Raw genomic sequence first — 111,468 nt, 5'->3', positions numbered from 1 at the left:
CGCCGATACGCTCACCATTGATCCAGGCCTGCGGCGTCGTCTTCACGTCATGCTTCAGCTTGAAGGCGTCCGTTTCCTCGCGGGTTGTGAGGTGATTGTCTTCAATCTCGAAACCTTCGCGCTTTAGGAGATCTCGCGATTTCAGGCCGAATGGACAAATGTGCTTGTCCATGACCATGCGATAGAGCACGGCCTTATTCGGTCCGGACCGGGCTGCGGGGCCCTCGGTTCGGCTTGCGGTATCTGGCGTCGTCTCTGACATCTCGGTTCACTCCATCTCTTTCACATTCGAGGCGACCATCCATATGGGGTCTGTACCACGGTACGGAGTCAAGACATGACTGCATCGACCATCGGGCAGCTCGCCGCCGCTTGCGGCGTCGGCGTTGAAACTGTTCGCTATTATCAGCGCCGCGGCCTCCTGGAGGTTCCAGTTAAACCCGCCGGGTCCGGTCATATCGGCCGGATAAGGCGCTATGATGAAAAAGCTCTCCAGACACTGAGCTTCATCCGTTCGGCTCAGAAAGCGGGCTTTACCCTTTCGCAGATCGAGGAACTTCTGGAGCTCGACGCCAGCCATGACCGAAGGCGAGCCGGAGAAATTGCCGAGAAGAGACTCGCTGATCTCGACCTCGAAATACGAACTCTCCAGTCAGCGCGCCGCAGCCTTGTAAAGCTTGCGAATGCCTGCGCCAACGGGCCTGAAGGGCCGTGTCCGATCCTCACAGCGTTCGATCATTGAGGGGTCAACTGGCCCTCATAGCCGGGAACAGGACGCGCCTCTGCGTCTGTTTGGGTTGTGGCAACTCCATTCTCGGCAATGTCCTCTATCAACCATTCCATCTCCTTGATCTCACGGCGCTGGGCCTGAATGATCTCGTCGGCAAGCTCGCGCACCCGTACATCTTCAATATTTGCCCTCTCACTCGTCATGATGGCGATTGAGTGGTGCGGGATCATGGCTTTCATATACGAACGATCGCCGACTGTGGCCTGGCTCCGGACAAGGTAGAGCGCGCCCAGAAGCATCAGCGCGCCACCCGCGAAAATTGCGATGTTCACTTTGGTGTTCTTGTACATGCCCAGCATGTAGCCGAGCATCACGATCGCCATTGCGCCGCCCATAACAAAAGTCATGTAGAAACGCGTTTCGCTCCAGCGAACATGCTCAAAGGCGTAAGTGTTGAAGTACATCAGCGCGAACATGACGACCATGGACGTCAATATCATTGCGCCGAAACGGATGTAGGAAGATGAAGTATTCATCGGACGTCCTCCAATTTGTTTCTCATTGGAGAAGGCATCGCGCTTGGCTAGGTTCCGAAAAGTGCAAGGGAGAGCGCCATGCTGCGTGAAACGATAAACCGGGAACTGGACCACGATCCGCGCTTCAACTGGCGCGGCGGATCAGTCACGCGCATTGAAAACCTGTCGGATATTGTCTTTGCACTTGCTCTCGGCATGATCGTCTCGTCGGCTGCGCGGCCGGAGACCTTCGACCAGCTTACCGCGAACCTGCTGACGATCATTCCAGTGACCGCCGCGTTCGGGATTCTCTTCATGATCTGGAACGCGCACTACATCTTCTTCCGCCGCTACGGCGTCGCGGATGGACGCATTATTTTCCTGAACTGCATCCTGCTCCTGCTCGTACTCTTCACCGCCTACCCGCTGCGGTTCATTTTCGACAGTCTTTACGGCTATATCGAAGGCGTGATGGGCGACTGGAGCAGGCTACAGGCGGCCGGGATCAATTTCCGCGAAGCTGGTATCATCATGGGATATTTCGCGCTCGGTTACGGCCTCATCTATTTCGTCATCAGCCAGATGTACGCTCATGCGCTTAGTAAGGCTGACATGCTTGGGCTGAACAGCAGTGAAGTCGCGATGACCCGTCAGTCTATCTGGATCTTTCGTGTACAGATCCTGATCGTGGCGCTAACTGGCGCTTGCGCGGTCTGGACGCCGATGTACGCTTTTTCCGGCTGGATCATGGGGCTGATCTGGCCGGCCGCCATACTTGTCGATCGGCTCATACCCGTACCTGAAGCCGACCCTGACGCACCATCCACTGTCTGAACCATGTGCTCACAAAGCTTGATATTTGACGCGCTGCACAATCACTTTAGAAGCACGTGATGTATTTTCTTCGCCATCTGGAGGGCGGAAATGAGTGAGATCAAACGCGTCGGCGTCGTGGGCGCGGGCCAGATGGGCAACGGCATTGCCCATGTCTGCGCATTGGCCGGCTATGATGTTTACCTGAACGACATTTCGGATGAGGCGCTGACGAAGGGCATGGAGACCATCGAGTCCAACATGACCCGTCAGGTCTCGCGCGACATGATTTCGCCCGGTGAGATGTCGACAGCCATGGGCCGCATAAATACCAGTACGACGCTGGACGGGTTTGCCGATGTCGATCTCGCGATCGAAGCGGCAACCGAGAAGCGCGAAGTGAAGGAAGAAATCTTCAAGTCAGTGTGCGCGGCCGTGCCCGCCAGAACTTATCTCGCGACGAACACCTCCTCCATCTCGATCACGCGTCTGGCGGCAACGACGGACCGGCCGGAGAAATTCATCGGCCTTCACTTCATGAACCCGGTGCCGCTGATGAAGCTGATGGAGGTCATTCGCGGCCTCGCAACCGATCAGCAGACCTATGAGATGGCGCTTGGCTTTGCCGACCGCCTCAACAAGACCACTACAAATGCCGAAGACTACCCGGCCTTCATCGTGAACCGCGTCCTGGTGCCGATGATCAATGAAGCGGTCTACGCGCTCTATGAAGGCGTTGGCACGGTCGACAGCATCGACACCGCCATGAAGCTTGGCGCGAACCATCCGATGGGCCCGCTGCAGCTCGCAGACTTCATTGGTCTCGATACCTGTCTCTCCATCATGCAGGTCCTTCATGATGGTCTCGCCGACACCAAATACCGGCCCTGCCCGCTTCTGGTGAAATATGTCGAGGCTGGATGGGTTGGCCGCAAGGCTGGCCGCGGCTTTTACGACTATCGCGGCGACGCGCCGGTTCCGACGCGCTAGGGCTTCAATTCAATCTAGATTTCCACCGTCCGGATCAGTTCGATCACGGCGAGGATGACTGTGTTCACAGCAACAGCAGCGAGGATCATGCCCATGATCCGGCTGACGAGCGCGGCACCCGCCATCTTTATGATACGAAGAATGGGCGTCGCCGCCAGCATCAGTACGAACGCGCAGGCCATGACGGCTAACATGAGACCGCCGGTCATCGCCTGCTCTTGAATTGAGAAGCGGTTATTATCGGTCAGCACGACGACTGCGAGTATTGCCCCTGGTGAGGCGAGCGACGGCATGGCGAGCGGGAAGATCGCGACAGACGAGTGCCCATCTTCTTCAGCTGACCATTGCTGCGCTTCGCTTTCAGGCTTTGAATCCCCGAAGATCATTGTCAGCGCAAAGAGAAGCAGCACGATTCCGCCTGCAATCTGGAACGCTGGCAGGCTGATCCCGAGTGCATTGATCAGAAACTGGCCGCCAACCAGAAACAGAAGCAAAACAGCCGTCGCTGCGATCGTCGCCTTCAACGCGATCTTCCATCGATCTGCCGCCGCCACGCCCGCAGCGACGGCGATGAAGACCGGAATCGTCCCGATCGGGTCAATCACGACCCATAGCAGGATGAATTGTTCAACGAGGGTGTGCGTCATGCTTGGCCGGCGCGCCTTTCCTGCAAGATCTACATTTTCAGCGGAGCTGCTTCAGAGATTGCGGACACCAGCACGATTACAAGTGCGCCGGTGCGCATGCCTGCAAAGAAATCTTTCAGGCCAGCTCGGATAGAGCTGTTCTGAGGTCCTGAGGACCGCAGGCGGTCACCATGGCATCGACCTTGGCATGCTCACTTTCCCAGATCGGGGCGGCTTCGGCCAAGAGGGAATGCCCAGCATCTGTCAGCTTCAAAAGCCTGCTCCGCCGGTCTTTGGGGTTGGGAATTATTTCCAGCAATCCGCGCCGCTCCAGCGGCTTGAGGTTCGCGGTCAGGGTTGTGCGGTCCATCGCCAGCAGGTCGGCCACAGGCCCCATTGGCGGTGGCTCGGGCCTGTTCAGCGACATAAGCAGCGAGAACTGCCCGCTCGTGATGCCAAGATGACGGAATGCTTCGTCGAAGCGGCGTGCCAGCGCTCTGGCCGCCTTTTGCGCCGCGAGGCACAGGCAATGATCCTTCACATGAAGGGTTTGCGAGAATGTCACTTGATTCGCCATCGGTTCTGTAATTTACGTTGATATCAACTTTAATTCAATTGCGAGATGCCGTTGCTATGCCTGTTTCCGATGACGCCGATATCGAGCTTTTTGTTTTCGACTGGGTGCCAGAAATGGCGCGCGGCCATGTCCGTGATCTTCGTCCCCGCTGGGCCATGGAAGAAGCGGGCATTCCCTATCGAACCACGCCGGTGCGTGTCGGCAACAAGGGCGACTATCTCGACCTCCAGCCATATGGTCAGGTCCCGGCAATGATCGATAATGGTGTGCGAGTCTTTGAAAGCGGTGCCATCCTGCTCCACCTCGCCGAAAAGAGCGAAACGCTGATGCCGCGAGATCCAGCAGGGCGTGCCGCCACGCAGAGTTGGCTCCTCTGCGCCCTGAACAGCATCGAGAGCTTTTACTTTGAGCTCTTCTTCATCGATGCGGTCTATTCCGATGCAGCGTGGGCCAAGGAAAAACGCCCCATCGCGGAAGATTTTCTCCGCAAGCGTTTGCAGCCTGTCTCGGATGCGCTCGGCGCGCGCGATTGGCTTGCGGGCCCTTTTACCGTTGCCGACATCGCCATGGCGACCGTGCTTCGCGACATATCCGGCCATTTGCCCATGGAAGATTTCCCGACACTCGACGCCTATCTCAAGCGCTGCCTCGCCCGCCCGGCTTTCCAGCGCGCGCTTGATGCGCAGATGGCAGATTTCACCGGTTCGGCGCCTGCCGGATTCAACAATTAAAGCACCCAGAAAAGGACCTCTTCTAATGCGCTATATTCAAGGCTTCGTCGCTGCCGTCCCGGAAGAAAGGAAGGAAGCCTACCGCAAGCACGCTTCCGGCGCTTTCCCCCTGTTCAAGGAGTTCGGCGTCCTGCGCATGGTCGAAAGCTGGGAAGATGATGTTCCCAACGGCACCGTGACCGACCTTCGTCGCGCCGTGAAGGCCGAACCCGGTGAGAAGATCGTTTTCTCCTGGTTTGAATTTGCCTCAAAGGCCGCCGCCGACGCCGCCAGTAAAAAGATGATGGAAGACCCCCGCATGGCACAGATGGGCGGCGAGATGCCGTTTGACGGCAAACGTATGATCTATGGTGGCTTCGAGACCCTGTCGGATGTCGGCAAGGCTGATGCGACTGGCTACATCAGCGGAATGGTCGCGCCAGCTTCGGCCAACGGCAAGGAGAGCTACACCGAATTCGCCAGAAGTATGGCCGCGATCTTTCAGGAGTATGGTGCCACCCGCCTGCTTGATGCCTGGGGCGTTGACGTTCCGGCCGGCGAGGTCACCGACTTCCAGCGCGCCGTGCAGGCAAAGGACGATGAGACCATCGCCTTCGGCTGGATCGAATGGCCCTCGAAGGAAGCGTGCGATTCAGGCTGGGAAAAGATGATGTCCGATGAGCGCATGCAGAACACTGAAATGCCGTTCGACGGCAAGCGCATGATCTTCGGTAACTTCAGACCCATCGTAGACCTCAGCTAGCGGGACCTAGCTGCGCCAGCGCAGCGTCACTGGCTTGATCGGGTTTTCGAACGGGCGGGTTTCGGTGCGCGACCCCGCCCATTCCTTCTTCAGCGTGCGGTACCATTTGGCCTGCACGTCAATGTCATCAATCCAGATCATCGCTTTCTGGTACTTCATGCCTTCATTCTGCAGGTCGACGATATCACCGTCCTGACGAAGGAATTTGCGCGCTGCCGGCTTGAAAATCGGGATAGCGAGGTTGAGCAGAGGCGCACCAAAGAACCACGTCACCTGCGTGACCCGCGTCTGCTTCTTGTAGACCGGCGTCAGGCAGGTCAGCGTCAGTAGCCGCGCGCTTTCATTCTCGACAATCTCCCAGCGATAGCCCGGCAACTGGAAGATGATCTCCGTCGTCACTTTGCCGCCGAGCAGGGCCTTGTAGGCCAGCGAATTCGAGGATGGCTGGTGGCGATCGATCGCCCAGCCCCGGTCGCGCGGCACAAAGGGCTTTTCTTTCAGCTTGAGGCCAACACTCGGCGGGCGCCACCACCACTGTGAATGGACAAAGGCGACATGTGCCGGGTCCATCAGGCCCACGACCGCGTCATCCATATGCGCGTTGAAGGTCTCTTCGATGACGAATTTCGGCTTGTCCGGCAAATCGCCGAAATCGGGGACCGGCACGTCCGGCTCCCCGTCGAATTTCGGGTCGTGCGAGATAAAGACGAAGATCAGCCCGTTCTTCTCGACGCTCGGATAGCGGCGCACCTTGAACCGGCTCGCCTCATAGGGCTGCTCGTCCAGAACGCTTGGCATGTGGCGGCAGACGCCATCGGTGCCGAACCGCCAGCCATGGTAGGGGCACTGCACCGTTGGTTCGCCGTCCGTATCGACCTGCTTGCCAGCGCTGAGCGGCACCAGCCTGTGCGGGCAGACATCGCGCAGCGCAAAGACCTCACCCTGCTCCGTGCGACCGATGACAATCGGCTGGTCCAGCATGATGACATGTTTCAGGCCGCCGGGTTTCAGCGCCTTCGATGTGCACCCCAGATACCAGCTATCGGTCAGCCAGCCCTCGGCAGAGATGCCCGGCTGGGTCTCGGTCGTCTTGTCGATGAGCGTCTGCGTGTCGGCCATATTATGCCTTCTATACCGGCCAACAGATTACAGAAAGCCTGCAACACCCCGCATTGACAGCATGTCCCCGCTAGTCGGGGCGGTTAAGCCTCGCTATATGCCGCAGGCATGACACCCCGCGACAAAATCCGCAATTTTTCCATCGTGGCGCATATCGACCACGGCAAATCCACGCTCGCTGATCGGCTGATCCAGTTTACGGGCGGCCTCACTGATCGTGAGATGCGCGAACAAGTGCTCGATTCCATGGATATCGAGCAGGAACGCGGCATTACGATCAAGGCCCAGACCGTCCGGCTGAACTACACCGCCAAGGATGGCGAGGACTATGTCCTCAACCTGATGGACACGCCGGGCCATGTCGACTTCTCCTATGAAGTCAGCCGCTGCCTTGCCGCCTGTGAAGGCTCGCTCCTCGTGGTTGACGCCTCGCAAGGTGTTGAGGCGCAGACGCTGGCGAACGTCTATCAGGCCATCGAACAGAACCATGAGATCGTCCCGGTCCTTAACAAGATTGATCTTCCCGCTGCCGAACCTGAGCGCGTGAAAGAGCAGATCGAGGACATTATCGGTCTCGACGCCTCCGACGCGATCATGACGTCGGCGAAAAATAATATCGGCATCGAGGATGTTCTAGAAGCCATCGTCACGCGCCTTCCTCCGCCGCGAACTGGCGATGCCGACAAGCCTCTCAAGGCCTCGCTGATTGATGCCTATTACGACCCCTATCTCGGCGTGGTCGTCATCGTGCGCATCGTCGATGGTTTCATGCGCAAGAAGCAGAAGATCCGCATGATCCGAGCGAAGTCGACCTATGAGGTCGACAAGGTCGGCATCTTCGGCCCCAAGCCGGTAGACGTCGATGAGCTCGGCCCCGGTGAGGTCGGCTTCTTTGTCGCCTCGATCAAGGAAGTGGCAGATACCGCGGTTGGCGATACGATCACCGATGAAAAGAACCAGACAGACACGCCGCTTCCTGGCTACAAAGAAGTCGTGCCGATGGTCTTCTGCGGCCTCTTCCCTGTTGATGCAGGCGACTTTGATGATCTGCGCGCCGCCATGTCGAAGCTGCGCCTGAATGACGCCAGCTTCACCTGGGAAATGGAAACCTCCGCCGCGCTTGGCATGGGCTTTCGCTGCGGCTTCCTCGGACTGCTGCACCTCGAAATCATCCAGGAACGTCTCAGCCGTGAGTTTGACCTAGACCTGATCGCGACGGCCCCGTCGGTGGTCTACGAGATGACCATGACGGATGGGACCGAAATCGAACTGCACAATCCGGCCGACATGCCGGATGTCGTGAAGATCAGCGAAATCCGCGAACCTTGGATCAGCTCGACGATCTATACGCCGGACGAATATCTCGGCTCGATCCTGCAGCTTTGTCAGGACCGGCGCGGCATCCAGAAAGAGCTCTCCTATGTTGGTGGGCGCGCCATGGTGAAGTACGAGCTGCCGCTCAACGAGATCGTTTTCGACTTCTATGACCGCCTGAAATCGATCTCCAAGGGCTATGCGAGCTTCGACTATGAGATCATCGGCCACCGCGCCGAGAATCTGGTAAAGATGTCGATCCTGGTAAATGACGAACCAGTCGATGCGCTTTCCATGCTGGTCCACCGCGACCGGGCCGAGGGCCGTGGCCGTCAGATGTGCGAACGCCTCAAAGACCTCATCCCCCGCCAGATGTTCAAGATCCCGATCCAGGCAGCCATCGGTGGCCGCGTGATCGCCCGCGAAACCATCTCGGCGCTGCGCAAGGATGTGACCTCGAAATGCTATGGCGGTGACGCAACGCGTAAACGCAAGCTCCTCGACAAGCAGAAAGCCGGCAAGCAGCGCATGCGCCAGTTCGGCAAGGTCGAAATCCCGCAGGAAGCGTTTGTCGCCGCCCTGCGCATGGACGACGATTGATCCTTTCGGTTGCTGGCAAGGAACATTCCGATTCCTGATTGCCTAACGCATCGAGCACGGTAGCATTCCCCTCATGGTCGATAGAGGGAATGCGCGGATGTCTGGTTTGAATATGAGCATGTTGGTTGCGGGCCTGTTGGCTTTCGCAGCTTCGGGCGCAGCCTCAGCGCAGGCCGATAACAGCACGCCCTCGGCTGGCGGCGTTCAGATGCAGCAATGCCTGGATCAGGCCGGTAATATCAGTGCCGACCGCGCTGCATGTATCGGCACGATCATTAACGCCTGCCCCGGCATTGAAGGCTCAACGAGCGACATGGTCGAATGCATCGACCGAGAGCTCACCTTCTGGGACGCGCGCCTCAATGGCGCCTATAAGGACCTGCGTGCGGTCTATGCTGAACAGGATCAGGACGAGCCAGACGGCATGCAACTCGCTGACGATCTGCGGGACACCCAGCGCGCCTGGATCGCGTGGCGCGATGCCAAGTGCAGCTTTGCCTACCGCGAATTTCGAGGCGGCACGATAGGCCGCATTACCGGCGCTGACTGCATGAACAGTATGACCGCAGCGCGCGCAATGGAGCTTGAAGAGCACATCGCAAACGCGAGGATGTAGGCGGCAGCTTTCCCGACGTGATGGATAGCTCTCCATTCCGCCACTGATAGACTTCCCTCAAAATATAATCTCCGGGAGGCCTGCCACATGTCCAAGACCGATCTTTTCGACCCCGTCACCTTTAACGGCCTGACGCTCAAGAACCGTATTGCCCTGTCGCCGCTGACGCGCGCTCGCGCGACGCAGGACGGCAAGGCGGGAAAGCTCCAGGCGGACTATTACTCACAGCGCGCGAGCGCAGGCCTGCTCATTACCGAGGCAACCGCCGTCACGCCCGGCGGACGCGGCGGCCCCATGCTCCCCGGCCTCTGGGAGGATGATCAGATCGCAGGCTGGAAAGAGGTCACCGAAGCGGTCCACGCCCGGGACGGCCTCATCTTCAGCCAGCTCTGGCACGCAGGCCGTCTCAGCCACTCCTCGCTGAGCGCAGATGGCAGGACGCCTCCCGTCTCCCCGTCAGAGTACAGCCAGCCCGGTGAAATCTTTACAGAACAGGGCCCGAAACCCTATGAGCCGGTCCACGTGATGACCAAGGCGGACATCAAGGGCATGGTCGACGCCTATGAAGCCGCCGCTACCCGCGCGAAGAAGGCAGGCTTTGATGGCATCGAGCTTCATGCCGCGCACTCCTACCTGATCTCCGCTTTCCTCAATGACATAACGAACCAGCGGGATGACGAATACGGCGGCTCCATCGAGAACCGCGCCCGCTTCCTGAAAGAGATACTCGAGGCCTGCCTGAAAGTCTGGGACGGTAAACGCATCATGGTGCGGCTGGCGCCCCTCGCGCATGCCTATGGCACGTGGGACACCGACCCGGAGCCGCTCTTCAATCACGTCATCGACATGATGAATGAGCTTGGGATTGGCTGGCTGGATCTCGTCGAGGGCGATACCGGCGTCACGCGCACGCCAGAGCCCTATTTCGACGTCCTGAAACTTCGGACACGCTTCAAAGGCCCGACCATTCTCAACAATCTCTACACACGCGACATGGCGGTCGACGCCCGAGCCAAGAACACCGGCGACCTCGTCGCCTTTGGTCGCCCATTCATCGGAAACCCAGACCTTGTCGCCCGCCTGAAAGCCGACGCAGAGCTGCACGAAGCAGACCTCAAAGCCTATTATGGCGGCGGCGCCCGCGGCTACACCGACTTTCCAACGATGGAAGAGGCGTAGGCGCCTGTCTTTGCCCTCGTCCTTCGACTTCGCTCACCATGAGGGCATACCCGACGCCTCAACAGCCCTCATCCTGAGCGGAACCTGCCCCGGCGAAGGCCGGGGTCAAAGGACGAGGGCGCTGGTCGCCGGCCCCTCCCCAGCGTCACCAATAGGCAGCCTGGGGGATCGCCGCTAATCTCTCTCGCAAAAGGGAGACAGAAACATGCCAGATACCGCCACGACTTTCGAAGAAATCCTCTATGAGGTGAGCGACCATATCGCGACGATCACGCTGAATGCGCCGGACCGTATGAACACCATCTCCGGACCGATGCTGGACGGTCTTTCCAGCGCGCTGCTGAAAGCAGATGCCGACACGGATGTGCGCTGCGTGATCCTCACCGGTGCAGGCCGCGCTTTCTGCGCCGGCCTCAACCTCGAAAGCGCAACCAAGGGCGAAGGGATGGGCTCCGGCGCGGTCTCATCGGCCAATCTGGACCTGCGCAATACGCCGCCGACGATCCTCTTCAACATGGACACGCCAACCATCTGCGCCATCAATGGCGGCGCGGCAGGTTATGGCATGGACACGGCGCTTGGCTGCGATATCCGCATCATGTCCGACAAGGCCAAGATGGCGGCCGCCTTTACCAAGCGCGGTATCCTGCCGGAAAGCGGCGGCACCTGGTTCCTGCCGCGCATGCTGGGCTGGGAAAAGGCATGCGAGCTCATCTTCACGGGCCGCACGCTCAAGGCAGATGAATGCCTCGCCGAAGGCCTCTGCTCAAAGGTCGTCGCGCATGACAGCCTGATGGACGAAGCACGCGCACTGGCAGCCGAAGTCGTCGGGAATGCGCCGCTCGCCGTTCAGGCCTCGAAGCGCCTCATGCGTATGGGCCTCTCGGAGCCGTTCACGGAACACGTCCACCACGTCTTCCTGCAGCTCCTGCCGCTGATGCGGACAGAAGATGCGCGCGAAGGCATGATGGCATTTCTCGAAAAGCGCGAGGCGAACTTCAAAGGCAAATAGGCCTTAACCCAGGCCTGCAATCCCTAGCGCCAGGGCGCGGGCGGTATCGTCCGCGCCAAGACGGCGCAGCGTCGATAACGCGGTCTGGAGCGCGATTGGCGACAGCTGACCCGGCGAACCTGCGGTCATATTCAGGATCAGCAGGATCGCCTCACCATGCGCACCATTGCGCGCGGCAGCATCGATTGCGACCAGACGGCCGGGTGTCGCGGCGGTGTCTTCGCCAGAAGACGCCTCGGCGAGCGCCCGGCGGGCCTCAACGGGAAGAGACACATCAAAGCTCGTCCAGACGGAGAAGAGCTTCAGAGCCGCTTCGTTTGCGCCCTCGTCAGCGTCTTCATCCAGGAGCGCCGCGACAACGCCTTCAATCGTGCCCCTGTCACGCTCCCGCGACAGGGTAAGTGTATAGCCTCGCATCAATTCGATTTCAGAGGAGGCGTCACCGCTATCCTCTGCCGCGTCGAGCCAGAACGTTGTTAGCAAGGCATTTTGTTGGGCAAGTGCGGCCCGCGCGAATGCCATTGCCTGAACCTCGGACACGGCGTCAGCAGAGAATGACTTGATGTCTTCCTCGAAAAGACCCGTCATAGTCCGATAGCGGTCAGCGTCGCCGCGCGCCTCGTCGAGCGCCGCAACCAGTGCCTCGACCCGGCGCTGCTCCAGCGACAATTCCGGCGGCTCGTCTTCGGTCACCTCGTCATCAGGGAACATGTCATCAAGCGCATCGGTGCCATCGGCGCGAAGATCGCGGATCATAGGCCCCCGTGGCTCCTCGATCTGAGTGAGAAGGTAAAGCGCTTCATCGGTCAGGGTCTGCGCCTCGAAACCGGGCGTGCCCACATAGTCGAGATAGAGCGCGCGGTATTGCGGAGCGTCCAGTAGACCCGCCGCTGTTGCATTCTGCGCCGCGACGACGCGAAGCTCCAGTGGATTGGACCGCTCACTGGCATAGTCTGCCGCGAGATCGGCACGTGCGGTGTCGAGCGCGTCAGCCGTCACTTCCAGATCAGCCAGCTGCGACAGGGCGACTTCAAGGCCTGAGCCAAAGCGCGCATCCGGGCGCTCATCAGCTTCGGCGATGATCGAGATTGCCGTCTCGGTGACCCACGGGTCCGCGCCTTCTTCAGTTCCGGCAAGCTCCAGCGCAAGCTCTGCTTCGGCGAGGTTGTCATTTTCGAGCGCGCAGATGATGCGCAGCTCCAGCCAGAATTTTTCGGCGTCCTCTGGGTTCATCTGGTCGCAGACGAGGCCAAGCTCTCCGGCTGCCAGCCGATTGTCGGCTGTGATCGCGTCAGGGTCGATGCCCTCCGGAACTTCATCAATCTGGCGCCCAAGCATGGCCACGGCCCGGCGCTCACCCAGCGCATCGAGAACCCGTAGCCGCTCTGTCTGTAGCTCATCGGCACCGTCCCCACGCGGCGCGGCAGATGGCGAGCGCAGCGCCAGGCTCAGAAGCTCACGCTCTGCCCTTGTCAGCGCGTCAATATCAAGCGACTGCATGAGATCGATCAGATAGCCGGTATCCGACGACGCCCAGATCCTGTCACTGACAGAGCTCTCGCCGCGTTCCAGGAGGCTGCTGTTCCAGGCGTTCACATCACCGAGCCCGCTGGAGCGGATCTGCGCGGAGGCGGTCAGGCCGAGAGCCGCTGAGATCAGCGCGGCCTGTATGAGCCTAGAAGACATTTTCGATCTCCATCCGCACTTCGCCGTCATCGGGGCGCGCATTGTCGACCTCGCTGCCAAGCCACCAAAGCGCAGCGACCACACCGATTATCAGGACAGCGAACAGGATGAACCATTTACGCATTCTTCAGAGACCTCTTTGGCGGTAGCTTCACCGCGATTGTTGCTCGTCGACGTCGAGCCTGTATAGGACACTCATGAGCGAGCTTAAAAGCCCATGACCGCAAAGAGTAGTTACACCGCTGACCCGGCACAAATAGGGCAAGCCATTTCGAATCGCACTGTCGCGCTTGTCGGGCTGATGGGCGCTGGCAAATCAACCGTCGGGCGGCGACTCGCGGAGGCGCTTGGCCGACAGTTCTATGATAGCGATAATGAGATAGAGAAAGCCGCAGGCCTCTCCATTTCCGACATCTTCTCGCTGCATGGCGAAGACGAATTCCGCCGTGGCGAGCGCCGTGTGCTCGAACGCCTGCTCAGCGAGGCACCTCATGTCCTTGCAACAGGCGGCGGGGCCTATCTTAATCCGGAAACGCGCGATCTCTTGCGGGACAAGGCAATTACCATCTGGCTGAATGCCGACCTCGAGACGCTCTGGCGGCGGGTTTCCCGGCGAAGCCATCGCCCGCTTCTCAGGGCAGACGATCCGAAAGGCGTACTGGGCCGCCTCCTTGACGAGAGATCGCCGATCTACGAGAAGGCCGACCTCGTCGTGACAAGCGTGGAAGGTCCGCATCGCGCAACGGTCAATAGTATTCTCCAGGCGCTAGATGAATGGAGCCAGACCCATAATGACTGAGACCCTTGCTGCCCTCCACACCGTCCGGGTGGAGCTTGGCACGCGCAGCTATGATATCGAGATCGGCGCCGGTCTCCTGGACGTAGCTGGTCGCTATATCGCGCCCTTAGTGCGCCAGCCGCGCGTTTTCGTTCTGACAGATGGTACGGTTGGCGGGTTCTATGCTGGCCAGCTTGAGAAAAGCCTCGCCGAGGCTGACCTGCAGATGCGCCTCAAGGCTGTCTCCCCCGGCGAAGGCTCAAAAAGCTGGGCTGTGCTTGGCGAGGTGCTCGACTGGCTTCTGTCCGAGGGTGCGGGACGTGATGATGTGCTTGTCGCCCTCGGCGGCGGCATTGTCGGCGACCTGACGGGTCTTGCTGCTTCGCTCATGAAGCGCGGCATGACCTTCGTGCAGATCCCGACAACACTTCTGGCGCAGGTGGATAGCTCCGTCGGTGGCAAGACAGCCGTCAACGCAGCGCAGGGCAAGAATCTCATCGGCAGCTTCTATCAGCCCGCCCTGGTCCTTGCCGATACGAAACTCCTCTCGACCCTGCCTGAACGCGAACGCCTCGCCGGCTATGCAGAGATCGTCAAGTACGCGCTTATCGACGACCCGAACTTTTTCGACTGGCTGGAACTGAACGGCAAACGCGTGGTCGACCTCGATCAGGATGCGCTTGCCGAGGCGGTTGCCATCTCCTGCCGCGCCAAGGCGCGCATCGTCTCTCAGGATGAGCGCGAATCCGGTGTCCGGGCGCTTCTCAACCTTGGCCACACTTTTGGCCACGCGCTGGAAGCGGCAAACGGTTTCCAGTCGTCCCTCCTGCACGGCGAAGCGGTCGCTGCTGGCATGACGCTCGCCCTTCATTATTCGGCCCGCCAGGGTCTGATGCAGGCAGAGGACGCTGCCCGCGCTGAGGCGCTGCTTGAAAAGGCGGGTCTGGTGACACAATTGAAGCGCTTACCAGGGGGGCCATATCCATCCGATGCGCTCGTCGAAGCGATGAAGCAGGACAAGAAGGGCCGCGCAGGCCGTGTCCCGCTCATCCTTGCGCGTGGCCTTGGCAAGGCATTCATCCAGCCTGATGCAGACCTCGCCGATGTTGGCGAATTTCTACAAGAGGAGCTCCAGCGGAGCTAAGCCATGATTATTGGAACATTTATCGCCATCCTGTGCCTGCTTGGGATGTCGGCTTTCTTTTCAGGCTCCGAAACTGCGCTGACGGCCGCCTCTCGCACACGGATGCACCAGCTCGAGCGCGACGGTGACAAGCGGGCGGCGAAAGTCACAGGGCTTCTCTCAGACCGTGAGAGGCTGATCGGCGCAATCCTGCTCGGCAATAACCTCGTCAATATCCTTGCGTCGGCGCTGGCCACAACGCTGTTTGCCTCGCTGATGCCAGGCGCTGCCGGTGTTGCGGTCGCAACCGCCGTGATGACCATCCTGGTGCTTATTTTCGCCGAAGTCCTGCCGAAGACCTATGCCATCACCCGCGCCGACCGTATGGCCATGTCCGTTGCAAAGCCGATTTCCTGGCTGGTTGCAGGGGCCGCCTGGATCGTCATCATTATCCAGACGATCGTGAATTTCACGCTTCGCATGATCGGCGCGGCGGCCCCGGATGCAGATTTCACGGCCGAAGAGGAAATCCGCGGCGCGATTGATTACCACCATTTCGAAGGCGGTGTGGACGAGGCGGACCGCCACCGGCTTGTCGGCGCGCTCGACCTCAAGGACATGACCGTCGAAGAGGTGATGATCCACCGCAAGAACATCACCATGCTGGACAGCACACAGACCTCCGGCGAGATCATCCGGCAAGCCCTCAACAGCCCGCATACACGCATCCCGCTCTACAATGCAGAGGATGACGAGATTACCGGCATCCTGCACGTCAAAGATCTTTTGCGCGCCGTCGTGCAGCAAAAGGGCACGATTGACGGCATCGATATGACGGAGCTGCTGCGGGAGCCCTGGTTCGTACCCGAAACGACCCCACTACAGGACCAGCTCGACCTCTTCCTTAAGCAGCGCAATCACTTCGCGCTCGTGATCGATGAATATGGCGAGCTGCAGGGCCTTCTGACGCTGGAAGACATTCTGGAAGAGATTGTCGGCGATATTCGCGACGAGCACGACGTGCCCGTTCAGGGCGTGCGCCCGCAATCGGACGGCTCGGTCATCACCGAGGGCTGGGTGACGATCCGCGACCTCAACCGGGCAACCGGCTGGCAGCTTCCCGATGAGGAAGCCGTCACGGTCGCAGGCCTCGTCATTCACGAAGCCCAGACGATCCCGGAACCGGGTCAGCGCTTTGCCTTCCACGGTCACCGCTTCGACATCATCCGCAAGACCCGCAACCAGATCACGGGCCTGCGCGTCGCGCCGATGCCGGAAGAGCCAGAAGAAGAATAGATCAGGGCGCGCCTATTGGACGCGCTTACTGCGCGACCCAACCGCCATCCATCTGCATGAGGGCACCATTGATCTGGTTCGCGGACGGGCTGGTCAGGAAGACCGCCATGTCGCCAACCTGTTCGGCGGTCACAAATTCCTTGGTCGGTTGCGCAGCCAGCAGAACGGTCTGTTTGACCTCTTCTTCGCTGATGCCACGCGCCCTGGCAGTATCGGCAATCTGCGCATCGACCAACGGCGTGTGCACATAGCCCGGGCAGATGGCGTTACAGCGAACACCTGATTGCGCACCCTCCAGCGCGACCACCTTGGTCAGGCCCGCAATGCCGTGCTTGGCGGCGACATAGGCGGATTTGAACGGCGAGGCGACAAGCGCGTGCGCACTGGCCGTGTTGATGATGCGGCCCCATCCCTTTTCCTTCATCGGCCCCATCACCATCCGCGTCGTGTGGAACGCCGCTGTCAGATTGAGCGCAATGATCAGATCCCACTTGTCGACCGGAAAATCCTCGATCGGCGAGACATGCTGGACACCTGCATTATTGGCGAGGATGTCGACGCCGCCAAACTCGCGAACCGTATAGCCGATCAGGCCCTCAATGGCTTCGGGGTCTGTCAAATTTGCCCCCGAGAACCCCACCTCGACATCGAACTCAGACTTGAATTCCTTGACCAGCGCTTCGTCTTCGCCAGGTTTGACCAGCCCGTTCAGAACAACATTCGCGCCTTCCCGTGCAAAGGCTTTCGCAATGGCTTTGCCAATACCGCTGGTTGAGCCGGTTACGAGCGCGGTTTTTCCCTTATGCAACATGTGGCATCCGTTCTGCTTGAGTGAGGTGTCTGCCTTGTCTAGGACAGACCGTCACAACAGAATAGTAGAGGTTGCCATGGGTTCAGTCTTTCAGTCCTTTCAGGAAGGTTTTCCGACTTTCCTGATGTGGACCGGTACCGCCGGTCTCATGCTGATCCTCGCGGTCGCGATCTACATATTGCTGACACCCTGGAAGGAACTGGCGCTGGTACGCGGCGGCAACGGCACTGCAGGTCTTGCCCTATCCGGCGCGATTGTCGGCCTTGCCATCCCGCTGGCCTCCTGTCTTGCCTCCAGCGTGTCCTTGGCGGACCTGGTTCTCTGGGGCCTCGTCTCCCTTATCCTCCAGCTTCTGGCCTACAGATTGACCGACCTCCTCCTCGGTGACCTCCCGAAGCGTATCCAGGCCGATGAGGCGGGCGCCGCGATCGTTCTCATCGGAACCAAGATCGCAAGTGCCATGCTCCTCGCCGCCGGCCTCTGGGATCCAGCGCTGCAGCGCTTCTAGCCCCAAGGAGGCGCATCGATTGTGAGATACATACCTGACTGGATCTTCTACCTGGCTGCGCTTGGGGCGCTCGTCATCGGCGTGTTTTCCATTTCGCCGAACCAGGATGCGCCGCCCGCGACACCGGACTCGATTGAGCGGGAAGGCGCGACCCTGCCGCCGCCATCCGCCTTCGATGAAGCCGTTCTCGTGCGCGTTGAAGCGCCCCGGGACGGGATCGGCACGGCCTTCTCGATCAACACCGATGGATACTGGCTGACCGCCCGACACGTGGTCGACGGGTGCAGCGATGTGTCCCTTCTTGTGGCACCCAACCGCTATCTGCCTGTCCGCGATGTCTCATTATCGGACACGAACGACCTGGCGCTCCTTTATGCGCCGCCCAGCATGGCACCCGTTGCGCTCGATATCTCGAATGATCTGGAGGTCGGCAGCTATGGCTATCATGTCGGCTATCCGCAGGGCCGGCCCGGAGAAGCGGCGAGCCGGCTTATCTCCCGCTCAAGACTTATTTCGAGGGGCCGACGCGTTGGCGAGGAATCAGTTCTCGCCTGGGCCGAAACAGGACGCACGTCAGACCTCGATGGCACGCTTGGTGGACTCAGCGGCGGACCGGTCTACGACGCAGAGGGCAAGGTACGCGGCGTGATTATCGCCGAGAGCCCGCGCCGTGGACGCCTTTATAGCGCCTCGCCTGAGACCATCCGGACGTTCCTCGCCGAACAGGATGTCGTCCCGCTTGGTGAACGCCCCGTGCCTTTCGAGCCAAGCAACTATGGCGGCTCGGCCGACCGCGTCCGACAGAGCCTGCAGGTCGTCAAAGTCGCCTGCCAGGTGGATGAACCCATGGAGGCGGGCGCCCTATGAGTTTTGCCGATCGCCTTGTTGCCGCAACCGATGAGTTCGGACCGCTGTGCGTCGGACTGGACCCTCATGCGGGCCGTGTGCCGGCCCTTTTCGGCGGCGACACGCCGGAGGGTCTCGAAGCCTGGGGTCTCGCCATGATCGAGGCCGTAAAAGGCCGCGCCGGGGCGATCAAACCACAGTCTGCCTTCTATGAGCGTCATGGCTGGCAGGGTATGCGGGCGCTGGCCGTCATTCTTGAGGCCGCGCGGGACGCTGGCCTGACCGTCCTCATGGATGCCAAACGCGGCGATATTGGATCCACCGCAGAGGGCTATGCTTCGGCTTTCCTCACCGCAGATGCGCCCTTCCCGTGTGACGCCCTGACGGTGAACCCCTATATGGGCATCGACACGCTGGAGCCGCACGTCCGCGCCGCCGAAGAGAACGCAAAAGGCGTGATCGTTCTAGCCCGTACATCCAATCCCGGCTCAGCCGATTTCCAGTCCAAGGCACTTGAAGGCGCGCCGCTTTTCGAGCGCGTGGTCGAAGCTCTTGCCCCGATGATCGAACGCCTCAAGGGCGACAGCGGCTGGTCGGGCCTGATGCTCGTGACAGGTGCAACCGGCCCGGATGAGGCCCGCCGCCTGCGAGACCTCGCACCGCATGCCCTCTTCCTGGTGCCCGGCTACGGCGCACAGGGCGCGAACGCTGCCGAGGCACTGTCAGGCTTTGTCCCACGGGGAAACCGGTTCGTCGGCGGTGTCGTCAGCGCGTCCCGGTCGGTGAGTTTTCCCCCGGAAGCCCAACGGGCGGCGTCCTTGAAGGACTGGCAAGCTGCCGTGGTGGGTGCCATCAATGCCGCCCAGGCCGATCTCATGGCGGCTTCGACCCGTTAACTTTTTGGGCGCGTCCCTTACCCTGCGTCCGCCTCGACAAGGTCTGCGAAACCCGTAGCATGCAGCGTGTGTCGGCCTCCAGAAGAACGGGCCGATCTGAGGAAACACCGGAGGGATCATGAAACCTGTGCGCCTTGCTGCAACAGCGACGCTGTCTGCACTCTGGCTGACGGCATGCGGAAACCCGTCTGAGGACGGTACCAATGTCCAAGCCCCCACCCCGCCTGAAGCAGGCACAGAAGCATCGCTTACGGGCGCTGCCAGTGTCGATGAAGCGCGTCTTGCAAATGCGGCCAATACGCCTGCTGAGTGGCTGACCTATAATGGCAGCTATGACGAGCAGCGCCACTCCGGGCTGACCGGCATCACCGAGGAAAACATCAGTGAGCTTGCCCCCGCCTGGACCTATGGTCTTCAGACAGGACGCGGCATCGAGTCCACACCGATCGTCGTCGACGGCGTCATGTACCTCACCTCTTCGTGGTCGGTGGTTTACGCCCTCGACCCGGTCACGGGTGACGAGCTCTGGGTATACGATCCAGAGGTCGACAAAGCGGTCGGCGTAAAGGCCTGCTGCGATGTCGTGAACCGCGGCGTCGCCGTCTATGACGGCAAGGTTTATGTCGGTGTCATTGATGGCCGCCTTGAGGCGCTCGACGCCGAAACAGGCGAGGTCGAATGGAGCAAGGTCACCGTCGACCAGTCGAAGCCCTACACGATCACCGGGGCCCCGCGCATCGTCAAAGGCAATGTACTGATCGGCAATGGCGGCGCAGAACTTGGCGTTCGCGGCTATCTGTCAGCCTATGACGCAGAAACGGGCGATCTGGACTGGCGTTTCTACACCGTCCCGAACCCCAACAAGGAGCCGGACGGCGCCGCCTCTGACGCAATCTTCGCAGAACTCGCGAACGAGACATGGGGCGATGATGGCGCCTGGGTCACCGATGGCGGCGGTGGTACTGTCTGGGACTCGATCGTCTATGACGAGGTCAACAACCAGATCATCTTCGGCGTCGGCAACGGGTCGCCTTGGAATGCCGACATTCGCGACCCCAGCAGTGATGGCGACAACCTTTTTGTTTCCTCCATCGTCGCAGTGAACGCCGATACCGGTGAATATAACTGGCACTATCAGACCACCCCGCGCGACAATTGGGACTATACGGCGACCCAGCACATCATGCTGGCTGAGCTTCCGCTCGGTGAGAATGGTGAGACCCGCCGCGTCGCGATGCAGGCGCCAAAGAACGGCTTTTTCTATGTCGTGGATGCGGCAACGGGGGAGCTCATCTCCGGTGAGCCTTACGCAACCATCAACTGGGCCGAAGGCCTCGATGAGGACGGCCGTCCGATCGAAAACCCTGAAGCGCGCAATAATGATCCGGCCACCTATAGCGGCTTCGTTCAGGTGCCTGCGCCCTATGGCGCCCATAACTGGCATCCGATGGCGATGAATCCGGACCTTGGCCTTGTCTACATTCCGGCAATGGAGCTGGGTCAGGCCTACATTACTGATCCGCGCTTCAATTCGAAACCATCCAAATGGAATACCGGCATGGACTTCTCCGCCGGCATGCCGCTGCGCTATCCCGAAGGTACTGTGCAGGCACTGCGCGCGGCCGCGAAAGGCACACTTGTGGCCTGGGACCCTGTGGCACAGGAAGCGCGCTGGACAGTTGAGCATGAAGCCGGCTGGAATGGCGGCCTCCTGTCAACCGCAAGCGGGATTGTGTTCCAGGGCAAGCTCGACGGTAGCTTCATTGCCTATGATGCAGCAACTGGCGAAGAGCTTTGGAGCGACCAGCTTAACTCCGGCGCACTGTCAGGCCCGATGACCTACGAGGTCGATGGCGAACAATATGTGACCATCACAACCGGCTGGGGTCATGCCTATGGTCTGGCCGCCGGGATGCTGTTCAAGGACACCGTCCCACCGGCCTTGGGCAAGGTCATCACCTTCAAGCTTGGCGGGGAGGCTGAAATACCGCCGCTCGATACCGACCTTATTGTCGAACCGACCCCAAAGAGTGAAGCTTTCGGCGACGAGGAAATGCTTGAAGCAGGCCTCATCCATTACTCACGTAATTGCGGCGTCTGCCACGGTCTTCTGGGCATCAGCTCCGGCGTGCTGCCGGACCTTCGCTGGTCGACCTATACCGCAAGCGCCGATGCCTGGAATAACGTCGTGATGAACGGCGCTCTTGCCAGCAATGGCATGGTTGCCTTCGATGACGTTCTCACCCCTGAGGACTCAGAGGCCATCCGCGCCTATGTCGTCACGCAGGCGCACATGAACCGCGGCGATGGTGATGGCGGCCCAGCTGCCCCAACCGGCGCAGGCCCAGAGCCGTCCGATGAAGCCATCGGCCCCGGCATGGAGTCCGACGTCGAGCCTGAAATGGAAACAGGTGAGCAGTAGGCCGCAGCGCTAATCGCTTTCACTGAGAGCGCGAAAACCATAAACTCCCCGGCACACCCGCCGGGGAGTTTTTTAATGCACATTCTGCTGGGACTGATTGGTCTCATTACCCTGCTCGCGCTCTGGTATCATCGCATCCGCATGATCTCGAGCGCCGCGCGAGGCACATACAGGGCGGCAAAGGGTGTTGCAGATCGCAGCCGCAAGCGGAGCGAGGCCACAGCCGGAAAATCGGCGCTCGGCGGGGTTTCAGACCCAAGACAGGCCGCGGTCATCATGATGATGCAGGTCGCCCGCACGCGCGGCGCGTCGTCAGACCGCCAGGACACCACCATTCGCGAAGAAATAAAGGCGCACTTTGGTGCGACAGATGCTGATGCCGAGGACCTGATCGCAAATGCCGGATGGGCAGCCCGCCGCAGCCCGCCGCCACGCAACGTCATGGAGCAAATGAGCGACGTCGTTCTTAAATCCCCCGGCATAGGGCCCAAGGAAGTCGACGATCTTTGCGCCATGCTGGAAAACGTTGCCGTCGCGGATGGCAAAGCCTCAACGGCAGAACGTGACCTCATCCAGGTATGGCGGCGCAAGGCGGGCCTGAACTGATACGCTTGGCAGAGGCCCGCGGCTCGCTGTACAACTCGGCGCCATGAGCGATGCCTATGAAAAACGTGTCCGCAAGGACAATTGGGGAAACTTCTCCATCCTGCGCCACCGCGCTTTTGACGGCGTTCTGGTCACGTCAAAGAATTCCGGCACTCACTGGGTAAAGTACATGTTCGCCGTCGCGCTCGCCGACACATATGGCGTGGCCCGACCAGAATACTTCTCCGAGAACGCGGTTCGGCCCTATATCGGCTGGCCTAAGGACAAGCCGACCTTTCCTGAGCTGCCACGCCTCGCTTTCAGCCATACCATCCCGCACAGGCTCGCCGACTGGACCTGGGCACGCGGGATTGCGGGCCTGCCGCCCTATGTCCTCTTTGTCCGCCACCCTATGGCCATCCTCGCCAGCCACCACGCCAAGTGGAACCATGAGCTCGGCGTCGACTGGCTCGACTATCTGCGCGGCGATCCGTCAGGCTCGGTCTACCGCTGCGACCTCTACTGGCTTGCACGCTTCTGGAACCGGTGGGGCGACATCCTCGACAAAGCCGGCGACCGTATCTACCGCGTCCACTATGAGGATACACGGGCCAATCCGCGCGCCATTCTTGGCGGCATGGCCGCGCACTGGCAGATCGCGCTTACCTCGAAAGCACTGGACGGCGCCCTGAAAGCGGGCACCAAGGACGCCATGGCTAAAAAGGTCGACCCGGAAGGCGAAGCCAACGTGCTGCAGTTCCGCAAGACCCCGCTCGCCGAGCAGTTTTCAGGTGAAGCGATGGATATTTACCGCGAGCGAGTCGATTCGCTGTTCCGTCACGACCTCGGCTACGACCTTATGACCCCGCCCAAGCCCTGATCTAGTCAGGCTTGCCGCCGCCAAGCAGCCAGTTGAAGGGGCGGATCTCTACCGTCTCAAAAAGACCTGCCTTGGCATAAGGGTCCTCTGCCGCCCATGCCTTCGCATCGGCGAGGCTGTCGAACTCGACCACGAATGTTGAGCCTGCAAACGTTTCTCCATCATCGCCGAACACAGGCCCGGCCATCAGGACCTTGTCTGCGTGGGCTTTTGCCCAATCGAGGTGGGCTGGGCGGTTCTCCATCCGAACCTCGAGTGCGCCAGCCTTGTCGCGGGCATTGATCAGGAATTGCGCCATTCTTCAGCTACCTTCGTCTGTGAACGGCCTGTTTAGTAGCGCCGTTATCGCTTCATCTACATTCTTCTGGCCGTCCAGGACCTCGTGCACCGCCTGACAGATCGGCATGGCGACGCCTTCGCGGGCGGCAATTTCGATCAGGGCTGGCGCCGTTGCGACGCCCTCGGTCACGGAATTGCGTTCGGCGAGAATATCTTCTGCCTTCCGGCCTTCACCGAGCGCCTTGCCGAAACTCATATTGCGCGACTGCGTCGATGAGCATGTGAGGACCAGATCGCCAAGACCGCAAAGGCCCGCCAATGTCTTGGGCTGCGCGCCCATGGCGACAGCAAGCCGCGTCATCTCTGCAAACCCTCGCGAAATGAGCGCGGCATGTGCCGATTTCCCCAGCTCAAGTCCCTCGACAATGCCGCACGCAATGGCCAGAACGTTTTTGACTGCCCCGCCAACTTCCGCGCCGATGAGATCATTCGACCAGTACGGCCGGAAAGTGCTGCGCCCGATCGCCTGCATGAGCGCAACGCCCATTTCCCTGTCTGCGCAGGCAAGCGTCACCGCCGTTGGAAGGCCCCGCGCCACATCGGCGGCAAAGCTCGGACCCGACAGGACCGCCGGGGTCGCTTGCGGCAATGTCTCATGCACCACATCCGTCATCAGGCTAAGCGACGTCTTCTCTATCCCCTTGGAACAGAGCAGGATCGGCACACCGGGCGAAAGATGCTGGGAGAGTGTCTGAAACGTGCTGCGCGCATGTTGCGCAGGCACGACCGCCAGGATCGCCTCACACCCGGCCAGCACGCTCATATCCGTTGAAGACTTCATGGCAGGAAGATCGATGCCGGGAAGGAAGACCGGATTGCCCTCGCCCGCGCTCAGCGCTTCAGCGACATCCGCCTCAAGCGCCCAGATACGCACATCCCGCCCGGCTTTGGCTGCGGTCGCTGCCAGCGCAGTGCCCCATGCACCGGCCCCCAATATTCCTATGGTCTGCATTTGGCGTCATCCTGACTGAAGAAGCTTCTGAAGAATTTATTGATCATTCAGAGGATTTCCGTATCCTCGGCCCATGAATGATAAATCCAAGACCCGCGAGCAAATCCTGGATGCGGCCATGAACCGTATCAAACACTACGGATATGGCAAAACAACCATGTCGGAAATCGCAGGCGATTGCGATATGTCGGCTGGCAATATCTACCGCTTCTTTGCCTCGAAGCTGGATATTGCCGAGGCGATGGCCCGCCAGTTCAATGCCGAGCTTTATCAGACCTATTCGGAGATCGCGCGCGGTAACGGCCCGCCGGCACAGCGGCTCCGGCAGGTCTTTCACCACAATCTCGGCCAGACATTCGACGCGATAGAGCGGGAAGCCAAAATCCTCGAAGTTGCAGAAGTGCTTGGCGAGGAACGGCCGCTCTTCATGAATGAGGGGCTCGCACAGGAACGCATATATCTCTGCACAATACTGGAGGACGGCGTCGAACGCGGTGACTTCGCGCCCATCACAGACTGCAATTATACCGCAGAGATGATCCAGTCGGCGCTGATGAAGTACCGCTTTCCGCAACTCTTCTCACGCCTCACCCTGCCCAAGCTGCGGCGGGAACTGAACGGCGTTCTCGACATTATCGAGGCGGCCCTTGCAAGGGGTATCAACAAGACGGCCGAAACTGAACACTGAATAATTTTCATTTCGTTCATTGATTATTTTATGGACTAGTGCCATATCCTTCTTACCGGTGCAGACAAGCTCGCCTGTCCGGAATGCAGAAGGACTAAAAATAATGAGCGTTTCCTCCTCCGAGACCCGTCAGGGCATCTTCGCAATGCTGGTCAGCCTGCCAATGGCTGCCGGCCTTTCCATATTCGCCCTATTCGGCGCTGGCCTGATCACCTGATCGATCTGGTAAGACCAAAACAGAAAGCCCCGCCAGCGTGATGCCAGCGGGGCTTTCTTTTTGTGCTTTCGGCAATTGTGCCGGCGGCTATTCGACGGTCACCGACTTGGCAAGATTACGGGGCTGGTCGACATCCGTGCCCTTCTCGACGGCCACATGATAGGCCAGCAGCTGGATCGGAATCGAATAGAGAATCGGCGCAATAAACGGGTCGCAGTCTGGCAGTTCGATCCGGCTGGCCGGCGTATCACCAGCGGCCCTGACACCTGCCGCGTCTGAGATCAGCATCACCTCGCCCCGACGGGCGGCCACTTCCTGGAGGTTGGACAGCGACTTGTCGAACAGTCCGTCAAATGGCGCCACGAAGATGACGGGCGTCTGCTCATCGATGAGCGCAATCGGGCCGTGCTTGAGCTCGCCCGACGCATAGCCTTCAGCGTGAATATAGCTCACTTCCTTCAGCTTGAGCGCGCCCTCGAGCGCGATCGGATAGTGCACACCGCGGCCGAGATAGATGACATCGCGCGCCTTCGCGATATCGCGCGCAAGCTCTGCGATCCGGTCATCGAGCTGCAGCGTCGTCGATATGAGGCGCGGCAATTCTGTCAGGGCGCGCACAAGACGGATTTCCGCGTCCCGCGACAGTTTCTCGCGGGCACGCCCCGCTGAAATGGCCACAGCCGCAAGGGCCGATAGCTGCGCGGTAAACGCCTTGGTCGACGCAACACCAATTTCGGGGCCAGCAAGCGTCGGCAGGACAAGGTCGGCTTCCCGGGCAATCGTCGAGGTCGGCACATTGACCACGGCGGCGGTCTTCATGCCCCGCTCTTTACAATAGCGCAGCGCTGCCAGCGTATCTGCTGTCTCACCGGACTGGCTGACGAACAGCGCAAGCCCGCCTTTTGCGGGCAAGGCTGGCTCGCGATAGCGGAACTCCGAGGCGATATCGGTCTTCACCGGCAGGCCCGCGCATTGCTCGAACCAGTATTCAGCCACGCGGGTGGCATAGTGCGCTGTGCCACACGCGATCATGTAGAGACTCGTCACCTCCGACCAGTCAATCTCGCTGCCACCCTCACCGGGGAGCTCGATCGTCTGGCGCAAAATGTTTGTATAAGCGCCGATCGTGCGGCCGGTGGAATCGGGCTGTTCGAAGATTTCCTTCTGCATGAAGTGGCGATAATTGCCCTTCTCGGCAGCGGCCCCTGCGCCCTGGACGATGCTGATCGACCGCTCGACCGGCTTGTCCTTTCGGTCAAAGATCTCGTAGCCATCATGGCGAAGGACGCAGACATCGCCCTCATCAAGATAGATGACGCGGTTCGTGAACGGTGCGACGGCAAGCGCGTCTGAACCGAGAAACATCTCGTCATCACCCACACCGATCGCCAGCGGAGAGCCCTTGCGGGCGCCGACAAGAAGGTCCGGACGTCCTTCGAACAGAAGCGCCAGCGCAAACGCGCCCTCAAGACGTGCGACCGCCGCCTTAACGGCCTCGACCTCACCTAGTCCCTTCTGAATGTTCGAAGCAATCAGATGGGCAATCGTTTCGGTATCGGTTTCGGTATCGAAGCGATGGCCCTTTGCTTCCAGCTCCTGGCGAAGCTCACGAAAATTTTCGATGATCCCGTTGTGAACCACGGCCACGGGCCCAGACACATGTGGGTGCGCATTGCCCACCGTGGGGGAGCCATGCGTCGCCCAGCGTGTGTGGCCAATGCCCTGATTTCCGGTGATCGGATTTGCCGACACAGCCTCGTCGAGATTGTTGAGCTTACCTGGCGCACGCCTGCGGTCCAGCTTGCCATCGGCATCCAGCGTCGCGATGCCAGCACTGTCATAACCGCGATATTCGAGCCGCCGCAGCGCATCGATCAGCCTTGGCGCTGCCGGTTCCTGCCCGAGAATACCGATAATCCCACACATGCTCGTTCGCCCCTTGTCGCTGGTCTGCTTCGTCTAGAAAACACGAAGGCCTTACGTCATTGCAAATACCGTGTCGTTTTGTGACAGCCCCTGCGCGCACGATTGCCCACATGGCCAGTGAATGGGCTGATCCTGCTAATGTTCCTGTCAGTTAAGGGATTTGTCGCTCGGTCGCTGTATAGAGATGCAGTCGCCCGTACACGCTTGGCACGGGCAGTGAATATGTGCCATGCGCTTGGCAAGCTTCGGAGGTGTCAGATGACGCGTAAGTATTTTGGGACAGACGGTATTCGCGGCACGGCGAACACCCCGCCAATGACACCCGAGATCGCCATGCGCCTCGGCATGGCCGCCGGCAAGTATTTCCGGCGCGGCGGCACGCGGCGTCATTCTGTTGTGATCGGCAAGGATACGCGCCTCTCGGGTTACATGATCGAACCGGCGCTGGTTGCTGGCTTCACTTCAGTGGGCATGGACGTGACCCTTTTCGGCCCGCTCCCGACGCCAGGCGTCGCGATGATGACCCGGTCCCTGCGCGCCGATCTCGGCGTGATGATTTCGGCAAGCCACAACGCATTTGAGGATAACGGCCTCAAACTCTTCGGACCTGATGGCTACAAGCTCTCAGACGATATCGAGCTTGAGATCGAAAGCCGGATGGACCGCGCACTTGATGACAAGCTGGCCGCCCCGTCCGCCCTTGGCCGCACCCGCCGGGTCGATGATGCGCAGGCCCGTTATATCGAGATCGTGAAGGCCACGTTCCCGCGGGGCATGCGGCTCTCCGGTCTTCGCGTCTGCATAGATTGCGCGAACGGCGCCGCTTACAAGGTCGCCCCCACCGCCCTTTATGAGCTTGGCGCAGAGGTTTTCCCAATCGGCGTTACGCCCGATGGCTTCAACATCAACCAGGATGTCGGCAGCACCAGCACGCAGTCTCTGCGGGACGCGGTGCGCAAATACCGCGCAGATATCGGCATTGCCCTCGACGGCGACGCCGACCGCTGCATTCTCATCGATGAGAAGGGCGAGGAAATCGACGGCGATCAGCTGATCGGTCTCATCGCGGGGGACTGGAAACGCCGCGGCCTGCTTTCGCGCGATGGCGTTGTCACCACCGTCATGTCCAATCTCGGACTTGAGAAATATCTCAAATCGCAAGGCCTGAAACTTGAGCGCACCAAGGTCGGCGACCGTTATGTCGTCGAGAAGATGCGCGAAGGCGGGTTCAATCTTGGCGGAGAGCAGTCAGGTCACATCGTTGTTTCGGACCATGTCACCACAGGCGACGGTATGATAGCTGCGCTGCAGGCGCTGGCCGTCATGATTGAAACCGGCAAGCCCCTCTCTGAACTCGCCTATGTCTTCGACCCGGTCCCGCAAAAGCTCGTCAACGTCCGTTACCGGTCGGATGCCCCGCTGGAAGACGAAGGCGTGAAGGCTGCCATCAGCGCGGCAGAAACTCGGCTCGGCAGTGCGGGCAGACTCGTTATCCGCAAGTCGGGCACTGAGCCCCTTATCCGCGTCATGGCGGAGGCAGAGGACGCCGCCGCCATGGAGGCTGCAGTCAACGAAGTCGCCGACGCCGTTCGCGCGGCAGGATAGTTTCCGAAAGGGCAACTAGCCTCAGACTTGCAGGATTTCCGTCAGATTGTCCCAACACGGGAAAGAGGCTGGCATGGAAAATCCTTCGAAACTCGTTGCGCTGACGTCTGGCGGGCCACACGCATGGATCATGATCAACGCCCTGCGCGAACGCTTTGGCGACATCCCGGTCATTCGCGAACAGGGCGAGCCGCAATCGGTTCTCTGGCGCCGCAGACGCAAGATGCTTGGCGCGCTCAAGGTCGCCAGCATGCAGGCCGCCCGCATACCGATCAAGCTCACCAGCAAGGGCAGCCAGGACACAATCGCCCGGCTGATCGCCCGCGAAAAACTGGAGCCGGAGCCCCGCTCGGATACCAGGATTATCGACGTGCCTTCGGTCAATTCGGACGAATGCCGCGCAGCCCTCCATGCTATTCAGCCAAAGGCGATCTTTGTCGTCTCCACACGCATGATCTCGAACACAACGCTGCGAAGCACGCACGCGCCCTTCATCAACTATCATTCCGGGATCAACCCGGCCTATCGCGGCATGTTCGGGGGGTACTTCGCCCTCGCTAATGGGGAACCAGAGCACTTCGGTGCCACGGTGCATCTCGTCGATGAGGGCGTGGACACCGGCGAGATTCTCTACCAGTCGCGTCTTCGCACAGAGCCAGACGACAATTTTCACACCTATCTCTGGCGCATGGCCGCCGGAAGCCGGGGGATTGTCATTCAGGCGATGGAAGATGCGCTGAAAGGACAGCTCCGTCCTCAGCGCGTCAATCTCCCATCGCGCCAATGGTTTGCGCCAACCTTTGGCGGCTATCTCTGGAACGGTTTTAGCCGCGGCGTCTGGTAAGGCTCGCCTTCATTCGATCCATGCGTCTACGGACTGGACCGCAAGGTCTGCGCCCAAGCCGAGTGCAGTCGCCCAGGCATCGAGACGTTCGCTCAGGATTTGCCTGAACGGCTGATCGGGCATCGCATGCCTTACAAGGAAGGGTATGTCCTCGCCAGCCGATGGCTGGCAGTCGCCCTGCCCGTAGCGCCCATCCCAAAGCCCGGAATGCCAACCTGCCCTCATTTCTCCAGGATCTCGGCCGATCGACAAGACGCAACCACGCCGTTGCAGCCAGGCCCCACCCAGCGTGACGCGGCTCTGCGGTCCGCCTGACTGAATTTCGAGACCAAGTGCATCCAGCGAGGCTGAGGCCGCCCCGTGACTTGTACCGGACGCTGTTTGCAACAGGATATCGAGAAACCGGTTGAACACAGTTCTTGAGACCGGCGTCTCATCCAGACTGACTTCGATCAGGCCGCTTTCATCGTCGTGGGCGCGGGTTTGAAGCAGTTTGGCGAGCATCCAGTCTTCCAGCGCTCGGAGGCGCATCGCATCCCCTGCAACCCTTTGAAGACGCGCTCCATCGAGCTGCGCTGCGAGCGCGCGCACGCGCACCCTTTCATAAGCTTCCGAGACATTGCTGGGGTCCCTGACCCAGTCTCGGCCCGCCGACTCAAGTCGGGTCATCAACACGTCTCGCGGCCACGCGATCAGGGGCCGCCCGATTTGTACACCGCGCCCCTCCGGCCAGATTGGCGACACCGACACAGGCTGCGGCCCAACCGCCCCCGCGAGACGCGTCGGCCGCGAGAGCCGCATGAACAGCGTTTCGATGACATCGCTTTGCGTATGACCCAGCAAAATGCGCTGCGACCCAGCGGCTCGCGCTGCATCGGCCAGCAGCGAGTGACGCGCCCGACGAGCTGCGTTCTGTCCGTGTTTATCGGGCTTCCATCGCAGTATTTCGGCGCGGTGCCCAAGCTCGCGCGCCTGAGCCGCAACCCACTCTGCTTCCGCCCCCGCCTCTGCGCGCAAACCATGATCGACGGTGAGAACCATGAGCTTCCGGCCGGAGGATCTCGCCCACGAACCCGCAAGATCGAGAAGGTTGAGGCTATCGCTACCGCCGGACACGGCGACGCAGACAGGGCCGGTCGACCCCGCTGTCATCGTATCGATGAACTGGTGGCTAAGGGCTTCTAGGCGCTGCAACCTGCACGCGTGCGCTCAAGCGCCGCCAGGTTCCGGGTCACACCCGACGCGTTGGGATATTGTTGCGGCAGCACGTCCAGCGCCTCGCAGGCCCGGTCAGTATCGCCGACAAGCCGCATGGAGCGCGCCAGTTTGACCAACGCGTCAGGCGCGCGGGCATCGTCTGGATACTCCCGGATCATCTCAAGATAAGCCTCGCCGGACTCGCCATAAGCTTCCTGCTGGAAGAGGGTTTCGGCGAGCCAGTATTGCGCTTCACCTGCCTGCGGATCGTCGGAGAAGCGCTGGAGGAATGCCCGGAAAGCCTCTTCAGCGCCGGCATAGTCGAACTTCAGGAGGCGTGATTTGGCTGCCGCGAAAAGCGGCCCAGCCTCACCTGGCAATTCACTGGCCCGAAGCGTCCCGAGCGAACCTTGATAGTTCGGGTTTGCGGTGCCGGACGCGGACTGGGCTTCATCACCCTCATCCTCTTGCTCATTCCGCTGAGCCGTCTGACGCGTTGGCGCAGGCTCGGCGCGGCGCGCGTCTGATGACTGCTCGTCGCGGTCGCTCGCGCTTGTCCCCACACCACCCATGTCGCCAGATGAAAGACGTGCGACATCTTCCTGCAGGCCTGTGATCTGCTGCTGCATGCGTTCATTCTGCTGTGTGAGCGACCGGAGCGTCTCGCCAATGCGCTGGTCATCCGCCTGCATGCGCGCAGACTCGTCGCGCGACTGGGACAGCAGGAATTCAAGCGTTTCGATCTCGCCGTTGAGACGTCCGATCTCGTCCTGCAGGCGGCTCATGTCGAGGCTCATTGTGGCCATACGCTGGCGAACATCATTCACCGTCGAGGCAAGGTCACCGCTCGTTGCACCGCGGGTTATCGGGGCACGCTGTGACTGGGCTTGCGCCCCCGCCGTGAAAAGGCAAAGCGCCGCGAGAATGGGTACCAGACGGATCATGAGAGGACGTCTCCAGAACAGGACTAATTATTGAGCATATAGATAAGAAAAAAGCCGGGGCCAAATTATGACACCCGGCTTCATTCGTTTGCAAAACCGCAGCTTGGCTTAGCTGCTGGCGCCGCCCATGATCTGGGTGAAGGCGTTACGGTTCATCGCCCAGGCTGCTTCATTGGACTCAGGTGCGATCGGACGCTCCTTGCCGTAGGACACAGTGTCGATGCGTGATGGGGACACGCCGAGGTTCACCAGATAGTCACGGACAACCGACGCGCGGCGCTCGCCGAGGGCAAGGTTGTACTCACGCGTGCCGCGCTCGTCGGCATTGCCTGCAACCATGATACGGACGTTCGGATAGTTCTGAAGCCAGGCGGCCTGACGCTGCAGGACGGACTGGTCGTCGCCATCAAGACGGTACTGGTCGAGGTCGAAGTAGACACGGTCGCCGACATTCACCTGGAAATCTTCCAGCGAACCGGCGCTTGGGCCGGAATCGATGACGCGGGTTGGCTGCTCGATATCGGACTCGCGAACTGGCTGGCTAGGCGCATTGTTCGTGTCGGAAACCTGAGGCGCCGTGTTGACCGGCTCTGGCTTGGAGGCGCATGCAGCGGCACCAAGGACCAGGGCGATAGTAGCTGTAGTAAGTACAAGACGACGCATGGGTTACTCCTTCGTAAGGTCGTTCGCGCGACCCTTATTGCTCGATTTTGTCAACTTCGTGGCCTGTCGATGGTTCCACGAAATATATTCGGAAAATGGAGGGCAGGCGTCTGCCTGCCCTTTAAGGTCTAGTTCAGAAGCGGCGACCATGCAGGGTCGGAGGCCTGCGTTGGTGTCGGGATCTGGCGAAGGTTGCGGCCGGTCAGATCGACAGACCAGAGCTGCGGACCGGCGCCCGGTGCACGTTCGCGGAAGAAGGTGATGACGCGCCCGTTTGGCGACCATTCCGGACCCTCGTCCAGATAGGCTTCGGTCAGCACCCGCTCACCCTCGCCATCGGTGCCGATCACACCGATGGAGAAGCGGCCGCGTGACTGCTTCGTGAACGCGATGAGATCGCCGCGCGGGCTCCAGACGGGTGTCGAATAGCGGCCCGATCCGAAGGTGATCCGGCAAGCCGTATCACGCCCGCCCGACGGACAGGTCAGCGGCGACCCGTCGGTGTTCATGATGTAAAGCTGAGGGCTGCCACCACGGTCTGAGTTAAAGACAATCTGCCTTCCGTCCGGCGACATGGACGGCGAGGTATCGATCGCCGGATGGTCGGTCAGGCGACGTGTGCTCTGCGTGACAAGATCGCGGATGTAGATGTCGGAGTTACCACCGGACGCCTGTGTCAGAAGCACTGCCTGCCCGTCGCGTGAGAAGCGCGGCGCGAACGTCATGCTCTGGAAATTGCCAAGCACTTCCTGGCGCCCGCTCTGAATGTCGAACAGATACACCCTTGGCCGGTTGTTCTCATAAGACATGTAGGTGATCTGCTGGTTCGACGGCGAGAAGCGCGGCGTCAGGACGGTGAACGTCCCGGAGGTCAGGTATTTCACGTTCGCGCCGTCTGAATCCATGATGGCGAGACGCTTGGTCCGGTCATCCTTGGGACCGGTTTCGGCGACATAGACGATCCGCGAGTCGAAATACGGGTCCTCACCGGTGAGGCGTGCATAGACAGTATCGGCGATCTTGTGCGCGATACGCCGCCAGTCTTCGGGCTTCGCAGTGAAACGCCGGCCAGCCTGGCCTTCAAGGCGCATGACTTCCTCGCCATAGACGTCCCAGAGACGAACGGACGCGCGGATGAATTCCACGCCTTCGATTGTCACGCGGTCAACTTCACCAACGACCAGGGCATCGGTCTGGATGATCTTCCAGTCGGCAAAACGCGGCTGCGAATTGATCGACAGGTCGCGCTGGATGAAGGCGCTTTCCGGGGTGATCGAGAAAAGCCCGGTCGACAGCAGGTCGTTCTGGATCACCGATGTGATGTCGGTCGCCAGTTGCCTGTCGGCCCCGTCCGCTTCGAAGACCGGAATGGCAATCGGTGTGGGTTTCAGCGTGCCTTCGGAAATGTTCACGGTCACCTGCGCCGTGGCGGCAGGTATGACCGCAATGAAAGCGGCAAATAGATAGGCGGCAATTGATCTGATCATCTGGCTGATTGCCCTTTCTTGTCGTTTAGTCGCCCGTAAAAGCCGGGCCGAGATTGATGGTGGCTTCCTTCCAGAGATCGTAATCATCCCTTGGAAGCCGGTAAGGCTGACATTTCTGCACGGCGCGCTGTGCACGTTCGATCGCAAGCTGCATGGCCCGGTCACCAATCGGCGCACGCGATGGCCGGATAAGATCCAGGTCCCGCACATTGCCCTCAGCATCCAGGCGCGCCCGCATACTGACATTCAACCGATCTGGCTCTGGCTGATCGCTCACCCCATCCCAGCAAGGGTAAATCTGATTGTAAAGCAGCTGCTCGATCCGCACAGTGTTGGCCGTGCGTTCGCCCGCGCCGGATCGGGTCTCACGAGGCGCGGCCTCTTCTTCGCGAGGCGGCGGTGTCTCGCGCGGTGCTTCACGGGTCTCGCGGCGCGTTTCACGCTCACTCTGGAAAGTTGATTCCGCTGAATTAAGCAGATTATCCAACGCGCTTGAATCGCGCTTCGGATTCGGCGTCGCCGGGCGCTCTTCTTTCGGTGTCTCGGGCGGCGCCTCCTCCTCTTCCTCAGCGTCGGCATCGAAATTGGGCAGGATGTCGTCTTCCTGTTCCGGTGGCGGCGCTTCTTGGGCCGTCTCTACATCGTCGACAGGAATGTCGCGCTCATCCGGCACGTCCTCGATGGGGACGTCTTCGTCCTCTTCAGGCTCGGGCTCTGGTTCTGGCTCCGGGTCATCTTCTTCGTCGGGCTCTTCCGGCGCAGTTACGGGCGCGACATTGGTCATCTCGCCAACATCAACCAGTTCGACAGGTACGATGACAAATTCATCCTCTGTGGCCGTCGTGGCAACATACGGCCAGACGATATAGCCCGCACCGATGACCGCCGCGTGCAAAAGGATGGATGCCGGAAGGCCGCGGATCATGGACTAGCGCTGCTCCTCGGCCTTCGGGTCCGTGACAAGCGCGATATTGCGATAACCGGCCCGCTGCATCCGCGTCATGACATTCATCACCTGGCCGTAATTCACGCCCTCATCAGCGCGCAGGAAGATGCGTTCTTCATAGCCCTCGCCGGCAATCGCATAGAGCGTCGAGACGAGCTCCTCAGGATTGACCCGGGTTTCCTGGATATAGATGGTGCCGCTTGAATCGAGCGACACTGAAAGCGGCTGCGTCTGCGGCGCACGCAGATTTTCCGCTGACGCCTTGGGCAGTGAAACTTCCACGCCTGTGGTCAGAAGCGGCGCCGTGATCATGAACACGATCAGTAGCACCAGCATCACATCGACCAGCGGCGTGACGTTGATCTCCGCCGCCAATGCACGGCGGCCGCGGCCCCGTCCAGGCGGTCCAGAAGCAAATCCACCAGCCATCGCCTAAGCCCCCAGGTCCGACGCGCGGCGCGACAGACGCACCAGGAGGTCCTGCGAGAAGGTATCGAGCTGATCGGCCAGTCTGTTCACGTCGCCGGTGAACTTGTTGTAAAAGATGACCGCAGGAATAGCTGCGACAAGGCCGAGCCCGGTCGCGAACAGCGCTTCTGCGATAGGGCCAGCCACATTGGTCAGGCTGGTGTCCTGCTTTTCGGCGATGTTGAGGAAGGCGTTCATGATGCCCCACACCGTGCCGAAGAGGCCGATAAAGGGCGACGCGGACCCGATCGTCGCCAGGACGCCAAGGCCCTGGCTCACCCGGCCGACTTCCCTGTCGACGCCAGCTCGAAGGGAGCGTTCGGCCCGGTTGATCATCATCATGTGATCCCCGGACTCTGGTGCGCGGCGCGCATCTGTCCACTCACGTGAGATAGACGCATAGATGCGGGACGCCGCATCGCTGCCCGATGGCGGTCCGCGGCGGTCGAGATCATCGGCCCGGCCGGCCCAGAAGGCGTCTTCGAAGGCTTTCGCACGCTTGCGGGCGCGAGAAACGGTAAATGACTTCTCGACGATCACGGCCCAGGACCAGAGACTGGCGATCAACAGGACGATCAGCACAAGCTTCACGACCAGGTCGGCTTCCATCAGAAGACCGAGAAGAGAGAATCCTGCATCGGACACAATCGGTGCGGGGACGTCGCTTTCCATGAAATTCCTCATTTTACTGGCTGAACCGTCAGCCTTTGCGGGCGGCCTTTTTTGAGGACGCACGAGTTACAGGTCCCCTATCCTACGGAAATCAGGCGGAAACTTGACGCGATGCACAATGATTTCAGCGCAAGGCCGTCTGCACAGGCCATAGGCGGTGCTAGATCAGGCCCGCAGAGGGTCAGGGCTTGAAGATATATGGGGTGAGCCGTGCGACGACATCCGGGATAGGGCGGCGCGGACGCCCATCGGCGTGGATCATCACCGCTGTCACGACCGCTTCGGCAATCACATCGCCGTCGCGAAGCGCCGTCTGCTCGAAGAGAACCTTAGCGCCTCTGACGCCCGTATATCGCGAGCGGATCAGCAAGGCATCGTCGATCCTCGCCGCGCGCTTATAGTCGACATTCACATTCGTCAGCGTGAAAACCGCAGGCTCGGGCAGGGCCAGAAGCGACTGATGCGAGACGCCCGCATCTCGCAGAAACTCAGACCGCCCGCGCTCGAAAAAGCGCAGATAGTTGGCGTGGTAGACCATGCCGGTAAAATCGGTGTCTTCATAATAGACGCGCACCGGCAGCCAGTGCTGCATGGCCGCATCGAATGGAGACTTCGGCCCGCTCATCAGATCAATGCCTGAAGTGGCGCATGCCGGTGAACACCATGGCAAGACCGGCCTCATCAGCGGCCTTGATAACGTCTTCGTCGCGGATCGATCCGCCTGGCTGGATGACCGCTGTCGCGCCGGCCTCAGCCGCTTTCAGCAAGCCATCGGCAAACGGGAAAAAGGCGTCCGACGCCGCGACGCAGCCCTTGGTCTTCAGCGTGTCCCATCCGGCGGTCTCAGCGGCGTCTTCTGCCTTGCGCGCGGCAATTCGCGCAGAATCAATACGGCTCATCTGGCCTGCGCCAATGCCGACTGTCGCGCCATCCTTCACATAAACGATGGTGTTCGACTTCACATGTTTGGCGACGCGCCAGGCAAACAGCATGTCGTCCAGCTCGGCCTCTGTCGGTTCGCGGTCTGTCACGACACGCAAATCATCCCGGCCAACGCGGCCGAAGTCGCGGTCCTGTACAAGCAGGCCGCCCGCGACCGTCTTGACGATACGACCACGCGATTGAGGGTCAGGCACACCATTGGTCAGCAGAAGGCGCAAATTCTTCTTCTTTTCGAACACGGCGAGGGCGCCTTCATCTGCCCCGGGCGCAATCACCACTTCTGTAAAGATCTTTGTGATCTCGCTTGCCGTTTCTTCATCGAGCAACCGGTTCAGCGCTACGATACCGCCAAACGCAGAGGTGCAGTCGCATTCAAGCGCCGCGCGATACGCCTTCAGCGGGCTCTCGCCCATCGCGACGCCGCACGGATTGGCATGCTTGATGATCGCGACGGCGGGTCGTTCCTCGCCAAGCTCGCCGATAAGCTCGAACGCCGCGTCAGTGTCGTTGATATTGTTGTAGGAAAGTTCCTTGCCCTGCACCTGCCGTGCATTGGCAACGCCGGGCCGTTTTGCGCCTGTTGTATAGAAGGCGGCTGACTGGTGCGGGTTCTCACCATAGCGCAGCGTCTGCGCCAGCTTGCCGCCAAACCCGGCCCAGTCCGGCGCGGTATCCTGAAGCTGTTCGGCATACCAGCCGGAAATCGCCGCATCATAGGCGGCCGTGCGCGCATAGGTCTTTGCCGCAAGGCGCCGGCTCAGCTCAGTGCTCACCTCACCCTCATTGGCATCCATCTCGGCCAGAACGCCTGCTACATCGCCTGCATCCGTACAGACCGCAACCGACTGACCATTCTTGGCCGCAGCCCGCAGCATGGCGGGGCCGCCAATATCGATGTTCTCGACACAGGTGTCGAAATCGGCGTTCGAGGCGACGGTCGCTTCGAACGGGTACAGGTTGATATAGACCAGATCGATCGCCTCGATCCCGTGTTGCTCTGCATCCTTGCGATGGCTCTCCAGGTCGCGGCGATAGAGAAGCCCGCCATGCACAGCCGGGTGAAGCGTTTTCACCCGCCCATCCATCATTTCAGGAAAACCGGTGAGGTCAGCCACATCGACAACATCGAGGCCTGCCTCTTTCAGGGCGCGCGCGGTCCCGCCAGTCGACACCAGCTCGACACCATGGGAGGCAAGTCTCTGACCATGTTCAACAAGGCCTTCCTTGTCCGAAACAGAGAGCAGGGCGCGGCGAACCTTGAAACGCTCAGACATGCGATCTTGCGACTTTCATTCATCTGGGAACAGGGCGCCAGTGGGTACCACTCTTCTGGATGAGGTCAACTGAAGCGGTGACGTTTACTCCGCCGCGCGGCGCGGGCGGTATTCAGGCACCAGTTCAGCCAGCATTTTTATTGCTTCATCGCGCCTGCGATGGCGGGCATGATCGAGCAGCTCATCGAGCTTTTCATCGAAGTCATTCGCAACAACCTGCTTCGAGGCGACCTTGTAGACCCCCTCGATGCCGATCGAGTTTACTTCTTCATGATTATAGGTGAGCTTCTCATGCATCTTCTCGCCGGGACGAAGGCCTGTCGTGCGGATCTCTATATCCTGTCCTGGCACGAGCCCCTTCAGGCGGATCATCGCTTCGGCCAGCGCCTTGATCAGGACCGGCTCGCCCATATCAAGCACATAAAGCGACGCCGATCCGGGGCTGCCATTATGTGTCGCTGACTGAAGCACGAGCGCGGAGGCTTCCTCGACTGTCATGAAGTAGCGCGTCACCTCCGGGTGGGTCAGCGTCACCGGCCCGCCGCGCGCAATCTGGCGCTCGAACAGAGGGACGACAGAGCCAGAGGACCCGAGCACATTGCCAAACCGCACCATGGAAACCGAAAAATTTGACGCGACGGCCTGACGTGTCACCGTCAGCTCTGCCAGTCGTTTGGTCGCGCCCATGACGTTGTCCGGATGAACGGCCTTGTCTGTGGAGACGAAAACGAATTTTTGCACGTTCGAGGACTGAGCAGCCTTGGCGGTAATCAACGCGCCGCCGACATTGGTGAGGATCGCTTCGCAGACATTCTGTTCCATCAGCGGCACGTGCTTCAGCGCGGCGGCGTGGATAATGATATCGGGCTCGAATTGCTCAATCGCGCGACTGACGCGGGCATTGTCGCGCACGTCGCCAAGCTCTGAATTGATCGGCAGGTTCGGAAACTGTTCACGAAGCGACAGATCTGCCTCATAGAGATTGTATTCAGAGGAATCGAACAGTGTCAGCGAGTGCGGGTTCATGCCGGCGCACTGGCGCGCGAGCTCGGACCCGATCGTTCCCCCGCCGCCAGTTACGAAGACACGCATCCCTTCGATGAGATCCGCGACCGGTTCGGTATCGAGCTGGCGCTCACGGCGCCGAAGAAGGTCGGCCGGCCGCACCGGCAACATGGCCGCGCTCTCGTCGATGCCGGCGCTCAGGGACATGACCTCGGTCTTGCGGCTGGCGGCGACCTCGAGAATCTGCGTCATATAAGGCCGCTCGCGCGCCAGGCCGGCAACAGCAACAAGCGGCGTCTTCTCATAGCGAAGGGACAGCAGGTCGAGCACCTTGCCCATTTCCTCAAGTCCGCCAAGAACCGGTATACCACGTATTTTTCGCCCAAATTCTGCGCCTTCAGGCTCCAGCAGGCCAAGTATACGAACTTTCGCGCCTTCCGCGTCCTTGCCCATGAGCGAGACGATGCGCGCAGCTTCTTCCGATTGGGCGATCAGCAGCACCATCGGTGCATCCGGACGTGCGCGTCCGAAGAATATCTGGAACGGCCTTTGGGTTGACCGTCCGAGCGCAATCATTCTGCCGGTAAAAATAATGGCGAGCCACAGCAGCACCGCCATGGCCAGTGCGGAACGTGGAATGCCCGCAAACCGGTTCCACAAAAAGATAATCGGCATGAAAATCAGCGTGGCAAGCGCGACCGCCTGCACGATCCTGACAGCGTCACTCCATCCCGAATGGCGCCAGACCTGCTTATGCACACCCAGCGTATAGAACGAGATAAAGCCGACGCCCGCAAAGACCGCCGTCGTCACAATTGCCGCGAAGTATCCCTCCGGAGGCGCACCCTCCGTCATCAGCCAACGACTGATCAGGGCCGCAGCCATCGCCAAGGCTGCCGCCGCGGTGTCGAAGCCAAGCGTAATCGCCATGGCGCGGCGGGCTTCATCACGTGGCGTCACTCAACATTGTCCTTCAAGAAAGCCCATCTCAGGCAATTCGGAGGTGCAGATCCATCGCTATTTGGGTCTGCCCGACCACTGAGAACGATTTGTTTGCTTTTTTCAACCACACCGCGCCCTAAATAAACTGTCTTTTCAAGTTTTGCGCCCGGATGGCTCGTTTTGAAATGCCAGATATCGCCTGATTCGGTTTTAAGATTGATAATCTGATCCTTCAGTGTGGCCGTCACCGTTGGATGAAGGTGAAACCGAACAGCAAACGGGATCGGCTTTTCAGCCTTGGTTTGCGCCTGGGACACAGGCCGCGCGAGCGAATCCTCTCCCGTCAGCCGGTTACCGTCCGATGACATGAAAAGCCGGCGTCGGTGCAGAAGACCGAACAGACGCTTGTACCCCCCATGCTGGGCATCGATCCAGATCTCATCATTTTCCTCAAGACGCTTGGCAAAGATGCCTTCGGGCCCCTCCGGATAGGTAAGGCCCGTCTCCTCATTGCGTCTGAAGGGGGCAGAGTCTTCGGTCGCAAGGACCAGTGTCGAATGAGCGCCCGTGCGCCGGACGGCCGCGCGCCAGTCAATGTCGGCTTCCGGACTGAACCCGCAGGCTGTGACAAGCCTTGCCTCGCCATCCTGGAATTCGAAACTGAGCGCTCCCGCATGTGAGCCATCGCCAAAGGGCTGTTCTGGCGCCTCGCCCGCATCGAGGATCAGGCAAGCTGTTCCCTTGACGATCTTGTGAAAGCCGGACTTGGGCGCAACCATAAACCCGCGCGGCCGTGTCTTCATGCGCTCCAGAACAGCATCGACAATCTGCGGCAGGCTCTCATCGCTGTCATTGAATGGCGGCAGGGCGCCGTCACCGCTTCGGAAGAAGGCGACCATGCCGCCAAGCCGGTCTATCCAGCTGGTTATGAAAGCAGGCACCTCGCGGTCTGCCTTTTTGACCGCATCAGCGATAATACAGAGATCCAGCATCGTGCGCAGGCCGCGGGCGGGGGCGCGGGTGACATGTCCTCCATCGGGCATGATCTGGGCCGTGCATTCGCTTTCCAGGTGCTCCAGGGCCTCGTTATAGCCCTCTCCCTCTTTCAGGCAGAGCGTATCGAGCAGCATGACGCACGCTACGCGCCAGCGAGCGATGAAATCCACGCAGTCATTCTGCAGTGCTTCAATATGTCGAAGTTGCCGCGCGAGCGACTCAAGCCGCTGATCAATGTCGGCGGTCTCACCAGACGTGAAGAGCTTGTCGCCGCTGATCATCCAGTTCCAGACGCGGTCTGCGGTACATCCAACGCGCCAGGCAAACCCGTTGAAGCGGCCGAAATTGGCGATCCAGTCATCGACAAGGTAACAGGCCCGTTCGACGCCATCAGGCTCCTGCGCGAAGACATCGGGAAGCCAGTCGAACCGGTGCACCCGGTCGGCAAAGTGTCGCGATGGCAGCGGCGCCGTCCATGGCGGCAGGCCTTCATTCATCTCGATCTTGTCGGCCCCGATACGCCAGATGTCTTTCATCAGACTTTCGCCGCGCATCATGTCAGGCGGTGCAATCGGATCGGGATAAAAAGCGAAACCGGACGGGGTCGCACCAGCGATCTTCAGGCGATGAACAGGACTTGCAGCCGCATCTTCGCCGCTGATGCCGGCAAGGCGGGACCAAAGTTCGGCATCCTCTTCAGGCGTACGCCTGTGCGGAGGGGTCGATTTTGCGTACTCCACTGGTGTCACTCGCCCGGTGTCTTTTACTTTACTTGCCGGCCTCTCCACGAAGCGCAGCGATATTGCCGGCGTAAGCATCAACGCCCCCCTTGAACACAGCAGACCCTGCAACGATCGCTGTCACCCCCGCCTCAATCACCCGAGGCGCCACTTCAGAATTCACTCCGCCATCGACTTCAAGAATGATGTCGCGTCCACAGGCATCGATCTTTCTACGAAATGCCTCAATCTTTCTGAGCTGGCTGTCAATAAAACTCTGCCCCCCGAAACCGGGATTGACCGACATGACAAGGATCATGTCAACGTCATCGATGATCGGATCGACGATTTCATGCGGCGTGCCCGGGTTGATCGCGACACCCGGTTTCATGCCCGCCTTGCGGATCGCCTGAAGGGTCCGGTGAATGTGCGGCCCAGCTTCTGGATGCACGGTCAGGATATCCGCGCCGGCATCAGCGAAGTCATCGATAAAGGCATCGACCGGCGACATCATCAGGTGAACATCAAACGGCTTGTCGGTATGAGGCCGCAGCTTCTTGATAACCGGCGGGCCGAAAGTGAGGTTCGGCACGAAATGCCCATCCATCACATCGACATGGATCATGTCGGCGCCAGCGGCGTCGATTGCGCGGATTTCTTCCCCAAGGGAGGCGAAATCGGCTGAGAGGATGGACGGAGAAATCAGGACATTGGACATGCGGGCTGGGTAAAACCAAACCGCCGCAAGCACAAGGCTCGCGGCGGCGCTGGTTCATTAGTTTCAGCAGGCCTGAACAAGGCCTCTGCAGACTAGTAGCGTGGGCCGTTCTGAGCTGGCGAAACCGTCGTGCGGCCGCCCCCATAGGTGACGTTCACGCGCGTGCCCGGATACATCACGATATCTGCGCCCTGGATAATCTCGGTCACCTGGCCATTGTCGAGGCGGACCGTGTACGCAATGCCGCGCCTTGTGTTCATACCCTTGCCAAGCTCGTTACCGCCAAGGCCGCCGAGCACCGCGCCGCCAACTGCGCCGGCAGTCTGGGCCTTGTTGCCGCCGCCAAGCTCTGAGCCGGCAAGACCACCAAGTACAGCGCCGGTCGCCGCGCCGAGAACACTGTTCTCAGGCCGGATCGTGACTTCGCGCATATCGGTGATCGTGCCCATCTCGACCTGCGAGGCATAGCCGACATCATTCGGGCTAACCGTGTTCGCGCCATAGGTGCTCGCGCAGCCTGCCAGCGCAAGGGTCAGCGCAGCAAAAGCGCCCGCCATGAAACGGCTGGGAATGCGGGTCTGGACGGTCTTGGTATTCATGATCCTGTTTCCTTGAACTCGGGGACAACCAGAGTATCAGCCCCCCGCGCTGAACGGGATATGAACTGGCCACGGCAAGATTATGGCAGCCGAATACTTTGCGCACCTTGGCGGAGTTTAGCCAGTACGCGTCAGGCGGGCGATGAAAAACGCATCATGCGCAAATCCGTTCGTCGGCAGGGTCAGCAAGTCTCCCGCCGCCGTCAGACCGCCAGCGAATGGGCCTGCCTCTTCCGCTGTTATCGCGGCCCGCTCTAGCTGCTCATCCGACAGGGCAGCCTCGACCACATCGACCCCTTCACGGTCGAGCGGCGTACAGACGCAATAGACAATTCGGCCACCCGGTTTGACGAGACGCGTCGCCGCCTTCAGAAGACGCAACTGCACATCGGGAAACCGCGAAATATCGCCCGGCGACTTGATCCATGCTCCTTCCGGATGACGGCGCAGCGTCCCGAAAGCTGAGCATGGCGCATCCAGCAAGACCGCATCGGCAAGCTCGTCCGGCGCCCAGTGCTCAGCATTCTCTGCGATAATCTCGACCGCACCGCTGAGGCCGGTACGTGCCAGATTCTCTTCCACCCATTCAAGGCGTGTCTTGGAGCGGTCGACAGCGATCGTCGACGCGCCTGTCGCTGCAAGCTGCATCGTCTTTCCGCCCGGCGCCGCGCAGAGATCGAACACACGCTCTCCCGCCTTTACGCCGAGCAGCTGCGCCGGAATGGCGGCCGCTGCATCCTGCACCCACCAGTCACCGGTCCTGTAGCCTTCAACACCGGCAACATCGCCGGATGCGACCCGCAGACTGCCGAGGCCGACCTCTTTTGCGCCAATCCGCTTGCCAAGATCTTCGGCGAAATCGCTGTCGCGCGGGGTCAGATCAAGATCCGGCTCATCCATCTGAAGCTGCGCCAGCGCGGTCGCGCCCTCGACGCCAAGCGATGTCATCAGCTCAACCGTCAGCCAGTCTGGCCAGACGGATGTGACCGGCGCGGCATCGAAAGCGGCCCGATTGCTCACCACTTTGCGCAGCACCGCATTCAGAAAACCAGATGCAGAACGTGCCCGCGCCCACTGTTTGGCCGCGTTCACGGTCTCGCTGACCACAGCATGGTCCGGCGTTTCCATCAGCCAGCTCTGCGCCGCCCCCACACGCAGCAGCGCGCGCGCTGGCGGTGTCGCGGTCTGGATCGGGCGATTGAGGAAGGGCGCAAGTCCCTTGTCGATACGGCCGAGCTGGCGGAGGGCCGCGCTCGCCATGGCACGGGCAAAGCCGCGATCCGGGCCCGTCAGCTTGCCGTACGCCTCTGACGTTTCCATCGCCTCATCGAGGGTCCGGCCATTGTCGAGAGTTTCTATGAGAAGGTCTGCGGCGGCGATGCGTGAATTGGCTGCGCTCATCCCCACGGCCCGCGGGCTGTCACGGTTTCCGGATAGAGCCGTTCAGGCGGCGTCACATTCATTTCCATGGCGAGCTTGTGCAGCGCTTCGACACGGTTGGCGGTTGCGGGATGGGTAGAAAACAGACTGTCACCTTTGCGCCCGGCAAGCGGGTTCATGATATAGACGTGCGCCATGGCAGGGTTCGCCTCGGCGCGTTGATTGAGGTTCGATCTGGCACCCCTGTCGATTTTCTCAAGCGCCGATGCCAGCCAGTAAGGATTTCCGCAGATCTCTGCGCCCCGCTTGTCGGCCTCATATTCCCGCGACCGGCTGATAGCCATCTGCACGAGACCGGCGGCCAGAGGCGCAACGATCATGATGGCAAGCGAGGTGAAAATGCCGCCGCGTGAGCGATTGCCAAAGAACAGCGCAAAGTTCGCCAGCATGCCGATCGCGCCCGCAAGCGTCGCCGTCACCGTCATGGTCAACGTGTCACGATGCGCAACATGCGCAAGCTCATGCGCCATGACGCCGGAGACTTCTTCGCGCGTCAGCGTATTCAGCAAGCCCATCGTCGCACAGACGGCAGCGTTCTTCGGGTTCCGTCCCGTCGCAAAGGCATTCGGCTGCGGGGTATCGATCACATAGATGCGCGGTGTTGGCAGGCCGGCATGTGCGGCAAGAGCGCGCGTATCATTGGCGAATGTGCGCAACACAGGCGAGCGCTCATTGTCGGACACTTCTCGGGCACCCTGCATGCGCAGAACGATCTTGTCGGCGTTCCACCAGGAATAAACGTTCAGAAGCAGCGCCACAGCGAAGGCGACGGCCATACCGATCACGCCGCCGACTAGATAGCCGATCGCCATGAACAGCGCCGTCATCACAGCAAGCAGAAGAGAGGTCTTCAGCGTTCCCGCCATCTGGTACTCCTTGATGATGAGGGAGGTCGGTTTAATATTTTATAGCTGAGTATATGGAAAGCGTTAACGCTTGTGAGAAGCCTGACGCGCAACGCATGAAAATTTTATAATGAACAAACCACTTCCTCCCGAAGCCCAGCGCGCCCTTGATGAGGCCCGCGCCCGCCGTGAAGCCCAGATTGAACACGAAGCTGCGCTCGAAGCCGCGCGCGACAAGGAATCTGGCGGCCCGAGGAACCGTGAGCCCACCCGCTTTGGCGACTGGGAACGCAAAGGCATCGCCTACGACTTCTAGTCTGGCAACACGGGGTCACGCCCGTCATAGGCGAAATCCGTTCGCGTCTCCGGTTAAGCCATTTGATTCGTTTGAAAGTGTCGCGTTTACTGGCGCATGGCCCTGCACTTGCTGCAGACCCAGTAGAATGACCGGACTTTCGCTCAGGAGGCGAACTTTATGCCAAATCAGTACAAAGTGATGGCGTTTGCCGCCGCTGCGATACTCATGGCAGCGCCAGCTGTCGCAGATGGATACGCAAACCGTCCGGTCAATCGCGGCCCCGCACCGCTTCAGGCGCATGCACAGCCAACCCCGCCAGAACCGGGGTGCTATCTGGTTGGGCCCGACACCTGGTCGTGCCCGCCTCTGCCTCAGACAGCGCAACGCAGCCCCGCAGCGACAAGCTATACGTCAAGCGCGGTCTCGCACGGTTATGCCACGACCCACGCAGGTCATGACCACGCTTACGGCGCCGCGTGCGGCTATAACAGCTATGCGAGTCGCCCGGCCCAGGTCAGCTATGTCAGCCGCCCCGCGCCGCGTCCGGTTCAGCGCGCCGTGACCCGCACGGCAGCGCGCACCAGCTATGCCCGCCGCGATGTCACGATAGACATTGCAGGCTTTGATGGCGGCGTCGGCAACGGCGTCGATGGCGGCTATTATGGCGGCGGCGGTGGCTTTGCCTATGCCAGCGCCAGCTCGTCAGCCAGCGCCTTCTCCTCGGCAACGGCCGCGCTCACCTTCCAGGGCGGCTTCCGCGGCGGCGGCGGCAAGAAACATCGTGGTGGTGGTGGCTGCAACAAATGCGGTGGCGGCGGCGGTCACAAAGGTGGCGGCCACGGCGGCGGCCACTAGGCCGTTCACCACCAAAGACCTTCAGACAGCGCCAACCTTGATCAGGCTTTCGGCGCTCGCCCGAATGGCCTCATCGGCCGGGATCGGGTCGATCCCCAGCACAGTCTTCAGCTTTTCATTGGAATAAGCGCGTTTCTTGCCAAGCTCAGGAAGTGTCTGTTTCAGTGGCGGGTTTGCCATCGCAAAAAGGCGAACGACCCAGTTCGGCAGCGTGCCTTTGGGAATTTTCCGGTCAGGGAAGGCCTTGCGCAGCACCTCACCCATTTCCTCCATCCACAAAAGATCGCCGGCGCAGATAAAGCGCTCGCCATTGGCTTCTGGCCGCAGCATCGCCTCTATATGGGCCCGCGCGACATCGCGAACATCGATGATGCCAAAGCTCAGCTTCGGAAAAGCTGGCAGCTTGCCCTCCAGTGGCTGGCTGACAAGCTGGAGTGAGGACGACACATCCTTGCTCATGGCCGGGCCAAGCACGGCGACAGGATTGATGACCGACAGCTCCAGCCCCGCCCCCTCACCGGTCACATAGTCCCAGGCGGCTTTCTCCGCGATCGTCTTGGACCGCGCATAGGCGGTGTTGTCCTTGAGGTTGTCAGCGTTCGACCAGTGAACTTCGGTCAGCGTGTCGGGGCGCTTTTCGCCCCAGCCATAGCCGATCGCTGCCATGGACGACGTCATCACAACCCGTTTCACGCCTTCGGCCTTTGCAGCCCGCAACACGCGCAGCGCCCCATCGCGCGCCGGAATGATCAGCTCATCAGCTGACTTCGGCGCATCTGTCGGAAAGGGCGAGGCGACATGCTGGACATAGGAAGCCCCCTTCACCGCCTCGGCCCAGCCGTCATCGCTGGAAAGGTCCGCGGCCACGATATCTATACTGACCGGCTTGCCGGCATAGTCCGACAGAATCTTGTTAAGGCGACCGGCCTTCTCGGTTGAGCGCGCCGTCCCTCGAACCTCATAGCCCTTGTCCAGAAGCTGCAGGATAAGGTGCGAGGCAATGAACCCCGTCGCGCCGGTGACCAGTACTTTTTCCATCAAATTCCCCTTCTGCTAGAGAAGGTTGTGGCCCGGCCCGATTTTGGCAAGCGAAATCGGACCGGGACGGGGACAAGCGCCCTGGAATAGCAGGCCAGCAACCATATCCTGTTGGTTACCAGTCTGTTTTGATTGCAAATAAGTTTCGCAGGACCCGTCTCTGTTTATCTCACGTTCAGCTTGGCCCGGCATATTGGTTCGATTGAAACGCTGGGGGTTAAGATGAGTTCGCGCGGCACACTTCTGGGCAATGGCTTTGTCCCAAATCTCGTCAGGCTATTATTCCTGCTTGTTATTCTGGCCTTCTTTTTCGGGTCGATAATCTCGCTCTGGGGCACGTCATATCAGTGGCTCGCCGTCGTCATCGGCGCGTTCCTTCTGGGCACGATCGTCTCGCTTCTCTTCTTCCGCTGGAAAGCGGTCGCCTTTTTCACGCTGGGTTTCCTCATCACAAATTTCACGGGCGCCTATATCGCGCACCAGCAGGGCGATGTGAGCGAGGCGCGGGCGGCCTATGTCGGCGTTGCTGGCCGCGATCCGGCTTACGCCGTGCTTTTCCCTGACCCGTTGAATGCTTGGCTGGCTGAGTTCACGCCCGGTTCGCAGGGCGGCAATAGCATTTCCGACAGGCCGGACTTTGACGGCAACAAACGCTTTGTCTCGCGCGTGGAGTCCAAGAAGTACGATCCCTCCAGCGTCTACTATCTGGCCACACCAGACGTGGACATGACCGACAAAGCCTTCGTTGAGAGCTACAGGGATATCGCGAGGCAGCATGGCGACTGGCTTGGCTACATGGCTCGCTGTGTAAACGGCGGACATGCCAGCGTTCCCCTGCTGAGCAAGAACAGGGGCGCACTTAAAGAAGCAGAACGCACCGGTCGGTCGGTCTGCGGTGCCTATGCTGAGGAAGCTTTCGGCATCGACATCGAAAATGCCCGCGAGGCCTATCTTTCCCGGCTCGATGTCTCGACCTGTGAGGAAAGCCTCGCCTGCATGCGGGTCAAGCGTGACCTCAAGTCATATGGCGACACCTTCTTTCCGGAATAAATTCGAGGGAAGGCGATACAAGCTTGCTCTTGTGACAGTCTGACCGACTCGTTTAGGGTGTATGCTGACATTCTGGAGGAGCAGCGCCAGCATTGCCTCAGCTATCGTGCGAGGATCGTCGGTTAGGCCCTGCGGTCAGGTAAGGTTGTCGGCGACGAGGTGGGGCGCGACATGAAGGACATCGTAGACGCGGCATCCATTGGCCGCGTCAAAACTGGCTACCGGCCGGACATCGACGGCATGCGGGCGATCGCCGTTGTCGTCGTCGTTCTTTTCCATCTCGGGACAACCGGTTTCGGCGGCGGCTTTATCGGCGTCGATGTCTTCTTCGTCATCTCGGGATTCCTTATAACCGGCCTGATCCGGAACGAGGTCGATTCCACAAACACCTTCCGGTTCGGACACTTTTATCTGAGACGCGTCCGGCGGCTGTTTCCGGCTCTTGCCTTGACGCTGGCGGCAAGTCTGGTTGCGGCAATCCTGTTGTTTCCGCCCGAGCCGCTGCAGCGGTTCGCTGGCTCGTTCATCACCTCCATTTTCAGTGTGTCGAATATCTGGTTCTGGCAGGAGGCCGGCTATTTCGACGCGGCCGCGATTACCAAACCGCTGTTGCACACATGGACACTTTCGGTTGAGGAACAGTTCTATTTCATCTGGCCGGCCTTGTTATTCCTGCTGATGCGGATCTCGAAGCGGTCCGCCCCGATCTGGGGCCTGGTGATTGTCGGCCTTCTCAGCCTGCTCTGGAATTTCGATCTCGCCTATTTCAATTCGACGGTCACCCGCACATTGGCTCCGCCCCTGGCCAGCTGGATGGAGAACGAGCACGCCTCGATATTTTACCTGACCATGTTCCGGATGTTCGAGTTCGCGATCGGGGCACTGCTGAACTGGTCGCCATCGGGAATGCTCCGCAAGGGATGGGCCGCCGAAATCGCTGCGGCGGCAGGGCTGGTAATGATCCTGGCACCTGTCGGGCTTTATTCCAGTACGGACGTTTTCCCGGCCTGGCGCGCGCTGGCGCCATGCATCGGGGCAGCGCTGCTGATCCAGTCTGCCCAGACAGCCCGCACGACCAGCTGGATGCGTACCGCCCCTGTCGTATGGGTGGGCCGGATCAGCTATTCGCTGTATCTCGTTCACTGGCCGTTGATCGTGTTCTATCTGTACTGGCGCAATCAGGCACAGGCGACGCTGCTCGAGCAAGCCGCTCTATTTGCTGTCGCCGTAGCAATCTCGGCGCTGATGTACCAGTTCGTCGAACAACCATTGAGAAAGCCTGGCACCACAAAAGCGGCCAACCGAAGATTCCTTGGTGGATCGGCAATCCTGGCAAGCGTCTTTGTTGGGCTCGGGGCGATGATCTACTTCACGGGCGGCGCGACCTGGCGGTATTCCGCAGAGGAGATGGAGCTTTTGGAAACGGCGGCAACGGGGGATGATCATGCGTGCTTCATGAACCTGCCGCACACCCGTGAGGATATCGATCCGGCCTGTTACCAGATCGATCCAACATCACGGAAAAAAAGCATTCTTCTGTTCGGAGACAGTACGGCTGAGCATCTGGTCAGCGGTTTTCGAGAGGTTTTCAGTGGCCGATATCAGGTGCTGCAGTTTGCATCGGCCAGCTGTCCGCCGATGCTCAATTATTCCGAACACGATACACCCAATTGCCCGGCCAATGTCGAAGCGTTCCTGACCGACATCATTGCCAACAACCAGTATGATCTGGTCGTTATTTCCAGTACCTCCCGGTGGTTTCCGCTTGCAACGGGCTTTGCCGAAACCGCTCGGCGTCTTGATGCAGCGGGTATTCCATACGTAATGCTCGGGCAGATTCCGTATTTTGATCAGCCGCCGGCCGACATCATCGCGCGGCTTCCGGAAGGCGCGGGCATCAAGGAAGCGCTGCGGTCAAGAGTGGAGATCGGGTGCGATGGGTCGGAGCGGGGTGTCGATAAGCTTGTCCCAGAGGAAAGGTTCTTCTCGATGGAGAAGTTCATCTGCGACGGCGGCTATCCCCGGTACGAACTGGACGGCCAGCTGATTCACAAGGACCACATTCACTTCAATGCCCGGGGGTCAGAGCTGGCAGCCCGCGCGATCGAGGCCTGGTTGGTGGAGACGGGTAACCTGCCTTGAGGCGCCGGGTTGCGAAACCTTTTACACGCTCAGAACTGCGAGCGCAGCCTACCTTTCTCTCCTTGGCGTTTTGACCTGTCAGGAAAAGACGTCGCCGATCGCATCGACGCGGGTGCCGTCCTTCATTTCCCTGAGATGGACATAGAGCACCGAGACCCCCACCGCTGCGACGATGGCAAGCGCTGTATCGATGACGACACCTGCGATCAGGCCTGAGGCATTGAAACCGCCATCACCTGCGACCACGCTCCCTGCCGAGGCGCCGACCGCCAGAAGGCCGAACAGGGCCGCGATCACAAACATGGCGATATAGCCCAGCAGGATCAGCCCGAAGATCCGCCAGCGTGACCCGCGTGTGAGATCTGCGCTGCGGCCGAAGGACCCGAAGATCCCGGCCCGGTCCACCACCAGCGCTGGCACCACAACTGCCCACACGGTCAGCAGGATCAGGCCCGGGATAATCAGCAGGAGAAACCCGATCGTCAGGCCGATGCTCATCAGGATCGAGACGACCAGGAGTGGGAAAAACGCCCTGAGCGCCGTACCGATCGCATCGCCGAGGCCGCTACGCCCGCGATTGAGCGAGGCGACGGTCAGATAGACCACGGCCGCCTGTAGCATGAAGGGGAAAACGGCATAGAGGATGTTGGCGAGAAACAGGCCGAATGAAAAGTTAAGATCGAGCGCGCCCTGCTCGACCGTGCGCTCCATGGCTTGCGACGAAAAGAAGGTAACAAGCAGAGTCGGCACCCCAACGATCAGAACGCCAAGCGTTGCGAGATCGACGAACTTCCGGCCGATAACGCCAAACGTGTCGCCAATGACCGCGCCGATATCGAGAGACTTGTCCATGCCGGGCTCCTGTTCGTCCGAGACGCAAGTCGAGCATATCACCTACGCCGCGGCAAGCCCGGCTGGCGAGCCGTCCAGCGCCTACATTCGCTTCTGCAGCACCGTGACCTTCTGGGCGACCTTCTTGCGGTCGCGCCAGGTGATATAGCCCGCTGAAACGATAATGATGGCCGCGCCGATCCAGACATTTATGCCCGGCAACATGCCGACAATGATGAGATCGGCCCCCGTCGCCATGGGCAGTCGAAGATAGTCGAGCGGCGACAGAAAAGACGCGTCCCCGATACTGACGCCGGAGATGTAACAGAACTGCGCGACGAAGCCGACGCCCGCCATCACGACGATCCAGCCCCATGTCTCCAGCGACGGCATCGACCAGTAATAGATCGCAAATGGCAGAAGCAGGATGGATGAGAGCACATTGGCATAGGTCAGCAACGCCACCGCCGAGAGCTCTGATGACAGCGTCTTCACCAGCACGATCGCAAAGGCGAGGAAGAAGGCGCTCAGGATCGCGCAGATCGTGCCCGTATCAAGGTGAAAGCCTGCCTCTGGCGCGACCGGCGTCCAGAACATGAAGACCCCCGGCACCACCATGATCAGCACACCGAAAAAGCCGACGATCACCGCGCCCCAGCGATGTTTGCCCACCACCTCCCGCAGGAATACGGCCGCGAGTACCGTTACAAAAAGCGAGCGCGAAAAACTGATCGCGTTAAACTGCGAGAATGTAAGATTGTAGTCCGCCGACAGCGCCACGATCGCCAGCGTGAAGCCGAGCGTCCCGAAGAGCGACCGCAGCAACAACAGGCCCGGATGCTTGGTCCGCATCTTGTGAAGACCGACCCGCAAGATGATCGGCACAGACAGAAGGCACGCAAAGAAAGCTCGCCAGAACGCCAGAAAAACCGGGTGGACCTCTTCGGTCAGCGTCTTGGAGAGGATCGTGTAGGCGGTAAAACCCACCGCCGAGAACAGCATGAAAACCGCGCCAAGGGCATTGCCTGACAGCCTGCCTGCTCTAGGCTGCGCTTCAGCGTTTTCATCCAGTTCACGGCTCATGCAGACATTTTCCCAATCTGACCTCGACGAGATCGACAAGCTATGGCGAAGCGTCCCTGCCGACCACGTCTGGGCGGGCTGGTCAGCAGCTGGCGCAGAGCCGGAAGAAGTGTGGCTCTATCGCACTCGGGCCCACTGGCGCAAATTTCCGCTTCGCAAGACGAGCGACGGGTTCGCCCTCTATGATGAGAAGGACCGCCCCGTGGCGTCTGCCAGGTCTCTCGACGATCTGCTGTCCGCCGTCGAGGGCATTCCCGGCCTCACCATCGCCGCGGCGACTGGCGAAACCCGAAAGACATAAGCCTTTAGCCCTTGGCCTGTTCCGCCTGCATGGCCAGACGCATTTGCTCGGCCTGCTCCAGGTCGATCCCCAGCGCATCAAGCAGCGGCCCGCCATCGGCCTCGTCCCAGCTATGGCGCGGACCAACCGTCATGCCGCCATCGACGAGGAACTCCCCGCCGGTGATGAAGCCGGACTTTTCTGAGGCGAGATAGGCCGCCATCTCGGCGATATCCTTGCCAGCGCCGGTCCGCCCGGCGGGTTGCATTTTTCCGCCCTGTTGCTCGACCAATGCTGCCATCTGGTCGGCCTGTTCCCGCGAAAGGCCGAGCGATGAGCCGAAGATCGACGTTGCGATAAAACCCGGCAGGATCGAATTGACCCGAATCTTGTACTTAGAGAGTTCAGCGGCTGCGAGTTTGGAGAAGTGCGCCACGCCTTTCTTGGCCACCGAATAGGTGATCGGTGCATACCCTGCGCAAACTGCGGAGATCGATGAGGTGTTGATGATCGACCCGCCCTTCTCCTTCATCATCGGCACAGCAAGCTTCGTCCCGACAAAGACCGACTTCAGCAGAAGGTTCATGGTCATGTCCCAGCCATCCTCGTCCAGCTCTTCAACCCCGGTCGGGGTGCCGCCATGGCCAGCATTGTTCCAGAGGATATCAAGCCCGCCAAAGGCCTCCTGCGCGGTGTCGAACAGCTTCTGAAGGTCGGCCGTCTTGGTCACATCGCAATGAACATACCGCACCCGGTCAGAGCCAAAGCGCTGCTCCAGCGCCTTGCCTTTCTCATCCTGGATATCGCCCGCCACGACATTGGCGCCGGCCTCGATGAAAACTTCGACCCCGGCATAGCCGATGCCGCTTGCGGCGCCCGTGATGATCGCCGTTTTTCCGCTCAGATCGCCCATTGTTTCCTCCTCAGAATTGTTTGCACGAAGGGGGCGCTGCAGCCGCTCTCAAGTCAAGACTGGCGCCACGGAAAGGCACGGCAAAGAAAACCCCCGGCACCCTATACGGACCGGGGGTCTTCATTACTCATCATGCGACAGTGTCCGGCGGTCTATTCGTCGCCGAACAGCTTGCGGTGCAGATAGGTATATTCGAGCGCGTTCCGGCGCGCCGCTTCCTTCTGGTTTGCCGCTGCCGAGTGGCCGCCATCGATGTTCTCATAATAATAGAACGGCTTGCCAGCGACCTCGAACTTGCGCGCCATCTTGCGGGCATGGCCGGGATGGACCCGGTCATCCTTGGTCGATGTGACGAAAAACGGCATCGGATAGTCCGCTTGCGGATCGAAGTTCTGATAGGGCGAGATCGTCTCCAGGAAAGCGCGTTCCTCGGCGACGTCCGGTGAGCCATATTCATCGACCCATGACGCCCCTGCCAGAAGCAGGTGATAGCGCAGCATGTCGAGCAGCGGCACCTGCACCACCACCGCGTCCCAGAGATCAGGACGCTGTGTCAGCATCACACCCATGAGAAGACCGCCATTCGACCCGCCCATAATGCCAAGATGCTCAGTGGACGTCACGCCGCGATTGATCAGGTTTTCAGCCACGGCGATGAAGTCATCATAGATGATCTGGCGTTTGGTCTTCAGGCCAGCCTGGTGCCAGGCAGGCCCGAACTCGCCGCCGCCGCGGATATTGGCCAGCACATACGCCCCGCCCTGCTCCAGCCACAGACGCCCGCGCACGCCCGAATAGGACGGGCTCATGGAGACTTCGAACCCGCCATAACCGTAAAGCAGCGTCGGTGTGGTCCCATCCAGCGTTATGCCGTCCTTGTAGACGATAAAGTAAGGGATCGCCGTGCCATCGCTCGAAATCGCGAAATGCTGCTCCACCTTCAGGCCGTCGGCATCAAACTTTTCCGGCAGGCTTTTGAGCGGTGTGATCTCGCCCGTGCTGACATCGTACCGCAGCAGGGAGTCCGGCGTCAGGAAGTCCTCATAGTTGAGGAAAACCGTATCGGAATCCTTGTCGGCAAAGGCGATGCCTGCCTGACCGGATGTGCCCGGCAGCGTCAGATCCGTTGTCGACCAGCCATCCATGGCCGGTTCGATCATCATCACCTTGCCGCGCACATTCTCATTGATCGACAAGAGCGCCGCCCCGTCGGCAATTGCCACGCCGTTCACGGCCTGGCTGCCATCGGGGCGGAAAACCAGTGAGACAGGCGGAAGCTGGCGCGTGTTCAGGAACCGGTTGAGATTGAACGCGACGACATCACCAGACGAGAAAGACTGGCCCGATGCTGGAGACCAGTCCTCTTTCAGAGAGACAATGAAGTTGCCCTGATAGATGCCCTCGGGAGAGGATTTCGCAGGGATTGGCCATTTGACCGGCTGGCGCTCGCCCTCCGGCAGCCACCAGAAGGTCGATGTGAAGAACGTGTCAGCCTCGACCGCGCCCTGCAGACGGCGGCCATCTTCGGTCTCCATCACCATCGGCCACACGCCGACATCGCTTTCATCGCCGCGAATAACCTCGACAGCCTGCGAGAGCGGCGTGCCACGCGACCACCGCTTCACAATGTAGGGGTAACCGGACGCCGTCGTGGAGCCTTCGCCCCAATCGGTTGCGATCAGCACGGTATTCGGGTCGACCCAGGCAAGGCCCTGCTTGGCTTCGTTCGTCACAAAGCCATTCTCGACAAAGCTCCTGGAGGAAATGGAGAACTCGCGCTGGATCACGGCATCCTTGCCGCCATCCGACAGGGAGATCATGCAGTACCAGCTAACCTCGCCGTCCGGCTGGAAGCAGTTGGCGCCCTTGTAGACCCAGTTCTTGCCCTCTTCCTCAGCCAGCGCGTCGATATCGAGCAGCGTTTCCCAATTGGGATTATCGCTGGCATAGCTTTCCAGCGGCGTCCGCCGCCAGATGCCGCGCACATTCGTGCTGTCCTGCCAGAAATTATAAACCCAGCCATCGCGGACGACACCATACGGAATGCGCTCGTCTGACTGGAGAACGTCAAGCGCGTCCTCGTAATAGCGCTGGTACATGTCGCCCGATTGAAGGGCCTCAAGCGTGCGCTCATTCTGGCTGCGCACCCAGTTCAGCGCTTCTTCGCCCTCGACGTCTTCCAGCCAGATATACGGGTCTTCGCCTGCAGCAACCTCTTCTTGCGGATAGGTATTCACTTCCATCGCCGTTTCTTCAGGCGCGGTCTCGGCAGGTTCGGGTTCGGTCATGGGTTCGGCCTTTTCAGGTGCGGTCGCAACGGTGTCTGCCACCTCAGCTTGTTCGCTTTGCGGCGGTGTCGACTGGCACGCTGCAATCAGCGCTATTGTGGCCATCGCTGTCAGGGGTTTTTTCATTCTGAAACTCCGATAAGGTGACAGGATTCATGTTACCCGCATGGTTAAGCAGAAAAATTTGTCCGGATACAAGTGAGGCCGAATGAAAGAGACGACCCGCCGCAATCTGCTGAAGGTTGGCGCCGCAGGTATATCCGGCATGGCTGCTCTGTCTGGACGCGCAAATGCACAGGAAAGCGAAATAACAGGTCTGTCCCCCAGCACGATCGCGAGCGCGGAAAAGCTCACCGGCGTCGAATACACGGACGCGGAACGCGAGCAGATGGTCTCGGCCGTCGAGGACCAGCTCAGCGCGATCCAGCAATTGCGCGCTGTTGAAAAGCCGAACACGCTCGCCCCCGCGCAGACATTCGATCCACGCCTGCCCAAAGTCAGCTACCCGGCGGCCAAGGCGTCGTCAGGCAAGTCGGCGTCCGTCAAAGCGGCATCGGACCTTTCGGATAACTCTACCGATATCGCATTTGCGCCGCTGACGAAGCTGGCAGGCTGGATCCGCTCGGGCGCGATCTCCTCGCGCCAGCTCACCGACATCTATCTTGACCGGATCGAGCAGATTGATCCGAAGCTCAAGGCCTGGATCGCGGTGATGCCAGAGCGCGCCCGCGCCGAGGCCGACGCAATGGATGCCGAGCGGGCGAGCGGCAATTACCGCGGCCCCCTTCATGGCATTCCCTATGGCCTGAAAGACCTCTTCGACGCTGTGGGCGCGCGCACGACCTGGGGGGCAAAACCCTATAGCGAAGGCCAGCCCGCCACCGAAGACAGCGCCGTTGTCCGCAAGCTGAAAGAGGCAGGTGCGGTCCTCCTCGGCAAAACGAGCTGCGGCGCCCTGGCTTATGGCGACATCTGGTACGGCGCCGTCACCCGCAATCCATTTGACCCGCGCGAAGGCTCGTCGGGGTCAAGCGCCGGGTCAGCCTCATCGGTTGCTGCTGGCCTTTGCGGTTTTGCAATCGGCACTGAAACGCTCGGGTCGCTTGTCTCGCCCTCCCATCGCTGCGGCGGAGCGGCCCTGCGTCCAACATTTGGACGTGTCTCCCGCGCCGGCGGCATGGCGCTCTGCTGGTCGCTGGACAAGGTCGGGCCAATGGCGCGCAGCGTGGCTGATCTCGGCTATGTGATGGCCGCTATCAATGGCTATGACCCCGACGATGCAAGCTCGGTCCGCTCCAGTTTTGCCTACAAGCCGACTTTTGACTTTTCAGGCCTGAGAATCGGCTTCAACGATGCCTGGCGAGAGACCGCCAGCGATGTCGAACTAGCCGCATTCAATGAGGCCATGCGCCTCGGTGCCAGACGGGTCGAGTTCAAACTGCCCGATCTGCCATCGGCGCCTCTACCGCAACAATTGCTGGCCGAAGCGGCCGCCGCCTTCGAAGAGCTGACCCTCTCCAACCGCGATGACGATATGGTCTGGCAGGAAGACCCAGCCTGGCCCAACAGCTTCCGCGCCATCCGCTTCGTCTCCGCGATCGACCTCATCCAGGTCGACCGTCTGCGCCGTCTCTGGATGCAAGCCATGCATGAAGCCTTTGAAGGGGTCGATCTGGTTATCGGACCCAACTTCGCATCCGGCATGCTCACGCCGACTAATTTTACCGGCCATCCAGGCCTCGTCATGCGGGCAGGCTTTCAGGACACGCAGCCGCGCAGCATTTTCGGCCAGCCACAGGATGAGACCGCCGAGACCGCCCGCACACCCATCGCTATTTCGCTCTGGGCTCCACTTTTTCAGGAAAACACGCTGCTCTCTTTCGGGGCAGCCCTCGAAGACGCCCTTGGCGTTGCGGGAGACCGGCCATCCCTTTGAAGAACCACAACATACTCATTCTGTGCACGGGCAATTCCGCGCGCTCGATTATCGGCGAAGTGCTGGTCTCTGCCATGCCCGGCTTCAAGGGATATAGCGCCGGATCGTCCCCGCGCGGAGAGCCCCATCCCCTGGCGCTCTCGGTCCTGTCGGCCAAGGGACATGACACCAGCGGCCTGACGTCGAAAAGCTGGGATGTCTTTGCCGGCGACAATGCGCCGAAAATGGATGTGATCATCACGGTCTGCGACAATGCCGCTGGCGAGGTATGCCCTTACTGGCCCGGCCATCCCGTGCAGGTTCATTGGGGTCTCTCGGACCCTGCCGATGTCGAAGAGATGTCCCGCCAGCGGATCGCGTTCGAGGATACGTATTTCAGCCTCAAGAAGCGTCTTCAGCGGGTCGCTGCGCTTGATTTCGATGCCATGAACGACGCCGAGCTCAAAGCTGAAATCCAGGCGATCCATACGCGGCGCTAGGTCAGAAGATACTCGCCCAGAAATCGGCTGACGTCTCGATCAGGGCCAGCGCGTCTGTCACCACAACAGCGTCATGCCCATCCACCATCGAGGGGCGCACCGGCTGTGTAATCGCAAGGTGGCGAACAAGCTTGGTGCAGGCCAGCAGCCCCTGAGGCAGCGGCCGCGCATCCAGGTTAAGGCCTTTGGGACGCGGATGCATCACATCGTTTCGCGCCGCCACGACCCGTTCGATGGCACGGTGATCATCGGCCCGGAGCGGGGCCGTGAAAGGCTGCTCCAGATAGGCCGGGTCAGCCGCCCGCGCCACCAGCTCGCCCGGTCCCGGCATGGCTGGCAACTCGGCGCCTGCCTCCGATAGCGCCATGACACAGGCCTGCTGCACCATCAGTACCGCGCCCGTGACCAGCCATGGCAACGAGGTTTCGGTCTCGATGACCATGATGGCGTGCGTCGACGCAAATTTCGCCGTGTCTGCAAGTTCTCGTGAAAGTGGATGGACCATGATGCCACAATCTAGGGCCATCCCGGCGCAGCGGCCAGCCGCGATTCACTCGGCTGACGCGCCGGCAAGGTCGCGCGCGGTTTCCAGGACGACATCGACCGGCGGGCGCTCTTTATAGCCATCTTCGCGCACCACCGCGGCAACGGTCCCGTCGGCGCTGACAAACACGATTGCCGGGTGCGGGATGCCCCAATAGCGCGACCCTTCCCGCATGTCCTCGTTCAACAATCCGAATGCGCGGATGGCGTCCGAGCCCTCATCCGACACCAGCGTGTAGGTCAGTGCCTTTTCTTCAGCAAAGCCTGACAGGATTTCCGGCGCATCATAAGACAGCCCCACCAGCGTCCAGCCTGCCTCTTCCAGCGGCGCCTTTGCGGCCTCAAGGTCCATCGCCTGCTGCTTGCAATAGGGGCACCAGTCAAGGGACCTCACAAAGGCAATGACCGTTCCCCTCTCACCGGATAAAGCAGACAGGGCGACCGCCTCGCCGCCAGCCGTCACGACCTGGGCCTCTGGCGCCTCACTACCAATCGCCGGGCCAATGGAGGCCTCCTGCGCGATCGCGGCCAGACCCATGGCGACAGCCAAACCGGCCCCGGCAAAAAGTGTACGAAACATGGTCAGATCCTTTTCCTTGGCAGTCTCTGGACTACAGCCCGACCGACAGCATGGCGAATGACATTTGCGTGCGCGAAGTGTGAGTGGGCCGAACACGCGAAGGCAGACACAATTTCGAGGCTGGATTTGTCATGCGAACTCATGCAGGCTTTACTTCATCATGATCCCCTTGTCGCGAAAATCGCCAGTCCCGCCCTCGCAGTGCAACCTTGCGCGCGCAATCGAACTCATCGGTGACCGCTGGACGATGCTGATCCTGCGATCAGCGCTTTATGGCGTGCGCCGCTTCGATGATTTCCAGCAGGAACTCGGTACCCCGCGCACCGTGCTCTCCAGCCGTCTCAACGATCTTGTCGATGCGGGGCTTGTGGAAAAGAAACCCTACAAGCTGAAGGGCCGTCGCGCGCGGTCGGAATATGTTCTGACTGATCAGGGCGAAGCGCTCCGCCCCATCCTCATCGGCCTTACCCAGTGGGGCGACAAATGGCTCGGCGCGGACGGCCAGCCGCCGATCAGTTTCACAGATGCCGAAAGCCGTGACGGCGTGCGTCTCGCTTTTGTCTCGAAGGCTGGCCGCGAGGTGCCCGTCGAGGACCTCCGCGTCGTTATCCGGCGCTAGGCCGCCGCTTTATTTCGCCAGATAAAGCTGGAGCACATCATCTGCGATCAGGCTGAACGCCTCATCCAGCTCGCTCGCCTCCGGCACATCGAGATACTTGTCCGGTGAACTTGCACACGCGCTCAACACGCCGTCGGACCGTTCATCCTTAAGCTCCAGACGGACGGCATAGACAATGATGCCTGCCCGTTTCGCATTGGTGCAGGCTTCGACGGTGCGCTCGTCCATCTCGGTCCAGATTTCATCCTGCGAAGGCCGCTCAGCGACATTGAGCCGTCCATTTGCCGCATAGCCATAGGCCGAATAATCGCTCCCGCGCATGTCGCCGCGTGCGGAGATATGATTGTTGCCGTCGCTCAGCACGACCAGAACCTTGTCGACACCGCGATCATCATAAGGCGCGCCGCCGGTAAACGGGCGCTCGGGTGACAGCGTGCGCCAGCCCCAGGCAACACCCTCGGTCAAATTCGTGCTGCCTTCTGCGTGGAGCTGGTCGATCTCGCTCTTGATCAGCGACGCATTGCGCGTCAGCGGGACGATCGGGCGGGTCGAGCAGTTGAAACCCGGGCCGATGGGTGTGGTTACGTCCGAATAGAACCGGTAGGTCCGCTTCAGGTCGACATTGCCCCGGCCTCCGCGGCGGCCGCGCCTTTCATCATCGTCATCATCGTCGTCATTGCCGTAGCCGCGATCATCGTCGTCATCATCATCGTCGCCCCAGGCCCTGCCGCGCCCGGTAGACGCCTTGATGATCGCCACGCCATATTTCGTGACGTCAGAGATGACGTTCATCGCGTTCCAGGACAGCAGGCCATCATCGAGATAGTCATTGGCATACCGGCGCCGGTCATCGGGCTCATCTGGATAGAAGCTCGGCGCGAAAAGCGTTTCAGGCTTGCGCCGCTCGGGCAGCGTATCGTCCACATCCAGCGGATATTCGCGCGCCTCGACACAGCCCGGCCAGGCCTCGCCCAGCGCTTCGTAAAGCGCGGTCCGGCTTGTGCGCGGCAGAAGATTGGTGGCGCTGACATCGGAGCGGCCATCCTGGTCAATCCAGTCCTCGTTCCAGTTCTCCGGCCCGACATTCACCCAGGTCGTGAACGGCACCAGCGCAAAGCGCCGGTTCGCTGTCTTGCTCGTGCCGGCGTCGATCTTGTCGACCAGCAGCTTGGCCGCCGCGCGCAACTGAACGATCTTGTCGCCTGCCATCGAGCCGGTCGTGTCGAGCGCCAGAGCGATCTCGAATTGCCGCTCGCTATAGCGAACCTGCGATATGCGCGAGACATTGAGCGTGCCGATCCCGATCAGGCCCAGCAGCGTGGTCTGGATCTCGCCATCCACCGTTGCGGTGATGTCATCGCCGTTTTGAACGATGTCGAAATCTTCAAGCGTAAAACCCCGCTCGACCATCTGCTGATCGAAGATCTGCCGCGCATCGAGTTTAAGCTCCTCGATGCTGCGTTCCCCCATCCCGTGCGCGACATGAAGAAGGGCCGCATCAAGGGCGGCTTGCGTCTCGACCGACGCGGTCCGGTGACGCGTCATATCCATCGCGCCCCCGGCAATCGCCAGAAGCGGGATGAGACAGATCGCAAATATCATCGCGGTATTGCCGCGCTGGTCGTGCCAGAAGCTCATAAGGCGCCCTCCAGACGTCCTTATCTGCCCGGTCGGTCAAAATCGCGTTCTACTAATGTGTAAAATTTCATCTGAATGCGGAAATTACCGCACGGAAACGGGCTTTTACCGGGCTCGGCCCCAGACGCGCAGAGGATCAAAAGCGCCTTGCTGGGCAGCATGTTCCAGTTCTTCCAGCTGCCGGTTGACCGGGCCTTCGACATGGCCTGCCTCACCGAGATAGATCGCTTCATCCAGCCGGCAGATCCGGCTGTACAGCGCCTCGGCATTCTCGACGAGATCGAGGAAACTGTCCGGCAGCCCGCTGCCACGCTGCGCCGCCGCTTCCAGAGCCGGGCCATCCCGGCTGATCCTGTATTTTGGCGACAGGGCATCATCACGCGACATGTCGCCATCGCGAACCGCCCGCTGCATGACCAGCCAGCTTGCCGCCTGCATCAGGCGCGCGGTCAGCTCCATGCTCCAGGCCGCATAGGTCAGACCCGCTTCGCGCGGCAGCCTGCGTGACATGTCGCGGCCGGGGCCATCGAGATAGGTCGCGGTGCGCTCAACCAGCGCCATGCCTTCGGCAAACACCTTGTCGAACACCCGGCTGCCGGCAAAGTCCGGTTGCGCATCAATGTCGGTCTGTTGACTGGAAATGGCAGCCATTCTTACCCCTCAGCGTCATCATCCGGCAGGCCGGCGTCTCTTCGAACCTAGGTCTCCACCCCTTTAAGGGGTCTTAAGATCGGGCTTCTCATTCAGCTCTTGAAGATGTCATCGGCTGCCGATTTGTGCGCCTGCTTCTTCTCGATTTCCGCTTCACACGCCGCGATATCGGCCTTCAGCACCTCGATCCGCTCTTTCAGCTCATCGACTGACAATCTTTCAAGGTCCAGCTTTGGGTTACTGGCCTGTTCTTCTTCAAACATTGATCGGGCCTCCATGCGCGCTTACGTCTTCCCCCCTCAAGGCAAGGACAGACACGTCCTGAAATCAAGCGGAAATCCGCCGCGCACCGCAAAGCACCAGAGACGGGATGATGATATGACCGACCAGATGAAGGCCATCGTGGCCAAAGAAGGCGAAGCCCTCAAACTCGCTGATGTGGACCGCCCGGAGATTGGCGCGCATGACGTTCTGGTGAAAGTTGCCGCGGCCGGGCTTAACCGCGCAGACCTTGTCCAGCGCGCTGGCAAATATCCCCCGCCGCCCGGCGCGTCGCAGATCATGGGCCTTGAATGTGCTGGCACGATCGTCGCGGTTGGCGAGAAGGTCACCCGCTGGAAAGAAGGCGACCGGGCCTGCGCCCTGCTCGCAGGCGGCGGCTATGCGGAGTTTTGCGCCGTCGATGAAGGCTCGCTCCTGCCTGTGCCGGAAAACCTGTCCCTGACAGAGGCAGCCGCCCTGCCCGAAGCGATGATGACCGTCTACGCCAACGTCTTCATGCGCTCGGCCTTTAAGGAAGGCGAAAGCGTCCTTGTCCATGGCGGCACATCCGGTATCGGGTCGATGGCCATCCAGATGCTGAAGGAAGCTGGCGCCGCCAAGATCTGGACGACCGCCGGATCGGACGAAAAGTGCGCCGCCGCAAAGGCGCTCGGCGCAACACACACGATCAATTACAAGACCGAGGACTTCGAGACAGTCGTCAAGGAAGGCGGCGGCGCGGATGTCATCCTCGACATGGTTGGCGGCGAGTATGTCCAGAAAAACATTTCGGCGGCGCGCGTGAACGGGCGCATCTGCAACATCGCCTATCTTAATGGCTCAAAGGTCGAGCTCGACCTCATCTATCTCATGGTCAAACGCCTGATCCTGACGGGCACGACGTTGCGGGCCCGTTCTGCCGAAGAGAAGGCTGAGATCCGCGCCGCCATCGAGGAACGGTTCTGGCCCAAGGTCGCCAGTGGCGAGATCAAGCCGGTCATTGAGAAGGTCTACCCCATCGCCGAAGCTGAAGCCGCGCAGGCGGCAATGGAAAAAGGGGGCCACATCGGCAAATTATTGCTCGAAGTCGGCTGAGGCCCTGCATTAGGCGGCAAACTCTTGCTCCACCGGCTAAAAATTAAAATTTGAAAATTCCTTTCTCAGACTGGTGCGGAAGGCTTCAATACACGTCATAAGTGTGCGATAGTGTAGATCTTCGCTGGGCCAAGACATTCACCTCCCTGACGCGACCGGAGCCTTTCATGGGACAGAGAATGCAAAACTTCGGGGATGACCCGACTGACCTCGAAACCGATTTCAGGCAGCGGGCCGAACGCATGCCAAGGCTTGCCTGGGTCGCAGACGCTGACGGGGCTATCTACTGGTACAATAAGCGCTGGTTCGACTATACCGGCACCACGCTGGACGAGGTGCATGGCTGGGGCTGGCAAAGCGTTCATCACCCCGATCACGTTGATCGCGTTGTCGACCGGATCAACAAGGCATTCGCCGCCGGCAACCCCTGGGAAGACCTGTTTCCGCTCCGCGCCAAGGATGGCCGCTATAGCTGGTTCCTGTCAGAGGCTCAGCCTGTCCGCGATGAGACAGGAACCATCCGCTTCTGGTTCGGCACCAATATGGATGTCACAGATCAGATCGATGAGATTATCGATTCTGATTGGGACTGGTCTTCACCCACGCTTCCCACGAAGATAGAAATCAAGCCGGGCGCAACTCTGGAAACTGAATTGGCGAATTCGGTGTCGTCTTCTCAACAATCTCCCCTGCGCTCGACGCGGCGGACCCGAATTCTCGTCGTTGAAGATGAGCCGATGACGGCGCTCGATCTGGAGATGCGTCTTTCCGATGCAGGCTATGATGTCATCGGCCCGGCCATGACAATTGCCAGCGCCGAACGTGAGCTTCAGCATGGCCTTCCCGATATCGCGCTGCTCGATACCAATTTAGGCGGAACGAAATCATATGATCTGGCTGAGAAGCTGGTGGATCAGGGCGTGCCGGTCGTTTTCTGCACCGGCTATGAAGAGCTCGAAGACCTGCCAGACCGTCTGAGCAAATGTCCCGTGGTCTCAAAACCGTTTCGCGACTCTGTTCTCATGGCGTCCATTACGGCCGCCAGCAGAAGAGTTGAGGCCTGAGGCGCCGTTTTCGACCGTTAATTTCCCTCTGCCCCCCCGGAATACGATGCGCCCCCTAGGTGGAGCCGCCCAATGAACACTCAGCTGCAAACCGTTCAGACCCTGGACCGTGATGCCGGACAGACCGCGCCAGGCCTTGGATTGCGCCGCTGATGCCGCCCCTCGCCTCATCCCCGGACGCCAGCCATCTCCAGCTTGCAGACAGGATAAGGCGCGAGCGCACTGAAAACTGCCCGCTTATTGTGGCCCTGACCGGATCGGTCGCATGTGGAAAAACGACCCTCGCCGCCCAATTGCTCGATGAGCTTTCCGGAACGCTGACCGTTGAAACGATCTCGACGGACGGGTTTCTCTATCCGAATGCCGTTCTGGAAGAGCGCAGCCTGATGATGCGCAAGGGTTTCCCGGAGAGCTATCACAGTGCCGCGATGGCCGCTGCGATCGCGCGGATCAGGCTTTTGCCGACAGAGTTTCCCGCCCACAGCCACGAAACCTATGACATCGACCCGGCCCTGTCGCGGACTGTCGGCCCGCCCGACATCCTGGTTCTGGAAGGGCTCGGCTTTACCCCGCCGTCTTCGGGTGATCGTTGCTCCGGAGAGCCCGACCTGTTCGTCTACCTGGATGCCAGGACAGAACATATCGAAACCTGGTTCCTCGACCGCTTCATGCGCTTCTGGCATGCCGCTGCAGATGACCCGGCCTCTTTCTACCGGCGCTTTCGCGGCATGAGCGAAACCGAAGCCCGGGAGTTCGCGCGCACCGAAGTCTGGCAGAAGATCAACCTCCCCAACCTCGAAAACCACATCCTTCCCCTCCGCGACCATGCCGACATCGTCGTGATGAAAGATGAGGGTCACAGGCTGAGCTTGTGAGAAGCAGATGCCGCAGTCACGGCATCCACCCCTTCTTTGCGTTCTTAGACTCCAGTCAATTCCAACTGGTTATCATCATTTTTCCTTTTCCATCCCTCCATACACCGGATAAAATTTATAGCACTGAAGTCTCGTGGTATATTGTTTTCGCGGTCTTCAATTACTTTGAAGAGCCGTCCGATGATTTCGCTTCCCTCGGGCTGGGCAGCCGGGGACGTAAGAAAAAGTGTGCGTATAGCCAAGTCTGCCGGCCCGGGGAGCTTGGTTTGGCTTTTCTCCCAACGAGCTAACGTTTGGGGCTCAACTCCCAACTTCTTAGCCAAGTCGTCTTGAGTTAACTCCATATGATTCCTCAGGAATCTAATTTCCTTTGGCTGAAGCTCTCGCGCTTCGGTAGCCACGGAAATACCAATACCTTTCCATAGCTCCTCAACATTCCTGACGCGGACGTATTCTTCTTCATCAATGCATTCCAGCTCATAGCCGTCGTAGAGGAAAACATTGTCCAATCCGCATTGTACGTAGTGGTAAGGCTCCCTTTCGGCTGGTTTGCCGAAAGAATAGTGCCTGTTCACGTCCTCCATTATAAATCTTCCCATTCCGCTGTAATGACGAGAATTCGTTGGTCCCGAATAAGCACCGAGACAACTCCGACTTCCCGACTCCCGTTTACTTTACGTGTCATTTTACACTTCCATTCGCCCGGCTCTGAACCGGAACGAATATCACCGTCGATGAATCCCTTTCTCAGGACATCGAAGATCATTTTGTCTGTGATACCGCGCTCATCCTGCCTCTCCGCCGCATGCTGCGTCTTAATCAGCACGTTAAATGAGTCTTGAGCGAGCTCTCTAATACGAGACTCGATCCTATCCACTCTAGGCAGAAACTGGGTAACGCGTTTCAAATCATCAGCCATTCCTCCTATCATCATGATATGCCGCTCCTGTCAATATGATAGGTGAAGCATTAATGCGGTATGAACGTCTAGGTGAATCACCTGTTCCGGGCTTATTTGCCGCAACAAACTTCGGATCGCGCCCGACACCACAAAGCCGACCTTTCCAGCCCGCCCGCTTCGTACAATACTAGCGATTTTTAGGGACTTTCCGCTCTTGAGCCTGACCGCGAAGCGCGACCCGCGGCCATCCCCCCCCTTACATAGTCCTAAGCCGTCGCCAGCACCTTTGGCCGTGGAATCGCGTCCGCCAGCCTGTCATTCTCGGCGATGCGGTCATCCCAACCTGTTTGCTCCAGCTCTCTGGCGTACTGCCTTGCGAGCTTCGGTATTGTCAGCGCCTGAAGCGGCGATGCGCCCTCGAGGGTGAAACGCTCGCGGCTGACGATCATTCCATTACGGGAAGCGACCGGTCCATCGACACCGAGCGCCTTTGCGACCGTCGGCAGCGGCCGGTGATCGATAAAATCGAGAGAACTCATCGCCTGCTCGAAATGCGCGTCCCGCGCCAGACCGGGCAGCCCCTTTGGGAGCAGTCCACGCGTGGTCAACTCATCCAGAATGCGATCGCAGAGGATGACCATGACGTCCCGTGTCGGATGATTGATCGTGTAAAGCGCCCGCGCGCTGCTGGTCTCCAGAACATCGCTCATTGGAATATCGATGCCGTCTTTGCGCTCGCGGCGCTTGAGTTCGGCCATGGACCCGGCCGCATAGGTGCGCACGTCTTCTGCGTCGAAGGCACCGGGGTCCAGAAGGGCCGCCTCACAGGCTTTGGGGCCGAACCCTGCGCGCACAAGCGCCCAGGTCGACAGGCACCCAGTCCCGCGCTTTTGCGGACTCCAGAGAAGCTGCAAGTTTGGATGGTAACCGGTAAAGTGAATGCTGGGGATCACCAGCGAGGACGCCGACAGCGTCTGAAGCGCCGGGGTCGACGGCCTGTTCGGCTTTTCTATGACCGGCTGGCAGATCATCAGCTCAGCCTCGGCCGCCGCCTTAAGGGAGGCCTCCTCATCGGCCGGGGTCATCTTGTAGACTTCCTCGACATGGACGGGCGTAAAGCCGTGCGCCTTGAGAACCGGCGTCAAAAGGTCGTGAAGCGCCAGCAACTGGCAGTTTCCATAAAAGAATATCTTTCGCATCAAAGCTCCGCTCGGCGCTGAAATCTCCTAACGGAGATGATGGGATGGGGTCGGCGCATCGTAAACAGGTTTTTCTCACTACAAAGCCTGACTTTTCAAAAGAAGTGAGGCGGCCTATACTGGGGGCTGTTAGGAATTTTTCCCGTTCTGGAACCTGACCGCCCGGCCCGAAAGGCCGGGCGGCTGCGTTTCTGGGACCAGCATGATGGAGCCCGCAATGGCCGATATTCTGATGCCGAAGGCAACCGCCGTCTGGCTGATCGACAACACCACGCTTTCGTTTGAGCAGGTCGCCGAGTTCTGCGGTCTCCACAAGCTTGAGGTAAAGGGCATTGCCGACGGCGACGTGGCCGAAAACATGCGCGGCGTCGATCCGATCTCTGGCGGTGAGCTCACACGTGACGAAATCCTCAAGGGTGAGAAGGATGCCGAGTATCGCCTCAGAAAGGCCGAATCCAAGATCGCGCACATCCCGCAGCCAAAGCGCAAGGGCGCCCGCTACACGCCTGTCGCTCGCCGCCAGGACAAGCCGGACGCGATCGCCTGGTTCATCCGCAACCACCCTGAAGTCTCAGATGCGCAGATCTCCAAACTGATCGGCACGACCAAGGCGACGATCACCAATGTGCGCGACAAGAGCCACTGGAACTCGCAGAACATCAAGCCGGTCGACCCTGTGACCCTCGGCCTCTGTTCGCAGATCGAGCTTGATGAGGTCGTCAACAAGGCGGTCGACAAGCGCCGGAAGATGGACGCCCAAGCTGGCAAGCAGGAAGATGGCCCCGGCCTCAAACCTGCCGCCGACACCGATGCGGCAAGTGAAGCTGTCGATCCAGACTCCCGCGACGGCGCAGAGCCGAACGCCGACGACATTTTCTCGAACTTCAAAGGCTAGATCAGCTTTTCACGAACTGGAAAAGGCGCTGTGGTTTGGCCATGGCGCCTTTTCTTGTCTGGAGACACCGCCCAGACACCGTGGGTGCACCATCACTGCACCGTCCAAACACGCGGAAACTCAGTCGTCTTTCCCGCGCGCCTTTTTAACGGCATCTGCCATGGAATGACGCGCGCTTCCCGGCCGGAGTGGTTTGGGCTGGCTCTCATCGGGGGCCCAGCCTGACAACCAGACAACGTTGAACGTCGCCCTCAATCGGCCATCGGGGTCAGCAAAGCGCTCGGCATATATCTCTGCCATCCGCGCCAGGATACGCCGTGACAACGGGCGTCTCGGGCTTTTCTCACTGACGGCAAAAGCGGCCTGTTCCCCCATCCCCTTGAGGTCCCGCATCAGCGCAAACGGGTCGTCATAGCGCACGGTGACATGCTCGACATCGACGACCGGCAAGGCAAATCCGGCCCGCTGCATCAGCCCGGCCATGTCCTGAAGCCCCGGAAGCGGCGAGATACGCGGGGCCGCGCCGCCCGTGATCTCGGATTCTGCTTCGAGGAAAGCCGTGCGCAATTCGCTGAGCGTTCCAGCGCCAAACAGGCAGCCGAGAAACAATCCGTCCGGCTTTAGCGCGTGGCGAATCTGGATCAGCACGCCCGGCAGGTCATTGACCCAGTGAAGCGAAAGCACTGATGTAACAAGGTCATAGGCGGCGCGCTCAACGTCCACATCTTCCTCATCAATCGCACGCACATCAAGGCCATCCCGCGCCGCAGCGTCCCGGAAAATCGGGGAAGACTCACCGGCTTCCACCGCGCCGGTCTGTGGATGGCCCGCCAGCATCCGCGCCAGCGTCCCGTCATGCGCACCAAGGTCCAGCACGCGGTCAAATTGCCGGCTGACATCCTCCAGCCGTTCGATCAGGTGACTCGACTCCCGCTCTTTCAGGAAGGCATAGTCGCCATAATGGGCCGCCGCGCGGTCCCGGTTGCGGCGATGCAGACGGCGATCAAAGAGCTTGGGGGGAGCAGGTGCCATGGGGCTGGATATGCACCTTGCGCAGCGAAGGGCAAAGGGCGGACTGCGCGCAGCGGCGCATTTCGTCTGGCCGTCGCGCTCGCTTGTGTCGGGCCGTCATCATGGCGGCGACGGCCTCATCGCCCCTGAAGACTTCGCCCAGCTGACCTTTCTTGGCGCCAGTGGCTGCAGGCAATGTGCCCTGCCGGTAGAGACCGATCTTGGCGAGGCGAGCCTTTGCGGCCAGTGCGCCGCCAAACCGCCAAGATGGGACGCTGCCCGCGCGGCGCTCGCCTATGATGATGTCTCTCGAAAACTTGTGCTGGACCTCAAACACGCCGGGCGCCGCGATGGTCTTGGCACATTCGCAAGCTGGATGAACCTGGCCGCGCACGATGTACTGAACGACGCCGACCTCATCGTTCCGGTACCGCTCCACTACAGGCGGCTCGTGCATCGCGGTTTCAACCAGTCCGGCTGGCTGGCGCAGGGTCTGTCTCGCCGCTCTGGCGTGCCAACCCGGGTCGACACGCTGGTGCGCAGAAAGCCGACCCCAACCCAGGGCGGTCTCTCGGCACGCGAGCGCTGGCGCAATGTGCGCGCCGCATTTGCTGTGCGCCCAGAACGACGCGCGGAGGTAGATGGCGCACGGATCATTCTGGTCGATGATGTTTTCACGACGGGCGCGACGCTCTCTGCCTGCAGTCTTGCCCTGAAGCGGGCAGGCGCGGCCCATATCGCGGTCGTGGTGCTCGCACGCGTTGTCAGGCCGTCTGACGTGACCATATAAGGCTTGATCCTATTCATTCTGACGAGGACCCGCCCATGTCTGCTGTAACAATCTATACGCGTGCCTTCTGTCCTTTCTGTACGCGCGCAGTGTCGCTGCTGAAGCAGAAGAATGCCGACTTCACTGAAATCGACGCTGGCATGGACCCTGACAAGAAAGCCGAGATGGTGCAGCGCTCGAATGGCGGGCGGACCTTTCCGCAAATCTTCATTGGCGAAGAGCATATTGGCGGCTGCGACGAAATGATGGCGCTGGAACGCTCCGGAAAGCTCGACGACAAGCTGGCCGCGGCCTGAGCACGCACGGCCAAGGCAGATGATCCGATACGCGCTTGAATGCAGGGATTGCGACACCGGCTTTGAAGGCTGGTTTGCGTCCTCTGACGCGTTCGAAACGCAATCGGGCAGTGGCCAGATCGACTGCCCGCAATGCGCCGGACACGATATCCGCAAGCAGATGATGGCGCCGTCTGTCCGCCCCAGCGAGAAGTCAGGCGCCAAGGACCCTGAAAAGGTTTTCGGCAAACTCGCGGCTCAGGCCCGCCAGCACATCTCAGAAAATTACGACTATGTCGGCGATGGCTTCGCAGAAGAGGCCCGCTCCATGTATTATGGCGAGCGCGACCACCGGCCTATATGGGGTGAAACAACCTCAGAAGAGCGCGACAGCCTCAAAGAAGAAGGCGTGCCAGCTGCGCCCCTGCCCCCCGCTTTCGTGCCGCCAAAGAAGTCCGACAAGACCAAGCTGAACTAGGCGCGGACCGCTTGCGCTGCACCTGCGACCGCCTGGATGCTTGACCGACGGTGCAGCAGCGATAAAACGCATGAACCAAGACCCATGAACGGAGTTGATCAATGGCGTCCAGTGAATACACCCGCGGCGAAATGAAAATCGAATCGCAATCGAAAATGTATTCCGGCTTCATGAAGGCCAGTGCCTGGGGCGCGCTCGCCCTGCTCATCTCCGTTGGCTATATGGTCTTCACCCTGTCGGTTGGCATGAACTGGCTCGTTGCCCTCATTCTCTGTGCAGGCGCGGGTATCGCAATCGGCGTTGGCGCAGGCTTTGGCGGTGCCTGGATCGCAACGGTGATCGGGCTCGCCGGCCTCGCTCTGATCATCCAGCTGCTGGTGGCCCTTTTCTCTCTCGCGATGTAGCCCAGCGCTCGCGCTCGACACTTCGGGCCCACGCCCTCACATCCTCGACATATAGGTCAGGCACTTCCATCGCGGCGAAGTGCCCACCCTTTTCCACGTCCGACCAGTAAGCAACATTATAGATGCGCTCGCACCAGCTGCGCGGCGGTGTCATGAAGATGTCCTCGCCCGGATAGTTGGCAATGCCTGTGGGCACATCGACCTTCTGATCGGATTTCAGTTGCGCCCCGCCCTCAAGGAACAGGGCGGCATAATACCAGACCGACGTCGCGATCGCGTCGTTCACCAGATAGATCATCACATTGGTGAGGAGCTGGTCGCGTGTATAGACGCTGAGGAGATCGCCTTCGCCAAGGTCACTCCAGCCGTGAAACTTCTCCAGAATCCACGCCGCCGTCCCCATCGGGCTGTCCATCAGCGCCATGGCGAGCGTCTGCGGCTTGGTCGCCTGCTCCATGAGGTAGGCGCCCTCAGCCTGCATCTTGGACTGTGAGTTAGCCGCCCAGGCTTTCTCCTCGTCGGTTTTAGGCGTGCTGTCGGCCGGCCGGTGACCGATCATGTTGAGGTGGATTGCCTTGCAGCCCCCGGTCTTTCCATTTGCGTGATTGAGACCAAGCAGCGACGTCACGAGCCCGCCCCAGTCGCCGCCCTGCGCCAGATAGGTGTCATATTCGAGACGCTCTCGCATGAGCGTGTCCCACATGCGCGCCGTCGCCTGCTGGCCCGTTGGCATCGCAGGTTTGCCGGAAAACGCGTAGCCCGGCAGCGAAGGAATAACGAGATCGAAGGCGTCTTCAGACTTCCCGCCATGCTTGCTTGGCCAGGCGAGCGGGCCGATAGCCTGATAGAATTCATAGACCGAACCCGGCCAGCCATGGGTAAGCAGCAGAGGCCGCTTGCCACCTGCCTCGCCGACGACATGCAGGAAGTGAATGTCGAGCCCGTCTATCTCTGTCGTAAATTGCGGCCAGGCATTCAGCTCTTTCTCAGCTTTGCGCCAGTCATATGTCTCCAGCCAGTAGGCCTGAATATCTTTGAGAAATGGGGTCGAGATCCCAAACGCCCAGTCGCCGCCTGCCGCCGGGGCCGGAAACCAGCGAAAGGCTTCCACCCGCTGGCGGATACGCGACAGCGTCTCGTCGCTGATGTCGACCGTGAAGGGTTTGATGGCGCTCATGACCGATATCCTGTTCGTTTAGATCAGACAGGATGAAGCGCCGTGCGCACCGCAGGGTCAAGGCTCACATGGGGTCAGGTCACACGAGGTGTGACTAGCTTTCAAAGCCAGCCTGGGCATTATCGAAATGATTGGTTGTCTCAACGCCAAGGGCACTGATCCCGGCGATGAGGAGAATGGTCATCAGGCCGATCAGCAGGCCGTATTCAACGGAGCTGGCACCGATCATATCGGTTTTCAGGCGCTTCAGAAAAGTGGCGACCATGCCGTCCTCTCAATACCGCCGCGCCAACTCCTCGAAGAGAGGAATATCGGCAGGCGGGGCCTCATAAATGCCAAGCTCTGCCGGTTTGACCCAGGCCAGTGACTGTCCTTCGAGACCGGTGGGTGTCCCCTGCCAGTCCCGCACCTCATAAAGTGGCATTAAAAGGTGAAAATCGGGATAATTAAAACTGGCGAAACTAATCGGCTTTAACGCCGACGGCTCGACGGTGAGCTTCAATTCTTCCTTCAGCTCGCGGCAGAGCGCGGCCTCTGGCGCTTCGCCGGCTTCGAGCTTGCCGCCGGGAAATTCCCAGAGGCCCGCCATGGATTTTCCCTCAGGGCGCTGTGCCAGAAGGATGTTGCCCGCCTTATCGAAGATCGCAGCGGCAACCACCAGCAGGACAGGTCCGCTCATGTGCGGTAGGCGCCATTGATGTCGACATAGCCATGCGTCAGGTCGCAGGTCCACACGGTCCAGGCCGCCTTGCCCGCAGCCACATCGACGCGGATAGCAAGCTCATCGCCCGCGAAATGTGCGCTGGCGGTCGCCTCATCATAGCCCGGCGCGCGCATTCCGCCCTCGGCGACAAGGTGATCGCCGAACCAGATGCGCATTTCGTCCTTGAAGATCGGCTCCAGGGATTTGCCGACCGCCATGACGATCCGGCCCCAATTGGCATCGCCCGCCGCCATCGCCGTCTTAATAAGCGGCGAGTTGGCAATGTGCATTCCGATCGTCTTGGCGGACGGCTCTGACACGGCTCCCTCGACGCGGATCTCGACGAATTTCGACGCGCCCTCGCCATCCTTGACCAGCTGATGAGCAAGATCGCCCAGCACATCGCTGAGCGCCCCTCTGAAGCCGTCCAGACGCGGATCGTCCGCCGCGTTGATCATCGGCGCGCCGGATTGCCCGGTCGCGAACAGCATGCAGCTATCCGATGTCGAAGTGTCACCATCGACGGTGACTGAGTTGAGCGTCCGGTCGACGGTTTCACGCAGCAGCTGGTCGAGCACGGCTGGGCTGATCGCAGCATCGGTAAAGAGGTAGCAGAGCATCGTCGCCATGTTCGGCATGATCATGCCGGAGCCCTTGAGGATGCCCGCTATGGAGGCGTCTGTGCCATCAATCTCCGCCGTGGCGCCGGCGCCCTTTGGATAGGTATCGGTAGTCATGAAGGCCCTTGCGCAGGCCTCCCAGTCTGGCGCGCCGAGCTTGTCTTCAAGCTGCGGCAGCATCTCGCCGACATAGTCCGGATTGGGCAGCGGCTCACCGATGACCCCGGTCGCGCCGATGAAGCATTGCGCGCGGTCCACTTCGAGCGTCTGCGCCATCGCTTTCAGCGTGGCTTCATTCTTCAGGATGCCCGCCTTGCCCGTGAAAGCATTCGAATTGCCCGCATTGACCACCAGCGCGCGGCCGACGCCCTTGCCGAGCTTCAGCGCCTCGCGGCACCAGTCGACATCCGCCGAGGCGGTGTGTGAGCGCGTGAAGACGCCAGCCGCTGAGGTGCCTTGCGGCATGACAAAGAGGAAGACGTCCTCGCGCTCCACGCCGCGCCGGGCATAGAAACCGCGCGAGGCTGTTGCGGCGCGCACGCCTTTGACCACCGGCAGCTCTGGAAAGGAGGCAGGTGCGAACGGAGACGGGGTCAGCTTCACTCTGGCGTCTCCATGCCGTCTTCAGACGTTTCATCTGCATTGGCGCCCTCATCCGCATCGGCAGGAAGCGCCTGTTCTGTACTTTCCTCGTCTGCATCGCCCGCATCTTCGGCAAGCCTTCGCGCGACGAGGTCGCCATCGCGCTGCTCGATCTCGGCGCTGGCGCGCAGGTCCTGGAGGATCTGGCTGATCTGCGTGAAGGTCAGATAGGTAACGATTTCAGGCCGCATCTCTTCGCGTGTCTTTGGCGGACGCGTGCGGCGCTGCTCGACCTTCACAATGTGCCAGCCTTGTTCGGACTGGAATGGTTCGGAGATTTCGCCAGCTGGTGTATCTGCGATCACGGCTGGAAATGGCTCGATCATGTCGTTGGGCGAAACCCAGCCGAATGAGCCGCCATCAAGCCGGGTGCGGGTGTCTTCCGAATTTTCAAAGGCAAGCGCTGTGAAATCTTCGCCTGCGCGCGCCTGTTCGAGCACAGTCTGCGCCTCCTCCTGCGTTTCCAGCAGGATATGCCGGATGCGAACCTCGTCATCGAGCTGCTGGAGGCGCACCTGTTCTTCATACATACGGTCGATCGCCGCTTCATTCACCTGCGTGGCGACGAGGTCTTCCATCAGGAAGTTGCCAAGCAGGCGCTCGCGCGCCGTTTCCAGCCTGCGCTGGGCGGCCGGTGTCCGGTCGAGGCCGCGGCGAACGGCTTCCTGCGCCAGGAGGCGTTGGTCGATCAGCTGGTCGAGGACAAGCTCGTAGTCGTCATGCTCTGGTCCGAAGGCGTCGCCGGGCTCGATCCGGCCCTGGGCAACCGCTTCCAGCTCTACATCGGAGAGGTAGATCGGGTCGCCATTGACGAGCGCGGCAGCCGACGCATCGAACCCGACGGGACGGCGCACATCGCTGGGGCCGTCGCTCTGGTCGCAAGCGCCAATGGCAAATGCCGAGGCAAGCGCAAGTACAATGAATGAGAACCTCTGCCTATGCATGCCTAAGTCCTTGTGTTCGCGCTACAGCCGTTCGCATTGACACCATTTGGCGGCGTTCTTAAGTCTCCCGCGGGGACTGGTCGAGAGGTTTAGTCACCCGCCGCGCGCAAGCTCTACGTGCGCCTCCTGTACATACCGTTTCTGGTCAGGAGCTATCCTTCAAGTCAACAGCGCAGATTGGTGCTTGTTTCCATGCTCTCCCTAGCCCGCAAAATGTTCGGTTCCGCGAATGACAGACAGATCAAGCCGATGCGCAAGAGCGTCGAGCGGATCAACGCGCTGGAGCCCAAGATGCAGGCGCTCTCTGACAGCGAACTGAAGACAAAGACAGAGGAATTTCGAGGCCGCCTCGATGATGGCGAAAGTCTCGATGACCTCCTTGAGGAAGCTTTTGCCGTTGTTCGCGAAGGCTCTGTCCGCGCCCTCGGCATGCGCCATTTCGACGTTCAGATGATCGGCGGCATGGTCCTGCACCGCGGCGCGATCGCCGAAATGCGCACCGGTGAAGGCAAGACGCTTGTGGCGACGCTGGCCGTCTATCTTAACGCGCTCGCCGGCAAGGGCGTCCACGTCATCACGGTGAACGACTATCTCGCCAAGCGCGACGCCGAATGGATGGGCAAGCTGTACGGCTTCCTCGGCATGACCACCGGTACGATCGTCCACGGGCTGAATGATAATGAGCGCAAGGCCGCTTATGCCTGCGACATCACCTATGGCACGAACAATGAGTTCGGCTTCGACTATCTGCGCGACAATATGAAATACTCGCTCGACCAGATGGCGCAGCGCGGTCACGCCTATGCCATCGTCGATGAGGTCGACTCCATCCTGATCGACGAAGCGCGCACACCCCTGATCATCTCAGGCCCGACCGACGACCGTTCAGAGCTCTATATCACGATCGACAAGCTGATCCCTGAGCTCGACGAAGAAACCGATATCGAGCTCGACGAGAAGCAGCGCTCTGTCATCTTTACGGAAGAAGGCATGGAAAAGCTGGAACGCCTGCTGGATGAGGCAGGCATGATCGAGGGCAATCTGTGGGATCCGCAGAACGTCTCGATTGTCCACCACTCCAATCAGGCCCTGCGCGCGCACAAGCTGTTTCACCGCGACAAGCAGTATCTGATGAAAGACGATCAGGTCATGCTGGTCGACGAGTTCACCGGCCGGATGATGGAAGGCCGCCGCCTGTCGGAAGGTCTCCACCAGGCAATCGAGGCCAAGGAAGGCGTCGACATCAAGCCTGAGAACCAGACGCTGGCGTCGATCACGTTCCAGAACTATTTCCGCCTCTACAAGAAACTCGCCGGCATGACCGGTACGGCCATCACAGAGGCGGCCGAGTTCGCCGATATCTACAAGCTGGAAGTCTTTCAGCTGCCGACCAACAAGCCGATCCAGCGTGTCGATGATGACGATGTCGTCTACCGGGTCGCGTCTGCGAAGTATCAGGAAATTATCACTGAGGTGAAGGACGCGCGCGCCAAGGGTCAGCCTGTCCTTCTCGGCACGGCCTCTATCGAGAAGTCAGAAATCATTTCGACGCTGCTGACGCAGGCCAAGGTCCCGCACAAGGTGCTGAACGCCCGCCACCACGAAAAAGAAGCCGAGATCATTGCTGATGCCGGCCTGCCGGGCGCCGTAACGGTCGCGACCAACATGGCTGGACGCGGTACCGATATCCAGCTTGGCGGCAACCTCGAAATGCGTCTCTGGAAAGCCACTGACGAGTTTATCGAAAAGAACGGCCGTGAGCCTTCCGAAGAGGAAGAAAAGGCGATGGAAGCCGAGATCAAGGCGGATATCGAGGTCGGCAAGAAGGAAGCGCTCGACGCGGGCGGCCTCTTCGTTCTCGGCACCGAACGCCACGAAAGCCGCCGCATCGATAACCAGCTGCGCGGCCGGACGGGGCGTCAGGGCGATCCCGGCAAGTCGAAATTCTTCATCTCGGTTGAAGATGACCTTATGCGCGTCTTCGCCGCCGACCGGCTCAACTCGATCATGAAGAGCCTTGGCATCAAGGAAGACGAGGGCATCACTCACCCCTGGATGAACAAGGCGATCGAAACCTCGCAGAAGAAGATCGAGGAACGCAATTTCGAGATCCGCAAGAACGTCCTGAAATATGACGACGTCATCAATGACCAGCGCAAGGCGATCTTCGAGCAGCGCCGCGAGTTCATGCACGCAGAGAACGTCACCGAAGAAGTGACCGACATGCGCCACGACATCATCGATGAATATGTCTCAGAAGCGATGCCTGAGAAGGCGTTCGCCGAACAGTGGGACGTCGAGGGCCTGACCGAGACGCTGAAGAACGAACTCGGCCTCGACCTGCCGATAGCCGATTGGGCGTCTGAAGAAGGCGTTGCCAATGCGGAGATCGCAGAACGCGTGCGGAAGGCCTCGGACGAGGCGTTCGAGCAGAAGGTCAAACTGGCCGGGGCCGACCAGATCAAATCGGTTGAGAAACAGGTCCTGCTCCAGGTGCTGGACAGCAAGTGGCGCAATCACCTCCAGCAGATCGACCAGCTACGCTCTGTCATTCACCTGCGCTCATACGGCCAGCGCGACCCACTGAATGAGTTCAAGGAAGAGGCCTTCAAGCTCTTCAACGAACTGCTCAGCACGCTTCGCCACGAAGTGACGCGCATCCTGATGAATATCCGCATTACGCCGCCTGCCTCGCAGGACCAGCGCGCAGCCGACCGGGCGCGCGATGAACAGGCGCTCGCAGCAGCGCGGGAATCGATCCTGTCGCGCGAAAATCTGCGTGAGACCCATCTCAACCCGGACACCGGCGACAATGAGATGACCAAGAACGTCGTCGAAGGCCCGAACGAGCCGCATGACGGCCCGCCGCTTCACCAGGCTGAAGATGACTGGTCACAGACGCCGCGCAATGCCGCCTGCCCCTGTGGCTCCGGCAAGAAGTACAAGCATTGCCACGGCTCCCTTAGCCCGGCAGGCACACAACGCGCTTAAGACGCGCTTCTGCTTTCACATTTCAAACGAACAATGAAAAAGGCCGCCCCGGATGGAGCGGCCTTTCTTTTTGAGCGAAGTCAGCTTGCGCCTTTACGGCGTGCCGTCCTTGCGGCTCCACTTCTCAAGCTGCTTGGCGAACCAGTCGCGGCCACCCCAGCCAAAGCCGATGCCGACTGCGATGGCGAGGCCAACAGCCGCGCCCATCACAAGCATTTCGGCGACATTGAGCACAAACTCACCGCCGGTCGGGTCCAGCTCCATCCGCGAAATACCAAGGATGGTTGCGAGGATGATGATCGCCCATTTCGTGACCTTGGCCACCGTGTCGCTCGCGCCATCACCTGTCGATGCCATGGCACCACTCACGATGCGGGCGATGACCACGCCAGCAAAGATGATGATTGCACCGAAGACGATCGAGGCGGCAAGATCGAGCACCGTGTAGGTCGCATTAGTCAGCACTTCGAACTCAAGCGCACGCATGGCCTGTACCAGACCAAGCAGCACGATGAAGAACAGCGCACCCTTTGCGATCACATTGGACGCGGTCATGCCGGAATCGGCACCCTTCAGGATACCAAGCTCGGCCACAGCGGAATCGACACCGAAATTCGGCAGCGTGCGCAGGATGAGATTGTGCACGAACCGCCCGATCAGCACGAAGACCGTCAGCAGGATCGCCGCGATGAGGATGTTCGGGATCGCCCCGATAATCTCATTCAGCATCTCTGTCGCTGGCTCGGAAATCGCTTCGATTGCAAGAACGTCGAAAGCGGCAATCGCACCGAAAATGCCAATGATCGCGGCAAGTACGGTTGCGGTGACACCGGAAATATTGACCGGGCCGCTGGTCAGGCCGAGGCGCGCTGGCACCGGATCAGCAAAGACGAAGACCGCCTTGGCCGTCTTCTGAACGACGTTTGCGACGATCATGAAGACAATAAAGATCAGGATGGCGCCGAAGATGTTCGGCAGATAATTGAGCACATCGCTGAGCATGCCATTCAGCGGCTGGACGACCTGCGTCAGAGAGAGCCGCGTCAGCGCCTGGATGACGCCGATCAGCATCACGATCCAGAAGGCCGCTATGCCGAGACTGTCGCCTAGCGACTTGGTTGCCTTGCCGTCCGGATCGGTTTCGCCCTTGCCGAAACCGGTCTTGTTGACGGCTGTCGAAATCGCCCACTTCAGCAGAAGCGCGACGAAGTATGCGCCAATGAGGATAAGAATCGCGAATAGTATATTCGGTCCGTAATCCTGCACTTGCGCGACTGTATTGTTCCAGAATTCTTCCATGCTCAGCCCTTTCGTTTTCAACGAATGCCAACCCTGATTCCGAGTTGTACACTGCAAAGGGAACTAGGGCCGAGCTAGCCAGTTCCAAATAAAGCGCCGGGATCGTCTGCCAATGTATAGGCAACGTGGTCCTTCAAGGCCTCTGTCACCTCTGCCGCATCCCCAAGAAGCGAATAGGTCGGGATTGGCTGTCCAAACGTCAGCTCGAATTTGGCGTGCGTCTTGTTAAGCAGTTCATTGAACAGCGTAATGTCGCGCAGCTCGCCATTTATCTGGCTGAGCCTGTAGAAGAGCTTTGAGTTTTCTGCCCCGACATGGAGCGGCACGATGGGTGCGCCCTGCTTGCGCGCCAGGCTGACCACTGTCGAGAACCAGGCCTGCTCGGTCAGGGTGCCCTCAACTTTCTTCGCAAGCTTTCCAGACGGAAAAATCACGACGCACTTTTCCGCCTCGAACGCCTCCGACGCGCGTTTCAGAGTTTCGCGTGTTTTGGCCGGGCTACGCTTTCCGGGCACCCACTCAATTGGGATAATCACATCCTGGAATTGCGGATTGACCCGAATGGCATCGGCGTTGGCGAAAAAGACAACATCCTGCCGACGCTTGATCAGCGCATCCCAGACGGCCACCCCGTCTGCCAGTCCTGTCGGATGGTTGGCAGCGACGACGACGCGGCCCTTTTCGGGAAGCCTGCCCAGATGGGCGATGCTCAGCTCGACTTTGAGGACGTCCGACAGATACTCGAACGACTGACGCCCGTTCAGCGTCATCAGCGTATCGGCCATGTTGCGCGCCTTGCCATAGCCTAGCAGCGCGTAAAGCACGCGCCGTGTAACCGGCCAGGACCAGTGGGCGACAAAGCTTGGACAGCGCTCGGCAATGAGCGTGTCAACGATGTGCTGGTCGCTCTCCTCGATATCCTGAAGAAAGGCCGACCTGTTTTTTGCTTCGTTTACAGTGCCATCAGGCATCTCAACTCCCTTTGAAGCATCCCGGCCGCCCTACATCAGCGGTCAGTGTTGACGGTAGCATATAAAATCGGCGCTTTGCGACGGGCTCAAGCGGTAACCAGATAGGTGGACCTGTAAACACTTCAGCAAGGTTCGCTTTACCAAGCTTAAAGGCGGCGGTGTCAGAGTGCCTTCATTGAGGAAGAACGCTCCGTTTCATTTCGGACGCATTCACATACAGGGTAGAGCTTTATGAAAGTACTGTGGATCGAGGATCATGAGCCGGTGCGCGACATGCTGGCGGTTGCTGCCGACAAGGCAGCGCGGGCGCGCGTGCAGGTCGACCTGGTCCTGGCCCACACGCTGATGGAAGCCGAGCGGCGTCTGCGCCTTGAACGCTTCGATCTGGTGATCACGGAACTGACCCTGCCCGACAGCTATGATGGCGACATGACGATTGCGCGCCTTGCAAATATGGGCTCACACCGGATCGCCGTTGCCTCGATCAACCCAGACCGCGATTCAATCGTCGGCACCGCGCTTCGGTGCGGCTGCAATATTGCGAAGACCCCGGTCTTCAAGGCGAGCCTGCCCTATAACCGCTTCATTCAGCGCCCAGAGGCCATGCTCGACTTCTTCTTTGAGCAGATGCCTGCGCCGGAACAGACAGGCCGCATCGCGGCAGCCTGATCGACAGCGGCACTGCACAAGCTTTTGCGCCAGAAACTGGCAATGCCACAAGACTTAATCAAAGCTTTCCGCGATAGCCGGAATTTATTAGCCGTTCTTGGTCAGACCCGAAACTATCCTCTGCTTAATCTGTACTTGAGGAAGAGGGTGTCTATGAGCAATCAGGGCGATAGCTACGGAGCGAAGACCAGTGCCGCCTTCTGGCCATCCAGCTGGTCGCTGCGCACGATGGATCAGGCGCGCGTCCACCAATATCTCGTCATATTCAGCGCGGGCGCCATTCTCCTCACAGTGGGATTCGTCATCGCATCCATGATCGCGGCGGGCAATTATCCGCTTGGAGTGATGGCGATTGTCGATGCCGCGACGGCGCTTGTGCTTTGCCTCGCAATTGTGCTCGCCTTCAGGCGGCAGGCGCCGACACTCCAGATCCTGCTGATCTGCATATGCGTACCGGTCAATCTTGTTGCGGAGATCATGCTGCAAGGCGCAGCCGCCTGGATTGGGTTGATGCTGCTGGGGCTTAGCGCATTCATGTGGGGGCTTCTCGCGCCTGTATGGGTGGCGATACTCTATACGGTCGGACTGATCGCGTTCTTCAACATCTATCTCTCCACCAATCCGGAAGCGGCGATCATTTTTTATGGTCGCGACGAGACCTTCCTGACGGCCATCGCGCTCAGCATCGTGGCGATGGCCAGCGCGCTTGCCGCTATCTTGCCGAGAAAGATCACAGGGGCCGCCTACGCCTCGCTCAACAAGGCCGCCCGCCAGGAAACGATCCTGAAGCAGCGCTTTGCGCACTATGCAACGCTCGCCTCCGACTGGCATCTCGAAATCGATGAACATGGCACGGTCACCGACTTCTTCGGAACTGGCGATGCGGTTGGCCGGCACTGGCGAACGATTCTCTTCGACTGGGAAGCGCAGGCCGACACATTTCACCAGGCGCTGCAAACACGCACCCCTTATGAAAAAATCAGAGCCACCCTTAACCTTGAAGGCCAAAGCCGCCGGGTCGAATGCACGGGCGAGCCGGTGTTTCATGAGGATGGCGCATTTGCCGGATACCGGGTCATCGCGCACGACATCACCGAGAAAGCAGAAGCCGAAGAAAAATTGAAGGCCCTCGCCCTTCGCGACCGGCTGACCGGACTTGGCAACCGTCATGCGTTCAATGCCTCGATCGAAGCTGGCCAGAACAGGCTGTCCAGTGAGCCGACAGCCGTCATCTGCGTCGACCTCGACAACTTCAAACATATCAATGATCGACAGGGCCATGAGGCTGGCGACATCGCCTTGTGCGAGCTTGGCGCCCGCTTCCGCGGTCTGGAGGAAGATATTCCGGGCCTTGAGGTCTTCAGGCTGGGCGGCGATGAATTCTGTGCGCTCCTGCAAGTCCGGTGGGACGCTGAGGGGGGCAACCGGCTGGCGGCCCGGTTTGTTGACGCGATATCACGACCTGTCGAGATCGATGACCGGCTCATCGATCTTGCGGCCTCCATCGGCATCGCCTCCACCAGTGAGACGACGCCCCTCGCCGGGGCGCTTGAACGTGCCGATGCCGCCGTCTACGAAGCCAAATCACTGGGCGGTGGGCGTGTCGTGATCTGCGACGGAGATGTGGAGACACGCCTCGACCGGCGCCTTGCCATCCGGCGAGACCTGACCCAGGCAATCACCTCAAGCCAGATTCACTTTCAATATCAGCCAATCTTCGAGGTCCGGTCAGGCAAACTCAGCGGCGTTGAGGCTCTCGCGCGGTGGAGCCACCCTGACTACGGAAACATCTCTCCCGATGAGTTCATTTCCATCGCCGAAAGCAGTCGGACGATCATCGCGCTCGGCCAGTACACATTGCGGCGAGCCTGCACAGAAACGCTTCAATGGATGAAGACAAACGGCCGGCCCCTCAGGCTGAACGTCAACGTATCGCCGGCTGAAATCATGAGCGATGGTTTCGTCGGCTCGCTTTTCGACATCCTCGAGGAAACCAGGTTTCCACCAGATCTACTCGAGCTGGAGATTACGGAGCGCGGAATTCTCGAGGACATGAACGCCTCCCGGGACCAGCTCAATTCCATACGGGCGCGCGGGGTGACGGTGTCGCTAGACGATTTCGGAACGGGTCACTCCTCCCTCAGCCGCCTTGAAAGCCTGCCGGTCGACCGGATCAAGATCGACCGGTCCTTCTTTGCGCAAGCCGCCCAGAGCAGCAGAGCGCAGAAACTCGTCGCCCTGATGTCCCGGATGGGAGATGTTCTGGACGTCGACATCGTCGCCGAGGGCATCGAGACCGAGGAACAGTTGACGCTTGTCAGGCTCGCCGGATTTGCGAAAGTTCAAGGCTATCTTCTTGGTCGGCCAGCCAGTCTTGAAGACCTTGTCATCCCCGAAGGCGATGAAGGGATTGCCCCGCTGAAGAACATCGCCTGACCAGCAGAGACCCGCTGGCCGGTGCCTGTTGTCTGGTCACCTGCCACAACACCGCATCGGGACGATATTTCCAGTGTTTTTCCGGCCCGCCTTGCGATAGGCAGCGCTGATGGACCAACTTTCCGTCTTTCCGGCCACGCTGACGCTGATCGCGATCAATGTTGCCGCCAGCATCTATGGCTGGCTCAATCAGAAATTCCTGCTCGCAAACCTCTTTCACATAGAGCCGATCCGGGAAAAGAATGAGTACCACCGCCTGATCACGTCAGGGTTCCTGCATGGCGGCGTCTTCCACCTTCTAATCAACATGTTCGTCCTCTTTCAGTTTGGACGCTTCATCGAATACCAGCTGGGCACGCTCTCTTTCCTCTTCGTCTATTTTGCTGCGCTTCTAGGCGGCAATCTCTGGGCGTTGCTTGAGAACTTCCGCGCGCCAGACTATCGCGCATTGGGTGCATCCGGGGCGACATCGGGCATGATCCTCTCCTTCTGCCTGTTCCAGCCTTTCGCGATGCTGCTTTTCTTCATCATCCCGATGCCTGCGATCGTTTTCGGTATCCTTTTTATCGGGATCAGCACCGTGCTGGCCCAGCGGGAGAACCGCATCATTGGCCATGAGGCGCATCTTGGCGGCGCGATTGCGGGGCTCATCGCGACAATCGTTGTGGCGCCGCGATCGTTGTCGATCTTTTCAGACCAGGTCGCTCGCGTGCTTGGTGGAGGCTGATCCTGAATGAGCGTTGAGCAGGAATACGACAAGCGCATCGAGGCGGGCCAGCTCACCGAGGACAGCGCCCAGCGCGAAGCTGCCCGCAAGCTCGACAGCGTGCTCGAACGCCTCGCCGAGGCAAAGCCAGCTGGCCTGTTCCGCAAGGAAACCAAGGTAAAGGGGCTTTACCTCTGGGGCGGCGTCGGGCGCGGCAAGTCCATGCTGATGGACCTGTTCCACGACCTTTCCCCAGTGAAGGCGAAACGCGTCCACTTTCATGAATTCATGGGGCGTGTGCACGATGAGATGAATGCCTGGCGCGGAATGAGTGAAGACGAACGCAAGCGCGCGGACCACCGCGTCAAAGGCGCTGGCAGTGACCCGATCCCGCCTGTCGCCAAGCTCATCGCGTCCGAAGCCAAGCTGCTCTGCTTCGATGAGTTCCAGGTTTCGCAGATCGCAGATGCGATGATCCTTGGGCGCCTATTCGAAAACCTTTTCGAGGACCGTGTGACGGTCGTCGCAACCTCTAACCGCCATCCCGACGAGCTCTATAAGGACGGCCTCAACCGTCAGCTCTTCCTGCCCTTCATTGAGCGCATCAAGGACGAATGCGATATCTTCGAACTTGCCGCCGAGCGCGACTACCGCCTTGAGCGGCTGACGGCCGCCCCCGTCTGGCACGTCTCCAATGATCCGATCGCACGTGAAAAGACGCTGGACGAGGCATTTGACCGGCTGACGCTCGGCGCGCGGCCCAATCAGTGCGTGCTGCATGTGAAAGGCCGGAAGCTCCAGGTCACGCGGGAGGCCGCAGGTGTTGCGCGCTTTTCCTTCCCGGAGCTCTGTGCCCGGCCGCTTGGCGCACGCGATTACCTCGCCATCGCGGCGACCTTTCACACGGTGCTCCTCGACGACATACCTCAGCTCTCACGAGACAAACGCAACGAAGCCGCCCGCTTTGTGGCGCTGATCGACGCCCTCTACGAAGCCCGCGTCAAACTGGTCGCGACATCTACCGCAGAGCCGGAAGACCTCTACCCGTCAGGCGATGGAAGTTTTGAATTTCAACGCACGGCAAGCCGTCTGTTCGAGATGCGCTCACGCGAGTATCTCGCCCTCGAGCACCGCACACCTCCGCGCGCAGAAGATATCAGCGCCGATCAAGAGAGCATGGAGTCCGCACCCAACAGCGAGGCATAAAAAATCCCCGCACCTGGCGGGGATTTTCTGAAATCGTCTGTTCGGGGGCGGCCTAGACGCCGAAACCCTTGAACTTGTCCTTGAAGCGCGACACGCGGCCACCGCGGTCAAGCTGCTGGTTGCCACCGGTCCAGGCCGGGTGCGAGCTGGAATCGATATCCAGCGTCAGGCGGTCGCCTTCGTTTCCAAATGTCGAACGGGTTTGATACTCCGTCCCGTCGGTCATGACGACGGTGATGAAGTGATAATCGGGATGGCCTTCGGCTTTCATCGTCTCTAGTCCTCGCGTCAGCGGCCTACCTGCGCGGTTTGGCCTCTGTGAAAATCGGAAAGCGGGGTCTTAGTAGATTGAGGCCCAGCCCGCAAGGGGCCGAGTGCCAAGGAAGGTGCAAGAGATGAGCGAGGCGACAAGCCAGATCAGCGACGACCGCCGCGAAACGCTGCCCGACCAGGGTGGCAGCGACCGGCCGAAGGCGCGGACCATAAAGCCGCTCGCCCTGCTCTGGCCTTATGTGCGCAAGCACCTGACCCTCGTTTTCGTCGCGCTCTTTTTCCTCGTTGTCTCGACAATCGCGGCGCTCTCCATTCCGTGGCTGTTCGGCCAAGCCGTTGATGCCGGCGCAGGCGGCGCAGGCGGCGCAAATGGTGCAGCGCTGCTTGAGACGATCGACCAGTATTTCCTATACGTGCTGCTCGCCGCCATCCTGATGGGGATTCTGAGCGCGCTGCGGTTCTATTTCGTCTCGCGCTTTGGTGAGCGCGTGGCCGCCGACCTGCGCACGGACCTCTATGCCAAGCTGCTGCATCTCGGCCCGCGCTTTCATGCCGGGATGCGCTCTGGCGAGAGCGTTTCACGTCTCACAGCCGACGTCACGCTGATCGAGCAATTCCTCGGCACGACAGCGTCGCTTGCCACCCGGACCATTCTCTCCACGACTGGCGCGATCGCCATGATGCTCATTACCAACTGGAAGCTTGGCGGTACGCTCTTGCTAATGATCCCGCTGGCCATGCTGCCTGTGCTGATCATCGGCCGGATCATTCGCGGCGCATCCAACCGTGCTCAGGCGCGCCTCGCCGATGCAGGGGCACAGGCCTCCGAAGCACTGGACGCCATCGAGCTGGTCCAGGCCTATGGCCAGGAAGAACGCCGCCGGATCAGCTTTTCCGGCGCCGCAGAGGCTGTCTTCAAGGCCGCGCTGAGACGCATCACGGCCCGCGCCTTCATGATCCTTGCGGTCTCCGTCATGTTGCTCGGCGGCATGGTCGGTATCCTCTGGCTCGGGGCGCGGGCCGTCGCGACCGGGCAGATGTCGCCCGGTGAGCTGACACAGATGATCCTCTACGCCTTCTATGCAGGCTCCGGCTTCGGCATGCTGGCAGAGGTCTGGGGCGAAGTCATGCGCGCCGCCGGGGCCAGTGACCGGGCCAGTGAGATCCTCGGCGAAACGCCTGAGATCCTGCCTCCCAAAACAGCGCGCGCCCTTCCCGTCCCCACTCAAGGTCACCTGATTTTCGACGCCGTCGACTTCTCCTACGGCACAGAAGATAGCCCGGCTCTGCACAGCTTCAGTCTCGATGTGCAGCCGGGGGAATTCGTGGCACTTGTCGGCCCGTCTGGCGCCGGCAAATCAACCGTTTTTCGGCTCGCGCTTCGCCTGTTTGATCCGCAATCGGGCCATATCAGTGTCGACGGCATCGACGCACCTGAAACAGATCCGGCCATCTGGCGCAGCCAGTTTGCCTATGCCCCGCAGGAATCGGCTCTCTTTACCGGCACAGCGCGTGAGAATATCGCGTTCGGCGCGCGCGATGGCACCGCCCCTGACGCGGACCTGATCGAGGCCGCCCGCATGGCAGAGGCCTGGCAGTTCCTGCAGGACAAGGGCGGGCTTGAGGCAGAGCTTGGTCAGAAGGGCCGCAGCCTGTCGGGCGGACAGCGCCAGCGCGTTGCCCTTGCCCGCGCGCTGGTGAGGCAGGCCCCCGTCCTGCTGCTCGATGAGGCGACGTCCGCGCTCGACAGTGAAAGTGAAGGACTTGTCCAGAAAGCGATCGCAAGCGCCGCAGAGGGCCGCACGACACTTGTCATCGCGCACCGCCTGTCGACGATCCGGCGCGCGAACCGCATCATTGTGATGGATAAGGGAAAGATCGTGGAAGAAGGCAGCCACGAGTCGCTGGTCAAGAAAGGCGGGCTCTATGCACGGCTCGCAGAGATGCAATTCGCCAGCGAGACGGCTTAGTCGGCTAGCGGAAGGCTTTTGACTTGCGCAGGCGCTCGGTCAGTTTCGGCAGCAGCGGCTCGTTCGCAGCAACGATATTGCCGGTCGTCAGCACGTCGCCGCCTTCGATCTCATCGACGAAACCGCCTGCCTCGCGCACCAGCACGATGCCAGCCGCAATGTCCCAGGGTTTGAGACCCCATTCCCAGAAGCCGTCAAAACGCCCGGCTGCGACGTAGGCAAGATCCAGCGCGGCAGAACCGTAGCGGCGGATGCCAGCAGTCACGGGCGTCAGCGCCGCCATCTCTTGCGAAAAGCGGAAATGCGATGCCTCGCCTTTGCCGATCCATGGCGTCCCTGTGCCAAAGACGGAGTCTTCGAGGTTCTTGCGGTTGGCGACAATCAGCTTGCGCTGGTCGAGCCATGCGCCGCGGCCCGTCTCGGCCCAGAAGATCTCATTCTTGGCGACGTCATAGACGACACCGGCCAGCAGCTTGCCTTCGCGCTCCAGCCCGATCGAAACCGCATAGTGCGGCTGGCCATGCAGGAAATTCAGCGTGCCATCCAGCGGATCAACGATGAACCGGTTGGACTTGTCAGACCCCTCGACCACGCCGCGTTCTTCCATCAGGAAGCCATAGCCCGGCCGCGCCTTGGCAAGGCTCTCATAGATGATCTCTTCGGCGCGGTGATCGGCGTTGGAAACAAAGTCTCCAGGGCCCTTTTTGGAGACCTGAAGGTTTTCCACTTCACCAAAATCGCGCGCAAGTGAGCGGCCCGCCTGGCGGGCGGCATTGATCATTACGGTTCCGACGGGGGACGGTTTGGACATTTAGGGGGCCTGTTTAGTCGGCGCGTTTCAGATAGGTCGTGTCAGAGGTCTGAACGACGATGCGCTCATCCTGGCCAACGAAAGGCGGGACCATGACACGGATGCCATTCTCGCAAATCGCAGGCTTGAAGCTGTTGGCAGCCGTCTGGCCTTTAACCACCGGCTCGGTTTCCTGAATGGTCAGGATAACTTGGTCTGGAAGCGAGATGCCGATCGGCTTTTCGTCATAGAATTCGATGACGACGACCATTTCGCTCTGAAGGAAGGCTTCCTGCTCGCCGATGAAATCCTTCTGGATCTCGATCTGCTCATAGGTTTCCTGGTCCATGAAGGCATGCGCTTCGCCGGCGTCGAACAGGTATTGATAGTCCTTCTGCTCGAGACGGATCTTCTCGACAGTCTCCGAGGAGCGGAAACGCTCATTCAGCTTTGAGCCGTTGAGCAGATTGCGCAGCTCGACCTGGTTGAAAGCGCCGCCTTTGCCGGGTTTGACGGAATTGGTCTTAACCGCGCGCCAGACGCTGCCTTGATGTTCGATAACATTTCCGGGCTTGATTTCATTGCCATTGATCTTGGCCATGCGCGAATTTCCTGTAAGTCGATGATGGGCGCGAGGTAGCCGTGGCAGCGGCCATGGTCAAGCTGACAGACACGGCTACGCTGGACACGAGGCAGCGTATCGGGTTTTCTCCGCACCGCTGCGCACACGCAAAAAGGGTATATTTTTATGAACTGGCTGTCGAATTTTCTGAGCTTCGAAAAGCCGATGGGCGAGATGCTCACACGGCTCCTTTTCTATCTCTTCATCATCTTCATCCTGTGGCGCGGCGTGGAATCGCTGGTCTTCTATCTCACCTATTTCGGCGAGAATTTCGGCATGGCGCTATGGGGCATTCTGAAGACGCCGGTCCTCGTGATCGTGCAGCTGCTCATCCTGCGCGTTTTTACCGAATTCGTGCTCTCAGTCCTGCGCCTCGACAAAACGCACGAGTGATCGCTGGCCCCCGGCTCGTCCTTCGACTTCGCTCAGGATGAGCCTTTTTTCCAAACGCTTTGGGGCACGCTCATCCTGAGCGAAGTCGAAGGGCGAGCGTGCTTGCGCAGGCAAAAATCAAAACGCCGTAGCCGCCTCATCGAGCGCGGCATTGAAAGCCCGCACGGCCGCTGCAGGTCCATCCTTGTGCGCCCAGACGCTTGCGCTCACCGCCAGGAAGTCTGCGCCCGCCAGTGACAGCGCCTTGGCACGCTCAGGCGTGATGCCGCCAATCGCGGCGCAGGGCAGCTCCATCACGCTTTGCCACCAGGTCAGCAGCTCGGTATCGGCAGGCACCGTGTCGGCCTTTGTCTCGCTTGGGAAAAATGCACCGAACGCCACATAATCGGCGCCCTGCTCGCCGGCTTCCATGGCGATATGGCGCGAATCCTTGGCAGTCGCCCCGATGATCGGCTGCTTGCCGAGACGCGCGCGCGCCGCTTTCACCTGCATATCCAGCGCGCCAAGATGCACACCGTCGGCGCCGACCTTCTCGCAGACATCGACGCTGTCATTGATGATCAGCGCAATCTCGCGCTCCCGGCAGAGCGGCAGGAGAGCCCGCGCCACAGCCTCGGTCGTGGCCTCGTCGATCAGGCCATCCGGCTTTATCCGCACCTGCAGACTGGCAACATCGCCGCCCGCGAGCGCGCTTTCGAACGTCTTCGCAAAGGCAGCGACGTCCGGCACGCTGGCCGGGGTGATGAGGTAAAGGCGGGTACGTTCGCGGGTCGGTTCGGTCATGGCGCCTAGGTAGCGCGTTGCCTCGCCGCCGCAAAGCCCACCTAGCTGAAGTCGGGCGTAAAGCGGATATTGTCCTTCTCAATCCCCTTGAGAACCACATCGAGGCCGCCTGACTTGATCATCCATTCAAGCCGGTGGTCGCGGTATTCGCGCTTGAACAGGCCCGCCTCGACCGCACCGCTAACGTCCTGCATGCCAGCCACCGAGGCGATGGCCTCCTCAGCACTTTTCGAGACGCTGCTCCGCGCCATGGCCCGCTTATGCCAAGCGGCAAGCTTGCTGCCTTCAGCCGGCGCAAACCCCATGCCTGCAGAGCCATTGATGTAAGGCACCACGGAAAGATCGCCCCAACCGAAATTGTCACCAGTGAACCAGTCGCGGTCGCCCAGCTCCCGCTCCAGCCACTGATGCAGGCCCGCGATCTGCTCGCCTGCGCGCGTCATGATCCTGTCTTTCAACGCTCCGGTGGCGCGCTTGAAATTGTTGAGCTCACCAAGGCCCCAGTTGATCGGCTCATAATGGCAATCCATCACGTCCTCGATGAGGCGCACGCGGGCGCGCTCCAGCGGCGCGGCTGGCAACATGGGCGGGGTCGGCCATTTGTCCTCGATATATTCGAGAATGATCGTGGAATCGAAGATCGCCGCATCGCCGTCGCGCAGGAAGGGCACCTCGCCGCGCGGATTCCCGGTCATGAAATCATCCGGCGTCGTGCCCGTGCCGATCCCGGCTGGCAGGCGCGTCTCGAAATCTATGCCCTTCTCACGAAGAGAGATTTTCACTTTCTGGGCATAGGGCGATAGCGGGTGTTCATAGACGATAAGCATGTGGCGGCGGTCTCCTGAAGGTCCGGAGACACCCACTCACCGTCTATGGCCTAGCGGAAGGCAAGCCTCTTTCGGTGTGAGATACGCGTTGACGTCGAGTGGACCTCAGACGGCTCGCTGGCGCCCCAGAAGCACTGCTTTGATATCACCCTTCTCACGCACTGTGAGGAAGAACAGGTACGGCAATAGAAACCCGGCCCCGCCAAAGAGCGCAGGCACTGCGAGCAACAGCCCGCGCGCCGAGAACGCATCCCGCCAAGCGGTCCAGAGCGCTGACAGGATCAGGAAACAGAGGAAGTCGAGATTGAACTGGCCGGGCCATACAACCCGGCCAATGTCGCCAAAGAAAATCGGCAGCAATCCCCAGCCATGCTGAAGGATAACGGCGCCCGTATAGAGAAAAAGGCAGACCCAGAGACCCACCAGAAGAATCCTGAAGCCTGTCATCTCAGCCTGCCCGCGAAGCCTCGCATATATTCTTGATCGAGTCGCCGAGCTTCGCATTGAAGTCCTCGTCCGACTGGGCAATCGACAGGCCTTCGGTGAGCGCGCGCGAGAAGCTTGCAATCATGCCGGTATTCTTTGCCAAGCGCGCGCAGGCCTCTTCGCGTGAATAACCGCCTGACAGGGCGACAACGCGCATGACTTTCGGGTGGTCGACCAGCGGCTTGTAAAGGTTGGTTTCTTCCGGAAGCGTCAGCTTCAGCATGACTTCCTCGCCGTCCGGCAGGGCGTCCAGCTGCTTGGTGATCTCTTCGAGAAGGATCTGTTCTGCTTCTGCCTTGTCAGCGATGGTGATCGTGACTTCCGGCTCAATGATCGGCACGAGGCCGTGGCTGAGGATCTGCTTGCCGACTTCGAACTGCTGCTGCACCACGGCCGCGATGCCCTCACGGTTTGCGGCATTGATGACAGAGCGCATCTTGGTGCCGAAAATGCCCTTGTTCACGGCGCGCTTGAGAAGCTCCTCGAGACCCGGCATCGGCTTCATGACCTGCACGCCGTCTTTCTCGTCGGCAAGGCCCTTGTCGACCTTCAGGAACGGAACGACGCTGCAGTCTTCCCAGAGATACTGGGCAGTTGGCTTGCCTTCGATTTCGCCGTCCATCGTCTTTTCGAACAGGATGGCGCCCATCACCTTGTCGCCATTGAAGGCTGGCGCGGTGATGATGCGGGCGCGCATGTCGTGGACGAGCGCAAACATCTCGTCGTCATTGGTGTAGGCGCTTTCCTCAACGCCATAGAGACGCAGCGCCTTCGGCGTAGAGCCGCCCGACTGGTCCAGTGCTGCGATAAAGCCGTCTTTCGTCGCGGCCTGCTGTCTCATCTCTGCGTTTGCCATTTGGTGCGGTCCTCTTCCCCGTCGTGCAATCTTGTCAGTTCTAGTTTTTCTTAAGGGCCTCGACGCCCGGCAGCGGCTTGCCTTCCATCCATTCAAGGAAGGCCCCGCCAGCGGTCGAGACAAAGGTGAAATCCCCGGCAACGCCTGCATGGTTGAGCGCGGCAACCGTATCGCCGCCGCCTGCAACAGCAATCAGATTGCCATCCCGGCAACGACTTGCTGCCGCGCGTGCAGCCTCGACCGTCGCCTTGTCGAAGGGGGTCGTTTCGAACGCCCCAAGCGGGCCGTTCCAGACCAGCGTCTTGGCTGCATCCATGGCGATCGCAAGAATGCCGACCGATTGTGGCCCGGCATCGAGGATCATCTCATTGTCCGCGACTTCGCCCGTCGAGCAGATACGGTGGTCGGCGTTCGCGACAAATTCCTTCGCCACGACCACGTCCTGCGGCAGGATAATGTCGCATCCGGCAGCGGCAGCATTCTTCTCGATCTCACGGCACGTATCGGTGAGGTCATGCTCACAGAGCGACTTGCCGACCGAATGGCCGCGCGCCGCCAGGAACGTGTTCGCCATACCACCGCCAATGGCGAGGGCGTCCACCTTTGAGACGAGATTCTTCAGAAGGTCGATCTTGGAAGACACCTTGGCCCCGCCAACGACGGCCAGCACCGGGCGCTGCGGGTTGCCAAGGGCAGCTTCCAGCGCGTCGAGCTCACGTTCCATCGACTTGCCGGCATAGGCCGGAAGACGGCGGGCGAGCCCTTCGGTCGAAACATGCGCGCGGTGCGCCGCAGAGAAGGCGTCGTTGACATAGATGTCGCCAAGCTTCGCCATCTCATCGGCCAGTGTGTCGTCATTCTTCGTCTCGCCCGGCTTGAAACGGGTGTTTTCGAGAAGGACAACGCCGCCTGCCTGGATGGACGCGATCGCGTTCTGCGCAGCTTCGCCCACACAATCACCGGCAAAGGCCACAGGCGCGCCCAGGACCCGGCCGAACGCTTCGGCAACAGGCTTCAGGGTGAGCTCCGGTTTGACCTCACCTTTCGGACGGCCGAAATGCGCCAGTAGCGCAACTTTCGCGCCCTTGTTCGTCAGGTACTCGATCGTCGGCAGCGCGGCGCGGAGCCGTGTGTCGTCGGTGACCTTACCGGCATCGTTGACCGGCACATTGAAGTCGACGCGCACAAGCGCCGTCTTCAGTGACAGGTCCTCGATATCCTCAATCCGTTCGAAATCAGACATGGAGACGCTCCTTGTTCGGAGTTTTCTCTAGATAAGCTTCGACATCGCAATGGCGGTATCGCTCATGCGGGTCGAGAAGCCCCACTCATTGTCATACCAGGACAGGATCGAGACGAGATTGCCGTCCAGAACCTTGGTCTGGTCCGTGTGGAAGACAGACGAGTGTGGATTATGGTTGAAGTCGATCGAGACGTTCGGCGCATCGGTATAGCCAAGCACGCCTTTCAGCGGGCCGTCGGCAGCCTTGCGGATCGCATCATTGATCTCTTCGACCGTGGTTGAGCGCTTGGCAATGAATTTGAGATCGACAACCGAGACGTTCGGGGTCGGCACGCGCATCGCGAAGCCGTCGAGCTTGCCATTCAGTTCCGGCAGGACGAGGCCAACCGCCTTGGCGGCGCCGGTCGAGGTCGGGATCATCGACATCGCAGCCGCGCGGCCGCGATAGAGATCCTTGTGCATCGCATCGAGGGTCGGCTGGTCACCGGTATAGGAGTGGATCGTCGTCATGATCCCCTTCTCGATGCCGATCGTGTCGTTCAGCACCTTGGCGACAGGCGACAGGCAGTTGGTGGTGCAGGACGCGTTGGAAACGACCAGATCGTCCTTGGTCAGCGTCTCGTGGTTAACGCCGTAGACAATCGTCTTGTCGGCGCCAGAGGCTGGCGCAGAAACCAGCACACGCTTGGCACCGGCTTCGAGGTGGGCAGACGCCTTTTCCTTCGAGGCAAAGATGCCCGTACATTCCATGGCGATGTCGACGCCATTTTCCTTATGCGGAAGATCTTTCGGGTCACGGATCGCGGTGACCTTGAAGGACTGGCCGCCAACCTTGATCGTGTCGCCATCGACGGAGACATCCATCGGCAGGGTGCCGTGGATCGAGTCATACTTCAGGAGGTGCGCATTCGTCTCGACAGGCCCGAGATCATTGATCGAGACGATCTCGATATCGTCTCGTTCATGTTCGAGGATCGAACGCAGTACATTCCGGCCAATCCGGCCAAATCCGTTGATGGCTACACGAACCGCCATATTGTCTTCTCCATTCCGGCAAATTTTTGAGGCTGAAAACCTCGTCTTCTTGACGCCGGGGTTTAGCTGGCTCCATCGGCGCCGTCCAGCACGACAGGGCCGTGAAGGTACGATCTAGCGCACTGAATTGCAGGATTCCGGCCAGTTTCCGCTTGGTCAGCCCACAGAGAGGCGTTCGCGTGACAGATTCTCATCAACCACGACCGCCCTCGGTATTGACTGACGAGGCCACGATTCGTCTTCAGACCTTCAGCGCGGCGCGTCGGGTGTCTCGAAAAGGCTGATCCCCTCGCCGCGCGAAATCCGCACCAGCATATAGGCCAGCAAGCCGACCGGGCCGAACAGGAAGCTCGCCAGGATACAAGGCGCGACAGCGAGATGCGGCAGACCACGTCGGAGGGCATCCCGCCCGATCCAGGCGCCAACAAAAAGGTCGAATACAAGGTAATGCGTCCAGCCAACGATTACGCCATTGGGATGGTCGAAAAGGGCAGCGACCGCCGCGACCGACCCCATGCCAACGCCCTCTGCCGACTGGCCAAAGAACATCGAGGCAAACAAACAGATCGTATAGAGCGAGCCATAGGCCAGCGGATAAATGCCCGAATGGACCACCAGCCCCGTCGTCCGCCAGCGCGGCACCAGCAGAAGCAGTAGCCAGGCCGGGATCACCAGCGCGTTGATCAGCGTGTAAAGCAAATTCCAGTTCATCTCGGCCTCCCTCAAACCTTGGAAGACAGGCCTAGATCAGTTCGATGACGCGCTCTACCCGAAAACGGGCCGCCCCGACTTTATGAGACCAGCGTGCGCGCCAGTTCATCAATGGCTTCTGGCGTGATGCCGAACCGCTCATAGAGGTCCTGATAGGGTGCGCTGGCCCCGAAGCTGTCCATTCCGACAAAGCCGCCGCGGGCGCCGATCCAGCGGTCCCAGCCAAAGCGCACACCTGCCTCGATCACGATACGCGGCAGGTCACCCCCCAGCGTCTCGGTCTGGTAAGCGGCAGATTGCTCAGCGAAGAGTTCAACACATGGCATCGAAACGACACGAGCGCTGATGCCGCCCTCGCGCAGCATTTCCTGCGCCCGCACCGCGATATCGACCTCTGAGCCGGTCGCAATAAGGACGATCTGCTCCTGGCCATCCCCGGACGACAGAACGTAACCGCCCCTGGCCGACAGGTTTTCGTCCGTATGCGCCTTACGCACACTGCCGACCGTCTGGCGGGTCAGCGCCATCGTGGACGGGCCATCGGTTTTCTTTAGCGCCAGCTCCCAGCATTCGGCGGTTTCGACCCCGTCAGCGGGTCGGAAAACATGCATGTTCGGCATCGCCCGAAGGCTGGCGACATGTTCAACCGGCTGGTGGGTCGGGCCGTCTTCGCCAAGCCCGATGGAGTCGTGCGTCATCACATGGATGACCCGCTCACCCATCAACGCGCCAAGGCGGATTGCGGGGCGGGAATAATCTGCAAAAACGAGGAAAGTCCCTGAGTAGGGAATGATCCCCTTGTGCAGCGCCATACCGTTCATCGCCGCCGCCATGCCATGCTCGCGCACGCCATAATGGATATAGCGACCGGCCCAATTATCCGGCGTCATGGGGGCCTGGCATTTCGCCTTGGTATTGTTCGAACCCGAAAGGTCAGCCGACCCGCCCACCATTTCCGGAATAGCGGCGGCCAGCTTTTCAAGAACGGCGCCAGACCATTTGCGCGTCGCATCATCCTTGTCGCTATCGACAACGTCCTGCTTGTGGGCCCGCACGATGGCTTCGATGTCGCCTAGCTCGCCTGCCAGCGCCGCATCGAACGCCGCCTTCTCGCCAGCGGCGCCGTGGCGCTTCTGCCACTCGCCATGCTGACCGGCCGCATGCGCGCCTTCGCGCTTCCATGCGTCAGCGATTTCATCCGGCACCACGAACGGCGCATGGTCCCAGCCGATATTCTTGCGGATGCCGGCAATCTCTTCGGCGCCATAGGGGCCGCCATGGGCCTTGCCGGTGCCTGCGATAGTCGGCGCGCCATAGCCGATGATCGTCTTGCACGCGATCATGACCGGCTTGTCCTGGTCCTGCGCCCAGCTCAGCGCCTCATGGATTTCTTCGGTATTGTGTCCGTCAATGGCCTTCGTCGCCCAACCAGCAGCCTCGAAACGGGCGCACTGATTGGTCGAATCAGAAAGCTCGGTTCCGCCATCAATGGTGACAGAGTTGTCGTCGAAAAGAACAATCAGCTTGTTCAGATTCATATGCCCGGCCAGCGTGATCGCTTCCTGGCTGACACCTTCCATGAGGCAGCCATCACCCGCAACGACCCAGGTTTTGTGGTCGACAAGATCATCCCCGAAGCGCGCATTGAGGTGGCGCTCAGCGATCGCCATGCCGACGGCAGTGGCGATCCCTTGGCCGAGCGGGCCAGTCGTCGTCTCGACCCCGGCTGTGATGAAGTTTTCCGGATGGCCCGGCGTTTTTCCGCCCAGCTGGCGGAAATTGCGGATGTCATCACGGCTGACACTGTCATAGCCGGTCAGGTGCAGCAGCGAATAGATAAGCATGGAGCCATGCCCGGCCGAGAGAACAAACCTGTCGCGGTCCGGCCAGAACGGATCGGCCGGATCATGCTTCAGATAGCGCGTCCAGAGGACCGTTGCGACATCGGCCATCCCAAGGGGGAGGCCCACATGACCAGACTTTGCCTCTTCCACAGCATCCATGGAGAGCGCACGGATGGCATTCGCCATATCCTTGTGTTCAACCGCCATAATTCACCCTGTTGAGTTTTATTTCGCTTTGGACGGAGCGGCGCTCGGCTGTCAACCAGCTTGGCACGTGGGGCTGCATCCTGCTATCGGAATAGTGATGGACAAATTCAACTCGGCAACACAAGAGCTCGACACCGCTCTCGCGCGCCTCGAAGAGGCGTTGGAAGGTCTCTTCGAGAAGACCGGCGACCCCGGTCTGGCGCGGCGTGAACTCGCCGCCATGGTGTCGGATCGCGCACGCCTCGCAGAAGAACTTGATGCCTCCATGGCGCGCGAGAAAAAGTTACAGGCCCTCGCCGACGAAGCCTCGGCCGCCCTGGGCTCTGCCATTGAAGAAGTCCGCGCCGCTCTTAATCGCGAACAGGAGGCCTGATGGCCAAGGCTGATATCACCATTCGTGGAAAGCATTATTCTGTCGCCTGCGCGCCCGGCCAGGAAGACCGGCTGGTGGAGCTTTCCACCGACCTTGATGCCCGCATCCGTCAGATCGCTGAAGCTGTCGGCGATCTTGGCGAGGAAAAGCTGTTGCTGGTAGCCGCGCTCGCCCTGCTCGATGAGCTAGACGATGCCAAGCGTGCCCGGCCCGTCCCCGCTGCTGGCGGCACACAAGAGCGGACGGTCGACGCAATCGGTGATGCTGCCGCCCGTATCCGCGCGCTTACCGAACGCATAGAGGCGGGGCAGTGACGCCAAGCCGTGAACTCAGCGTCCTCATTCCTTTCTATAATGAAGCCGGGAACGCCGCGCCGCTCATCGCCGAAATCAGGACGGCTCTCGATGGGATCGATTACGAAATCGTCTGCGTAAACGATTGCTCTGACGACACGACCGGCGAGGAGCTTGAAGCCGCCCGCCTCGAAATGCCGGACCGCATAATCGTGCGCACCCATGTGCGGCGCGCGGGCAAGTCCGCGGCGCTTATGACGGGCCTGCGCGAGGTGAACGGCACCTGGACACAGCTTCTGGACGGCGATGGCCAGAACGATATCGCTGATACGCGCCGCCTCTGGGACGCCATCGTGGCGCCTGGCAATACAGGCCGCCTTGGCCTCATTGCAGGCAAGCGTAAAAGCCGCAATGATTCCGGTTTCAAATGGCTGCAGTCGCGGGTCGCAAACGGTGTGCGCCGCTTCCTGCTGCGCGATGACGCGACCGATACAGGCTGCGGCTGGAAGCTGATGCGCACCGATGCCTTCCGCGAGCTTCCCTATTTCGCGTCCATGCACCGCTTTCTTCCGGCCCTCTTCAAGCGCGCCGGATGGGAAGTACGCGAAGAGCGCGTCAATGACCGCCGCCGCTGGCATGGCAGCTCGAAATACGGCTTCTTCGGACGCCTTGGTGCAGGGATTGCCGATCTCATAGGCATGTTCTGGCTGGTTCGCCGGGGACAGCCGGGCATTGCGAAGGAATGGAATGATCCGCGTGCGAACGTTCAGTCGAGCGAGGCGAAGAAGTCTTCATAGAGCTGCGCGGCCTCTTCCTGCAGAAGGCCCAGCTCGACCTTGATGCCTGCTGCCTCCATCGCCGCCTTGCCGCCCGCCCCTTTTGGATGGCGGTCCATGACAGAGATGACCACACGCGCAACCCCCGCAGCGATAAGGCGGCCCGAGCAGGCGGTTTCACCGGTCGAGCGTTCACGGCAGGGCTCCAGCGTTACATAGGCGGTGCTGCCAACCGGAAGCTTCCCGGCAAGGTTGCTCAGCGCCAGCTGCTCGGCATGCGGGCGTCCGCCATCGCCGGTTGCCCCTTCAGAGATCTTGCGTCCATCGGCGCCCATGATCACGCACCCGACGGCCGGGTTCTCGCCCGTGCGGCCATGCTGGACACGCGCAAGCGCGATCGCCCGGCGCATCATGCTTTCATCGCTGCAAGGCATCTCGGTCAGGGAAGCTCTGGAAGGCCGGTCGCGCGCGCCGCGTCTAGGTAGCGCGCCGATACGGGCTGCAGGCCGCTGCCAAGCTCAATCAGCAGCGGATTGCCTGTCGGTATCTCCACGCCCGTGATCTTGTCATCTTCGACCTGGAAGAGGTGTTTGACCAGCGCGCGCAGCGAATTGCCGTGCGCGGCGATCACGATGTCCGTGCCATGGCGCAGGCGCGCGGCGATCGTCTCGTGCCAGTAAGGCAGGACGCGCTCCAGCGTGAGCTTCAGACTTTCTGTGGCCGGGATGTCGATCCCGGCATATCTCGCATCACCAGACATGTCATATTCGCTGCCTGCCTCCATTGGCGGCGGCGGTATGTCATAGGACCGGCGCCAGATCTGGACCTGATCCTCGCCATGCTTCTCGGCGGTCTCTTTCTTGTCGAGCCCGGTCAGCCCGCCATAATGGCGCTCATTCAGCCGCCAGCTCTTTTCGACAGGAAGCCAGACACGGTCCATTTCGGTCAGCGCAATCCAGAGCGTACGGATGGCACGGGTCTGCATGCTTGAGAAAGCGAGTTGTGGTTCAAACCCGGCCTCCTTGAGAAGCTCGCCAGCCTGCTTTGCTTCAGCCTCGCCCTTTGCCGTCAGGTCGGCATCCCACCACCCGGTAAACCGGTTCTCGAGGTTCCACTGGCTCTGGCCGTGCCGGACGAGGGCGAGTTTGGGCATCTGTGTCTCCTGATCGAGAAAGTCTTGAATGTATCCGCGCGGTTTAAGCTCAGACGCCCGTCACGCGCAACAGCTCCGAAAACGCCAGCACGACATGATAGCCTGTCGAGGCAGGCATTTCGTCCGATGCGACCTGTCCGTCGGCATGGTAGCTATCGATCCACCCGCCCTCAGGCGTCAGATACTCATCCATCAGCACATCAAAGCATTCGACCGCCCGCGCATCGCACTGCTCATCGGCCCCAAGCTCCAGCATTGCCAGATGCGCTTTCAGCGCTTCGGTCTGCATCCAGGTGCGCCGGGAGCCATCGACGATCTGACCTTCGCGGGTCGCCTTTGCGAAGACCCGGCCATCAGCATCGAGGGTTCTAAGGCCGATATCGTATAGCCTGTTGATGGCGGGGTTGAGTTCCCCGCCGGCCGCATCCGCATGCGTCTTCAGCAGCCAGACCCACTCGAATTGGTGCCCCGGCTCGACATAGAGCCTGTCCGGCGCCGTCTCCTTTGACCAGTCCGGACCAAACGTCTCACCGATCGTGCCGGTCTCATGATCGAACATCTTCTCGTCGAGCAATGCGACCAGGTCATTTGCCCGGTTCAGGTGATCGCGCTTGTCTTCGCTTTCATAGAGGGCAAGGCTTGCCTCCAGAAGATGCATGTGCGGGTTCTGAAGCCGGTAGTCGCCCTTTGGCAGGCTCTCTGCGAAGCCCCCATGCTTTACGTCTTCAAGCTTGGCATCGACGTTGGCGAGCAGCTGGCGCGCATGCGCCGACGCCATTTCATGACCCTGACGCGCAGCATGGGCGAAGGCGAACAGCGCGAAGGCCGTATCATAGAGATCGGCGGTGTCGTCGGTCAGGCCACGTCCATCGGCGGCAATCTTTCTTCCGATCAGCCCGTCAGGCCGCAAGGCAGGCCCCGCCAGCGCCTCAACACCATAGGCAATCAGCCTGTCGGCACGTCCTTCATCCCAGCCAAGACGCTTGGCCTCCGCAAACATATAGACCTGACGCGCCTGCACACGGACGCGCAGCGCATCGCTGTCGATGGGCCGGTGCGTGATATCCAGCGCCTCGCGAAACAGATTGCTCGCCAGGACGCCTTCGCGGCTCCAGAGCGGAAAACAATTATATAGCATCCAGTCGCGAGCTTCACGCGCCCGCCTGCCCAATGCAGTTGATGTCATCTCAAAGGCTCCGCGCAGTCTACACTTCCGCTTCGCAAGAACGGTGCCTGCTTGCTATCAACTGGCCAACGTGTTTTCCAGCGTCTAGAGACCAATATTTCCCCCTCATCGCCGGGACCAGCCACCGACAGCATGACCGATAGAATTTTCTTCCTGTGCGCTTTTCTGGCTGCGGCTGTCATGGTCGCTATTGCTGTCCTGCCCGGCTTTAACACCAGGCCGACAGGTCCGGTCAGCGGCGGGAACACCGATTACCGGCGCATTGAGGTCAGCGGGGCGCAGCTCAACCGCTTCGTTGCTGGCGGCGATGCAGACATTTCGCTGGTGCGCGCTGACGGCGAAGCCGCCCTTCGTATCGAAGTCGCCGCTGCCACGCTCGCTGATGATCCGATTCGCGGGCCCCATTTCATCCTCGACCGGGATCTGGAAACCGTCTTCGCTGGGCGGGAAGTTCGGATAACCATCCGGGCCCGCGCGGCCGATCAGTACGGCGCTGAGCAGATGCGGGTGAATTACTCGGTCGGCAGCGCAATCGAGTCCGGTTGGGAAAAATTCACCATCACGCGTGAATTTGCTGACAGCGTCTTTACCTGGACCCCGCCCGAGCGCACGCCGGGCACCGATGCGGGCTACGATTATCTCGGCATACGTCCCGTCGTGCCGGAAAAGCAGCGGGCCATTCTGGTGCAGTCGGTCGTTTTCGAGCCAGCCCTCTAGGTTGCGCATCTCGCGCATCGCAAGCGACCTCGCTTTCGCCAGCACCCCGACCTGCAATCCTTTCTGCCGCCTGGCCTTTTGTTAAGGATACGGTGACCCTCGCCATGGCATTGAGGGCCCATGCGCCATCGCCTGCTACGCCTTCTTATCATCCCGCTCGCTGGCTGCCTCATGGCCGCGGCGCCCCGCGAATTTACGCGCGAGGAACTCTCTGCCCTTGAGAGCCAGCGCCAGTCTGCCATCCGCCAGCTCGAAGCGCTCGAAAACGCAGAGTCCGCCAGCAGCCGCGATGTCACCGATCTTGAACGCCAGCTTATTTCCGCAGCGCTGGAGAGCCGGCGGCGCGAAGAGCAGGCCGCCGCGTCCGAGCTCAAGCTCATCGACCTCGAGACCCGGCTGACCGCTGCCCGTGAAGCGCTGATCGAGGGGAATGAGAACCTCGAAGACATCATGGCGAACCTCGCCGTCTCCGGCCGTCACCGCCCGCCGGCCCTGATCGCCTCACCCAATGAAGCAAACGCCGCCATCCGCGCGGCCATCGTGATGAGCGCGACCGCACCGCGTATCAATCAACGCACCGATGAGCTGGCAGCAGAGATTACGGAGCTGAAGGCGCTTGAGGAATCAGTCCTCGAGGAACAGGAACGCCTCGCCGCCGCCGAAGACCGTCTTGCCGCCAAGCAGGCCGAGATCGAAACGCTGGTTGCCTCCAAACGCGCCCAGTATGAAAGCGTATCCGGAGAGGCAGAGGCCTTGCGCGCCCGTGTGCGCCAGATCGCCGGGGAGGCAGAAACCCTGCGCGATCTACTCGCCGCGCTGGAGACGCAAGCCCCCCGCGCCCCCGCGATCAAGCCGCGCGCCCAGATACAGCTCGCCGCCACGCGCACGTCGCCGACTGTCAGCGATGCCCCGAGAAACCCGGCCCGCAGCCCGGCCGTTGCCAACCTGCGACCGCTTGGCCGCGAAGCGCTTGGCGGGCTGATCCAGCCCGTGTCGGGCCTTGTCTCGCGCACCTGGGGCGATGACCTTCCGGGCGGGGAAACAGCCAAGGGTCTCTATATTCAGCCACGCTCGAATGCCGATATCGTGGCCCCCGTGGACGGCACAATTGAATATGCTGAGGCATTTAGAAGCTACGGTCAGCTCTTGATCATTTCCACAAGTGATGGATACCATATTCTTCTGAGCGGAATGGGCCGTATTTACGGCACCCCCGGACAGACGGTACGCGCCGGAGAACCGGTCGGACGCATGTCCGAACGTGAAAATCCGCCGCCTGAACTCTATCTTGAAGTCAGGCGGAAAGGCGTGCCGATGAATCCGGCACGTTGGATGCAGGGCGGATAAGCCGCCACAGGAGAAATGATGACCATGAGAGCAATGCTGACAGGGGCTGCAATCGGTGTCGTGATGGGCGGGGTCGCCGTTGGCGTGTCCGCCGTCGCCTGGCCGGAACCGGGCATGTCCGACAGCCGCGCGGAAACCTACCGCCAGCTTGACCTCTTCGCAGAAGTGCTCGCCCGCGCCCGCGCCGACTATGTCACCGAAATTAATGAGCCAGAGGCAATGGAAGCGGCCATAAACGGCATGCTCGGGTCATTGGATCCACATTCCACGTATCTTTCAGCAGAAGATTTCTCAGCCATGCAGGTCCAGGCCTCCGGCGAGTATGGCGGTCTCGGCATCGAGGTCCAGATGGAAGATGGCTTCATAAAAGTCATCACACCAATGGACGACACGCCAGCAAGCCGCGCCGGTCTTGAAAGCGGCGATCTGCTGACCGCGATCAATGGCAAGCCGATCGTCGGCCTCAACATTGACGACGCTGTCGCTGACATGCGCGGCCCGCCGGGCTCTGAAATTATTGTCACGGTGATGCGCGACGGCGAAGACCCGTTTGACGTCACCATGGAGCGCGAAGTCATTCGCCCGAAATCGGTCGACTGGAAGATGGTCGACGACGAGATCGCCTATTTCCGCATCTCGACCTTCAATGAGCGCACGACCGACCTGCTCGAAGACGCGTTTGCAGCGGCTTCCAAGGAGATCGGCGGACGTCCTGAGGGCATCGTTCTCGATCTTCGCAACAATGGCGGCGGCCTGCTCGACCAGGCAATTTCGGTCACGGACAAATTCCTGTCCGGCGGCGAAGTTGTCTCCACGATCGGCCGGCGTCCAAGTGATATTGCCCGCTACAATGCCCGGTCCGGAGAAGTTTTCCAGAACGTGCCGATCGTCATCCTGATCAATAATGGCACTGCGTCGGCCTCTGAAATCGTCGCTGGCGCCCTTCAGGACCGCGGCCGCGCGACGGTGCTTGGCATGACAAGCTTCGGCAAGGGCTCTGTCCAGACCGTTATTCCGCTTGGCACCGATCGCGGCGCCATCCGCCTCACGACGTCACGCTATTACACGCCGTCAGGCCGCTCGATCCAGGCAACGGGGATCGTGCCGGACATGGAAGTCGCCCAGACCCGCGTTTCCGAAGAAGAACTCGCCCGTATCCGCCGCTTCTCCGAAGCCGACCTGCCAAACGCCCTCATCAATGAAGATGGCGTCGAGCGAGAGATTCCGCATCTTCCGAGCGAACAGCCTCCGGAAGATTATGAGGGCGATGACTACCAGCTTGACCGGGCCCTCGAAGTGCTGCGCGGCGGACAGATGAGCGCGACCGACACACCGCAGGCGGGTTAACGCAGGTTTGCGATGTCTTAACGTGTGACTGCCAGTATCCAGCTCAGACTGGATACTGGCAGACCACCGGAGACCCGCTTTATGCAGCAACGGGTGACGCACGACCCTTCTCCGCTTCGCAGCGGTGTCGTGCATGGAATCATGAGTTGCTGCGCCTTTGCGCTCATCGTGGCGGGTACGGGCACAGCGATTCATCTCTGGGGCGACGACGCGTCCGCAAGTCCCGTCCGACAGATCGCCCTCTTCGAGCCTGAAGCGCCGACCACTGTCTCTCCACAGCTCAAGACACGTCTTGCCGCTGCGAACCCGCCGCCAGCCAGACCCTCGCCTCAATCTTTCACTGAAGATGCCCCCCCGCCGCCATTCGTGACGGACGAGATGGCCGCCAGTGGCCCTGATCTCGGGGTCGAGTATACCAATGGGACATCGCGCATCGTCAGCGTCGGCAGCTCGGGCGAGGCGTCTCAATCAGCGCCAACCGTCCGCATCAATGGCGTCAGTGTCTCGACCGGCCAGTCCTGGCAGGACACGCGAAGCGCCATCGCCCTGCCACCGGCCCCCGTCTCTGCCGTCAGCGAACCGGCCCTAGGCGGACAGCTGCCCAAGATCGCCGATGATGGCCGCACGCCCGCTGGCGTCTATGCCCGGCCATTCGCAAATCCGGAAGGCCGCCCGACCGTCTCCATCATCCTCGGTGGCCTGGGTATAAATCGCACGCATACCCGCTCCGCTATCGAAGAACTGCCCCCGGAAGTGACGCTCTCCTTTGCGCCGACGACCTACGACCTTCAGGGCTGGATCGACCGGGCGCGCGCAGCTGGACATGAAGTCCTGCTGGAAGTGCCGATGGAAACCTATGAAATTGCCGCGCAGCGCCCTGCTCCGAACACGCTCATGGTTGCGATGGACGACACCGCGCTGGAGGGCCGCCTCAACACCGTTCTGGCGAGCGCCACCGGTTATTTCGGGATCACCAATTATCAGGGCGGACGGTTCGCCCGCGATGACCGCGCCTCAAGCACCATCGCCCGCCTCCTTTCAGCGCGCGGTCTGGCTTTCGTTGAAGACGGCAGTCTCAGCCAGTCTGCCATCTCGGCCGCAGCGGGTCCTGCAAAGCTCAGATATCGCAGCGCCGACACACAGATCGATACCCGTCCGGATGGTGGCGAAATCCAGGAAAAGCTGCTGGAACTTGAAACCCTCGCGCTTGAAAATGGGGCAGCGGTCGGGGCGGGCTTTGCCTATCCCGTCACCATCGACATCCTGAAAGCCTGGACCGAACAGCTGTCGGGCAAGGGCGTCGTGCTGGCACCCGCGTCTGCCGCGACGCATCTGTCGCCAGACCAGCCACGCGTGACCGAAACTGCGTCTGCAGACGCCGAACCGGGTGGGCAATTGCGCCGCGAGGCATTAGACACGACCGGGTGACCAGTCAGCCCGATCCAAGTCTTTACCGCCCGAATGTCGGGCTCGTCCTCTTCTCGGCCAGCGGATACATTTTCCTTGGTCGCCGCATAAATGGCCGCGGCGCCTTTCAGTGGCAGATGCCTCAGGGCGGGATCGATGAGGGCGAAAGCCCGCAAGACGCAGCCCTCCGGGAGCTGGAAGAAGAAGTGGGCGTCTCCGGCAAGCTTGTCGATGTGCTGGAAGAGACAACCGATTGGCTCCACTATGATTTTCCTGCCGAAGTGCGCCGGCGCATGCCCGGCGCTTTTATCGGCCAGCGTCAGAAATGGTTTGCGCTGAAATTCAAAGGCTCCGACAGCGATATAAGGCTCGACAGGCACACGCCTGAGTTCGACGCCTGGCGCTGGGCCCGTCTCAGCGAAGCACCCGCTGCCATCGTGCCCTTCAAGCGCCCGGTCTATCAGGCCGTGGCAGAACGCTTTCGCCACTGGGCAGGCGAGAACCACTCCATCGAAACCCAGAAAGGCCGGCGAGAATGACGAGGACAATCCTGATGATCCACGGCGTCGGCTGCGGCGGCGAGGCCTGGGACACGATGCGCCACGACTTTGAAGCCGCAGGCTGGCGCGTCGAAGCGCCGACCCTTTTTGCCGATCAGCGAACCATCGAAGACCCGCCAGAAACCCTGAAAGATCTCACGCTAGACGATTATATTGAGGCGATGTCGGAGCAGGCGAAGACGCTCACGGCCGAGACAGGCAAAAAGCCCGTTATCATGGGGCATTCCATGGGTGGGCTGATTGCGCAGAATCTTGCGGCGCGCGGCGATGCCTCTGCGGCGATCTTCCTGACACCCGCCCAGACACCGGACTGCCAGGTGCAGGATCTCCGCCTGATGATCACTTTCTGGAGTGTGCTGAAATCCGGCAGCAAGAAAATTCCGGAGAACAGCTACAAGGTCGGCAAGTTCGGCTTCAAATGGGGCGTCCTGAATGAGGTCCCCTCAGCGCGCCACGACGCGATCTATGCGCGGGCCCGCTTCGATTCCGGCAAGGTCTATCGTGACCTCTCAGAGCCCGCCCCCATCGACGAAAAAGCCGTGTCGATCCCAACGCTGACAATCGGTGCCGCCAAGGACCGTGCCACTCCGATCAAGGCGGTTCGCCGTGTCGGACAGAAGTATAGAGAGGCCGCAACGCCGGGTGACTATCTGGAATATCCTGGCCACGCGCACTGGATTGTCGATGAGCCTGGCACCGGAAGCGTCGTCGCCGACATAATGTCATGGCTGGACCGCAAAGTGCCCACTAACGCAGCCACAACACCTCAACCGGTCATGTAGTCAGTCGAGCGCGCCGATATAGGGCAGGCCGCGATAGAGGCCGGCATCGTCCATGCCATAGCCGACAAGAAACCGCTCCGGCGCATCGAAGGCGTGAAAGTCGACATCATCCGCCCCGGCCGGCGCCGATGGCTTGCGTGCGAGGGCCACTGTAATCACCTCCCGCGCGCCCTTGGTCAGAAGATGCTTGCGCGCAAAGGACAGCGTGCGGCCTGTATCGAAGACATCATCAATCAGGAGGACGCCGCGCCCCGTGACAGGCCGCGTAATGTCGGCGCGCACATTGACGCGGCCCGAGCTTTCGCGCGCATCGCGGTAGCTCTCCAGCCACAGCGCATCAAGGACCGGATGAATGCCCCGGCGTGCCAGAGCTTTCATGAGATCGCTGGTAAAGGGTGTCGCCCCGATCAGGATGTTGATCGCAGACCAGTCCCCCGTCAGACGCGGCGCCAGCGTCTCGGCCAGCCGGTCGACCATCTCCATGAGCTCGGCTTCGCCAAGGACGACGTCGATATCCTGTCTGGCGTGGGTCATTGTCTCTCCTCGGCGCGGGTCTCAGCGATGGCCTGAACCTCGCCTTCTGGCACCTCACGCCCACTTGCAAGTCCAAGCTCCAGCTCGAACGCCTCGAAAGGCGGGTCTTCGATCCGTTTGACGAATGCGCCGGTCTCGCCAGCGCCGATCTCTCCCGGGGCCACGTCAGCATAATAAGTCGCAATGGGGATACCCTCATCATCCATAAGGCGCACCTCGACCAGCGGGGCCGTTCGCACTTTACGGGTGAAGTTTCGCACCTCTCCGGTGATCTCCAGCACAGGCACGGTTCCATTCAGATACCGCTCGGCATTCTCATTGGCGAACTCCATGCCGAAGCGGTTCACCTTGAGGCCAAGTGCGCTGAAGGCAGACGCTGACTGGGGCCAGGCCTCCACTACCTGATTGCGCATGATGATGGCGCCGCCAAATACAGCGACCAGAAGGCAGGCCGCCGCCGCCCAGCTGATCATGGCGATTGTCCGGCTGGCTTTTTCGCGGCGCGCGCGCACCCGCTTGCGATAGGCTTCATGGGCCCCGCCCGCCCGCAGCCCGCCCATCGCGGCCTCCTCGGCCTGACCGACGAACCAGGAATGCTCACAGGCGGCGCATTTCACCGTCCGCCCGGACTCACCGATCGTTGAGTCTTGAGCGAAATACTGGGTCTCGCAATTCGGACAGGTGAGAATCATGGCTTGGAGTTTCGCCCAATTCTCTGGAATAGTCGATTGGACCGCTGCGGATTCGAAAGGAAACTGATGACACGTGCGGCACCGCCTCTGACCGGTGAAACGGCCGTCGAGCTGAATGGCGTTACCCTGCGCTATGATACAGCTGACGACATCCTGACCGATATCGATACTCGTCTGAAGCCCGGCACCTTCACCTTTCTGACGGGCCCATCGGGCGCGGGCAAATCCTCATTGCTGAAACTGCTCTATCTCGCTCATGCGCCGACGTCGGGAGAAGTCCGTCTCTTCGGCCAGCGCACCTCTGACCTCTCCCGCAAACAGCTATCGGCCATCCGCCGGCGCATCGGAGTCGTCTTTCAGGATTTCCGGCTGCTCGATCATCTGACCGCCTTCGAGAACGTCGCCCTGCCTCTCCGGGTCAGCGGCGAAAAGCCCGAAGACTATACCGATGAGGTGGTCGACCTTGTCCGGTGGGTCGGTCTGGGAGAGCGCATCCACGCTTTCCCGCCTGCGCTGTCCGGGGGCGAGCAGCAACGCCTTGCCATCGCCCGCGCACTGATCAACAAGCCGGACCTCCTCATCGCCGACGAACCGACAGGCAACGTCGATCCGGACATGGCGCGTCGTATCTTCCGCCTTTTCATCGAGCTTAATCGCCGCCTCAACACCACCGTGATCATCGCCACCCACGACATGCACATCATCCGCGAGTTCAATTCGCCCGTGCTCAAGCTTCAGGACGGGCTGCTCTTTGCAGACACCGCCTATGAGAAGGCATGACGCTCCGGATGAATCCCCTCCTGCCCGAAAGCGATGCGCGCGAAGCTGCGCTCTTTTTCGTGGTGGCGGCGCTCTGCTTTCTGGCCGTGCTCGCCACGCTGACCGCACGCGGGACCTATACGGCCGCAGAAGCCTGGACCGCGCAGGTCGAAGGAGAAATGACGGTACGTGTCAGCGACACCGACAGGCGCGGCGCCGAAGCGGCCGCCACACTCATCGCTGACCTGCCGGATGTCGATCGCGCGCACGTCCTGACCGAAGATGAGCTTGATGACCTCCTTTCGCCGAGTTTCGGCCCGGGCGGCATACCTGACGGTATTCCGCTGCCCCTCCTCATTGCCGTGGACACGTCCGGCGACGCGATTGCGCTGGCTGATCTGATTAACGAAAGGCTGGCCGCCGCGGGCATAGAGGGCCGCGCCGAAGCCCACTCGGCCTATGCCGCTGAGGTCCGCCGCGCCCTTGCCACGCTGCGGGTCGCCGCCATCGGCATGGTGCTCCTGCTCACCATGACCGCGATCTCCGTTATCGCCTTTGCCACACATGCTGCGCTTCTGGCCCGCAAGGACATTGTCGACGTCCTGCATCTCGCGGGCGCAGAGGACCGGTTCATTGCGCGCCTTTTTGAGCGCCGGTTCTGGCTGCTCGGGCTTAAGGCTGGCGCGGCAGGCTCGCTCGCCGCGCTCGCGGTCACCGCGATGATTGTCTTTTCAGCTCAAAGCTCAAGCGTGCCTAGCGAGCTTCTGCCCAAGCTCTCGCTCGATTATTGGGACATCACCATCCTCGCCGTCGCGCCCATTGCTGGCGCGCTGGCCGCCCGAA

Annotated in this window: 118 protein-coding genes (2 of these 118 cut by a window edge); 55 read left to right on the top strand and 63 right to left on the bottom strand. The window is 60.5% G+C overall.

Translation table 11 applies throughout. The features are described from left to right. A protein-coding gene (locus F550_RS0112960; protein WP_018148997.1) for a MauE/DoxX family redox-associated membrane protein crosses the window boundary here: on the bottom strand, positions 1–262 show its 5' end (the start). It extends 530 nt beyond the left edge of the window; 262 of the gene's 792 nt are visible here — the first part of the coding sequence; it begins with the start codon at positions 260–262; the stop codon falls past the left edge of the window. Positions 263–337: 75 nt separating this feature from the next. Between F550_RS0112960 and F550_RS0112955 the strand changes: the two genes are divergently transcribed. Further along, complete coding sequence (locus F550_RS0112955) at positions 338–742, top strand: MerR family transcriptional regulator (protein ID WP_018148996.1); 405 nt, start codon at positions 338–340, stop codon at positions 740–742. On the opposite strand, the gene F550_RS0112950 is transcribed toward F550_RS0112955, so the two are convergent. Next, the gene (locus F550_RS0112950; RefSeq protein ID WP_018148995.1) at positions 736–1,266 is read right to left on the bottom strand and encodes a DUF305 domain-containing protein; all 531 of its coding nucleotides are present in this window, start codon (positions 1,264–1,266) and stop codon (positions 736–738) included. The genes F550_RS0112955 and F550_RS0112950 overlap by 7 nt on opposite strands. A gap of 78 nt (positions 1,267–1,344) precedes the next feature. Between F550_RS0112950 and F550_RS0112945 the strand changes: the two genes are divergently transcribed. Together F550_RS0112945 and F550_RS0112940 are read left to right on the top strand one after the other, a co-directional pair. Then, the gene (locus tag F550_RS0112945; protein ID WP_018148994.1) at positions 1,345–2,079 is read left to right on the top strand and encodes a TMEM175 family protein; all 735 of its coding nucleotides are present in this window, start codon (positions 1,345–1,347) and stop codon (positions 2,077–2,079) included. 90 nt (positions 2,080–2,169) lie between these two features. Further along, on the top strand, positions 2,170–3,048 hold the full coding sequence (locus tag F550_RS0112940; protein WP_018148993.1) for a 3-hydroxybutyryl-CoA dehydrogenase: 879 nt from the start codon (positions 2,170–2,172) through the stop codon (positions 3,046–3,048). A 14-nt stretch (positions 3,049–3,062) separates the two neighbouring features. Here the strand turns inward: F550_RS0112940 and F550_RS0112935 are convergent, their stop codons facing one another. Continuing rightward, the gene (locus F550_RS0112935) at positions 3,063–3,695 is read right to left on the bottom strand and encodes a MarC family protein (protein WP_018148992.1); all 633 of its coding nucleotides are present in this window, start codon (positions 3,693–3,695) and stop codon (positions 3,063–3,065) included. A 115-nt stretch (positions 3,696–3,810) separates the two neighbouring features. Next, positions 3,811–4,251 (bottom strand): MarR family winged helix-turn-helix transcriptional regulator, encoded by a 441-nt coding sequence (locus tag F550_RS0112930; protein ID WP_018148991.1) that lies wholly within the window; start codon positions 4,249–4,251, stop codon positions 3,811–3,813. Positions 4,252–4,307: 56 nt separating this feature from the next. On the opposite strand from F550_RS0112930, the gene F550_RS0112925 reads away from it, so the two are divergent. Further along, positions 4,308–4,982 (top strand): glutathione S-transferase family protein, encoded by a 675-nt coding sequence (locus tag F550_RS0112925; protein ID WP_018148990.1) that lies wholly within the window; start codon positions 4,308–4,310, stop codon positions 4,980–4,982. A gap of 25 nt (positions 4,983–5,007) precedes the next feature. Continuing rightward, the gene (locus F550_RS18980) at positions 5,008–5,724 is read left to right on the top strand and encodes a DUF1428 domain-containing protein (protein WP_018148989.1); all 717 of its coding nucleotides are present in this window, start codon (positions 5,008–5,010) and stop codon (positions 5,722–5,724) included. 6 nt (positions 5,725–5,730) lie between these two features. Here F550_RS18980 and F550_RS0112915 read toward each other — a convergent pair whose 3' ends face one another. Continuing rightward, positions 5,731–6,843 (bottom strand): aromatic ring-hydroxylating oxygenase subunit alpha, encoded by a 1,113-nt coding sequence (locus F550_RS0112915; RefSeq protein WP_018148988.1) that lies wholly within the window; start codon positions 6,841–6,843, stop codon positions 5,731–5,733. A 108-nt stretch (positions 6,844–6,951) separates the two neighbouring features. On the opposite strand from F550_RS0112915, the gene lepA reads away from it, so the two are divergent. From lepA to F550_RS0112895, 4 genes are all read left to right on the top strand, one after another. Beyond that, positions 6,952–8,757 carry a translation elongation factor 4 gene (gene lepA / locus F550_RS0112910; protein WP_018148987.1) on the top strand — a complete coding sequence of 602 codons (1,806 nt, stop codon included), beginning with the start codon at positions 6,952–6,954 and terminating at the stop codon, positions 8,755–8,757. A 97-nt stretch (positions 8,758–8,854) separates the two neighbouring features. Next, positions 8,855–9,373: a lysozyme inhibitor LprI family protein gene (locus tag F550_RS18685; RefSeq protein WP_018148986.1), complete on the top strand. Its 519-nt coding sequence runs from the start codon at positions 8,855–8,857 to the stop codon at positions 9,371–9,373. Between the two features lie 87 nt (positions 9,374–9,460). After that, positions 9,461–10,552 (top strand): alkene reductase, encoded by a 1,092-nt coding sequence (locus F550_RS0112900; protein WP_018148985.1) that lies wholly within the window; start codon positions 9,461–9,463, stop codon positions 10,550–10,552. Positions 10,553–10,757: 205 nt separating this feature from the next. Continuing rightward, positions 10,758–11,564, top strand: a complete 807-nt coding sequence (locus F550_RS0112895) for an enoyl-CoA hydratase/isomerase family protein (RefSeq protein ID WP_018148984.1) — start codon at positions 10,758–10,760, stop codon at positions 11,562–11,564. Between the two features lie 3 nt (positions 11,565–11,567). On the opposite strand, the gene F550_RS0112890 is transcribed toward F550_RS0112895, so the two are convergent. Both F550_RS0112890 and F550_RS19505 read right to left on the bottom strand, forming a co-directional pair. Next, positions 11,568–13,250 carry a hypothetical protein gene (locus F550_RS0112890; protein WP_018148983.1) on the bottom strand — a complete coding sequence of 561 codons (1,683 nt, stop codon included), beginning with the start codon at positions 13,248–13,250 and terminating at the stop codon, positions 11,568–11,570. Continuing rightward, positions 13,240–13,374, bottom strand: coding sequence for a hypothetical protein (locus tag F550_RS19505; protein ID WP_018148982.1), 135 nt, complete (start codon positions 13,372–13,374; stop codon positions 13,240–13,242). Before F550_RS19505 ends, F550_RS0112890 begins: the two co-directional genes overlap by 11 nt. A gap of 93 nt (positions 13,375–13,467) precedes the next feature. Here F550_RS19505 and F550_RS0112880 point away from each other — a divergent pair, with 93 nt between their 5' ends. The 3 genes from F550_RS0112880 to F550_RS0112870 are packed head-to-tail and all read left to right on the top strand — an operon-like array spanning position 13,468 to position 16,447. Beyond that, positions 13,468–14,049 carry a shikimate kinase gene (locus tag F550_RS0112880; RefSeq protein WP_018148981.1) on the top strand — a complete coding sequence of 194 codons (582 nt, stop codon included), beginning with the start codon at positions 13,468–13,470 and terminating at the stop codon, positions 14,047–14,049. Beyond that, entirely contained in the window at positions 14,042–15,172 is a 1,131-nt protein-coding gene (gene aroB / locus F550_RS0112875; RefSeq protein ID WP_018148980.1) for a 3-dehydroquinate synthase, read from the top strand. Before F550_RS0112880 ends, aroB begins: the two co-directional genes overlap by 8 nt. A gap of 3 nt (positions 15,173–15,175) precedes the next feature. After that, complete coding sequence (locus tag F550_RS0112870) at positions 15,176–16,447, top strand: HlyC/CorC family transporter (protein ID WP_018148979.1); 1,272 nt, start codon at positions 15,176–15,178, stop codon at positions 16,445–16,447. A gap of 25 nt (positions 16,448–16,472) precedes the next feature. Here the strand turns inward: F550_RS0112870 and F550_RS0112865 are convergent, their stop codons facing one another. Beyond that, entirely contained in the window at positions 16,473–17,258 is a 786-nt protein-coding gene (locus tag F550_RS0112865; protein WP_018148978.1) for a 3-hydroxybutyrate dehydrogenase, read from the bottom strand. Positions 17,259–17,334: 76 nt separating this feature from the next. Between F550_RS0112865 and F550_RS0112860 the strand changes: the two genes are divergently transcribed. From F550_RS0112860 to F550_RS0112835, 6 genes are all read left to right on the top strand, one after another. Then, positions 17,335–17,766, top strand: a complete 432-nt coding sequence (locus F550_RS0112860) for a DUF350 domain-containing protein (protein ID WP_018148977.1) — start codon at positions 17,335–17,337, stop codon at positions 17,764–17,766. Positions 17,767–17,787: 21 nt separating this feature from the next. Beyond that, a complete protein-coding gene (locus F550_RS0112855; protein ID WP_018148976.1) occupies positions 17,788–18,633 on the top strand; it encodes a S1 family peptidase in 846 nt (281 codons plus the stop codon). Continuing rightward, positions 18,630–19,508 carry an orotidine-5'-phosphate decarboxylase gene (gene pyrF, locus F550_RS0112850; protein ID WP_018148975.1) on the top strand — a complete coding sequence of 293 codons (879 nt, stop codon included), beginning with the start codon at positions 18,630–18,632 and terminating at the stop codon, positions 19,506–19,508. Before F550_RS0112855 ends, pyrF begins: the two co-directional genes overlap by 4 nt. A 118-nt stretch (positions 19,509–19,626) precedes the next feature. After that, the gene (locus tag F550_RS0112845; protein WP_018148974.1) at positions 19,627–21,930 is read left to right on the top strand and encodes a PQQ-dependent dehydrogenase, methanol/ethanol family; all 2,304 of its coding nucleotides are present in this window, start codon (positions 19,627–19,629) and stop codon (positions 21,928–21,930) included. Between the two features lie 75 nt (positions 21,931–22,005). Next, positions 22,006–22,536 carry a TerB family tellurite resistance protein gene (locus F550_RS0112840; protein ID WP_018148973.1) on the top strand — a complete coding sequence of 177 codons (531 nt, stop codon included), beginning with the start codon at positions 22,006–22,008 and terminating at the stop codon, positions 22,534–22,536. Positions 22,537–22,579: 43 nt separating this feature from the next. Continuing rightward, entirely contained in the window at positions 22,580–23,395 is an 816-nt protein-coding gene (locus tag F550_RS0112835) for a hypothetical protein (protein WP_018148972.1), read from the top strand. A 1-nt stretch (position 23,396) separates the two neighbouring features. On the opposite strand, the gene F550_RS0112830 is transcribed toward F550_RS0112835, so the two are convergent. Beyond that, the gene (locus F550_RS0112830; protein WP_018148971.1) at positions 23,397–23,693 is read right to left on the bottom strand and encodes a YciI family protein; all 297 of its coding nucleotides are present in this window, start codon (positions 23,691–23,693) and stop codon (positions 23,397–23,399) included. A gap of 3 nt (positions 23,694–23,696) precedes the next feature. Beyond that, on the bottom strand, positions 23,697–24,686 hold the full coding sequence (locus F550_RS0112825; RefSeq protein ID WP_040500543.1) for an NAD(P)H-dependent glycerol-3-phosphate dehydrogenase: 990 nt from the start codon (positions 24,684–24,686) through the stop codon (positions 23,697–23,699). Positions 24,687–24,759: 73 nt separating this feature from the next. Between F550_RS0112825 and F550_RS18680 the strand changes: the two genes are divergently transcribed. Then, positions 24,760–25,374 carry a TetR/AcrR family transcriptional regulator gene (locus F550_RS18680; protein WP_018148969.1) on the top strand — a complete coding sequence of 205 codons (615 nt, stop codon included), beginning with the start codon at positions 24,760–24,762 and terminating at the stop codon, positions 25,372–25,374. A 304-nt stretch (positions 25,375–25,678) separates the two neighbouring features. On the opposite strand, the gene glmS is transcribed toward F550_RS18680, so the two are convergent. Next, positions 25,679–27,517, bottom strand: coding sequence for a glutamine--fructose-6-phosphate transaminase (isomerizing) (glmS, locus tag F550_RS0112810; RefSeq protein ID WP_018148967.1), 1,839 nt, complete (start codon positions 27,515–27,517; stop codon positions 25,679–25,681). Between the two features lie 258 nt (positions 27,518–27,775). Here glmS and glmM point away from each other — a divergent pair, with 258 nt between their 5' ends. Further along, positions 27,776–29,122: a phosphoglucosamine mutase gene (gene glmM, locus F550_RS0112805; protein ID WP_018148966.1), complete on the top strand. Its 1,347-nt coding sequence runs from the start codon at positions 27,776–27,778 to the stop codon at positions 29,120–29,122. A 73-nt stretch (positions 29,123–29,195) separates the two neighbouring features. Next, the gene (locus tag F550_RS0112800; protein ID WP_018148965.1) at positions 29,196–29,966 is read left to right on the top strand and encodes a formyl transferase; all 771 of its coding nucleotides are present in this window, start codon (positions 29,196–29,198) and stop codon (positions 29,964–29,966) included. A 9-nt stretch (positions 29,967–29,975) separates the two neighbouring features. Here the strand turns inward: F550_RS0112800 and tilS are convergent, their stop codons facing one another. The 15 genes from tilS to htpX all read right to left on the bottom strand — a co-directional run bounded on the left by tilS (position 29,976) and on the right by htpX (position 45,844). Beyond that, complete coding sequence (gene tilS / locus F550_RS18675) at positions 29,976–31,160, bottom strand: tRNA lysidine(34) synthetase TilS (protein ID WP_018148964.1); 1,185 nt, start codon at positions 31,158–31,160, stop codon at positions 29,976–29,978. Further along, positions 31,148–32,107 carry a tol-pal system protein YbgF gene (gene ybgF, locus F550_RS18670; protein WP_018148963.1) on the bottom strand — a complete coding sequence of 320 codons (960 nt, stop codon included), beginning with the start codon at positions 32,105–32,107 and terminating at the stop codon, positions 31,148–31,150. The genes tilS and ybgF overlap by 13 nt, the downstream gene beginning before the upstream one ends. A gap of 108 nt (positions 32,108–32,215) precedes the next feature. Beyond that, complete coding sequence (gene pal / locus F550_RS0112785; RefSeq protein ID WP_018148962.1) at positions 32,216–32,770, bottom strand: peptidoglycan-associated lipoprotein Pal; 555 nt, start codon at positions 32,768–32,770, stop codon at positions 32,216–32,218. Between the two features lie 128 nt (positions 32,771–32,898). Further along, complete coding sequence (tolB, locus tag F550_RS0112780; protein ID WP_018148961.1) at positions 32,899–34,257, bottom strand: Tol-Pal system beta propeller repeat protein TolB; 1,359 nt, start codon at positions 34,255–34,257, stop codon at positions 32,899–32,901. A 25-nt stretch (positions 34,258–34,282) separates the two neighbouring features. Further along, positions 34,283–35,182 (bottom strand): hypothetical protein, encoded by a 900-nt coding sequence (locus tag F550_RS0112775; RefSeq protein WP_018148960.1) that lies wholly within the window; start codon positions 35,180–35,182, stop codon positions 34,283–34,285. A 3-nt stretch (positions 35,183–35,185) separates the two neighbouring features. Continuing rightward, positions 35,186–35,632: a protein TolR gene (gene tolR, locus F550_RS0112770; protein ID WP_026180761.1), complete on the bottom strand. Its 447-nt coding sequence runs from the start codon at positions 35,630–35,632 to the stop codon at positions 35,186–35,188. A 3-nt stretch (positions 35,633–35,635) separates the two neighbouring features. Next, positions 35,636–36,343 (bottom strand): protein TolQ, encoded by a 708-nt coding sequence (gene tolQ, locus F550_RS0112765; RefSeq protein ID WP_018148958.1) that lies wholly within the window; start codon positions 36,341–36,343, stop codon positions 35,636–35,638. A gap of 181 nt (positions 36,344–36,524) precedes the next feature. Further along, on the bottom strand, positions 36,525–36,968 hold the full coding sequence (locus F550_RS0112760) for a YbgC/FadM family acyl-CoA thioesterase (RefSeq protein ID WP_018148957.1): 444 nt from the start codon (positions 36,966–36,968) through the stop codon (positions 36,525–36,527). 4 nt (positions 36,969–36,972) lie between these two features. Further along, a complete protein-coding gene (gene purH / locus F550_RS0112755) occupies positions 36,973–38,559 on the bottom strand; it encodes a bifunctional phosphoribosylaminoimidazolecarboxamide formyltransferase/IMP cyclohydrolase (protein WP_018148956.1) in 1,587 nt (528 codons plus the stop codon). 84 nt (positions 38,560–38,643) lie between these two features. Continuing rightward, a complete protein-coding gene (locus F550_RS17815; protein WP_018148955.1) occupies positions 38,644–40,524 on the bottom strand; it encodes a nucleoside-diphosphate sugar epimerase/dehydratase in 1,881 nt (626 codons plus the stop codon). Continuing rightward, complete coding sequence (locus F550_RS0112745; protein WP_233349026.1) at positions 40,521–42,242, bottom strand: heparinase II/III family protein; 1,722 nt, start codon at positions 42,240–42,242, stop codon at positions 40,521–40,523. Before F550_RS0112745 ends, F550_RS17815 begins: the two co-directional genes overlap by 4 nt. A 28-nt stretch (positions 42,243–42,270) precedes the next feature. Then, a complete protein-coding gene (gene rpe / locus F550_RS0112740) occupies positions 42,271–42,939 on the bottom strand; it encodes a ribulose-phosphate 3-epimerase (RefSeq protein ID WP_018148953.1) in 669 nt (222 codons plus the stop codon). Positions 42,940–43,031: 92 nt separating this feature from the next. Beyond that, positions 43,032–43,538, bottom strand: a complete 507-nt coding sequence (locus F550_RS0112735; protein WP_018148952.1) for an outer membrane lipoprotein — start codon at positions 43,536–43,538, stop codon at positions 43,032–43,034. A gap of 117 nt (positions 43,539–43,655) precedes the next feature. After that, positions 43,656–44,939: an RsmB/NOP family class I SAM-dependent RNA methyltransferase gene (locus tag F550_RS0112730; protein ID WP_018148951.1), complete on the bottom strand. Its 1,284-nt coding sequence runs from the start codon at positions 44,937–44,939 to the stop codon at positions 43,656–43,658. Further along, positions 44,936–45,844: a zinc metalloprotease HtpX gene (gene htpX / locus F550_RS0112725; protein WP_018148950.1), complete on the bottom strand. Its 909-nt coding sequence runs from the start codon at positions 45,842–45,844 to the stop codon at positions 44,936–44,938. Before htpX ends, F550_RS0112730 begins: the two co-directional genes overlap by 4 nt. Before the next feature lie 109 nt (positions 45,845–45,953). On the opposite strand from htpX, the gene F550_RS0112720 reads away from it, so the two are divergent. Continuing rightward, the gene (locus F550_RS0112720) at positions 45,954–46,139 is read left to right on the top strand and encodes a DUF1674 domain-containing protein (RefSeq protein WP_018148949.1); all 186 of its coding nucleotides are present in this window, start codon (positions 45,954–45,956) and stop codon (positions 46,137–46,139) included. A gap of 159 nt (positions 46,140–46,298) precedes the next feature. Further along, entirely contained in the window at positions 46,299–46,976 is a 678-nt protein-coding gene (locus tag F550_RS18665) for a hypothetical protein (protein ID WP_018148948.1), read from the top strand. Between the two features lie 21 nt (positions 46,977–46,997). Here the strand turns inward: F550_RS18665 and F550_RS0112710 are convergent, their stop codons facing one another. Continuing rightward, entirely contained in the window at positions 46,998–48,014 is a 1,017-nt protein-coding gene (locus F550_RS0112710) for an SDR family oxidoreductase (RefSeq protein WP_018148947.1), read from the bottom strand. A 222-nt stretch (positions 48,015–48,236) separates the two neighbouring features. On the opposite strand from F550_RS0112710, the gene F550_RS0112705 reads away from it, so the two are divergent. Both F550_RS0112705 and F550_RS18660 read left to right on the top strand, forming a co-directional pair. Beyond that, positions 48,237–49,064, top strand: a complete 828-nt coding sequence (locus F550_RS0112705) for a hypothetical protein (protein WP_018148946.1) — start codon at positions 48,237–48,239, stop codon at positions 49,062–49,064. Between the two features lie 171 nt (positions 49,065–49,235). Then, positions 49,236–51,206 (top strand): acyltransferase family protein, encoded by a 1,971-nt coding sequence (locus F550_RS18660; protein WP_018148945.1) that lies wholly within the window; start codon positions 49,236–49,238, stop codon positions 51,204–51,206. Between the two features lie 78 nt (positions 51,207–51,284). Here F550_RS18660 and F550_RS17800 read toward each other — a convergent pair whose 3' ends face one another. Continuing rightward, a complete protein-coding gene (locus tag F550_RS17800) occupies positions 51,285–52,058 on the bottom strand; it encodes a hypothetical protein (RefSeq protein WP_018148944.1) in 774 nt (257 codons plus the stop codon). 81 nt (positions 52,059–52,139) lie between these two features. Beyond that, positions 52,140–53,120, bottom strand: a complete 981-nt coding sequence (locus F550_RS0112690; RefSeq protein WP_018148943.1) for a DMT family transporter — start codon at positions 53,118–53,120, stop codon at positions 52,140–52,142. Between F550_RS0112690 and F550_RS0112685 the strand changes: the two genes are divergently transcribed. Further along, entirely contained in the window at positions 53,119–53,421 is a 303-nt protein-coding gene (locus F550_RS0112685) for a hypothetical protein (RefSeq protein WP_018148942.1), read from the top strand. The two genes, F550_RS0112690 and F550_RS0112685, sit on opposite strands and share 2 nt — an antisense overlap. Positions 53,422–53,425: 4 nt before the next feature. Here F550_RS0112685 and F550_RS0112680 read toward each other — a convergent pair whose 3' ends face one another. Continuing rightward, positions 53,426–54,313, bottom strand: coding sequence for an SDR family NAD(P)-dependent oxidoreductase (locus F550_RS0112680; protein WP_018148941.1), 888 nt, complete (start codon positions 54,311–54,313; stop codon positions 53,426–53,428). A gap of 152 nt (positions 54,314–54,465) precedes the next feature. After that, complete coding sequence (locus F550_RS0112675; RefSeq protein ID WP_233349025.1) at positions 54,466–56,727, bottom strand: prolyl oligopeptidase family serine peptidase; 2,262 nt, start codon at positions 56,725–56,727, stop codon at positions 54,466–54,468. 82 nt (positions 56,728–56,809) lie between these two features. On the opposite strand from F550_RS0112675, the gene F550_RS0112670 reads away from it, so the two are divergent. Both F550_RS0112670 and F550_RS0112665 read left to right on the top strand, forming a co-directional pair. Continuing rightward, complete coding sequence (locus F550_RS0112670; RefSeq protein WP_018148939.1) at positions 56,810–58,537, top strand: amidase; 1,728 nt, start codon at positions 56,810–56,812, stop codon at positions 58,535–58,537. After that, on the top strand, positions 58,534–59,016 hold the full coding sequence (locus F550_RS0112665) for an arsenate reductase ArsC (protein ID WP_018148938.1): 483 nt from the start codon (positions 58,534–58,536) through the stop codon (positions 59,014–59,016). The genes F550_RS0112670 and F550_RS0112665 overlap by 4 nt, the downstream gene beginning before the upstream one ends. Before the next feature lies 1 nt (position 59,017). On the opposite strand, the gene F550_RS0112660 is transcribed toward F550_RS0112665, so the two are convergent. Further along, positions 59,018–59,521, bottom strand: a complete 504-nt coding sequence (locus F550_RS0112660) for a hypothetical protein (RefSeq protein WP_156807934.1) — start codon at positions 59,519–59,521, stop codon at positions 59,018–59,020. Between the two features lie 45 nt (positions 59,522–59,566). Continuing rightward, on the bottom strand, positions 59,567–60,139 hold the full coding sequence (locus tag F550_RS17795; RefSeq protein WP_018148936.1) for a peroxiredoxin family protein: 573 nt from the start codon (positions 60,137–60,139) through the stop codon (positions 59,567–59,569). A gap of 160 nt (positions 60,140–60,299) precedes the next feature. On the opposite strand from F550_RS17795, the gene F550_RS0112650 reads away from it, so the two are divergent. Next, positions 60,300–60,758 carry a winged helix-turn-helix transcriptional regulator gene (locus tag F550_RS0112650; RefSeq protein WP_018148935.1) on the top strand — a complete coding sequence of 153 codons (459 nt, stop codon included), beginning with the start codon at positions 60,300–60,302 and terminating at the stop codon, positions 60,756–60,758. A gap of 9 nt (positions 60,759–60,767) precedes the next feature. On the opposite strand, the gene F550_RS18655 is transcribed toward F550_RS0112650, so the two are convergent. The 3 genes from F550_RS18655 to F550_RS17785 all read right to left on the bottom strand — a co-directional run bounded on the left by F550_RS18655 (position 60,768) and on the right by F550_RS17785 (position 63,310). Beyond that, complete coding sequence (locus F550_RS18655) at positions 60,768–62,396, bottom strand: pilus assembly protein (RefSeq protein ID WP_018148934.1); 1,629 nt, start codon at positions 62,394–62,396, stop codon at positions 60,768–60,770. Between the two features lie 105 nt (positions 62,397–62,501). Beyond that, positions 62,502–63,047: a DUF1465 family protein gene (locus F550_RS0112640; protein ID WP_018148933.1), complete on the bottom strand. Its 546-nt coding sequence runs from the start codon at positions 63,045–63,047 to the stop codon at positions 62,502–62,504. Between the two features lie 92 nt (positions 63,048–63,139). Then, positions 63,140–63,310, bottom strand: coding sequence for a DUF1192 domain-containing protein (locus tag F550_RS17785; RefSeq protein ID WP_083911045.1), 171 nt, complete (start codon positions 63,308–63,310; stop codon positions 63,140–63,142). Between the two features lie 115 nt (positions 63,311–63,425). On the opposite strand from F550_RS17785, the gene F550_RS0112630 reads away from it, so the two are divergent. The 3 genes from F550_RS0112630 to F550_RS17775 all read left to right on the top strand — a co-directional run bounded on the left by F550_RS0112630 (position 63,426) and on the right by F550_RS17775 (position 66,342). Next, positions 63,426–64,403, top strand: a complete 978-nt coding sequence (locus tag F550_RS0112630; RefSeq protein WP_026180759.1) for an NAD(P)H-quinone oxidoreductase — start codon at positions 63,426–63,428, stop codon at positions 64,401–64,403. A gap of 167 nt (positions 64,404–64,570) precedes the next feature. Then, complete coding sequence (locus F550_RS18650) at positions 64,571–65,467, top strand: PAS domain-containing protein (RefSeq protein WP_083910988.1); 897 nt, start codon at positions 64,571–64,573, stop codon at positions 65,465–65,467. 152 nt (positions 65,468–65,619) lie between these two features. Then, on the top strand, positions 65,620–66,342 hold the full coding sequence (locus tag F550_RS17775) for a type I pantothenate kinase (RefSeq protein WP_083910987.1): 723 nt from the start codon (positions 65,620–65,622) through the stop codon (positions 66,340–66,342). A gap of 44 nt (positions 66,343–66,386) precedes the next feature. On the opposite strand, the gene F550_RS18645 is transcribed toward F550_RS17775, so the two are convergent. The 3 genes from F550_RS18645 to F550_RS0112605 all read right to left on the bottom strand — a co-directional run bounded on the left by F550_RS18645 (position 66,387) and on the right by F550_RS0112605 (position 68,442). Continuing rightward, positions 66,387–66,926 carry a helix-turn-helix domain-containing protein gene (locus F550_RS18645; RefSeq protein ID WP_018148928.1) on the bottom strand — a complete coding sequence of 180 codons (540 nt, stop codon included), beginning with the start codon at positions 66,924–66,926 and terminating at the stop codon, positions 66,387–66,389. Continuing rightward, positions 66,926–67,261: a DUF4258 domain-containing protein gene (locus F550_RS0112610; RefSeq protein ID WP_156807933.1), complete on the bottom strand. Its 336-nt coding sequence runs from the start codon at positions 67,259–67,261 to the stop codon at positions 66,926–66,928. Before F550_RS0112610 ends, F550_RS18645 begins: the two co-directional genes overlap by 1 nt. A gap of 248 nt (positions 67,262–67,509) precedes the next feature. Next, on the bottom strand, positions 67,510–68,442 hold the full coding sequence (locus F550_RS0112605; RefSeq protein WP_018148926.1) for a WcbI family polysaccharide biosynthesis putative acetyltransferase: 933 nt from the start codon (positions 68,440–68,442) through the stop codon (positions 67,510–67,512). Between the two features lie 217 nt (positions 68,443–68,659). On the opposite strand from F550_RS0112605, the gene F550_RS0112600 reads away from it, so the two are divergent. Next, positions 68,660–69,337 carry a DUF1013 domain-containing protein gene (locus F550_RS0112600; RefSeq protein WP_018148925.1) on the top strand — a complete coding sequence of 226 codons (678 nt, stop codon included), beginning with the start codon at positions 68,660–68,662 and terminating at the stop codon, positions 69,335–69,337. Positions 69,338–69,457: 120 nt separating this feature from the next. Here the strand turns inward: F550_RS0112600 and F550_RS0112595 are convergent, their stop codons facing one another. Then, complete coding sequence (locus tag F550_RS0112595; RefSeq protein WP_018148924.1) at positions 69,458–70,369, bottom strand: methyltransferase domain-containing protein; 912 nt, start codon at positions 70,367–70,369, stop codon at positions 69,458–69,460. Between F550_RS0112595 and F550_RS0112590 the strand changes: the two genes are divergently transcribed. The 4 genes from F550_RS0112590 (at position 70,368) to F550_RS0112575 (ending at position 72,295) form a co-directional block, all read left to right on the top strand. Further along, positions 70,368–71,138, top strand: coding sequence for a ComF family protein (locus F550_RS0112590; RefSeq protein WP_018148923.1), 771 nt, complete (start codon positions 70,368–70,370; stop codon positions 71,136–71,138). The genes F550_RS0112595 and F550_RS0112590 overlap by 2 nt on opposite strands. 35 nt (positions 71,139–71,173) lie before the next feature. Next, positions 71,174–71,434, top strand: coding sequence for a glutaredoxin 3 (gene grxC / locus F550_RS0112585; RefSeq protein ID WP_018148922.1), 261 nt, complete (start codon positions 71,174–71,176; stop codon positions 71,432–71,434). 19 nt (positions 71,435–71,453) lie between these two features. Continuing rightward, entirely contained in the window at positions 71,454–71,891 is a 438-nt protein-coding gene (locus F550_RS0112580) for a DUF1178 family protein (protein ID WP_018148921.1), read from the top strand. Between the two features lie 101 nt (positions 71,892–71,992). Next, entirely contained in the window at positions 71,993–72,295 is a 303-nt protein-coding gene (locus F550_RS0112575) for an aa3-type cytochrome c oxidase subunit IV (RefSeq protein WP_018148920.1), read from the top strand. Here the strand turns inward: F550_RS0112575 and F550_RS0112570 are convergent. The 5 genes from F550_RS0112570 to F550_RS17765 form a co-directional block, all read right to left on the bottom strand. Next, positions 72,255–73,472, bottom strand: a complete 1,218-nt coding sequence (locus F550_RS0112570; RefSeq protein ID WP_018148919.1) for an epoxide hydrolase family protein — start codon at positions 73,470–73,472, stop codon at positions 72,255–72,257. The two genes, F550_RS0112575 and F550_RS0112570, sit on opposite strands and share 41 nt — an antisense overlap. A 94-nt stretch (positions 73,473–73,566) precedes the next feature. Beyond that, positions 73,567–73,737 carry a Flp family type IVb pilin gene (locus tag F550_RS19215; RefSeq protein WP_018148918.1) on the bottom strand — a complete coding sequence of 57 codons (171 nt, stop codon included), beginning with the start codon at positions 73,735–73,737 and terminating at the stop codon, positions 73,567–73,569. Positions 73,738–73,746: 9 nt separating this feature from the next. Continuing rightward, the gene (locus F550_RS0112560; protein WP_018148917.1) at positions 73,747–74,151 is read right to left on the bottom strand and encodes a (deoxy)nucleoside triphosphate pyrophosphohydrolase; all 405 of its coding nucleotides are present in this window, start codon (positions 74,149–74,151) and stop codon (positions 73,747–73,749) included. Next, on the bottom strand, positions 74,148–75,398 hold the full coding sequence (gene argJ / locus F550_RS0112555; RefSeq protein WP_018148916.1) for a bifunctional glutamate N-acetyltransferase/amino-acid acetyltransferase ArgJ: 1,251 nt from the start codon (positions 75,396–75,398) through the stop codon (positions 74,148–74,150). Before argJ ends, F550_RS0112560 begins: the two co-directional genes overlap by 4 nt. Further along, entirely contained in the window at positions 75,395–76,381 is a 987-nt protein-coding gene (locus F550_RS17765; protein WP_018148915.1) for a peptidylprolyl isomerase, read from the bottom strand. The genes argJ and F550_RS17765 overlap by 4 nt, the downstream gene beginning before the upstream one ends. A gap of 192 nt (positions 76,382–76,573) precedes the next feature. Between F550_RS17765 and secA the strand changes: the two genes are divergently transcribed. Further along, positions 76,574–79,372: a preprotein translocase subunit SecA gene (secA, locus tag F550_RS0112545; RefSeq protein ID WP_018148914.1), complete on the top strand. Its 2,799-nt coding sequence runs from the start codon at positions 76,574–76,576 to the stop codon at positions 79,370–79,372. 93 nt (positions 79,373–79,465) lie between these two features. Here the strand turns inward: secA and F550_RS0112540 are convergent, their stop codons facing one another. Both F550_RS0112540 and F550_RS0112535 read right to left on the bottom strand, forming a co-directional pair. Next, on the bottom strand, positions 79,466–80,671 hold the full coding sequence (locus tag F550_RS0112540) for a mechanosensitive ion channel (RefSeq protein ID WP_018148913.1): 1,206 nt from the start codon (positions 80,669–80,671) through the stop codon (positions 79,466–79,468). A 74-nt stretch (positions 80,672–80,745) separates the two neighbouring features. Beyond that, complete coding sequence (locus tag F550_RS0112535; RefSeq protein WP_018148912.1) at positions 80,746–81,642, bottom strand: GNAT family N-acetyltransferase; 897 nt, start codon at positions 81,640–81,642, stop codon at positions 80,746–80,748. A 231-nt stretch (positions 81,643–81,873) separates the two neighbouring features. Here F550_RS0112535 and F550_RS0112530 point away from each other — a divergent pair, with 231 nt between their 5' ends. The 4 genes from F550_RS0112530 (at position 81,874) to zapE (ending at position 86,659) form a co-directional block, all read left to right on the top strand. Further along, complete coding sequence (locus F550_RS0112530) at positions 81,874–82,311, top strand: DNA-binding transcriptional response regulator (protein ID WP_018148911.1); 438 nt, start codon at positions 81,874–81,876, stop codon at positions 82,309–82,311. A 153-nt stretch (positions 82,312–82,464) separates the two neighbouring features. Beyond that, positions 82,465–84,747 (top strand): putative bifunctional diguanylate cyclase/phosphodiesterase, encoded by a 2,283-nt coding sequence (locus F550_RS0112525; RefSeq protein ID WP_018148910.1) that lies wholly within the window; start codon positions 82,465–82,467, stop codon positions 84,745–84,747. Between the two features lie 109 nt (positions 84,748–84,856). Further along, entirely contained in the window at positions 84,857–85,474 is a 618-nt protein-coding gene (locus F550_RS0112520; protein ID WP_018148909.1) for a rhomboid family intramembrane serine protease, read from the top strand. A gap of 6 nt (positions 85,475–85,480) precedes the next feature. Then, a complete protein-coding gene (gene zapE, locus F550_RS0112515; RefSeq protein ID WP_018148908.1) occupies positions 85,481–86,659 on the top strand; it encodes a cell division protein ZapE in 1,179 nt (392 codons plus the stop codon). 52 nt (positions 86,660–86,711) lie between these two features. Here the strand turns inward: zapE and rpmE are convergent, their stop codons facing one another. Continuing rightward, positions 86,712–86,930 carry a 50S ribosomal protein L31 gene (gene rpmE, locus F550_RS0112510; RefSeq protein WP_018148907.1) on the bottom strand — a complete coding sequence of 73 codons (219 nt, stop codon included), beginning with the start codon at positions 86,928–86,930 and terminating at the stop codon, positions 86,712–86,714. Between the two features lie 124 nt (positions 86,931–87,054). Here rpmE and F550_RS0112505 point away from each other — a divergent pair, with 124 nt between their 5' ends. After that, a complete protein-coding gene (locus F550_RS0112505) occupies positions 87,055–88,902 on the top strand; it encodes an ABC transporter transmembrane domain-containing protein (protein WP_018148906.1) in 1,848 nt (615 codons plus the stop codon). Positions 88,903–88,906: 4 nt separating this feature from the next. On the opposite strand, the gene F550_RS0112500 is transcribed toward F550_RS0112505, so the two are convergent. After that, positions 88,907–89,713, bottom strand: coding sequence for an inositol monophosphatase family protein (locus F550_RS0112500; RefSeq protein WP_026180758.1), 807 nt, complete (start codon positions 89,711–89,713; stop codon positions 88,907–88,909). Positions 89,714–89,726: 13 nt separating this feature from the next. Further along, positions 89,727–90,293 carry an elongation factor P gene (gene efp / locus F550_RS0112495; RefSeq protein WP_018148904.1) on the bottom strand — a complete coding sequence of 189 codons (567 nt, stop codon included), beginning with the start codon at positions 90,291–90,293 and terminating at the stop codon, positions 89,727–89,729. Between the two features lie 147 nt (positions 90,294–90,440). Between efp and F550_RS0112490 the strand changes: the two genes are divergently transcribed. After that, positions 90,441–90,707 (top strand): DUF4282 domain-containing protein, encoded by a 267-nt coding sequence (locus tag F550_RS0112490; RefSeq protein ID WP_018148903.1) that lies wholly within the window; start codon positions 90,441–90,443, stop codon positions 90,705–90,707. 117 nt (positions 90,708–90,824) lie between these two features. Here the strand turns inward: F550_RS0112490 and thiE are convergent, their stop codons facing one another. The 8 genes from thiE to tkt all read right to left on the bottom strand — a co-directional run bounded on the left by thiE (position 90,825) and on the right by tkt (position 98,699). Then, positions 90,825–91,490, bottom strand: a complete 666-nt coding sequence (thiE, locus tag F550_RS0112485; protein WP_018148902.1) for a thiamine phosphate synthase — start codon at positions 91,488–91,490, stop codon at positions 90,825–90,827. A 41-nt stretch (positions 91,491–91,531) separates the two neighbouring features. Beyond that, positions 91,532–92,317: a glutathione S-transferase family protein gene (locus tag F550_RS0112480; protein WP_018148901.1), complete on the bottom strand. Its 786-nt coding sequence runs from the start codon at positions 92,315–92,317 to the stop codon at positions 91,532–91,534. Between the two features lie 105 nt (positions 92,318–92,422). Continuing rightward, a complete protein-coding gene (locus F550_RS0112475; protein WP_018148900.1) occupies positions 92,423–92,764 on the bottom strand; it encodes a hypothetical protein in 342 nt (113 codons plus the stop codon). Between the two features lies 1 nt (position 92,765). Beyond that, on the bottom strand, positions 92,766–93,659 hold the full coding sequence (locus F550_RS0112470; RefSeq protein WP_018148899.1) for a fructose bisphosphate aldolase: 894 nt from the start codon (positions 93,657–93,659) through the stop codon (positions 92,766–92,768). Positions 93,660–93,699: 40 nt separating this feature from the next. Further along, positions 93,700–94,902: a phosphoglycerate kinase gene (locus F550_RS0112465; protein ID WP_018148898.1), complete on the bottom strand. Its 1,203-nt coding sequence runs from the start codon at positions 94,900–94,902 to the stop codon at positions 93,700–93,702. 27 nt (positions 94,903–94,929) lie between these two features. After that, positions 94,930–95,937 carry a type I glyceraldehyde-3-phosphate dehydrogenase gene (gap, locus tag F550_RS0112460; protein WP_018148897.1) on the bottom strand — a complete coding sequence of 336 codons (1,008 nt, stop codon included), beginning with the start codon at positions 95,935–95,937 and terminating at the stop codon, positions 94,930–94,932. Positions 95,938–96,186: 249 nt separating this feature from the next. Beyond that, a complete protein-coding gene (locus tag F550_RS0112455; RefSeq protein ID WP_018148896.1) occupies positions 96,187–96,648 on the bottom strand; it encodes an ABA4-like family protein in 462 nt (153 codons plus the stop codon). A gap of 80 nt (positions 96,649–96,728) precedes the next feature. Further along, positions 96,729–98,699 carry a transketolase gene (gene tkt, locus F550_RS0112450; protein ID WP_018148895.1) on the bottom strand — a complete coding sequence of 657 codons (1,971 nt, stop codon included), beginning with the start codon at positions 98,697–98,699 and terminating at the stop codon, positions 96,729–96,731. Positions 98,700–98,796: 97 nt separating this feature from the next. Between tkt and F550_RS0112445 the strand changes: the two genes are divergently transcribed. From F550_RS0112445 to F550_RS0112435, 3 genes are read left to right on the top strand one after another with little or no spacing between them, the layout of a single operon-like run. After that, positions 98,797–99,072 carry a DUF4164 family protein gene (locus F550_RS0112445; protein WP_018148894.1) on the top strand — a complete coding sequence of 92 codons (276 nt, stop codon included), beginning with the start codon at positions 98,797–98,799 and terminating at the stop codon, positions 99,070–99,072. After that, positions 99,072–99,386 carry a cell division protein ZapA gene (locus F550_RS0112440; RefSeq protein WP_018148893.1) on the top strand — a complete coding sequence of 105 codons (315 nt, stop codon included), beginning with the start codon at positions 99,072–99,074 and terminating at the stop codon, positions 99,384–99,386. The genes F550_RS0112445 and F550_RS0112440 overlap by 1 nt, the downstream gene beginning before the upstream one ends. Continuing rightward, positions 99,383–100,162, top strand: coding sequence for a glycosyltransferase family 2 protein (locus tag F550_RS0112435; RefSeq protein ID WP_018148892.1), 780 nt, complete (start codon positions 99,383–99,385; stop codon positions 100,160–100,162). Before F550_RS0112440 ends, F550_RS0112435 begins: the two co-directional genes overlap by 4 nt. On the opposite strand, the gene F550_RS0112430 is transcribed toward F550_RS0112435, so the two are convergent. The 3 genes from F550_RS0112430 to F550_RS17760 are packed head-to-tail and all read right to left on the bottom strand — an operon-like array spanning position 100,132 to position 102,480. After that, on the bottom strand, positions 100,132–100,575 hold the full coding sequence (locus F550_RS0112430) for a bifunctional diaminohydroxyphosphoribosylaminopyrimidine deaminase/5-amino-6-(5-phosphoribosylamino)uracil reductase RibD (RefSeq protein ID WP_026180757.1): 444 nt from the start codon (positions 100,573–100,575) through the stop codon (positions 100,132–100,134). The genes F550_RS0112435 and F550_RS0112430 overlap by 31 nt on opposite strands. 5 nt (positions 100,576–100,580) lie before the next feature. Beyond that, positions 100,581–101,294, bottom strand: coding sequence for a 2,3-diphosphoglycerate-dependent phosphoglycerate mutase (gene gpmA, locus F550_RS0112425; RefSeq protein WP_018148890.1), 714 nt, complete (start codon positions 101,292–101,294; stop codon positions 100,581–100,583). A 49-nt stretch (positions 101,295–101,343) separates the two neighbouring features. After that, a complete protein-coding gene (locus tag F550_RS17760; protein ID WP_083910984.1) occupies positions 101,344–102,480 on the bottom strand; it encodes an AGE family epimerase/isomerase in 1,137 nt (378 codons plus the stop codon). Between the two features lie 132 nt (positions 102,481–102,612). Between F550_RS17760 and F550_RS0112415 the strand changes: the two genes are divergently transcribed. The 6 genes from F550_RS0112415 to F550_RS0112390 all read left to right on the top strand — a co-directional run bounded on the left by F550_RS0112415 (position 102,613) and on the right by F550_RS0112390 (position 108,640). Continuing rightward, positions 102,613–103,197: a hypothetical protein gene (locus F550_RS0112415; protein WP_018148888.1), complete on the top strand. Its 585-nt coding sequence runs from the start codon at positions 102,613–102,615 to the stop codon at positions 103,195–103,197. Positions 103,198–103,317: 120 nt separating this feature from the next. Then, on the top strand, positions 103,318–104,544 hold the full coding sequence (locus F550_RS0112410; protein ID WP_018148887.1) for a murein hydrolase activator EnvC family protein: 1,227 nt from the start codon (positions 103,318–103,320) through the stop codon (positions 104,542–104,544). 15 nt (positions 104,545–104,559) lie between these two features. Then, the gene (locus F550_RS0112405; RefSeq protein WP_233349024.1) at positions 104,560–105,891 is read left to right on the top strand and encodes a S41 family peptidase; all 1,332 of its coding nucleotides are present in this window, start codon (positions 104,560–104,562) and stop codon (positions 105,889–105,891) included. Positions 105,892–105,972: 81 nt separating this feature from the next. Further along, positions 105,973–107,319, top strand: a complete 1,347-nt coding sequence (locus F550_RS18640; protein WP_018148885.1) for a divergent polysaccharide deacetylase family protein — start codon at positions 105,973–105,975, stop codon at positions 107,317–107,319. Continuing rightward, positions 107,316–107,837 carry an RNA pyrophosphohydrolase gene (locus F550_RS0112395; protein WP_018148884.1) on the top strand — a complete coding sequence of 174 codons (522 nt, stop codon included), beginning with the start codon at positions 107,316–107,318 and terminating at the stop codon, positions 107,835–107,837. The genes F550_RS18640 and F550_RS0112395 overlap by 4 nt, the downstream gene beginning before the upstream one ends. Next, a complete protein-coding gene (locus F550_RS0112390) occupies positions 107,834–108,640 on the top strand; it encodes an alpha/beta hydrolase (RefSeq protein ID WP_018148883.1) in 807 nt (268 codons plus the stop codon). Before F550_RS0112395 ends, F550_RS0112390 begins: the two co-directional genes overlap by 4 nt. Here the strand turns inward: F550_RS0112390 and F550_RS0112385 are convergent, their stop codons facing one another. Further along, complete coding sequence (locus tag F550_RS0112385; RefSeq protein ID WP_018148882.1) at positions 108,641–109,174, bottom strand: phosphoribosyltransferase; 534 nt, start codon at positions 109,172–109,174, stop codon at positions 108,641–108,643. Next, positions 109,171–109,866: an MJ0042-type zinc finger domain-containing protein gene (locus tag F550_RS0112380; protein WP_018148881.1), complete on the bottom strand. Its 696-nt coding sequence runs from the start codon at positions 109,864–109,866 to the stop codon at positions 109,171–109,173. The genes F550_RS0112385 and F550_RS0112380 overlap by 4 nt, the downstream gene beginning before the upstream one ends. Before the next feature lie 66 nt (positions 109,867–109,932). On the opposite strand from F550_RS0112380, the gene ftsE reads away from it, so the two are divergent. Both ftsE and F550_RS0112370 read left to right on the top strand, forming a co-directional pair. Further along, a complete protein-coding gene (gene ftsE / locus F550_RS0112375) occupies positions 109,933–110,646 on the top strand; it encodes a cell division ATP-binding protein FtsE (RefSeq protein ID WP_018148880.1) in 714 nt (237 codons plus the stop codon). After that, positions 110,643–111,468, top strand: partial view of a cell division protein FtsX gene (locus F550_RS0112370; protein ID WP_018148879.1) — the 5' portion only. Its footprint extends 47 nt past the window's final position; the window shows 826 of its 873 coding nt (coding positions 1–826); the start codon lies at positions 110,643–110,645; the stop codon falls past the right edge of the window. The genes ftsE and F550_RS0112370 overlap by 4 nt, the downstream gene beginning before the upstream one ends.

The organism is Henriciella marina DSM 19595, from assembly GCF_000376805.1.
In the GTDB taxonomy this organism is placed as follows: Bacteria; Pseudomonadota; Alphaproteobacteria; order Caulobacterales; family Hyphomonadaceae; genus Henriciella; species Henriciella marina.
The sequence above is the reverse complement of the archived record's forward strand: the minus strand, read 5'-3'. Positions and strand labels throughout refer to the sequence as shown.

Bases quoted from the DNA above. Each gene is read 5' to 3' on its own strand.
- F550_RS0112955 (WP_018148996.1), top strand. From the start codon at position 338: ATGACTGCATCGACCATCGGGCAGCTCGCCGCCGCTTGCGGCGTCGGC.
- F550_RS0112950 (WP_018148995.1), bottom strand. From the start codon at position 1,266: ATGAATACTTCATCTTCCTACATCCGTTTCGGCGCAATGATATTGACG.
- F550_RS0112945 (WP_018148994.1), top strand. From the start codon at position 1,345: ATGCTGCGTGAAACGATAAACCGGGAACTGGACCACGATCCGCGCTTC.
- F550_RS0112940 (WP_018148993.1), top strand. From the start codon at position 2,170: ATGAGTGAGATCAAACGCGTCGGCGTCGTGGGCGCGGGCCAGATGGGC.
- F550_RS0112935 (WP_018148992.1), bottom strand. From the start codon at position 3,695: ATGACGCACACCCTCGTTGAACAATTCATCCTGCTATGGGTCGTGATT.
- F550_RS0112930 (WP_018148991.1), bottom strand. From the start codon at position 4,251: ATGGCGAATCAAGTGACATTCTCGCAAACCCTTCATGTGAAGGATCAT.
- F550_RS0112925 (WP_018148990.1), top strand. From the start codon at position 4,308: ATGCCTGTTTCCGATGACGCCGATATCGAGCTTTTTGTTTTCGACTGG.
- F550_RS18980 (WP_018148989.1), top strand. From the start codon at position 5,008: ATGCGCTATATTCAAGGCTTCGTCGCTGCCGTCCCGGAAGAAAGGAAG.
- F550_RS0112915 (WP_018148988.1), bottom strand. From the start codon at position 6,843: ATGGCCGACACGCAGACGCTCATCGACAAGACGACCGAGACCCAGCCG.
- lepA (WP_018148987.1), top strand. From the start codon at position 6,952: ATGACACCCCGCGACAAAATCCGCAATTTTTCCATCGTGGCGCATATC.
- F550_RS18685 (WP_018148986.1), top strand. From the start codon at position 8,855: ATGTCTGGTTTGAATATGAGCATGTTGGTTGCGGGCCTGTTGGCTTTC.
- F550_RS0112900 (WP_018148985.1), top strand. From the start codon at position 9,461: ATGTCCAAGACCGATCTTTTCGACCCCGTCACCTTTAACGGCCTGACG.
- F550_RS0112895 (WP_018148984.1), top strand. From the start codon at position 10,758: ATGCCAGATACCGCCACGACTTTCGAAGAAATCCTCTATGAGGTGAGC.
- F550_RS0112890 (WP_018148983.1), bottom strand. From the start codon at position 13,250: ATGTCTTCTAGGCTCATACAGGCCGCGCTGATCTCAGCGGCTCTCGGC.
- F550_RS19505 (WP_018148982.1), bottom strand. From the start codon at position 13,374: ATGCGTAAATGGTTCATCCTGTTCGCTGTCCTGATAATCGGTGTGGTC.
- F550_RS0112880 (WP_018148981.1), top strand. From the start codon at position 13,468: ATGACCGCAAAGAGTAGTTACACCGCTGACCCGGCACAAATAGGGCAA.
- aroB (WP_018148980.1), top strand. From the start codon at position 14,042: ATGACTGAGACCCTTGCTGCCCTCCACACCGTCCGGGTGGAGCTTGGC.
- F550_RS0112870 (WP_018148979.1), top strand. From the start codon at position 15,176: ATGATTATTGGAACATTTATCGCCATCCTGTGCCTGCTTGGGATGTCG.
- F550_RS0112865 (WP_018148978.1), bottom strand. From the start codon at position 17,258: ATGTTGCATAAGGGAAAAACCGCGCTCGTAACCGGCTCAACCAGCGGT.
- F550_RS0112860 (WP_018148977.1), top strand. From the start codon at position 17,335: ATGGGTTCAGTCTTTCAGTCCTTTCAGGAAGGTTTTCCGACTTTCCTG.
- pyrF (WP_018148975.1), top strand. From the start codon at position 18,630: ATGAGTTTTGCCGATCGCCTTGTTGCCGCAACCGATGAGTTCGGACCG.
- F550_RS0112845 (WP_018148974.1), top strand. From the start codon at position 19,627: ATGAAACCTGTGCGCCTTGCTGCAACAGCGACGCTGTCTGCACTCTGG.
- F550_RS0112840 (WP_018148973.1), top strand. From the start codon at position 22,006: ATGCACATTCTGCTGGGACTGATTGGTCTCATTACCCTGCTCGCGCTC.
- F550_RS0112835 (WP_018148972.1), top strand. From the start codon at position 22,580: ATGAGCGATGCCTATGAAAAACGTGTCCGCAAGGACAATTGGGGAAAC.
- F550_RS0112830 (WP_018148971.1), bottom strand. From the start codon at position 23,693: ATGGCGCAATTCCTGATCAATGCCCGCGACAAGGCTGGCGCACTCGAG.
- F550_RS0112825 (WP_040500543.1), bottom strand. From the start codon at position 24,686: ATGCAGACCATAGGAATATTGGGGGCCGGTGCATGGGGCACTGCGCTG.
- F550_RS18680 (WP_018148969.1), top strand. From the start codon at position 24,760: ATGAATGATAAATCCAAGACCCGCGAGCAAATCCTGGATGCGGCCATG.
- glmS (WP_018148967.1), bottom strand. From the start codon at position 27,517: ATGTGTGGGATTATCGGTATTCTCGGGCAGGAACCGGCAGCGCCAAGG.
- glmM (WP_018148966.1), top strand. From the start codon at position 27,776: ATGACGCGTAAGTATTTTGGGACAGACGGTATTCGCGGCACGGCGAAC.
- F550_RS0112800 (WP_018148965.1), top strand. From the start codon at position 29,196: ATGGAAAATCCTTCGAAACTCGTTGCGCTGACGTCTGGCGGGCCACAC.
- ybgF (WP_018148963.1), bottom strand. From the start codon at position 32,107: ATGATCCGTCTGGTACCCATTCTCGCGGCGCTTTGCCTTTTCACGGCG.
- pal (WP_018148962.1), bottom strand. From the start codon at position 32,770: ATGCGTCGTCTTGTACTTACTACAGCTACTATCGCCCTGGTCCTTGGT.
- tolB (WP_018148961.1), bottom strand. From the start codon at position 34,257: ATGATCAGATCAATTGCCGCCTATCTATTTGCCGCTTTCATTGCGGTC.
- F550_RS0112775 (WP_018148960.1), bottom strand. From the start codon at position 35,182: ATGATCCGCGGCCTTCCGGCATCCATCCTTTTGCACGCGGCGGTCATC.
- tolR (WP_026180761.1), bottom strand. From the start codon at position 35,632: ATGGCTGGTGGATTTGCTTCTGGACCGCCTGGACGGGGCCGCGGCCGC.
- tolQ (WP_018148958.1), bottom strand. From the start codon at position 36,343: ATGGAAAGCGACGTCCCCGCACCGATTGTGTCCGATGCAGGATTCTCT.
- F550_RS0112760 (WP_018148957.1), bottom strand. From the start codon at position 36,968: ATGAGCGGGCCGAAGTCTCCATTCGATGCGGCCATGCAGCACTGGCTG.
- purH (WP_018148956.1), bottom strand. From the start codon at position 38,559: ATGTCTGAGCGTTTCAAGGTTCGCCGCGCCCTGCTCTCTGTTTCGGAC.
- rpe (WP_018148953.1), bottom strand. From the start codon at position 42,939: ATGTCCAATGTCCTGATTTCTCCGTCCATCCTCTCAGCCGATTTCGCC.
- F550_RS0112735 (WP_018148952.1), bottom strand. From the start codon at position 43,538: ATGAATACCAAGACCGTCCAGACCCGCATTCCCAGCCGTTTCATGGCG.
- F550_RS0112730 (WP_018148951.1), bottom strand. From the start codon at position 44,939: ATGAGCGCAGCCAATTCACGCATCGCCGCCGCAGACCTTCTCATAGAA.
- htpX (WP_018148950.1), bottom strand. From the start codon at position 45,844: ATGGCGGGAACGCTGAAGACCTCTCTTCTGCTTGCTGTGATGACGGCG.
- F550_RS0112720 (WP_018148949.1), top strand. From the start codon at position 45,954: ATGAACAAACCACTTCCTCCCGAAGCCCAGCGCGCCCTTGATGAGGCC.
- F550_RS18665 (WP_018148948.1), top strand. From the start codon at position 46,299: ATGCCAAATCAGTACAAAGTGATGGCGTTTGCCGCCGCTGCGATACTC.
- F550_RS0112710 (WP_018148947.1), bottom strand. From the start codon at position 48,014: ATGGAAAAAGTACTGGTCACCGGCGCGACGGGGTTCATTGCCTCGCAC.
- F550_RS0112705 (WP_018148946.1), top strand. From the start codon at position 48,237: ATGAGTTCGCGCGGCACACTTCTGGGCAATGGCTTTGTCCCAAATCTC.
- F550_RS18660 (WP_018148945.1), top strand. From the start codon at position 49,236: ATGAAGGACATCGTAGACGCGGCATCCATTGGCCGCGTCAAAACTGGC.
- F550_RS17800 (WP_018148944.1), bottom strand. From the start codon at position 52,058: ATGGACAAGTCTCTCGATATCGGCGCGGTCATTGGCGACACGTTTGGC.
- F550_RS0112685 (WP_018148942.1), top strand. From the start codon at position 53,119: ATGCAGACATTTTCCCAATCTGACCTCGACGAGATCGACAAGCTATGG.
- F550_RS0112690 (WP_018148943.1), bottom strand. From the start codon at position 53,120: ATGAGCCGTGAACTGGATGAAAACGCTGAAGCGCAGCCTAGAGCAGGC.
- F550_RS0112680 (WP_018148941.1), bottom strand. From the start codon at position 54,313: ATGGGCGATCTGAGCGGAAAAACGGCGATCATCACGGGCGCCGCAAGC.
- F550_RS0112675 (WP_233349025.1), bottom strand. From the start codon at position 56,727: ATGAAAAAACCCCTGACAGCGATGGCCACAATAGCGCTGATTGCAGCG.
- F550_RS0112670 (WP_018148939.1), top strand. From the start codon at position 56,810: ATGAAAGAGACGACCCGCCGCAATCTGCTGAAGGTTGGCGCCGCAGGT.
- F550_RS0112660 (WP_156807934.1), bottom strand. From the start codon at position 59,521: ATGGTCCATCCACTTTCACGAGAACTTGCAGACACGGCGAAATTTGCG.
- F550_RS17795 (WP_018148936.1), bottom strand. From the start codon at position 60,139: ATGTTTCGTACACTTTTTGCCGGGGCCGGTTTGGCTGTCGCCATGGGT.
- F550_RS0112650 (WP_018148935.1), top strand. From the start codon at position 60,300: ATGATCCCCTTGTCGCGAAAATCGCCAGTCCCGCCCTCGCAGTGCAAC.
- F550_RS18655 (WP_018148934.1), bottom strand. From the start codon at position 62,396: ATGAGCTTCTGGCACGACCAGCGCGGCAATACCGCGATGATATTTGCG.
- F550_RS0112640 (WP_018148933.1), bottom strand. From the start codon at position 63,047: ATGGCTGCCATTTCCAGTCAACAGACCGACATTGATGCGCAACCGGAC.
- F550_RS17785 (WP_083911045.1), bottom strand. From the start codon at position 63,310: ATGTTTGAAGAAGAACAGGCCAGTAACCCAAAGCTGGACCTTGAAAGA.
- F550_RS0112630 (WP_026180759.1), top strand. From the start codon at position 63,426: ATGACCGACCAGATGAAGGCCATCGTGGCCAAAGAAGGCGAAGCCCTC.
- F550_RS18650 (WP_083910988.1), top strand. From the start codon at position 64,571: ATGGGACAGAGAATGCAAAACTTCGGGGATGACCCGACTGACCTCGAA.
- F550_RS17775 (WP_083910987.1), top strand. From the start codon at position 65,620: ATGCCGCCCCTCGCCTCATCCCCGGACGCCAGCCATCTCCAGCTTGCA.
- F550_RS18645 (WP_018148928.1), bottom strand. From the start codon at position 66,926: ATGGAGGACGTGAACAGGCACTATTCTTTCGGCAAACCAGCCGAAAGG.
- F550_RS0112610 (WP_156807933.1), bottom strand. From the start codon at position 67,261: ATGGCTGATGATTTGAAACGCGTTACCCAGTTTCTGCCTAGAGTGGAT.
- F550_RS0112605 (WP_018148926.1), bottom strand. From the start codon at position 68,442: ATGCGAAAGATATTCTTTTATGGAAACTGCCAGTTGCTGGCGCTTCAC.
- F550_RS0112600 (WP_018148925.1), top strand. From the start codon at position 68,660: ATGGCCGATATTCTGATGCCGAAGGCAACCGCCGTCTGGCTGATCGAC.
- F550_RS0112590 (WP_018148923.1), top strand. From the start codon at position 70,368: ATGGGGCTGGATATGCACCTTGCGCAGCGAAGGGCAAAGGGCGGACTG.
- F550_RS0112595 (WP_018148924.1), bottom strand. From the start codon at position 70,369: ATGGCACCTGCTCCCCCCAAGCTCTTTGATCGCCGTCTGCATCGCCGC.
- grxC (WP_018148922.1), top strand. From the start codon at position 71,174: ATGTCTGCTGTAACAATCTATACGCGTGCCTTCTGTCCTTTCTGTACG.
- F550_RS0112580 (WP_018148921.1), top strand. From the start codon at position 71,454: ATGATCCGATACGCGCTTGAATGCAGGGATTGCGACACCGGCTTTGAA.
- F550_RS0112575 (WP_018148920.1), top strand. From the start codon at position 71,993: ATGGCGTCCAGTGAATACACCCGCGGCGAAATGAAAATCGAATCGCAA.
- F550_RS0112570 (WP_018148919.1), bottom strand. From the start codon at position 73,472: ATGAGCGCCATCAAACCCTTCACGGTCGACATCAGCGACGAGACGCTG.
- F550_RS19215 (WP_018148918.1), bottom strand. From the start codon at position 73,737: ATGGTCGCCACTTTTCTGAAGCGCCTGAAAACCGATATGATCGGTGCC.
- F550_RS0112560 (WP_018148917.1), bottom strand. From the start codon at position 74,151: ATGAGCGGACCTGTCCTGCTGGTGGTTGCCGCTGCGATCTTCGATAAG.
- F550_RS17765 (WP_018148915.1), bottom strand. From the start codon at position 76,381: ATGCATAGGCAGAGGTTCTCATTCATTGTACTTGCGCTTGCCTCGGCA.
- secA (WP_018148914.1), top strand. From the start codon at position 76,574: ATGCTCTCCCTAGCCCGCAAAATGTTCGGTTCCGCGAATGACAGACAG.
- F550_RS0112540 (WP_018148913.1), bottom strand. From the start codon at position 80,671: ATGGAAGAATTCTGGAACAATACAGTCGCGCAAGTGCAGGATTACGGA.
- F550_RS0112535 (WP_018148912.1), bottom strand. From the start codon at position 81,642: ATGCCTGATGGCACTGTAAACGAAGCAAAAAACAGGTCGGCCTTTCTT.
- F550_RS0112530 (WP_018148911.1), top strand. From the start codon at position 81,874: ATGAAAGTACTGTGGATCGAGGATCATGAGCCGGTGCGCGACATGCTG.
- F550_RS0112525 (WP_018148910.1), top strand. From the start codon at position 82,465: ATGAGCAATCAGGGCGATAGCTACGGAGCGAAGACCAGTGCCGCCTTC.
- F550_RS0112520 (WP_018148909.1), top strand. From the start codon at position 84,857: ATGGACCAACTTTCCGTCTTTCCGGCCACGCTGACGCTGATCGCGATC.
- zapE (WP_018148908.1), top strand. From the start codon at position 85,481: ATGAGCGTTGAGCAGGAATACGACAAGCGCATCGAGGCGGGCCAGCTC.
- rpmE (WP_018148907.1), bottom strand. From the start codon at position 86,930: ATGAAAGCCGAAGGCCATCCCGATTATCACTTCATCACCGTCGTCATG.
- F550_RS0112505 (WP_018148906.1), top strand. From the start codon at position 87,055: ATGAGCGAGGCGACAAGCCAGATCAGCGACGACCGCCGCGAAACGCTG.
- F550_RS0112500 (WP_026180758.1), bottom strand. From the start codon at position 89,713: ATGTCCAAACCGTCCCCCGTCGGAACCGTAATGATCAATGCCGCCCGC.
- efp (WP_018148904.1), bottom strand. From the start codon at position 90,293: ATGGCCAAGATCAATGGCAATGAAATCAAGCCCGGAAATGTTATCGAA.
- F550_RS0112490 (WP_018148903.1), top strand. From the start codon at position 90,441: ATGAACTGGCTGTCGAATTTTCTGAGCTTCGAAAAGCCGATGGGCGAG.
- thiE (WP_018148902.1), bottom strand. From the start codon at position 91,490: ATGACCGAACCGACCCGCGAACGTACCCGCCTTTACCTCATCACCCCG.
- F550_RS0112480 (WP_018148901.1), bottom strand. From the start codon at position 92,317: ATGCTTATCGTCTATGAACACCCGCTATCGCCCTATGCCCAGAAAGTG.
- F550_RS0112475 (WP_018148900.1), bottom strand. From the start codon at position 92,764: ATGACAGGCTTCAGGATTCTTCTGGTGGGTCTCTGGGTCTGCCTTTTT.
- F550_RS0112470 (WP_018148899.1), bottom strand. From the start codon at position 93,659: ATGGCAAACGCAGAGATGAGACAGCAGGCCGCGACGAAAGACGGCTTT.
- F550_RS0112465 (WP_018148898.1), bottom strand. From the start codon at position 94,902: ATGTCTGATTTCGAACGGATTGAGGATATCGAGGACCTGTCACTGAAG.
- gap (WP_018148897.1), bottom strand. From the start codon at position 95,937: ATGGCGGTTCGTGTAGCCATCAACGGATTTGGCCGGATTGGCCGGAAT.
- F550_RS0112455 (WP_018148896.1), bottom strand. From the start codon at position 96,648: ATGAACTGGAATTTGCTTTACACGCTGATCAACGCGCTGGTGATCCCG.
- tkt (WP_018148895.1), bottom strand. From the start codon at position 98,699: ATGGCGGTTGAACACAAGGATATGGCGAATGCCATCCGTGCGCTCTCC.
- F550_RS0112445 (WP_018148894.1), top strand. From the start codon at position 98,797: ATGGACAAATTCAACTCGGCAACACAAGAGCTCGACACCGCTCTCGCG.
- F550_RS0112440 (WP_018148893.1), top strand. From the start codon at position 99,072: ATGGCCAAGGCTGATATCACCATTCGTGGAAAGCATTATTCTGTCGCC.
- F550_RS0112430 (WP_026180757.1), bottom strand. From the start codon at position 100,575: ATGCCTTGCAGCGATGAAAGCATGATGCGCCGGGCGATCGCGCTTGCG.
- gpmA (WP_018148890.1), bottom strand. From the start codon at position 101,294: ATGCCCAAACTCGCCCTCGTCCGGCACGGCCAGAGCCAGTGGAACCTC.
- F550_RS17760 (WP_083910984.1), bottom strand. From the start codon at position 102,480: ATGACATCAACTGCATTGGGCAGGCGGGCGCGTGAAGCTCGCGACTGG.
- F550_RS0112415 (WP_018148888.1), top strand. From the start codon at position 102,613: ATGACCGATAGAATTTTCTTCCTGTGCGCTTTTCTGGCTGCGGCTGTC.
- F550_RS0112410 (WP_018148887.1), top strand. From the start codon at position 103,318: ATGCGCCATCGCCTGCTACGCCTTCTTATCATCCCGCTCGCTGGCTGC.
- F550_RS0112405 (WP_233349024.1), top strand. From the start codon at position 104,560: ATGATGACCATGAGAGCAATGCTGACAGGGGCTGCAATCGGTGTCGTG.
- F550_RS18640 (WP_018148885.1), top strand. From the start codon at position 105,973: ATGCAGCAACGGGTGACGCACGACCCTTCTCCGCTTCGCAGCGGTGTC.
- F550_RS0112390 (WP_018148883.1), top strand. From the start codon at position 107,834: ATGACGAGGACAATCCTGATGATCCACGGCGTCGGCTGCGGCGGCGAG.
- F550_RS0112385 (WP_018148882.1), bottom strand. From the start codon at position 109,174: ATGACCCACGCCAGACAGGATATCGACGTCGTCCTTGGCGAAGCCGAG.
- F550_RS0112380 (WP_018148881.1), bottom strand. From the start codon at position 109,866: ATGATTCTCACCTGTCCGAATTGCGAGACCCAGTATTTCGCTCAAGAC.
- ftsE (WP_018148880.1), top strand. From the start codon at position 109,933: ATGACACGTGCGGCACCGCCTCTGACCGGTGAAACGGCCGTCGAGCTG.